Annotated in this window: 117 protein-coding genes (2 of these 117 running past the window's edge); 35 read left to right on the plus strand and 82 right to left on the minus strand. The window is 67.2% G+C overall.

Annotated elements, in window-relative coordinates; all coding sequences use genetic code 11:
• A protein-coding gene (locus tag G6N18_RS10840) for a universal stress protein (RefSeq protein WP_083000896.1) crosses the window boundary here: on the minus strand, positions 1-321 show its 5' portion. The gene continues 567 nt to the left of window position 1, outside the view; the window shows 321 of its 888 coding nt (coding positions 1-321); it begins with the start codon at positions 319-321; the stop codon falls past the left edge of the window.
• A 57-nt stretch (positions 322-378) separates the two neighbouring features.
• The gene (locus G6N18_RS10845) at positions 379-1,248 is read right to left on the minus strand and encodes a MaoC family dehydratase (RefSeq protein WP_083000897.1); all 870 of its coding nucleotides are present in this window, start codon (positions 1,246-1,248) and stop codon (positions 379-381) included.
• An 81-nt stretch (positions 1,249-1,329) separates the two neighbouring features.
• Between G6N18_RS10845 and G6N18_RS10850 the strand changes: the two genes are divergently transcribed.
• Positions 1,330-3,333 (plus strand): SDR family oxidoreductase, encoded by a 2,004-nt coding sequence (locus G6N18_RS10850; protein WP_179962393.1) that lies wholly within the window; start codon positions 1,330-1,332, stop codon positions 3,331-3,333.
• A 24-nt stretch (positions 3,334-3,357) separates the two neighbouring features.
• Positions 3,358-4,395: a nucleoside hydrolase gene (locus tag G6N18_RS10855; protein WP_083000901.1), complete on the plus strand. Its 1,038-nt coding sequence runs from the start codon at positions 3,358-3,360 to the stop codon at positions 4,393-4,395.
• On the opposite strand, the gene G6N18_RS10860 is transcribed toward G6N18_RS10855, so the two are convergent.
• From G6N18_RS10860 to G6N18_RS10870, 3 genes are read right to left on the minus strand one after another with little or no spacing between them, the layout of a single operon-like run.
• A complete protein-coding gene (locus G6N18_RS10860; protein WP_067226131.1) occupies positions 4,392-4,622 on the minus strand; it encodes a DUF6480 family protein in 231 nt (76 codons plus the stop codon). The genes G6N18_RS10855 and G6N18_RS10860 overlap by 4 nt on opposite strands.
• Before the next feature lie 30 nt (positions 4,623-4,652).
• The gene (locus G6N18_RS10865; protein WP_083001117.1) at positions 4,653-6,218 is read right to left on the minus strand and encodes a DNA polymerase Y family protein; all 1,566 of its coding nucleotides are present in this window, start codon (positions 6,216-6,218) and stop codon (positions 4,653-4,655) included.
• Positions 6,219-6,248: 30 nt separating this feature from the next.
• Complete coding sequence (locus G6N18_RS10870; RefSeq protein ID WP_083000902.1) at positions 6,249-6,932, minus strand: DnaE2-dependent mutagenesis accessory factor ImuA'; 684 nt, start codon at positions 6,930-6,932, stop codon at positions 6,249-6,251.
• 233 nt (positions 6,933-7,165) lie between these two features.
• Between G6N18_RS10870 and G6N18_RS10875 the strand changes: the two genes are divergently transcribed.
• From G6N18_RS10875 to G6N18_RS10890, 4 genes are read left to right on the plus strand one after another with little or no spacing between them, the layout of a single operon-like run.
• Positions 7,166-8,011: an SDR family NAD(P)-dependent oxidoreductase gene (locus G6N18_RS10875; protein WP_083000904.1), complete on the plus strand. Its 846-nt coding sequence runs from the start codon at positions 7,166-7,168 to the stop codon at positions 8,009-8,011.
• A 9-nt stretch (positions 8,012-8,020) separates the two neighbouring features.
• Positions 8,021-8,953, plus strand: coding sequence for a ferritin family protein (locus G6N18_RS10880; protein WP_067226141.1), 933 nt, complete (start codon positions 8,021-8,023; stop codon positions 8,951-8,953).
• 1 nt (position 8,954) lies between these two features.
• Positions 8,955-10,439, plus strand: a complete 1,485-nt coding sequence (locus tag G6N18_RS10885) for a flavin-containing monooxygenase (protein ID WP_083000906.1) — start codon at positions 8,955-8,957, stop codon at positions 10,437-10,439.
• Position 10,440: 1 nt separating this feature from the next.
• Positions 10,441-11,340, plus strand: coding sequence for a MerR family transcriptional regulator (locus G6N18_RS10890; protein WP_083000907.1), 900 nt, complete (start codon positions 10,441-10,443; stop codon positions 11,338-11,340).
• Here G6N18_RS10890 and guaA read toward each other — a convergent pair whose 3' ends face one another.
• The gene (gene guaA / locus G6N18_RS10895) at positions 11,341-12,933 is read right to left on the minus strand and encodes a glutamine-hydrolyzing GMP synthase (protein WP_083000909.1); all 1,593 of its coding nucleotides are present in this window, start codon (positions 12,931-12,933) and stop codon (positions 11,341-11,343) included.
• Positions 12,934-12,996: 63 nt separating this feature from the next.
• Entirely contained in the window at positions 12,997-13,359 is a 363-nt protein-coding gene (locus tag G6N18_RS10900) for a CD225/dispanin family protein (protein WP_083001118.1), read from the minus strand.
• 59 nt (positions 13,360-13,418) lie between these two features.
• Between G6N18_RS10900 and G6N18_RS10905 the strand changes: the two genes are divergently transcribed.
• A complete protein-coding gene (locus tag G6N18_RS10905; protein ID WP_234806129.1) occupies positions 13,419-14,165 on the plus strand; it encodes a beta-phosphoglucomutase family hydrolase in 747 nt (248 codons plus the stop codon).
• Positions 14,162-16,519, plus strand: coding sequence for a glycoside hydrolase family 65 protein (locus G6N18_RS10910; protein ID WP_083000912.1), 2,358 nt, complete (start codon positions 14,162-14,164; stop codon positions 16,517-16,519). Before G6N18_RS10905 ends, G6N18_RS10910 begins: the two co-directional genes overlap by 4 nt.
• 2 nt (positions 16,520-16,521) lie before the next feature.
• Here the strand turns inward: G6N18_RS10910 and phoU are convergent, their stop codons facing one another.
• From phoU to guaB, 5 genes are all read right to left on the minus strand, one after another.
• Positions 16,522-17,181, minus strand: coding sequence for a phosphate signaling complex protein PhoU (gene phoU, locus G6N18_RS10915; protein WP_083000913.1), 660 nt, complete (start codon positions 17,179-17,181; stop codon positions 16,522-16,524).
• 49 nt (positions 17,182-17,230) lie between these two features.
• Entirely contained in the window at positions 17,231-18,967 is a 1,737-nt protein-coding gene (locus G6N18_RS10920) for a GMC family oxidoreductase (RefSeq protein WP_083000915.1), read from the minus strand.
• Between the two features lie 76 nt (positions 18,968-19,043).
• On the minus strand, positions 19,044-19,250 hold the full coding sequence (locus G6N18_RS10925; protein WP_059165077.1) for a zinc-ribbon domain-containing protein: 207 nt from the start codon (positions 19,248-19,250) through the stop codon (positions 19,044-19,046).
• A 23-nt stretch (positions 19,251-19,273) separates the two neighbouring features.
• A complete protein-coding gene (locus G6N18_RS10930; RefSeq protein ID WP_179962425.1) occupies positions 19,274-20,410 on the minus strand; it encodes a GuaB3 family IMP dehydrogenase-related protein in 1,137 nt (378 codons plus the stop codon).
• A 26-nt stretch (positions 20,411-20,436) separates the two neighbouring features.
• Entirely contained in the window at positions 20,437-21,939 is a 1,503-nt protein-coding gene (gene guaB, locus G6N18_RS10935; RefSeq protein WP_272937592.1) for an IMP dehydrogenase, read from the minus strand.
• 237 nt (positions 21,940-22,176) lie between these two features.
• Here guaB and G6N18_RS10940 point away from each other — a divergent pair, with 237 nt between their 5' ends.
• Complete coding sequence (locus tag G6N18_RS10940; RefSeq protein ID WP_067226169.1) at positions 22,177-22,581, plus strand: DUF5319 domain-containing protein; 405 nt, start codon at positions 22,177-22,179, stop codon at positions 22,579-22,581.
• A 2-nt stretch (positions 22,582-22,583) separates the two neighbouring features.
• Here the strand turns inward: G6N18_RS10940 and G6N18_RS10945 are convergent, their stop codons facing one another.
• From G6N18_RS10945 to G6N18_RS10955, 3 genes are all read right to left on the minus strand, one after another.
• Complete coding sequence (locus tag G6N18_RS10945) at positions 22,584-23,714, minus strand: anti-sigma-D factor RsdA (protein ID WP_083000919.1); 1,131 nt, start codon at positions 23,712-23,714, stop codon at positions 22,584-22,586.
• Entirely contained in the window at positions 23,707-24,285 is a 579-nt protein-coding gene (locus tag G6N18_RS10950) for a sigma-70 family RNA polymerase sigma factor (RefSeq protein ID WP_067226176.1), read from the minus strand. The genes G6N18_RS10945 and G6N18_RS10950 overlap by 8 nt, the downstream gene beginning before the upstream one ends.
• A gap of 88 nt (positions 24,286-24,373) precedes the next feature.
• On the minus strand, positions 24,374-25,156 hold the full coding sequence (locus G6N18_RS10955; RefSeq protein ID WP_083000921.1) for a hypothetical protein: 783 nt from the start codon (positions 25,154-25,156) through the stop codon (positions 24,374-24,376).
• Between the two features lie 370 nt (positions 25,157-25,526).
• Between G6N18_RS10955 and G6N18_RS10960 the strand changes: the two genes are divergently transcribed.
• The gene (locus G6N18_RS10960; protein WP_067226182.1) at positions 25,527-25,817 is read left to right on the plus strand and encodes a WhiB family transcriptional regulator; all 291 of its coding nucleotides are present in this window, start codon (positions 25,527-25,529) and stop codon (positions 25,815-25,817) included.
• Between the two features lie 7 nt (positions 25,818-25,824).
• On the opposite strand, the gene G6N18_RS10965 is transcribed toward G6N18_RS10960, so the two are convergent.
• The 6 genes from G6N18_RS10965 to G6N18_RS10990 all read right to left on the minus strand — a co-directional run bounded on the left by G6N18_RS10965 (position 25,825) and on the right by G6N18_RS10990 (position 32,344).
• On the minus strand, positions 25,825-26,880 hold the full coding sequence (locus G6N18_RS10965; protein ID WP_083000922.1) for a 3-deoxy-7-phosphoheptulonate synthase: 1,056 nt from the start codon (positions 26,878-26,880) through the stop codon (positions 25,825-25,827).
• A 227-nt stretch (positions 26,881-27,107) separates the two neighbouring features.
• The gene (locus tag G6N18_RS10970; RefSeq protein WP_083001119.1) at positions 27,108-28,388 is read right to left on the minus strand and encodes a cytochrome P450; all 1,281 of its coding nucleotides are present in this window, start codon (positions 28,386-28,388) and stop codon (positions 27,108-27,110) included.
• Between the two features lie 2 nt (positions 28,389-28,390).
• Positions 28,391-29,866: an aldehyde dehydrogenase family protein gene (locus G6N18_RS10975; RefSeq protein WP_083000924.1), complete on the minus strand. Its 1,476-nt coding sequence runs from the start codon at positions 29,864-29,866 to the stop codon at positions 28,391-28,393.
• Positions 29,863-30,615, minus strand: a complete 753-nt coding sequence (locus G6N18_RS10980) for a carboxymuconolactone decarboxylase family protein (RefSeq protein ID WP_179962427.1) — start codon at positions 30,613-30,615, stop codon at positions 29,863-29,865. The genes G6N18_RS10975 and G6N18_RS10980 overlap by 4 nt, the downstream gene beginning before the upstream one ends.
• Positions 30,616-30,695: 80 nt before the next feature.
• Entirely contained in the window at positions 30,696-31,517 is an 822-nt protein-coding gene (locus G6N18_RS10985; protein ID WP_083000928.1) for a mycofactocin-coupled SDR family oxidoreductase, read from the minus strand.
• Positions 31,514-32,344 carry a mycofactocin-coupled SDR family oxidoreductase gene (locus tag G6N18_RS10990; RefSeq protein WP_083001120.1) on the minus strand — a complete coding sequence of 277 codons (831 nt, stop codon included), beginning with the start codon at positions 32,342-32,344 and terminating at the stop codon, positions 31,514-31,516. Before G6N18_RS10990 ends, G6N18_RS10985 begins: the two co-directional genes overlap by 4 nt.
• A 100-nt stretch (positions 32,345-32,444) precedes the next feature.
• Here G6N18_RS10990 and G6N18_RS10995 point away from each other — a divergent pair, with 100 nt between their 5' ends.
• Positions 32,445-33,035, plus strand: a complete 591-nt coding sequence (locus G6N18_RS10995) for a TetR/AcrR family transcriptional regulator (protein WP_234806130.1) — start codon at positions 32,445-32,447, stop codon at positions 33,033-33,035.
• A 19-nt stretch (positions 33,036-33,054) separates the two neighbouring features.
• Here the strand turns inward: G6N18_RS10995 and nagA are convergent, their stop codons facing one another.
• The 14 genes from nagA to glmS all read right to left on the minus strand — a co-directional run bounded on the left by nagA (position 33,055) and on the right by glmS (position 48,425).
• Positions 33,055-34,197, minus strand: a complete 1,143-nt coding sequence (nagA, locus tag G6N18_RS11000; RefSeq protein ID WP_083000931.1) for an N-acetylglucosamine-6-phosphate deacetylase — start codon at positions 34,195-34,197, stop codon at positions 33,055-33,057.
• Positions 34,194-35,603, minus strand: coding sequence for a sugar porter family MFS transporter (locus G6N18_RS11005; RefSeq protein WP_082949484.1), 1,410 nt, complete (start codon positions 35,601-35,603; stop codon positions 34,194-34,196). Before G6N18_RS11005 ends, nagA begins: the two co-directional genes overlap by 4 nt.
• Positions 35,604-35,747: 144 nt before the next feature.
• Positions 35,748-37,373 (minus strand): chaperonin GroEL, encoded by a 1,626-nt coding sequence (gene groL, locus G6N18_RS11010; RefSeq protein ID WP_083000933.1) that lies wholly within the window; start codon positions 37,371-37,373, stop codon positions 35,748-35,750.
• Between the two features lie 105 nt (positions 37,374-37,478).
• Complete coding sequence (groES, locus tag G6N18_RS11015) at positions 37,479-37,781, minus strand: co-chaperone GroES (RefSeq protein WP_046754122.1); 303 nt, start codon at positions 37,779-37,781, stop codon at positions 37,479-37,481.
• Between the two features lie 172 nt (positions 37,782-37,953).
• Complete coding sequence (gene tsaD, locus G6N18_RS11020; protein ID WP_083000935.1) at positions 37,954-38,976, minus strand: tRNA (adenosine(37)-N6)-threonylcarbamoyltransferase complex transferase subunit TsaD; 1,023 nt, start codon at positions 38,974-38,976, stop codon at positions 37,954-37,956.
• Complete coding sequence (gene rimI / locus G6N18_RS11025) at positions 38,973-39,425, minus strand: ribosomal protein S18-alanine N-acetyltransferase (protein ID WP_083000937.1); 453 nt, start codon at positions 39,423-39,425, stop codon at positions 38,973-38,975. The genes tsaD and rimI overlap by 4 nt, the downstream gene beginning before the upstream one ends.
• Positions 39,422-40,003: a tRNA (adenosine(37)-N6)-threonylcarbamoyltransferase complex dimerization subunit type 1 TsaB gene (gene tsaB, locus G6N18_RS11030; protein WP_407663566.1), complete on the minus strand. Its 582-nt coding sequence runs from the start codon at positions 40,001-40,003 to the stop codon at positions 39,422-39,424. Before tsaB ends, rimI begins: the two co-directional genes overlap by 4 nt.
• A complete protein-coding gene (gene tsaE / locus G6N18_RS11035) occupies positions 40,000-40,467 on the minus strand; it encodes a tRNA (adenosine(37)-N6)-threonylcarbamoyltransferase complex ATPase subunit type 1 TsaE (RefSeq protein WP_083000941.1) in 468 nt (155 codons plus the stop codon). The genes tsaB and tsaE overlap by 4 nt, the downstream gene beginning before the upstream one ends.
• Positions 40,460-41,572, minus strand: a complete 1,113-nt coding sequence (locus G6N18_RS11040; protein ID WP_067226222.1) for an alpha/beta fold hydrolase — start codon at positions 41,570-41,572, stop codon at positions 40,460-40,462. The genes tsaE and G6N18_RS11040 overlap by 8 nt, the downstream gene beginning before the upstream one ends.
• Before the next feature lie 5 nt (positions 41,573-41,577).
• On the minus strand, positions 41,578-42,741 hold the full coding sequence (gene alr, locus G6N18_RS11045) for an alanine racemase (RefSeq protein ID WP_083000942.1): 1,164 nt from the start codon (positions 42,739-42,741) through the stop codon (positions 41,578-41,580).
• 42 nt (positions 42,742-42,783) lie between these two features.
• Positions 42,784-44,166: a glutamate decarboxylase gene (locus tag G6N18_RS11050; RefSeq protein ID WP_083000944.1), complete on the minus strand. Its 1,383-nt coding sequence runs from the start codon at positions 44,164-44,166 to the stop codon at positions 42,784-42,786.
• A 25-nt stretch (positions 44,167-44,191) separates the two neighbouring features.
• Positions 44,192-45,613 carry an NAD(P)H-hydrate dehydratase gene (locus tag G6N18_RS11055; RefSeq protein WP_083000946.1) on the minus strand — a complete coding sequence of 474 codons (1,422 nt, stop codon included), beginning with the start codon at positions 45,611-45,613 and terminating at the stop codon, positions 44,192-44,194.
• A 56-nt stretch (positions 45,614-45,669) separates the two neighbouring features.
• Positions 45,670-46,557 carry an alpha/beta fold hydrolase gene (locus G6N18_RS11060; RefSeq protein ID WP_083000948.1) on the minus strand — a complete coding sequence of 296 codons (888 nt, stop codon included), beginning with the start codon at positions 46,555-46,557 and terminating at the stop codon, positions 45,670-45,672.
• Positions 46,557-48,425 (minus strand): glutamine--fructose-6-phosphate transaminase (isomerizing), encoded by a 1,869-nt coding sequence (gene glmS, locus G6N18_RS11065; RefSeq protein ID WP_083000950.1) that lies wholly within the window; start codon positions 48,423-48,425, stop codon positions 46,557-46,559. The genes G6N18_RS11060 and glmS overlap by 1 nt, the downstream gene beginning before the upstream one ends.
• A gap of 55 nt (positions 48,426-48,480) precedes the next feature.
• On the opposite strand from glmS, the gene G6N18_RS11070 reads away from it, so the two are divergent.
• The 3 genes from G6N18_RS11070 to G6N18_RS11080 all read left to right on the plus strand — a co-directional run bounded on the left by G6N18_RS11070 (position 48,481) and on the right by G6N18_RS11080 (position 51,868).
• Complete coding sequence (locus G6N18_RS11070; protein WP_083000952.1) at positions 48,481-49,326, plus strand: dienelactone hydrolase family protein; 846 nt, start codon at positions 48,481-48,483, stop codon at positions 49,324-49,326.
• A 36-nt stretch (positions 49,327-49,362) separates the two neighbouring features.
• Complete coding sequence (locus G6N18_RS11075; protein WP_067226245.1) at positions 49,363-50,403, plus strand: LLM class F420-dependent oxidoreductase; 1,041 nt, start codon at positions 49,363-49,365, stop codon at positions 50,401-50,403.
• A gap of 178 nt (positions 50,404-50,581) precedes the next feature.
• Complete coding sequence (locus G6N18_RS11080) at positions 50,582-51,868, plus strand: DEAD/DEAH box helicase (RefSeq protein WP_067226248.1); 1,287 nt, start codon at positions 50,582-50,584, stop codon at positions 51,866-51,868.
• 776 nt (positions 51,869-52,644) lie between these two features.
• On the opposite strand, the gene G6N18_RS11085 is transcribed toward G6N18_RS11080, so the two are convergent.
• The 6 genes from G6N18_RS11085 to rplM form a co-directional block, all read right to left on the minus strand.
• Positions 52,645-54,084 (minus strand): hypothetical protein, encoded by a 1,440-nt coding sequence (locus G6N18_RS11085; protein ID WP_083000954.1) that lies wholly within the window; start codon positions 54,082-54,084, stop codon positions 52,645-52,647.
• A 2-nt stretch (positions 54,085-54,086) separates the two neighbouring features.
• Positions 54,087-54,392: a DUF7162 family protein gene (locus G6N18_RS11090; protein ID WP_083000956.1), complete on the minus strand. Its 306-nt coding sequence runs from the start codon at positions 54,390-54,392 to the stop codon at positions 54,087-54,089.
• Positions 54,393-54,432: 40 nt separating this feature from the next.
• On the minus strand, positions 54,433-55,770 hold the full coding sequence (glmM, locus tag G6N18_RS11095) for a phosphoglucosamine mutase (RefSeq protein ID WP_083001121.1): 1,338 nt from the start codon (positions 55,768-55,770) through the stop codon (positions 54,433-54,435).
• A 144-nt stretch (positions 55,771-55,914) separates the two neighbouring features.
• Positions 55,915-56,307 carry a hypothetical protein gene (locus G6N18_RS11100; protein ID WP_067226258.1) on the minus strand — a complete coding sequence of 131 codons (393 nt, stop codon included), beginning with the start codon at positions 56,305-56,307 and terminating at the stop codon, positions 55,915-55,917.
• A gap of 365 nt (positions 56,308-56,672) precedes the next feature.
• A complete protein-coding gene (gene rpsI / locus G6N18_RS11105; protein ID WP_082686701.1) occupies positions 56,673-57,146 on the minus strand; it encodes a 30S ribosomal protein S9 in 474 nt (157 codons plus the stop codon).
• The gene (gene rplM, locus G6N18_RS11110) at positions 57,143-57,586 is read right to left on the minus strand and encodes a 50S ribosomal protein L13 (protein ID WP_059101413.1); all 444 of its coding nucleotides are present in this window, start codon (positions 57,584-57,586) and stop codon (positions 57,143-57,145) included. The genes rpsI and rplM overlap by 4 nt, the downstream gene beginning before the upstream one ends.
• Positions 57,587-57,906: 320 nt before the next feature.
• Between rplM and G6N18_RS11115 the strand changes: the two genes are divergently transcribed.
• On the plus strand, positions 57,907-58,098 hold the full coding sequence (locus tag G6N18_RS11115) for an excalibur calcium-binding domain-containing protein (RefSeq protein ID WP_067226260.1): 192 nt from the start codon (positions 57,907-57,909) through the stop codon (positions 58,096-58,098).
• 102 nt (positions 58,099-58,200) lie between these two features.
• Here the strand turns inward: G6N18_RS11115 and G6N18_RS11120 are convergent, their stop codons facing one another.
• The 4 genes from G6N18_RS11120 to eccCa form a co-directional block, all read right to left on the minus strand.
• Positions 58,201-58,497, minus strand: a complete 297-nt coding sequence (locus G6N18_RS11120) for a WXG100 family type VII secretion target (RefSeq protein WP_067226261.1) — start codon at positions 58,495-58,497, stop codon at positions 58,201-58,203.
• Between the two features lie 10 nt (positions 58,498-58,507).
• Positions 58,508-58,831, minus strand: coding sequence for a WXG100 family type VII secretion target (locus tag G6N18_RS11125; protein WP_067226262.1), 324 nt, complete (start codon positions 58,829-58,831; stop codon positions 58,508-58,510).
• Between the two features lie 74 nt (positions 58,832-58,905).
• Positions 58,906-59,976, minus strand: a complete 1,071-nt coding sequence (locus G6N18_RS11130; RefSeq protein WP_083000957.1) for a type VII secretion-associated protein — start codon at positions 59,974-59,976, stop codon at positions 58,906-58,908.
• Positions 59,977-60,047: 71 nt separating this feature from the next.
• Positions 60,048-63,800: a type VII secretion protein EccCa gene (eccCa, locus tag G6N18_RS11135; RefSeq protein WP_083000959.1), complete on the minus strand. Its 3,753-nt coding sequence runs from the start codon at positions 63,798-63,800 to the stop codon at positions 60,048-60,050.
• 118 nt (positions 63,801-63,918) lie between these two features.
• On the opposite strand from eccCa, the gene eccD reads away from it, so the two are divergent.
• Both eccD and mycP read left to right on the plus strand, forming a co-directional pair.
• Positions 63,919-65,268, plus strand: a complete 1,350-nt coding sequence (eccD, locus tag G6N18_RS11140; protein ID WP_133052449.1) for a type VII secretion integral membrane protein EccD — start codon at positions 63,919-63,921, stop codon at positions 65,266-65,268.
• Positions 65,269-65,441: 173 nt separating this feature from the next.
• The gene (gene mycP / locus G6N18_RS11145) at positions 65,442-66,629 is read left to right on the plus strand and encodes a type VII secretion-associated serine protease mycosin (protein ID WP_407663567.1); all 1,188 of its coding nucleotides are present in this window, start codon (positions 65,442-65,444) and stop codon (positions 66,627-66,629) included.
• Here the strand turns inward: mycP and eccB are convergent.
• A complete protein-coding gene (gene eccB / locus G6N18_RS11150) occupies positions 66,597-67,988 on the minus strand; it encodes a type VII secretion protein EccB (protein ID WP_083000963.1) in 1,392 nt (463 codons plus the stop codon). The genes mycP and eccB overlap by 33 nt on opposite strands.
• A 152-nt stretch (positions 67,989-68,140) precedes the next feature.
• On the opposite strand from eccB, the gene G6N18_RS11155 reads away from it, so the two are divergent.
• Positions 68,141-68,887, plus strand: a complete 747-nt coding sequence (locus G6N18_RS11155) for a cutinase family protein (protein ID WP_407663568.1) — start codon at positions 68,141-68,143, stop codon at positions 68,885-68,887.
• Between the two features lie 64 nt (positions 68,888-68,951).
• Positions 68,952-69,647 carry a cutinase family protein gene (locus tag G6N18_RS11160; protein WP_179962394.1) on the plus strand — a complete coding sequence of 232 codons (696 nt, stop codon included), beginning with the start codon at positions 68,952-68,954 and terminating at the stop codon, positions 69,645-69,647.
• 52 nt (positions 69,648-69,699) lie between these two features.
• On the opposite strand, the gene truA is transcribed toward G6N18_RS11160, so the two are convergent.
• The 8 genes from truA to infA form a co-directional block, all read right to left on the minus strand.
• Complete coding sequence (truA, locus tag G6N18_RS11165) at positions 69,700-70,596, minus strand: tRNA pseudouridine(38-40) synthase TruA (RefSeq protein WP_083000965.1); 897 nt, start codon at positions 70,594-70,596, stop codon at positions 69,700-69,702.
• The gene (gene rplQ, locus G6N18_RS11170; RefSeq protein WP_083000966.1) at positions 70,580-71,188 is read right to left on the minus strand and encodes a 50S ribosomal protein L17; all 609 of its coding nucleotides are present in this window, start codon (positions 71,186-71,188) and stop codon (positions 70,580-70,582) included. The genes truA and rplQ overlap by 17 nt, the downstream gene beginning before the upstream one ends.
• A 91-nt stretch (positions 71,189-71,279) precedes the next feature.
• Positions 71,280-72,332 (minus strand): DNA-directed RNA polymerase subunit alpha, encoded by a 1,053-nt coding sequence (locus tag G6N18_RS11175; RefSeq protein ID WP_067216197.1) that lies wholly within the window; start codon positions 72,330-72,332, stop codon positions 71,280-71,282.
• Positions 72,333-72,432: 100 nt separating this feature from the next.
• Complete coding sequence (rpsD, locus tag G6N18_RS11180) at positions 72,433-73,038, minus strand: 30S ribosomal protein S4 (RefSeq protein ID WP_067216201.1); 606 nt, start codon at positions 73,036-73,038, stop codon at positions 72,433-72,435.
• A gap of 14 nt (positions 73,039-73,052) precedes the next feature.
• On the minus strand, positions 73,053-73,472 hold the full coding sequence (rpsK, locus tag G6N18_RS11185) for a 30S ribosomal protein S11 (protein ID WP_067216204.1): 420 nt from the start codon (positions 73,470-73,472) through the stop codon (positions 73,053-73,055).
• A 4-nt stretch (positions 73,473-73,476) separates the two neighbouring features.
• Positions 73,477-73,851, minus strand: a complete 375-nt coding sequence (rpsM, locus tag G6N18_RS11190; protein WP_067216207.1) for a 30S ribosomal protein S13 — start codon at positions 73,849-73,851, stop codon at positions 73,477-73,479.
• Positions 73,852-74,036: 185 nt separating this feature from the next.
• Positions 74,037-74,150 carry a 50S ribosomal protein L36 gene (gene rpmJ / locus G6N18_RS11195; protein WP_003879483.1) on the minus strand — a complete coding sequence of 38 codons (114 nt, stop codon included), beginning with the start codon at positions 74,148-74,150 and terminating at the stop codon, positions 74,037-74,039.
• Between the two features lie 26 nt (positions 74,151-74,176).
• Positions 74,177-74,398 (minus strand): translation initiation factor IF-1, encoded by a 222-nt coding sequence (gene infA, locus G6N18_RS11200; protein ID WP_003418601.1) that lies wholly within the window; start codon positions 74,396-74,398, stop codon positions 74,177-74,179.
• Positions 74,399-74,647: 249 nt separating this feature from the next.
• Between infA and G6N18_RS11205 the strand changes: the two genes are divergently transcribed.
• The 4 genes from G6N18_RS11205 to G6N18_RS11220 are packed head-to-tail and all read left to right on the plus strand — an operon-like array spanning position 74,648 to position 79,594.
• Positions 74,648-76,348: an NAD(P)/FAD-dependent oxidoreductase gene (locus G6N18_RS11205; protein ID WP_067216210.1), complete on the plus strand. Its 1,701-nt coding sequence runs from the start codon at positions 74,648-74,650 to the stop codon at positions 76,346-76,348.
• Between the two features lie 10 nt (positions 76,349-76,358).
• The gene (locus G6N18_RS11210) at positions 76,359-77,858 is read left to right on the plus strand and encodes an ATP-binding protein (protein ID WP_083000968.1); all 1,500 of its coding nucleotides are present in this window, start codon (positions 76,359-76,361) and stop codon (positions 77,856-77,858) included.
• 29 nt (positions 77,859-77,887) lie between these two features.
• On the plus strand, positions 77,888-78,733 hold the full coding sequence (locus G6N18_RS11215) for an LLM class F420-dependent oxidoreductase (protein WP_083000970.1): 846 nt from the start codon (positions 77,888-77,890) through the stop codon (positions 78,731-78,733).
• A 15-nt stretch (positions 78,734-78,748) separates the two neighbouring features.
• Positions 78,749-79,594 (plus strand): LLM class F420-dependent oxidoreductase, encoded by an 846-nt coding sequence (locus tag G6N18_RS11220; protein WP_083000972.1) that lies wholly within the window; start codon positions 78,749-78,751, stop codon positions 79,592-79,594.
• Here G6N18_RS11220 and G6N18_RS11225 read toward each other — a convergent pair.
• Both G6N18_RS11225 and G6N18_RS11230 read right to left on the minus strand, forming a co-directional pair.
• Entirely contained in the window at positions 79,591-80,064 is a 474-nt protein-coding gene (locus tag G6N18_RS11225; RefSeq protein WP_234806123.1) for a MarR family winged helix-turn-helix transcriptional regulator, read from the minus strand. The genes G6N18_RS11220 and G6N18_RS11225 overlap by 4 nt on opposite strands.
• A 39-nt stretch (positions 80,065-80,103) precedes the next feature.
• A complete protein-coding gene (locus G6N18_RS11230) occupies positions 80,104-80,535 on the minus strand; it encodes a PAS domain-containing protein (RefSeq protein ID WP_234806124.1) in 432 nt (143 codons plus the stop codon).
• A gap of 85 nt (positions 80,536-80,620) precedes the next feature.
• Here G6N18_RS11230 and G6N18_RS11235 point away from each other — a divergent pair, with 85 nt between their 5' ends.
• The 5 genes from G6N18_RS11235 to mmsB all read left to right on the plus strand — a co-directional run bounded on the left by G6N18_RS11235 (position 80,621) and on the right by mmsB (position 86,238).
• The gene (locus tag G6N18_RS11235) at positions 80,621-81,061 is read left to right on the plus strand and encodes a Fur family transcriptional regulator (RefSeq protein WP_083000975.1); all 441 of its coding nucleotides are present in this window, start codon (positions 80,621-80,623) and stop codon (positions 81,059-81,061) included.
• Positions 81,058-82,551 (plus strand): catalase, encoded by a 1,494-nt coding sequence (locus G6N18_RS11240; RefSeq protein WP_083000977.1) that lies wholly within the window; start codon positions 81,058-81,060, stop codon positions 82,549-82,551. Before G6N18_RS11235 ends, G6N18_RS11240 begins: the two co-directional genes overlap by 4 nt.
• 103 nt (positions 82,552-82,654) lie before the next feature.
• Positions 82,655-84,175: a CoA-acylating methylmalonate-semialdehyde dehydrogenase gene (locus G6N18_RS11245; protein ID WP_067216235.1), complete on the plus strand. Its 1,521-nt coding sequence runs from the start codon at positions 82,655-82,657 to the stop codon at positions 84,173-84,175.
• Between the two features lies 1 nt (position 84,176).
• Positions 84,177-85,343 carry an acyl-CoA dehydrogenase family protein gene (locus G6N18_RS11250; protein ID WP_083000978.1) on the plus strand — a complete coding sequence of 389 codons (1,167 nt, stop codon included), beginning with the start codon at positions 84,177-84,179 and terminating at the stop codon, positions 85,341-85,343.
• The gene (gene mmsB / locus G6N18_RS11255) at positions 85,312-86,238 is read left to right on the plus strand and encodes a 3-hydroxyisobutyrate dehydrogenase (protein ID WP_407663581.1); all 927 of its coding nucleotides are present in this window, start codon (positions 85,312-85,314) and stop codon (positions 86,236-86,238) included. Before G6N18_RS11250 ends, mmsB begins: the two co-directional genes overlap by 32 nt.
• 183 nt (positions 86,239-86,421) lie before the next feature.
• Here the strand turns inward: mmsB and G6N18_RS11260 are convergent, their stop codons facing one another.
• Positions 86,422-87,225 carry an HAD family hydrolase gene (locus tag G6N18_RS11260; protein ID WP_083000982.1) on the minus strand — a complete coding sequence of 268 codons (804 nt, stop codon included), beginning with the start codon at positions 87,223-87,225 and terminating at the stop codon, positions 86,422-86,424.
• A 106-nt stretch (positions 87,226-87,331) separates the two neighbouring features.
• Here G6N18_RS11260 and G6N18_RS11265 point away from each other — a divergent pair, with 106 nt between their 5' ends.
• Entirely contained in the window at positions 87,332-87,994 is a 663-nt protein-coding gene (locus tag G6N18_RS11265) for a response regulator (protein WP_083000983.1), read from the plus strand.
• Positions 87,991-89,217 (plus strand): GAF domain-containing sensor histidine kinase, encoded by a 1,227-nt coding sequence (locus G6N18_RS11270; RefSeq protein WP_234806125.1) that lies wholly within the window; start codon positions 87,991-87,993, stop codon positions 89,215-89,217. Before G6N18_RS11265 ends, G6N18_RS11270 begins: the two co-directional genes overlap by 4 nt.
• Positions 89,218-89,269: 52 nt before the next feature.
• Here the strand turns inward: G6N18_RS11270 and G6N18_RS11275 are convergent, their stop codons facing one another.
• The 10 genes from G6N18_RS11275 to secY form a co-directional block, all read right to left on the minus strand.
• Positions 89,270-89,791 carry a MarR family winged helix-turn-helix transcriptional regulator gene (locus G6N18_RS11275; RefSeq protein ID WP_067217555.1) on the minus strand — a complete coding sequence of 174 codons (522 nt, stop codon included), beginning with the start codon at positions 89,789-89,791 and terminating at the stop codon, positions 89,270-89,272.
• Positions 89,792-89,797: 6 nt separating this feature from the next.
• A complete protein-coding gene (locus G6N18_RS11280) occupies positions 89,798-90,865 on the minus strand; it encodes a pyridoxal phosphate-dependent aminotransferase (RefSeq protein ID WP_083001130.1) in 1,068 nt (355 codons plus the stop codon).
• A complete protein-coding gene (locus G6N18_RS11285) occupies positions 90,865-91,875 on the minus strand; it encodes a 3-oxoacyl-ACP synthase III family protein (protein ID WP_083000987.1) in 1,011 nt (336 codons plus the stop codon). The genes G6N18_RS11280 and G6N18_RS11285 overlap by 1 nt, the downstream gene beginning before the upstream one ends.
• 6 nt (positions 91,876-91,881) lie before the next feature.
• Entirely contained in the window at positions 91,882-92,547 is a 666-nt protein-coding gene (locus G6N18_RS11290; RefSeq protein ID WP_083000989.1) for an SRPBCC family protein, read from the minus strand.
• Positions 92,528-94,234, minus strand: coding sequence for a thiamine pyrophosphate-binding protein (locus G6N18_RS11295; RefSeq protein WP_083000990.1), 1,707 nt, complete (start codon positions 94,232-94,234; stop codon positions 92,528-92,530). Before G6N18_RS11295 ends, G6N18_RS11290 begins: the two co-directional genes overlap by 20 nt.
• A gap of 72 nt (positions 94,235-94,306) precedes the next feature.
• The gene (locus tag G6N18_RS11300) at positions 94,307-95,032 is read right to left on the minus strand and encodes an anti-sigma factor family protein (protein ID WP_067217567.1); all 726 of its coding nucleotides are present in this window, start codon (positions 95,030-95,032) and stop codon (positions 94,307-94,309) included.
• Entirely contained in the window at positions 95,029-95,544 is a 516-nt protein-coding gene (locus tag G6N18_RS11305; protein WP_067217571.1) for a sigma-70 family RNA polymerase sigma factor, read from the minus strand. The genes G6N18_RS11300 and G6N18_RS11305 overlap by 4 nt, the downstream gene beginning before the upstream one ends.
• Positions 95,545-95,662: 118 nt before the next feature.
• A complete protein-coding gene (map, locus tag G6N18_RS11310) occupies positions 95,663-96,463 on the minus strand; it encodes a type I methionyl aminopeptidase (RefSeq protein WP_083000992.1) in 801 nt (266 codons plus the stop codon).
• A 6-nt stretch (positions 96,464-96,469) separates the two neighbouring features.
• Complete coding sequence (locus G6N18_RS11315; protein WP_083000994.1) at positions 96,470-97,018, minus strand: adenylate kinase; 549 nt, start codon at positions 97,016-97,018, stop codon at positions 96,470-96,472.
• On the minus strand, positions 97,015-98,355 hold the full coding sequence (gene secY, locus G6N18_RS11320) for a preprotein translocase subunit SecY (RefSeq protein WP_067217582.1): 1,341 nt from the start codon (positions 98,353-98,355) through the stop codon (positions 97,015-97,017). The genes G6N18_RS11315 and secY overlap by 4 nt, the downstream gene beginning before the upstream one ends.
• A gap of 266 nt (positions 98,356-98,621) precedes the next feature.
• Between secY and G6N18_RS11325 the strand changes: the two genes are divergently transcribed.
• The 3 genes from G6N18_RS11325 to G6N18_RS11335 are packed head-to-tail and all read left to right on the plus strand — an operon-like array spanning position 98,622 to position 101,364.
• Positions 98,622-99,557 (plus strand): class I SAM-dependent methyltransferase, encoded by a 936-nt coding sequence (locus G6N18_RS11325; RefSeq protein WP_083000996.1) that lies wholly within the window; start codon positions 98,622-98,624, stop codon positions 99,555-99,557.
• Positions 99,554-100,456: a class I SAM-dependent methyltransferase gene (locus G6N18_RS11330; RefSeq protein WP_083000998.1), complete on the plus strand. Its 903-nt coding sequence runs from the start codon at positions 99,554-99,556 to the stop codon at positions 100,454-100,456. The genes G6N18_RS11325 and G6N18_RS11330 overlap by 4 nt, the downstream gene beginning before the upstream one ends.
• Positions 100,457-100,464: 8 nt before the next feature.
• Positions 100,465-101,364, plus strand: a complete 900-nt coding sequence (locus G6N18_RS11335; protein WP_083000999.1) for a class I SAM-dependent methyltransferase — start codon at positions 100,465-100,467, stop codon at positions 101,362-101,364.
• 56 nt (positions 101,365-101,420) lie between these two features.
• Here the strand turns inward: G6N18_RS11335 and G6N18_RS11340 are convergent, their stop codons facing one another.
• A complete protein-coding gene (locus G6N18_RS11340; RefSeq protein WP_083001001.1) occupies positions 101,421-102,419 on the minus strand; it encodes an AraC family transcriptional regulator in 999 nt (332 codons plus the stop codon).
• An 85-nt stretch (positions 102,420-102,504) separates the two neighbouring features.
• On the opposite strand from G6N18_RS11340, the gene G6N18_RS11345 reads away from it, so the two are divergent.
• Positions 102,505-103,995, plus strand: coding sequence for a flavin-containing monooxygenase (locus G6N18_RS11345; RefSeq protein ID WP_083001003.1), 1,491 nt, complete (start codon positions 102,505-102,507; stop codon positions 103,993-103,995).
• Positions 103,996-104,055: 60 nt separating this feature from the next.
• On the opposite strand, the gene sppA is transcribed toward G6N18_RS11345, so the two are convergent.
• A complete protein-coding gene (sppA, locus tag G6N18_RS11350) occupies positions 104,056-105,852 on the minus strand; it encodes a signal peptide peptidase SppA (RefSeq protein ID WP_083001004.1) in 1,797 nt (598 codons plus the stop codon).
• 163 nt (positions 105,853-106,015) lie between these two features.
• Here sppA and G6N18_RS11355 point away from each other — a divergent pair, with 163 nt between their 5' ends.
• On the plus strand, positions 106,016-106,309 hold the full coding sequence (locus G6N18_RS11355; RefSeq protein ID WP_083001011.1) for a hypothetical protein: 294 nt from the start codon (positions 106,016-106,018) through the stop codon (positions 106,307-106,309).
• A gap of 27 nt (positions 106,310-106,336) precedes the next feature.
• On the opposite strand, the gene G6N18_RS11360 is transcribed toward G6N18_RS11355, so the two are convergent.
• The 13 genes from G6N18_RS11360 to G6N18_RS11420 all read right to left on the minus strand — a co-directional run.
• Complete coding sequence (locus G6N18_RS11360; RefSeq protein ID WP_083001012.1) at positions 106,337-106,684, minus strand: DUF732 domain-containing protein; 348 nt, start codon at positions 106,682-106,684, stop codon at positions 106,337-106,339.
• Positions 106,685-106,806: 122 nt separating this feature from the next.
• A complete protein-coding gene (gene rplO, locus G6N18_RS11365; RefSeq protein WP_083001013.1) occupies positions 106,807-107,250 on the minus strand; it encodes a 50S ribosomal protein L15 in 444 nt (147 codons plus the stop codon).
• 4 nt (positions 107,251-107,254) lie between these two features.
• On the minus strand, positions 107,255-107,434 hold the full coding sequence (rpmD, locus tag G6N18_RS11370; RefSeq protein WP_067217612.1) for a 50S ribosomal protein L30: 180 nt from the start codon (positions 107,432-107,434) through the stop codon (positions 107,255-107,257).
• A gap of 2 nt (positions 107,435-107,436) precedes the next feature.
• Entirely contained in the window at positions 107,437-108,099 is a 663-nt protein-coding gene (rpsE, locus tag G6N18_RS11375; RefSeq protein ID WP_067217775.1) for a 30S ribosomal protein S5, read from the minus strand.
• Between the two features lie 25 nt (positions 108,100-108,124).
• Positions 108,125-108,532, minus strand: a complete 408-nt coding sequence (gene rplR / locus G6N18_RS11380; protein WP_067217772.1) for a 50S ribosomal protein L18 — start codon at positions 108,530-108,532, stop codon at positions 108,125-108,127.
• Between the two features lie 2 nt (positions 108,533-108,534).
• Positions 108,535-109,074 carry a 50S ribosomal protein L6 gene (gene rplF, locus G6N18_RS11385; RefSeq protein ID WP_067217616.1) on the minus strand — a complete coding sequence of 180 codons (540 nt, stop codon included), beginning with the start codon at positions 109,072-109,074 and terminating at the stop codon, positions 108,535-108,537.
• Positions 109,075-109,089: 15 nt separating this feature from the next.
• Complete coding sequence (gene rpsH / locus G6N18_RS11390; RefSeq protein WP_067217619.1) at positions 109,090-109,488, minus strand: 30S ribosomal protein S8; 399 nt, start codon at positions 109,486-109,488, stop codon at positions 109,090-109,092.
• 96 nt (positions 109,489-109,584) lie between these two features.
• On the minus strand, positions 109,585-109,770 hold the full coding sequence (locus G6N18_RS11395; RefSeq protein WP_059101363.1) for a type Z 30S ribosomal protein S14: 186 nt from the start codon (positions 109,768-109,770) through the stop codon (positions 109,585-109,587).
• A gap of 3 nt (positions 109,771-109,773) precedes the next feature.
• Positions 109,774-110,346, minus strand: coding sequence for a 50S ribosomal protein L5 (rplE, locus tag G6N18_RS11400; RefSeq protein ID WP_067217622.1), 573 nt, complete (start codon positions 110,344-110,346; stop codon positions 109,774-109,776).
• Position 110,347: 1 nt separating this feature from the next.
• A complete protein-coding gene (gene rplX, locus G6N18_RS11405; RefSeq protein WP_067217625.1) occupies positions 110,348-110,665 on the minus strand; it encodes a 50S ribosomal protein L24 in 318 nt (105 codons plus the stop codon).
• On the minus strand, positions 110,666-111,034 hold the full coding sequence (gene rplN, locus G6N18_RS11410) for a 50S ribosomal protein L14 (RefSeq protein ID WP_067217629.1): 369 nt from the start codon (positions 111,032-111,034) through the stop codon (positions 110,666-110,668).
• A gap of 237 nt (positions 111,035-111,271) precedes the next feature.
• Complete coding sequence (locus G6N18_RS11415) at positions 111,272-112,153, minus strand: formylglycine-generating enzyme family protein (protein WP_083001014.1); 882 nt, start codon at positions 112,151-112,153, stop codon at positions 111,272-111,274.
• Between the two features lie 25 nt (positions 112,154-112,178).
• Positions 112,179-113,083, minus strand: the 3' end of a protein-coding gene (locus G6N18_RS11420) for an arylsulfatase (RefSeq protein ID WP_083001016.1). It continues 1,447 nt past the right edge of the window; 905 of the gene's 2,352 nt are visible here — the last part of the coding sequence; the start codon falls outside the window, past its right edge — the gene reads right to left on this strand; its stop codon occupies positions 112,179-112,181.

Genomic DNA, 113,083 nt, shown 5'->3' on the forward strand with positions numbered 1-113,083 from the left:
TGCACCGACGACGATCATGTCGGCCTCGACGCGCGCCGTCTCCTGAATGAGCCCGTCGGCCGACGAGTCGTCGTACCGGACGTGGCTGCGTACGACGATGTCGTCGGGCACGGTGGCGCTGGCTTCGGCCAGCCACTCCCGGGCCTGTGCGGTGAGGTGCTCCTCGAAATCGCCGATCGGCTTGATCGACGGGGCCACCCGGTCCGGCGGCAGCACAATGCACAGGTCGAGCTCAGCGCCGAGCGTGCGGGCCAACCGCACCCCGAGCGCCACCGCATCGGCACCGCCTGATGTGGCCAGATAACCAATGACGAGCCTCATGGTCGACCATCCTGTCAATCCCGGGCATCCGATGCCGGCGGATCGACCAAATGCCGGTCAGTCCCGGTATTCCGCGGCGCCGTCCTCGAGAACGAGGCGGGCGTTCGAACCGTCGGGATCGGCGGCCTCCGTTCGGAACACTGCGCGGCCGGCCTCGGTCCGCCAGATCGACGTCGTGAGCGTCTCGCCGGGGAACACCGGCGAGGTGAACCTGGCGTCGATCGCGCTCACTTTCGTCGCGTCGCCGCCGCCGAGTTCGGCGACCAGCGCGCGGCCCGCGACGCCGTAGCTGCACAGCCCGTGCAGGATCGGCTTCGGGAAGCCGGCCAGCTCCCTGGCGAACCACGGGTCGCTGTGCAGCGGATTGCGGTCGCCCGACAACCGGTAGATCAACGCCTGGTCTTCGCGCGTGGGCAGTGCAATTCGGGCATCCGGTTCACGGTCGGGAATCTCCGGCGCAACGGGCCGCTGTCCCGGTTGCCCGCCGAAGCCGCCCTCGCCGCGGATGACCGCTGTCGTGAAGGTTTCCGCGACGACGTTCGACGTGTCCGGATCGGTGCCCGTCGCCTTGAGCATGACGATCGCGTTCTTGCCCTCACCCTTGTCCTGGATGTCGGCGACCTCGGCGACCACGCTGAGCTTGCCCGCCGGCTTGAGCGGCTCGTGCAACCGGATTCCCTGCGAGCCGTGCAGCAGCATCGCGAAGTTGAACGAGCCGATCATCGCCGCCGCCGCGAACGGCAGACACGCGATCACCGCATAGGTGGGGAGCACCTGCTGTTCGATTCCGTGGCTGTTTTCGGTGGTGAACGCGAGATCGGCGGTACCCGCCCCGACACCCAGCGCGTAAAGCAAGGTGTCGCGGTCGGTCCATTCGAACAGTTGCGGGTCGGTCTTGGCGCCGATGGCTTTGGGGTCGAGTGGCATACCCGAACGATATCCGCCGGACGTCAACGGCTCGGTCACACGCCATTGACGTTTCACCCGCCGAGGGCCACGATGACTCGCATGCGCTATGTCGTTACCGGCGGTACCGGGTTTATCGGACGGCGAGTGGTAGCCCAGTTGCTGGCCCGCGACGGGGACGCCGAAGTGCTGGTGCTGGTCCGCCGGGAGTCGCTGTCCCGGTTCGAGAGGTTGGCCGCGGCGTGGGGTGAACGCGCGAAACCGCTGGTCGGCGATCTCACCGCCCCGAATCTGGGGGTGGCGGCAGAGGCGCTCGCCGAGGCCGGCGCTGTCGACCACGTCGTGCACTGCGGCGCGATCTACGACATCACCGCGTCGGACGCCGACCAGCGCGCGGCCAACGTGGAGGGCACCCGCGCGGTGATCGAGGTGGCGAAACGATTCGACGCGACGCTGCACCACGTGTCGTCGATCGCGGTTGCCGGCACCTTCCGCGGTGAGTTCACCGAGGATGACTTCGACGTCGGTCAGGAACTGCCCACGCCGTATCACCAGACCAAGTTCGAGGCCGAGTTGCTCGTGCGCAGCGCCGCCGGCCTGCGCTACCGGGTGTACCGGCCCGCGGTCGTCGTCGGCGATTCGCGCACCGGCGAAATGGACAAGGTCGACGGGCCGTACTACTTCTTCCCGGTGCTGGCGAAGCTGGCCAAGCTGCCGTCGATCACCCCGATGGCGCTGCCCGACACCGGCCGCACAAACCTGGTGCCGGTCGACTACGTGGTCGACGCGCTCGTCGCGTTGATGCACCTGCCGGATCGCGACGGCCAGACATTTCATCTCACCGCGCCGAAAACCATTGGACTGCGCGGTATTTACCGCGGCGTCGGCAAGGCGGCCGGACTGCCTCCGCTGCGCGCCTCGCTGCCGCGCTCGGCCGCGGCCCCCATCCTCAAAGTCGGTGGACGCGCCAAGGTGGTGCGCAACATGGCGGCCACCCAACTCGGCGTGCCCGCCGAGATCCTCGACGTGGTGGACCTGATGCCGACGTTCACTAATGAGCGCACAGCGGAAGCGTTGCGCGACAACGGCATTGAGGTACCTAAGTTCGCCGATTATGCGCCTGCGCTCTGGCGGTACTGGGCCGAGCATCTCGATCCCGACCGGGCCCGCCGCGACGATCCGGCGGGACCGCTGGTCGGCAGGCACGTGATCATCACCGGGGCGTCGAGCGGGATCGGTCGGGCGTCGGCGATCGCGGTCGCCGAACGCGGCGCGACGGTGTTCGCGTTGGCGCGCAACGCCGATGCACTCGACGAACTGGTCGCAGACATTCGCGCCGCCGGTGGCCGAGCGCACGCGTTCACCTGCGATGTCACCGACTCGGCGTCGGTCGAGAGCACCGTGAAGGACATCCTGGGCAGGTTCGACCACGTCGACTACCTGGTGAACAACGCGGGACGCTCGATCCGTCGATCGGTGGTCGCGTCCACCGACCGGCTGCACGACTACGAGCGGGTGATGGCCGTCAACTATTTCGGAGCGGTGCGGATGGTGCTTGCGCTGCTGCCGCATTGGCGAGAACGGCGGTTCGGTCACGTGGTCAACGTGTCGAGCGCGGGGGTACAGGCCCGCAACCCGAAGTACAGCTCGTACCTGCCGACGAAGGCGGCGCTGGACGCGTTCGCCGATGTGGTCGCGACCGAGACACTGTCGGACCACATCACATTCACCAACATCCACATGCCACTGGTGCGTACGCCGATGATCGCGCCGTCGCGGCGGCTCAACCCGGTCCCCGCGATCAGCGCCGAGCACGCCGCGGCGATGGTGGTGCGCGGCCTCATCGACAAACCCGCGCGGATCGACACGCCGTTGGGCACCCTCGCCGATTTCGGCAACTACTTCACGCCGCGGTTGTCGCGGCGCGTGCTGCACCAGCTGTATCTCGGATTCCCGGATTCCGCCGCGGCGCGCGGCGAGCCGTCCGCGCAGACCAGGCCCAGCGGCACCCGACGCCCCCGGCGACCGACGCGGGCGGTGCCCACCTTGCGGGTGCCGCGGCCGGTCAAGACCGCGGCGCGGTTGGTGCCGGGTGTGCACTGGTAACCGAGGTTTCCTATCGTTGGCGGCGTGACGCAACCCGTGTTCGCCGATGTCGACACCGGCGTCGATGATGCGATGGCGTTGGCGTACCTGTTCGCCAGCGCCGACGCCGCGGTAGTGGGGATAGCGTCCACCGCGGGAAACGTTCCGGCACAACAGGTCTGCCGCAACAACCTGCGCCTGCTGGAGTTGTGCCGGATGCCGCCCATCCCGGTATCGAAGGGCTCCGAAGCGCCCGTCGCCTCGCTCCTGCGCACCGCTGAGGACACCCACGGTCCCGAGGGCATGGGGTACGCACGGTTGCCCGCGACCGAGCGGAAACTCACCGCACATGACGCCGCCGAGGCCTGGGTGCGCGCGGCGCGTGCGTATCCGGGTGAACTGGCCGCGATCGCCGTCGGCCCGCTCACCAACCTGGCACTGGCGCTGCGCATGGAGCCCGCGCTACCGACGTTGTTGCGCCGGTTGGTGATCATGGGTGGCGCGTTCGACTATCGAGGTAACACCACCCCGGTCGCGGAGTGGAACATCAGCGTGGACCCGGAAGCCGCTGCCGAGGTGTTCACCGGATGGAACGTGGCGTGGCACGGCGCGCAGCCCAGTCATCTGCCGATTGTGTTGGGGCTGAACCTGACCGAGCACATTGCGATGACGCCCGCCATGCTGAACCGGCTGGCGACGGAAGCCGGCGCGATGTCGGTGGCGATGAGCGTGTCCGATGACCGCGGCGCCCGGTCGGCGGCGGCCAACCCGCTGATCGCGGTGCTCGAGGACGCGATGCGGTTCTACTTCGAGTTTCATTTCGACCAGGGCGAGGGCTATCTGGCGCATCTGCACGACCCGTTGGCCGCGGCGGTGGCGTTGGATCCCGACCTCGTCACGTGCCGGGCGACCACCGTCGACGTCGAGCTGACGGGCACGCTGACCCGCGGCATGACCATCGCTGACTGGAGCAACCGGTGGGGTCGGAAACCGAACGCGCTCATCGGCATTGACGTCGACCCGGGCGCGTTCTTCGACCGGTTCATCGCGCGCGTCGGCGCGTTCGCGCGGCGCCTGGGCTAGCCGACGATCAGCCACACCGCGGCGGCCAGGAACAACAGCACGAAGAGCGCGACCGCGATGATGCTTGCGACGGCCGTCGGCGTCCACCGGTGCCGTGGCCGCGATTCCACCGCGCCCACGCCCGAGGTCTGGTCGGAGTCGGGCGGCGTCGACCCGGGCGGCACGCCACCACCGGGCTCGAGGTCCGGTGTGTCGGCCGGGTCAGGGTCTGGCGGTATAGCGGTCATCGATGTGCGGGGTACCCCGCTGTGCCGGTGTCACTCATAAATCCCTTCGACGTACCACCGTCGCTGCCGGTAACACAGCAGCAAGGCCTGCCCCGGCTGGGCGTCGCGGGAGGACGCGCCGTCGAGCAGGACCTGCGCCCGTGCGGTGCGGCCGGCCCGGTCTTGTTCGGGATCCCACCACCGCTCGTCGACCGGCCACGGCCCGGCCCACCAGGCCAACCTGCCGGCCTTGACCACCTTGCCGGGTGTAGCCAGGCGTGCCGGATCGGTGGAGAACAGGCCGCGGGCGGTTACCCGCACCGGTCGACCGTCGACGTCGAACAACTCGACCGGATCGTCGAGCAACACGGTCGGCGACGGTTCGGGCAGTTGGCCGGGCCACGGCTGACGGGGGTCGGCCCGCGGTACGGGCTCATCCCCCAGCGGGGTGAGCGTGATGCGTTCGGCGGGTCCCCGGCCACCGCTGAGCACCGGCACCTGCACCGCCTCCGGTCCGAGCAGACCCTGCACACGCACCAACGCGCGCCGGGCACGCAGTCGGTCCTCTTCTCCCACGCCACCCCACAGCGGCAGCTGCAGCGCTTCAGCCGACACCACCTCCACCGGACGCAACCGGAGTACCGTGATCGGCGCGGTAGGCCGGTCGTTGGGGTTGCGCCTGTTCAGCCAGCCGTCGAGTTGCCAGCGCACCCGGTCGGCGGTGGCGTCCTCGGTCAGTGGTTCGGCGCAGCGCCAAACCCGTTCCAGCTCTTCGCCGTTGGCGGTGATGGCGTGGATGGCCAGCCGGGTGCAGCCCACCCCGGATGCCGCCAAGCTACGGTGCAGCTCAGAGGCCAGCGAGCGGCCGGCGAAGGCCGCGGCGTCCACCCGGTCGATCGGCGGGTCACAGTCCATGACGGCGTCGAGTTCCGGTTCGGGTTCGCGTCCCGACGGACCACGGGTGGGCTCGCCGCGGGCAAACTGGTGCGCGGTCACCGCGTCGGCACCGAACCGCGAGGCGACATCGCTGCGGGCCAGCGCGGCGAACTGCCCGATGTTGCGAATCCCCATCCGCCACAGCAGGTCTGCCAGGTCTTCCCGTCCCGGCGCGGCCAGGCTGGGCTCGGTGGCCAGTTGACGGATCGACAGCGCCGACAGGAACGACGCATCCTGTCCGGGCTCGACGATCCGCCCCGCCCGCGCGGCGAACACAGCGGTGGGCAACTGGTCGGCGACACCTACCTGGCATTCGGCTCCCGCAGCGGCCACTGCGTCGACCAACCGCTCAGCGGCGGCTTGTTCGGACCCGAAGTAGCGGGCCGCCCCCCGGACCGGCAACACCAGCAGACCCGGTCGCAACACCTCGGCCCGCGGCACCAGGTCGTCCACCGCGAGCGTCACGCCTTCGAAATGGCGGGCATCGCGCGCCGGGTCGGCGGTGGCCACGTGCAGTTCCGGGCACCGCGCCTGCGCTTCCCGACGGCGCAGCCCCCGCCGCACACCCGCCGATCGGGCCGACGCCGAACAGGCGATGACCCGGTTGGCCAGCGTCACCGCGATCGGGGCGGTCGACGGTAGGTCCGCCGCTGCCGCTGCGGCGACGGCCGGCCAGTCCATGCACCAGATGGCGAGAACGCGCGAGGACACTCATCCGCCCACTGCGCGCCCGGAACCGAAAGACCGCCCCCCGGCCCGCATGGCCAGTCGCACCCGGCTGATGCGGCCGAACCCCGGGCGACCCTGACCCGTGATCTCGTAGCCGCACACCCTGGCCTCCAGCCGGGCCGACGCCCCCTGCCAGTCGCCGCCGGTGACCAGCAGGGTGCATCCCTTCTGCCGGGCCCGGGCCACCACCGCCCGCGCACGGGTGGCCGGCACGGACCGCCCGCGCAGGCCGAGCACGACCAGATCCATACCGTCCATCAGCACCGCGGCGACCTCGACCGGATTGGCCCCGGCTTCAGGGACGACCGCGATCCTGCTCAGGTCTGCACCCATCTCCACAGCCGCCAGCAGACCGACGTCGGGTTGGCCGACGATCGCGGCGTGCCCGCCGCCCGCAGTCACCGCCGCCACCATGCTCAGCAGCAACGACCGAGCCCCGGTCACCACCGCCACGGTGCCGCGCGGCAACGGCGCATGGGACAGTTCGGCCAGCGTTTCGGGCATCGGCAGCAAAGTTTCCGAAGCCGGAAGCTGATCGGCCGAGGAGGCTGCGCCGCGTCGGCCGGCACCAACTTTGCCGGAGACTGCCGCTATCTTGCGACGCAGGTGTTCTACCTGTTCAGCGCGGGTAAGCTGGCGCCGATCCAGGCTGACGGCAGCTGTCACATCAGCACCTCCTGCATCGTCTGACTCAATGGTTTCTCGAATGTATGTTCGATACGCCGAGTAAACACCCACCCACCGACAGCGTCAAGCGCGTCCAGTGAGCATCGAGTGCACGGTGGGTGTACGCAAATGTCGAAAACCCGGACACTGACCGCGCACTCGGCGAAACCAATGACCAATGATGACATTGACAAATGTCACCAATTGGTGGTGTACTTCGACGGTGCTCAACGATGCGCCGGCGGCGTGATGCCGTGAAACTCTTCGGGGACAGGCGAAGTCGCGATGCCGCGGCCGTCATCACCGGCGCAGGCAGCGGCATCGGTGCCGCCTTCGCCGTCGAGCTCGCCAACCGCGGTGGCCGGGTGGTGTGCAGCGACATCGACGAGGCGTCGGCCCGCTGCACCGCCGAGGCGATCGAAAACCGAGGTGGACAAGCGATAGCGGTGCGTTGCGACGTCACTCGCATCGACGACGTCACCGCGCTGGCCGACGAGGCGCAATCCTGGTTCGGCGGCCCACCGACCGTGGTGATCAACAACGCGGGCGTCGGCGCGGGCGGCCTGCCGATCGGCGAGACCGGCCTCGACGACTGGCGCTGGGTGCTCGACATCAACCTGTGGGGCCCGATCCACGGCTGCCACGTGTTCGCGCCGATCCTCAGAGACGCGGGCTATGGCGGCATCATCAACGTCGCCTCGGCCGCGGCCTTCGGTGCGGCGCCGGGGATGGCGGCCTACAACGTCAGCAAGGCCGGCGTGTTGTCGCTGTCGGAAACATTGGCCGCCGAACTGAGCGGTTCCGGTGTCAACGTGACCGCGCTGTGCCCGACGTTCGTCAAGACGAACATCGTCCAATCCGGCCGCATATCAGCGAAGTCCACCCAGTTGGCCGACCGGCTGATGCGATGGACCGGCTTCTCCCCCGACCGGGTGGCCCGCATGTGTCTGGACACGCTCGATCGCGGCGGCCTGTACTGCATGCCGCAGCCGGACGCCCGAATCGGCTGGGGCATCAAACGATTCACCCCGACGGTGTACACCCGCGCCGTCGGCTTGACGACCCGCGTCACGAGCTAGGAGGTTCCGATGGCCACCAAGACCAAGATCGACATGGACGCGATGCTGGCCAAGATCAAGGACCGGCAGTGGGCGTTGGCCGACATCGATTGGGATGCTCCGGGTGCGGAGTTGATCACCGACGAGCAGCGGCCGAAGTTGAAGGCCTTCATGGCAGACCTGTGCTGGATCGAGAACATCGGGGCACGCGGGTTCGCGGCGCTGGCCAAAAAGGCGCCGACGCCGACGATCGCGGAGATCTACCGCTACTTCCACGCCGAGGAGCAACGGCACGCCAATGCCGAACTGGCGCTGATGAAGCGGTGGGGCATGCTCGAAGACGGTGAGGTCCCCGAGCCCAACGTCAACATCCGGCTGGCCATCGACTGGCTGGACCGGTGGGCGGACGACATGCCGCTGTCGCTGCTCGGCACGGTCATTCCGATGCTCGAGGTCGCCCTCGACGGTGCGCTGCTGAAGTTCCTGCTCGATGAGGTGCACGATCCCGTGTGCCACCGGGTGTTCGAGAAGATCAACAACGACGAATCCCGGCACCTCGTGGTCGATTTCGAAGTGCTCGACATGATCGGCCATGCCAGGATCCGGCGGTTGCTGATCGACTTCATCGGCCACAACGCCACCCCGGGTCTGATCATCGGCGCGGTCATGGGTGCACCGCTGATCAACAGGATCCGCAACGAGATCGTCGCCATGGGTATGGAACCGGAGCGGCTGTACCGGGCGGTGAAGAGGTTCAAGGAACTGGGCGACCGCGGCGAGTACACCAACCGGGTGCCGACATACCGCTTCCTGCGGCGCTACGCCGGTGTCGTCACCAACCCGCGCCACCCCTATCACCTCCTGGCCAACTCCATGGTGTGGATCTCCGACCGGTATCCGAGGCCGTTGCTGCCGTCGGTGCCGAGCTGGGTCAAAGAGGTCACCCACGAGCCGGCGGCCTGACATGGACGTCCACGACACGCTGATCGTCGGTGCCGGGTTCACCGGCATCGGCGCGGCGATCAAGCTCTCCGAGGCCGGCGTCGACGACTTCGTCATCCTCGAACGCGGCGACCGGGTCGGCGGCACATGGCGCGACAACACCTATCCCGGTGCGGCATGCGACATTCCGTCGCTGCTGTACTCGTTCTCGTTCGCCGGGAATCCCAACTGGTCGCGGTCCTACTCGCCGGGCGAGGAGATCCGCGCGCACATCGAGGACATGGTCGACGATTTCGGACTTCGCCACCGCATCCGGTTCGGCGTCGAGGTGAACGGCCTGCAATTCAGTGAGGCCGATGGGGTGTGGACGGTGAAAGCCAAGGGCCGAAAACGCTTTCGGGCGCGCACCGTGGTCCTGGCGTCGGGGCCGTTACCGGATCACAAGTGGCCCGACATCCGCGGCCTCGACAGCTACCGGGGTCACAAGATCCACAGTGCGCGCTGGGATCACGACTACGACTTCGCCGGCAAGCGGGTGGCCGTCGTCGGCACGGGCGCCAGCGCGGTGCAGATCGTGCCCGAACTGGTGAAGCGCGCCGACTTCGTCAAGGTCTTCCAGCGCACGCCGGGCTGGGTGCTGCCCCGGCTGGACATCGCCACACCGGCTGCCGCTCAGACCTTGTTCGCGAAAGTCCCTGCGGTGCAGGAGATCGCGCGCCAAGCGTTGTTCTGGGGTCATGAGCTCACCGCGACCGCACTGGTGTGGGACACCCCGCTCACCGGGCTGGTCGCCCAACTCGGCAAGGCGCATCTGCGGCTACAGGTCAAAGATCCGTGGCTGCGCCGCCAGCTCACACCCGATTTCACCCCGGGCTGCAAGCGGATGTTGATGTCCAGTGACTACTACCCGGCGCTGCAACGGGACAACTGCAAGCTCATCGACTGGCCGATCGCGACCATGAGCCCGGTCGGCATCCGCACCAGCGACGGGGTCGAACACCACCTGGACTGCGTGGTTTTCGCCACCGGTTACGACGTCCATCTGACCGGACCGCCGTTTCCGGTGACCGGTATCGGTGGCCGCAAGCTGAGCGAGGACTGGGCCGGCGGCGCACAGGCCTACAAGAGCGTCAACGCGCACGGCTACCCGAACCTGTTCTTCATGACGGGTCCGAACTCCGGTCCGGGCCACAACTCGCTGCTGGTGTACGTCGAAGGGCAACTCGACTACACCGTGCGGGCAATCACCACCATTCTCCGTGAACGACTGCGCTATCTCGACGTACGTGAGGACGTTCAGCGGCGCTACAACGAACGCATCCAGAAGCGGCTGACCAAGACCACCTGGATGTCGGGTTGCAGCAGTTGGTACCTGACGGCCGACGGTTTCAACGCGTCGATGTACCCGGGCTTCGCCACCCAGTATCTTCGACAGATGCGGGACTTCCGGCGCGACGACTACGTCGCTGTAGCGCGCGACGTCTACGCGGTCACCACACCGGCCTGAAATGACAGGACGGCAGCCGCGACCGCCGGCGGGACCGATCTCGGCGATTCTCAACGGGCTTCGGCGAGCGGACAAACGGGTGCGCCGCGGTTCCCGCGATGTGGTCGCGACGGCGGTTTCGCAGCTGTTCGACGCCGCCGTGCAACCCCACGGCGTCGAGGAGTCGGGCGAGTACCGCATCGAGGAGCTCGCCCGGTTGGCCGGCACCACTACCCGCAACATCCGGGTGTACCGCGACCGGGGCCTGCTGCACCCGCCGCTGCGGGTCGGCCGGATCGCGCTGTTCAACGACACCCACCTGACCCGGTTGCGGCTGATCACGTCGCTGCTGGACCGCGGCTACAACATCTCCCACGTGCGCGAGATGTTGTCCGCGTGGGAACAGGGCAAGGGCGTCGGCGAGATCCTCGGGCTCGAATCGGCGATCGCGGGCAGCTGGGCGACGGAGAAGCCCGAGCGGATGAGCGTCGCCGACGCCAGGCGGCTGGTCGACGACGATCCCGGTTTCGACCGGATGGTCGGTCTCGGCGTGATCAAGCTGGAGGATGGTGAGGCCGTCATCGTTCGGCCCAAGCTGATCGAGGCGTTCAACGACATCCGCCAATACGGCGTGGGCACCGACAAGCTCATCGACCTGCACGAGCGGATCGGCCCGCTGATCGACCAGATCAGCGGCATCCTGGTGCAGGCGGGCATCGAGGAAGTGCTGCACCGCATCAACCCGGGCGCCGCGCTGCCGCCCGACACCGAGATCGCCGAACTGATCACCATGCTCGTGCGGTTCCGCACCCAGGCGGTGTCGGCGGTGTCGGCGACCCTGGCCTTCTCGATCGAGTCGACGATCGAGTCGCTGGTCGGTGAGATCCTCGGGGACGTCATCGACAAAGACTCGGGCGCTTGATCACTCCCACTCGATGGTGCCGGGCGGTTTGCTCGTCACGTCCAGCACCACCCGGTTGACCTCCGCCACCTCGTTGGTGATCCGGGTCGAGATGCGTTCGAGCACTTCGTAAGGCACCCGCGTCCAGTCGGCGGTCATGGCGTCCTCGCTCGACACCGGGCGCAGCACGATCGGATGCCCGTAGGTGCGGCCGTCGCCCTGCACGCCCACCGACCGGATGTCGGCCAGCAGCACGACGGGGCACTGCCAGATCTGGTTGTCCAGCCCTGCCGCGGTCAGTTCCTCGCGGGCGATCGCATCAGCGCGACGCAGCGTCTCCAGCCGCGACGCGGTGACCTCGCCGACAATCCGGATGCCCAAGCCGGGACCCGGAAACGGTTGGCGCGCAACGATTTCCTCCGGCAATCCGAGCTCACGGCCGACGGCTCGCACCTCGTCCTTGAACAGCAATCGCAGCGGCTCGACCAAGGTGAACTTCAGGTCGTCGGGCAATCCCCCGACGTTGTGGTGGCTCTTGATGTTGGCGGTGCCCGAACCTCCGCCGGACTCCACCACGTCGGGATACAGCGTGCCCTGCACCAGGTATTCGACATCACCAGTTGGCTCCTCGCGCAAGCGCTCGTCGGCCGACCCACCACCCTCCACAAGGCTGCGCACCGCCCCTTCGAACGCCCGGATGAACTCTCTGCCGATGACCTTGCGTTTGCCTTCGGGGTTGGTCACCCCCGTCAGCGCCTCGAGGAACCGGTCGGCGACGTCGACGGTGACCAGGTTGGCGTGGGTGGCGGCGACGAAGTCACGCTGCACCTGCGCCCGCTCGCCCGCCCGCAGCAGGCCGTGGTCGACGAACACGCAGGTCAACCGGTCGCCGATGGCCCGTTGCACGAGCGCGGCGGCGACGGCGGAGTCCACCCCGCCGGACAGCCCGCAGATCGCCCGACCGTCACCGATCTCCTCGCGCACCTGCTCGACGAGCGCCTCGGCGATGTTGGCCGGCGTCCAGGTCGAGTCGATCCCGGCGAACTCGTGCAGGAAGCGGCTCAACACCTGCTGACCATGAGGCGTGTGCATCACCTCGGGGTGGTACTGCACACCGGCCAGTCGCCGGGCCCGATTCTCGAACGCCGCGACCGGCGCACCGGTGCTGGCGGCCACCACCTCAAAGCCCTCCGGGGCCTCGGTGACGGCGTCGCCATGGCTCATCCATACCGGCTGAGTCGTCGGCAGATCCGAATGCAGTTGCCCGCCAGTGACTTTCAACTCGGTGCGGCCGTACTCGCGCGTCCCGGTGCGCGCGACCGTTCCTCCGAGCACCTGTGCCATCGCCTGAAAGCCGTAGCAGATACCGAACACCGGTACGTCCAAGTCGAACAGCTGGGGGTTCAGCCGCGGGGCGCCGTCCTCGTAGACACTGGCCGGCCCGCCGGAGAGCACGATGGCCGCAGGGTCACGGGCCTTGATCTCCTCCACGCCGGCGGTGTGCGGGATCACCTCGGAATACACGCGCGCCTCGCGGACCCGGCGAGCGATCAACTGCGCGTACTGCGCTCCGAAATCGACAACCAGTACAGGTCGGGGAGATCCTGATGTCACCGGGCCAGTCTAGTTGGCGGTCTCGAGGTCACCCGTGCAGTGCGGCGAGCGGGCGGATGGAGGTCACATGCCGTAGGACATACCACCCGCGACGGCGATGATCCCGTAGATGACGATGACGATCACGCCGGCGATCGCACCCCAGATGGCCCACTTCTTCGCGTCGTCGGACGCCTTCTGCGCCTGCGCGTACTGCCCCTGCGCCCACAACCCGGACACCTTGCTGGCGTACACGATCGACACGATGCCAAACGGCAAGCAGCACAACACCGTGACGAGGATTCCCCACACGAGGTTGCTCTCAGGCTGCTGCGCGGGAACACCGCCGGGCGGCGGCCCGTACCCCTGCGGCGGCGGGGGCGGAGGCGGAGGGTCGACCGCGTGATCGGCACCCCTGGGGACCTTCGCTGCAGTAAGTTCCTCGATGCGCAAGCATGTCCGCGCGCGATAACGGGAATGGGTTAATGGTGCCTGGAACCGAAGAGCTGACGGAAAAGCTTGGTCTGCCCGCCGGGATCCGCGCGGTGCTGTTCGACCTCGACGGCGTGCTCACGGACACCGCGAGCGTGCACAAAAAGGCGTGGAAGTCGATGTTCGACGACTTCCTTCGACAGTGGGCCGAGCGCACCGGCGAGGTGTTCACGCCGTTCGACGTCCAGACCGACTATCTGAGCTACGTCGACGGCAAGAAGCGGGAGGACGGCGTGCGGTCGTTCCTGTTCAGCCGGGACATCGAGGTGCCTGACGGTAACCCCGATGACGGGCCCGAGCGCGAGACCGTGTTCGGGCTGGGTAACCGGAAGAACGAGATGTTCCAGCACGTTCTGCAGACCGACGGTGTCGAGGTGTTCGAGGGATCGCGCCGCTACCTGGAGGCGGCCGCGAACGCCGGACTGGGGATCGCGGTGGTCTCCTCAAGCGCGAACACGCGCGAGGTACTCGAATTGACCGGGCTAGCGCAATACGTGCGACACCGGGTGGACGGTGTCGTGCTGCGTGAGGAGAACATCGCGGGAAAGCCCGCACCGGATTCGTTCCTGCGTGCAGCGGAACTTCTCGGCGTCGAACCCGCTCACGGCGCCGTGTTCGAAGACGCGCTGTCAGGCGTGGCGGCGGGACGGGCCGGCCACTTCGGTCTGGTCGTCGGCGTCGACCGGGTGGGGCAGGCAGAAGCGTTGCGACGCAACGGAGCCGATGTCGTGGTGTCCGACCTGGCGGAGTTGCTCGCATGACGTTCAACGACGATGTTTTCCCCGTCGAGCCGTGGCAGGTGCGGGAGACGTCGCTCGACCTCGACATGCTCGCGCAGTCGGAGTCGCTGTTCGCGCTGTCGAACGGTCACATCGGATTGCGCGGAAATCTCGACGAAGGTGAACCTCACGCGCTACCGGGCACATACCTGAACTCGTTCTACGAGTGCCGACCCCTGCCGTACGCCGAGGCGGGATTCGGCTACCCCGAGGACGGGCAGACCGTCGTCAACGTCACCAACGGCAAGCTGGTGCGGCTGCTGGTCGACGACGAACCGTTCGACGTGCGCTACGGCGCGCTGCACGAACACGAACGCGTACTCGATCTGCGGGCAGGCACCCTGACGCGCATCGCGCTCTGGGAGTCACCGGCGGGCAAGAAGGTCAAAGTCGTTTCCACGCGCGTGGTTTCGCTCACTCAACGCAGTGTCGCCGCCATCGAGTACGTCGTCGAGGCGGTAGACGAATTCGCGCGGGTGACTTTGCAATCTGAACTCGTCGCCAACGAGGAGTTGCCGCCCTCGTCGAAGGACCCGCGGGTGTCGGCCGTCCTCGAGAAGCCGTTGGACCCGGTGCAGCACGAACACTCCGACCGCGGCGCCATCCTGCTGCACCGCACCCGGGGCAGCAACCTGATGATGGCCGCGGCGATGGACCACGACATCGAGGTCCCGGGCCGTTTCGAGGTCGATACCGGTGCGGGCCTGGACTGGGCCAACACCACGGTGATCTGTGGGTTGCGGCCGGGCCAGCAGCTGCGAATCGTCAAGTACCTGGCTTACGGGTGGTCAAGCCTGCGGTCGCGGCCGGCCCTGCGTGACCAGGCTGCCGCCGCGCTCAGCAGCGCCCGGTACACCGGCTGGCGAGGTCTGCTCGATGCGCAGCGCGCGTATCTCGACGATTTCTGGGACGGCGCCGACGTCGAGGTGGAGGGCGACCCCGACTGCCAGCAGGCGGTGCGCTTCGGGCTTTTCCATGTGTTGCAGGCCAGCGCCCGCGCCGAGCGCCGGGCGATTCCCGGCAAAGGACTGACAGGAACGGGTTACGACGGCCACGCCTTCTGGGACACCGAGGGTTATGTCCTTCCGGTGCTGACCTACACCCATCCGAAGGGGGCGGCCGACGCGTTGCGTTGGCGCGCGTCGATCCTCCCGCTCGCCAAGAAACGGGCGGCTCAACTCGATCTCGAAGGTGCCGCATACCCGTGGCGCACGATCCGCGGCGAGGAGTGCTCGGCGTACTGGCCGGCGGGCACCGCCGGATTTCACGTCAACGCCGACATCGCGATGGCGTTCGAGCGGTACCGGATCGTGACAGGCGACCACTCCCTGGAAGCCGAATGTGGACTCAACGTGCTCATCGAGACGGCCAGGCTGTGGCGGTCGCTCGGGCATCACGACCGACACGGAGTCTGGCATGTCGACGGTGTGACAGGGCCGGACGAGTACACCGCGGTGGTGCGCGACAACGTGTTCACCAACTTGATGGCCGCGGCCAACCTGCGGGCAGCCGCCGACGCCTGCGCGCGCAACGTGGACGCGGCCCACGCCGCGGGCGTCAGCACCGAGGAGATGGCCGCTTGGCGCCACGCCGCCGATTCCGCGCACATTCCGTTCGACGAGGAGTTGGGTGTACACCCCCAGTGCGACGGTTTCACCACGCTTCGCGAGTGGGACTTCACGAGCAACACGATCTACCCACTGCTGATGCACGAGCCCTACGTCCGGCTCTATCCGGCTCAGGTGATCAAGCAAGCCGACCTGGTGCTGGCGATGCACCTACAGGGCCACGCGTTCACCGCCGAGCAGAAGGCCCGCAACGTCGACTACTACGAACGGCGCACGACCAGGGATTCGTCGTTGTCGGCGTGCACACAAGCGGTGATGTGCGCCGACGTCGGTCATCTCGAACTCGCCCACGACTACACCTACGAAGCCGCGATGATCGACCTGCGGGACCTGCACCACAACACCCGCGACGGCCTGCACATGGCCTCGCTCGCCGGAGCGTGGACCGCGCTGGTGGCCGGCTTCGGCGGGTTACGTGACGACGAAGGGGTGCTGTCGCTGGACCCGAGGCTGCCCGACGGCATCTCGTGTCTGCGATTCCGCTTGCGGTGGCGGAACTTTCGGCTGACCGTCGACGTGAACCACGACGACGTCACTTATGCACTTCGCGACGGCCCGCACACCTCGCTGCGGATCCGCCACGCCGGCGAGGACCTGGAGCTTTCGACCCAGGAGCCGACGACCGTGGCGGTCCACCGGTGCGAGCCGTTGCTGCCGACGCCGCAGCAGCCGCTGGGCCGGGAGCCTCTGCGCCGGCGTCGGGTGTAGCGCTAAGCCATCTGCTTGTGCACCGGCAGACCACCGGTCGCCTCGAACACCACGCGCCTGCCGATCTCCACGGCGTGGTCGGCGAAGCGTTCGTAGTAGCGGCCGAGCAACGCGACGTCGACCGCGGAACACACCCCGTCCTGCCACTTGTGGTCCATCAGCAACGTGAACAGGTGCCGATGCTCGGCGTCGACGGCGTCGTCCTCGTCGCGCAACCGCGCCGCCTTCTCGGGATCGCGCGACATCAGTACCTCCTGTGCCGACTTCGCGAGTTCCACCGCCCGCTCCCCCATCTCGGCGAAGCTCGCCCGCACGTCGGCCGGCAACGCGCAGTCCGGGTGGCGCAACCGCGAGATCCCGGCAACGTGAACGGCCAGCGCACCCATCCGGTCGATGTCGGCGGCGACGTGGATGGAGCCGACCACCGTGCGCAGCTCACTCGCGACGGGTTGCTGCAGCGCGAGAATCCGCAGCGCAGCTTCCTCCGTCCGCCGATTCAGCGCGACGATGTGCTCATGGTCGGCGATGACCTGCTCGGCCAGCGACAGGTCGGCCTCGAGCAGCGCCTGGGTCGCGCGTTCCATCGCACTGACCGCCAGCCCGCACATCTGCCCCAGTTGGGCGCACAGCCCGGTCAATTGCTCGTGATACGCGGTCCGCATCGCGACTCTCCTCCCTCAGAGGATGTCAGGTACCCCTATCGGCGAGCTTTCAACCAGCCGAGCTGACCGGCTCGATCGGCAGCCGCCGCAGCGCCGCCGGCGCGTCTGCGGGGACGACCGGGTGTTCCGGCGGTACAGGCGCCAACCGCCGGTACGGCAGGCCCTGCTCCGGCCGAAGGTCCTGCTGCCCCTTGTTCGGCCACAGCGACGTCGCGCGTTCGGCTTGGGCGGTGATCGAAAGTGACGGATTCACACCGAGATTCGCGGAGATCGCCGCCCCGTCGTGCACCGACAACGTCGGATAGCCGTACGCCCGGTGGTACGGATCGATGACACCGTGCTGCGGGTCGTCACCGATGGCCGCACCGCCGAGGAAGTGCGCGGTGAGCGGGATGTTGAACAGCTCGCCCCAGGTGCCGCCCGCGACGCCGTCGATCTTCTCTGCGATCCGCCGTGTCACCTGGTTGCCGACCGGGATCCACGTCGGGTTGGGCGCACCGTGACCCTGCTTGCTCAGATACCGCCGGACGCCGAACCTGTTCCGTTTGGTGTAGGTGGTGATCGAGTTGTCGAGATGCTGCATCACCAGGGCGATCAGCGTCCGCTCACTCCACTGCCGGACGTTGAGCATGCGCAGCGTGCCTCGGGGGTTTGTTCGGGCGTTGTGAAAGAACTGTTTCCAGCGCGGTACATCGGTTCCTTCCGGCCCGGCCCCATCGGTCATCAGGGTCTGCAACAGTCCCATCGCGTTCGAGCCCTTGCCGTAGCGCACCGGTTCAATGTGGGTGTCGGAGGTGGGGTGGATCGACGAGGTGATCGCGACGCCGTGGGTGAGGTCGAGATCGGGCGTCACCTCGAAGCGTCCGGCTCCCACAATCGATTCGGAGTTCGTCCGTGTCAGCACCCCCAGCTTGTCCGACAGCTTGGGCAGCTTGCCCTTGTCGCGCATTTTGAACAACAGCTTCTGGGTGTTGTACGTCCCCGCGGCGAGCACCACGTGCTGCGCGGTGAACGTCCGCTTCTTTCGGCGCACCCAACTGCCGGTGCGGACGGTGTGCACGTTCCACAGCCCGTCGGGACGCTCCTCGAAGCCGGTGACCGTTGTCATCGGAAAGACTTGCGCCCCAGACTTTTCGGCCAGATACAGGTAGTTCTTGACGAGGGTGTTCTTGGCGTTGTGGCGGCACCCGGTCATGCATTCTCCGACTTCGATGCAGCCGGTCCGCGCGGGCCCGGCACCACCGAAGTACGGGTCGGGCACCGTCACGCCGGGCGCCTTGGTGCCGTCCGGGCCGAAGAAGACGCCCACCGGTGTCGGCACGAAGGTGTCGCCGACCCCCATCTCGTCGGCGACCTGCTTGACGACGCGGTCGGCGTCGGTGAACGTTGGGTTCGTGACGACACCGAGCATGCGCTGCGCCTGGTCGTAGTGCGGCATCAACTCGGCGCGCCAGTCGGTGATGTCCTTCCACTGCGGGTCGTTGAAGAACGGATCGGGCGGCACGTACAGGGTGTTGGCATAGTTCAGCGACCCGCCGCCTACGCCCGCGCCGGCCAGGATCATCACGTTGCGCAGCAGGTGGATCCGCTGGATTCCGTACATGCCGAGCTGCGGCGCCCACAGGAACTTGCGCAGATTCCACGAAGTCTTGGCGAAATCCTCGTCGGCGAAGCGCCGACCGGCTTCCAGCACGGCGACGCGATATCCCTTTTCGGTCAGCCGCAGGGCGGTGACGCTGCCGCCGAACCCCGAACCGATCACCAGGACGTCGTAGTCAGGTTCCATCGGACCAGTATGGCGTTACCGAGGGGTAACTTCTAGACAGGGCCGCCAAAGTTGTAAAGCGCTTGCTCGCGCAAGATCAGATGCCGACGGCGGTGCCGCAGATGCCGCAGACCTCGAACTGCCTGCGGTTCCAGCGTGCCACCGGCACGAAGAACAACGTGAACTGCTTGAACTCGCGGACCCGCGACCACTGGGTGGTGTTGTGGCAGCGCGGGCACGTCCTGACCTCCCCGGCACCGAGGTGTTGCTGTTTGGTGCCGTAACCGAAGAGGAAGAAGAACACCCCGCTCAGCGTAGGCGTGCAGCTCAGCTTCCGACGGCCAGGCCAACCTTCTGGAACTCCTTGAGGTCGCAGTATCCCGCCTTGGCCATCGAGCGCCGCAGCCCCCCGACGAGGTTCAGCGAGCCGAACGGATCGTCGGACGGGCCGGTGAGAACCTGTTCCAGCGACGGCCGTTCACCGATCGCGACCTGCAGGAACGCGCCCCGCGGCAGGGACGGATGGGCGGCCGCGGCGGGCCAGAACCAGCCATCGCCCAGCGCCTCGGCCGAGCTGGCCAGCGGCGTGCCGAGCACCACCGCGTCCGCTCCGCACGCGATGGCCTTGGCCAGATCGCCGGAGGTGTGCATGTCGCCGTCGGCGAGCACGTGCACATACCGTCCACCGGTCTCATCGAGGTATTCCCGGCGCGCTGCGGCCGCGTCGGCGATCGCGGTCGCCATCGGCACGCTGATGCCGAGGACCTCGTCGCTGGTGGTCACGCCGCTGGTCGAGCCGTAGCCGACGATCACACCGGCCGCGCCGGTGCGCATCAGATGCAGAGCGGTGCGGTGATCGAGCACGCCGCCCGCGACCACCGGCACGTCGAGTTCGGCGATGAAGGTCTTGAGGTTCAACGGCTCTCCGGCGCCCTGGTTTTGGGCTACACGTTCGGCCGAGATGATCGTGCCCTGAATGACCAGAAGGTCGATGCCGGCGGAGAGCAGCGCAGGAGTCAGCGCCTGCGCGTTCTGCGGGCTGACCCGCACCGCCGTCGTCACGCCGGCCTCGCGAATCCGCGCGACGGACGCGCCCAGCAGGTCCGGGTCCAGCGGCGCGGCGTGAAACTGCTGTAGCAGCCGGATCGCCGCCGATGACTCGGGCTCCTTCTCGGCCGCCTCGATGACCTGGGCGATCTTGGCCTCCACGTCGGCGTGCCGACCGATGAGGCCCTCGCCGTTGAGAACCCCCAGGCCGCCGAGCCGGCCCATCTCGATGGCGAACTCCGGGGACACCAGCGCATCGGTGGGATGGGCGACCACCGGGATCTCGAACCGGTAGGCATCCAGTTGCCAGGCGGTCGAGACGTCCTGAGACGACCGCGTGCGCCGCGACGGGACGATGTTGATGTCGTCGAGTTCGTAAGTGCGGCGGGCGGTTCGGCCCATGCCGATCTCAACCATGTCTCGCATGGCGGCGGATCCCCCTGTCAGCGGGTGTAGTAGTTCGGCGCCTCGACGGTCATCGTGATGTCGTGGGGGTGGCTCTCTTTGAGCCCGGCAGCCGTGATCTGCACGAACTGCGCCTGCTGCAACTGTTCGATCGTCGCCGATCCGGTGTACCCCATGGCGGCACGCAGGCCACCGGTGAGCTGGTGGATCACTGTCGAGAGCGGCCCGCGGAACGGGACGCGACCCTCGATGCCTTCGGGCACCAGCTTGTCCTCGGACAGCACGTCGTCCTGGAAATAGCGGTCCTTGCTGAACGACTTGGCGGCGCCGCGGCCCTGCATCGCGCCGAGCGACCCCATGCCGCGGTAGCTCTTGAACTGCTTGCCGTTGACGAAGATCAGCTCGCCGGGCGACTCGCCGGTGCCCGCCAAAAGCGAGCCGAGCATCGCGGTCGACGCTCCCGCGGCCAGTGCCTTGGCGATGTCGCCGGAGTACTGCAGCCCACCGTCGGCGATTACTGGCACACCCGAGGGTGCGCATGCGGCAACGGCTTCCATGATCGCGGTGATCTGCGGTGCTCCGACGCCGGCCACCACGCGGGTGGTGCAGATCGAGCCCGGCCCGACCCCGACCTTCACCGCGTCCGCTCCGGCTTGCACGAGGGCGGCCGCCGCGGCTCGCGTCGCGACGTTGCCGCCGATCACGTCGACCCGGTCGCCGACGGCGGCCTTGACGCGGCTCACCATGTCCAGCACACCGCGGTTGTGCGCGTGCGCGGTGTCCACGACCAGCACGTCGACCCCGGCGTCCGCCAGCGTCATCGCCCGCGTCCAGGCGTCGTCACCGACACCGACCGCGGCGCCGACGAGCAGCCTGCCGTCTTTGTCCTTGGTCGACAACGGGAACTGTTCGGTCTTGACGAAGTCCTTGACGGTGATCAGCCCGGTCAGCTTGCCGTGCCCGTCGACGATCGGCAGCTTCTCGATTTTGTGGCGGCGCAACAGGCCCAGCGCTGCCTCGGCGGACACCCCCTCGCGCGCGGTGATCAGCGGCGCCTTGGTCATCACCTCGGAGACGGGCTTGGATTGGTCCACCTCGAACCGCATGTCGCGGTTGGTGATGATGCCGACCAGCTCGCCGGTGTCGTCGACGACGGGCAGCCCGGAGATGCGAAACCGCGCACACATCGCGTCCACTTCGGCCAGCGTGTTGTCCGGTGAGCAGGTGACCGGATCGGTGACCATCCCGGCCTCCGAGCGCTTGACCGTCTCGACCTGACCGGCCTGCTCGGCCACCGGAAGATTGCGGTGCAGCACACCCATGCCGCCGGCGCGGGCCATCGCGATGGCCATGCGCGATTCGGTGACGGTGTCCATCGCAGAACTGACCAACGGCACCTTGAGCCGGATCCTGCGGGTCAGCTGGCTCGAGGTGTCGGCAGTTGCGGGCACGACGTCAGAGGCGGCGGGCAGCAGCAGCACGTCATCGAAAGTGAGGCCGAGCATGGCGACTTTCGTCGGGTCATCCCCGCCGGTCGGCACAGGCACCGCGATCGGGATGCTGCTTTCGGCAGTCGACGTGGGTATCGACAAAATGAGCCTCCAGTAACAAACGCAGCCGAGCACAGTCGTCGAGCTAGAACCATCCTATCGGCTGCGGACCGGCACCCCGGGCTCACGTGCCATGACGCACACAACTATTGGCGTGCCGCTTGATGAGCCGCCGCCAACGGCCGTAACGGCTGGCGCGATCCCGGGGCCGCTGCGTAGGGTGGACCCGTGCGTGACCACCTGCCACCGGGTTTGCCACCCGACCCGTTCGCCGATGACCCGTGCGACCCTTCGGCGGCGCTGGACGCCCTCGAGCCCGGCCAGCCGCTGGACCCGCAGGAGCGGACCGCCGTCGAGGCCGATCTCGCCGATCTCGCGGTGTACGAGGCGCTTCTCGCGCACAAGGGGATCCGCGGTCTGGTGGTGTGCTGTGACGAATGCCAGCAGGACCACTATCACGACTGGGACATGCTGAGGGCCAACCTGCTGCAGCTGCTGGTCGACGGCACGGTGCGGCCCCATGAGCCGGCCTATGACCCCGAGCCCGATGCCTACGTGACATGGGATTACTGCCGCGGCTACGCCGACGCGTCACTCAACGAGGCGACGTCGGAGACCGACGGCTACCGCTGACGCTAGCTCGGCTCCTCGACCGCGTCCGGGACCAGGACGGTGGTGGTGATCTCCCTCTGAGGCTCGGGCGCCTCCACGATCGGCTGCTCTGACGACGGTTTTGCCGACGGTTGCTCGCTCTCCTGCTGCTCGACCACCGATGGTCGCGACGACGGTGTCGGAACCGGAATCCGGCTGGTCGTCGGTAGCGGCGTGTCCGCGGTCGGCGTCGGCAACGGGGTGCCGGGAGCCGACGTCGGCAGCGGTGTCGGACGCGGGGTGTTTGTCGGGGTCGGCAGCGCGGTGCCGGGCACCGACGTCGGAGTGCTCGGCAGCAGCGTGGGCACCTGTGAGGACGGCGACGGCGACGATGGCGTGGTGCTCGGCTGCGACGACGACGGCGAGGTGGTCGGCGATGACGACGATGGCGTGGTGGTCGGTGACGTGGTGGTCTGCGGCGACGTGGTCGACGATGTGGTGGCGCCGGGCGGCGTGTCGAGCACGACGGCAGGAACATCGGGGAAGCTCGGCAGCGGCGCACCCGGCGGCACGGTGGCCGCGGGGTTCTGGGCCTCGACCTTGACCGTCAACTCCTGCCACTGACTGACCAGCTCTTCCTTGCGCGCGGAGTCGTTCACGGTCGCCACGGTGGTGGTCAGCGTCTGGAGCTTGTCCTGGGCGGCTTGCCACTGACCCTGGTCGATCAGCTGCTGCACCTCGGCCATCTGCGTCTGCGCGGCGAGCACGACCGCGTCCTGGCGGGTGTCCTGTTGCTCGCCGAAGAGCGCCGTGCGCAGTCCGTACAGGGAGTCGCCCGGGCCCGATCCGGCTACCACCGCGCCGAATCCTGCGATGCACAACACCGCGGCCGCGGCCGATCCGACGACCGCCAGCGAGGTGCGGGTGCGTCGGTGCGAAGCGGCGGCGCGGTCCAGGGCCAGCACCGCGTCGCGTGGGGTGACCGTCGCGGTGAGCGGGGCCTCGCGGACCTCGTCGCGCCAGCCGGCCATCAGCTGTGCCAGTTCGGCCTCGCTGGGGTCCGTCGAGTACACCGGCTGCTGGTGCGCCAGCGCATCGAGGAACCGGTCGGTGCGGTTCAGCTCGTTGAGCGACGGGTCTCCCCCGTTCGAGGTCCAGCGTCCGAAATCAGGCATAGTCGCGCCCCGTTGCGACGATCTCGGACTTGAGGCGTGCCAGCGCGCGGTGCTGGGCGACTCGGACGGCACCCGCGGTACTGCCGACGGCGTCTGCGGTCTCTTCCGCGCTCATCCCGACGACGACGCGCAAGATCAGGATCTCGCGCTGTTTTTCGGGCAGTACGGCCAGCAGCTTGTTCATCCGCGCCGACGCCTCGGCGTCCAGCGCCATCTGCTCCGGCCCGGCGTCCAGCGAGAACCGCTCCGGCACGACATCTGTCGGGTCGGATCGGTTCCTGGCCGCTGCGCGATGCGCGTCAGCAACCTTGTGGGCCGCAATGCCGTACACGAAGGCCAGGAACGGGCGTCCCTGATCCTTGTAGCGCGGCAGCGCCGTGATGGCGGCCAAGCAAACCTCCTGCGCAACGTCGTCTGCTGAAAGGCCACTTCGTTCAGTCGCCCCCACCCTTGCGCGGCAGTACCGAACAACGATCGGGCGGATGGTCTCCAGCACCTCCCTGAGCGCGTCCCGGTTCCCTGCCACAGCCTCAGCAACGACAGCATCGAGACGTTCTCCCGAAATTGTCATCGTGGGCGATCTCTCCAACGTTACGAACGGGACCAGTCCCGGAAGGGCGGTCAGCTAAACAATAACTTTGACGTACGCGCGGATCCGGTTACCGCACCGACCACTCGCCGCCCCGCCGACGCACTGTATCGGCACAGCCGTCGCGAAGCACCACCATGTCCTGCGACGAGTGACCGGCGCTGCCGATGTCGGTCAGCAAGCAGGCCAACGCCCATTGCAGCGGAACCATTCCGAGGCATTGCGCGTCATCGAGCGCCGAGTCGGCCATGGTGCGAGCGGCTTCCAGGTCACCGGCGCTGCACCGCGCCGCCGCGAGCACGACGGACGACTTCACTCGGTGTCGCGCCGAACCCAGCGCAGCGGCGTATTCGACGGCGCGTTCGGCATGGGCGACGGCGGCCGCGCCGTCGCCGCGCGCCATCGCGAGTTCGGCGGACACCCAGGCCAGTCGCACCGGCAACCGCGGCGGCGCCGAGGGGGTCAGGATCGCGCCGGCGCCATCCAGCGCGCGCGCCGATGCCTCGAACCGGCGCACCCCCAAGGCGTCGGCGGCAAGACCGATGCACGCGTCTGCCACCGCCTCCGTGTCCGACCCGGCGAGTGCCAACGCCCGCCCGTCCCATCGCCGAGCCCTGGTGTGCCAGCCGAGCTGGCGCAGAAACGACGCCTCGGTGCTGTACGCCAACGCGCGCTCCGGCCCCGCGCTGCGGTACAGCTTGGTCAAGTCGGCACGCGCACTCGCGTAGCGGCCCTGACCGCCCGCGGCGACAGCGCGCAACCACAACCCGCGTGGCGTGGCGGCCGAAGGTAGCGGCCACAGCCCCGGGTCGTCGCCGAAGGCGGCGTTCGCCAGAACGGTGTCTGCGGGCATCGAGTGGCGACGGTATCAATCGACGCGAGGCTTGGTTAACAGTTGATGCTCGCAATGTTACTTCCGTGTAAGCGGAAAGAAGTAGCTGCCGCCACGGAGATCGACGCGAGCTGGAGTAATACGTCCGGCGTTCGACGGCGATGCATTTAATTGGCGCCGTTCGCGTTCCAAAGCGTCGCAATGATGAACGTGATGTAAATTCTTGGCCTGCGGTTATGTCAATGGCCACAGCTTGGGGCTATTGACGGAATTTCGTGAGCACCCCTACTTTATGTGCACGAGTGGTCATCGGCGACTTGAGCTCGAATCGGTTTTGAAACTCACGCACCCGTTGTTTTGTGAAATGGGTGTGCAGAGAGGGGTTTTCCAAATGCCACAGCCGCAACAGCTACCCGGACCGAATGCCGACGTCTGGGACTGGCAGATAGCCGGGCTTTGCCGAGGCGTCGATTCCTCCGTGTTCTTTCATCCCGATGGCGAACGTGGTCGCGCTCGCGTCCAACGCGAGATACGCGCCAAGGAGATGTGCCGGCGCTGCCCGGTGATCGCCCAGTGCCGCGCGCACGCGCTGGCCGTCGGTGAGCCGTACGGCATCTGGGGTGGACTATCCGAATCCGAGCGCGAGCTGTTGCTGAAGCGAGGCATCCGCCGCGCCTCGTGAGCGCTACCTAGCCGCGATCTGCAAGCTCGCGCAGCACCGAATCGGTTGTCGGCCAGTCCATGCACTTGTCGGTGACCGACTGACCGTAGGTCAGCGGCCGGGCTTCGGACGATTGCGCTCCGGCGGCCAGGAAGCTCTCCAGCATCACCCCGCTGACCGGAAGCCCGTCGCGCATGAGCTGCGCCACTTCGCGGGCCACCGCCGCTTGGCGGATGTGGTCTTTGCCGGAATTGGCATGGCTGCAGTCGATTACGACTCGACCGGGCAGCCCGGTCGCGGTCAGTTTCGCAGCCGTCGTGCGCACCGACTCCACGTCGTAGTTCGGCCCACCGGTTCCGCCGCGCAGGATCACGTGGCAATCCTCGTTGCCGGCGGTGTTGACCAGTGCGCCGCGCCCCAGGTCGTCCATCCCGAAGAAGACATGTTGGGCGGCAGCGGCTTTCACGCCATCGACAGCGACCTGAATGTTGCCGTCAGTTCCGTTCTTGAATCCGACGGGCATCGACAATCCGGAGGCCAGCTGCCGGTGCACCTGAGACTCGGTGGTGCGCGCACCGATCGCGCCCCACGCGACGGCGTCGGCGATGTACTGCGGGCTGGTCGGCTCGAGGAACTCGCATCCGACCGGCAGGCCGATATCGATGATGTCCAGGAGCAGGTGACGCGCGATGCGCAGCCCGCGGGCCACATCGAAGGTGCCGTCCATACCCGGATCGTTGATCAGACCCTTCCAACCGATCGTCGTGCGCGGCTTCTCGAAATAGACCCGCATCACGATCTTGAGCCGGTCGCCGAGTTCGTCGGAGACTTTGACGAGCCGGCTGGCATAGTCCAGCGCCGCGGCCGGGTCGTGCACCGAACACGGTCCCACCACGACCAGCAGCCGATCGTCACGCCCGGCGAGAATGTCGGCGATCTCGTCGCGGTCGCGGGCCACCCGCTCGGCGCGCCGAGCACCGAGCGGGAACTCGGTGAGCACGTCATGCGGGCTGGGAATCTCGCTGAAACCGCGGACACGCCGGTCCGACGTGGCAGGAGGGGTGGCGGTCTGCGCCAGGTTCATGTTCGGGTGCCTTTCTTGGTGTGGGCACCTGCGTGACTGTCCGGCGCCCTTGAACGACGAAAGGCAGCGACCTGGTGGTCACTGCCTGGGCTCCGGGTGGATGCGCGCTTAGTGCTGCGCCTTATCGGCTCCGCCCGGAGCCTTGATAAAGCGCCAATAGCTGGCACGCACACCGATGTTCACGCGGGCTAGGCTACACGCCCCTCGTCGTCGGGCCAAATGGCCCTTCATCCGGCCGGCGTGAACTCGATGTGCAATTCCGTGAGACCCCGTAGAAGGAAGGTCGGCTCGTAGACATACCGCCGGTCAGCCGCCGGGCCGTGGGCGGCATCGCTGATCGCGATATCGCGCGTGCGGTCGAGCAGACGCTTGACGGTGATCTGGCCCTCCACCCGGGCCAGGGGCGCTCCGGCACAGGTGTGGATGCCCCGCCCGAAGGCGATGTGTTCGCGAACGTTCTTGCGGTCCGGGCGGAACGCGTGAGGGTCCTCGAACTTGCGTGGGTCGCGGTTGGCCGCACCGAGGCAGAGCATGAGAACTGTGCCGGCCGGGATGTGCACCCCGGCGAGCGTTGTCGTCCTGCGGGTCAGCCGGAAGTCGACCTTCGTCGGGCTCTGCATTCTCAGCGACTCCTCGATGAACCCGGGAATCAGCGCGGGGTCGTCGCGAAGCATCTGCTGGAACTCGGGTCGATCGCCCAGTGTCTGGACTGCTGCGCTGAGCAGTTTGGTGACCGTCTCCTGGCCCGCGGCGAAGAGGAACGTTGCAGGACGGACCACTTCGAGAAGTTCAGGGGTGGATCCATCGGGATACACGGCGGAGGCCATGCCGCTGAGCACGTCGTCGCGCGGATCGCGGCGTCGCTCGGCGATGTAGGCACTGAACTTGTCGTCGAGGTACTTCAACGGGTTGCGGCCAACTGGGCTGCCGTTGAGGGCGCCGACGGTGCTGCCCGGCGCCCTACCGGCACCCAGAGCATGCCTGATCTCCTGTCGATCCTCTTCCGGGACGCCCAGCAGATCGGTGATCGCCAGGGTGGCAAAGGGTTTGGCGTACTCTGACAGGAATTCACACCGGCCGTTACCGATGAACTCGTCGAGTTGTCGGTCGACGAGTTGCCACATGTAGTCCTCGTTCTCTTTGAGCCTGCGAGGTGTCAGGAGCTTGCTCAGAAGTGACCGGGCGCGCTCATGTGCGGGCGGATCCATGACCACCATGTGTTCGAAGATCGGGAACTGATGACGGTGTGCCTCGATCTGCGCCGAGATGTCGTCGCCATCCGGTTCGAACGGCAGGGGCGGGAATGGTCCTCCGATCGCGTTGACCGCCGAGAACGACTCCACGTCCTTGAACGCCGCCATCACCTCGGCGTAGCCCGTCACCGCGACGACACCGTGGTGGGGCTCCTGAAATACCGGGCCCTGAGCGCGCAGGTATTCGTAGTACTCGTAGGGATCCTGGGCGACAGCTTCGTCGGAGAAGTAGTCGACGGACGCCAGATCGGTCACGGTCACCTCATCCCGATGCGAATGTTCTTGCACTGCAGGAACTCCCGCAATCCTTCGACACCGCCGGTGCGGCCGAAGCCGCTCTGCTTGTAGCCGCCGTACGGTCCCTGCGGAGAGATGTCACTGAACGTGTTGATCCAGACCGAACCCGCTTCGAGACTCCGGGCGGCGCGGTGCGCTCGATTCAGGTCCCGCGTGTGCACGAATGCGTTGAGACCGTAGGGCGTGTCATTGGCCAGACGCAGGGCTTCGGCGTCATCGCTGAACCTGATGACCGACACCACAGGACCGAACGTTTCCGTCCGGGCCAGTGCTGAGCTGTTGTCGACGTCGCCGAACACGGTTGGCTCGATGTAGTAGCCGGCCGAGAGATCACCGCTCATCCGGCGGCCCCCTGTCAACAGTTGCCCGGCGCGCCGGCGGCTGGCGTCGTCGATCGTGTTGAGGATGCGCTGCGCGGCGGCTTCGCTGACCACGGGCCCGAAAACCACTGCGGGATCGAACGGATCGCCGACCTTGGCTGCGGCGACGACGGCCAGGAACTTCTCGAGGAAGGCGTCGTACACCGAGTCCTGCACCAGGATGCGGCTGGCACAGGCACAGCTCTGGCCCGATTGCATCAGCGGCCCTTGATGGGCGGACAACATGGCCGCGGCGTCGAGGTCCGCGTCCGCGAACACGAGATTCGCCGACTTCCCGCCCAACTCGGCGACCACGGGAGTGAGGTTGGCCGCTGCCGCCTGCAGCACGGTGCGGGCGGTCGTGCCGCCGCCCGTGAAATGCAGCTTGCGGATGCGCGGGTGCCGCACCAGCGCCTCGCCGCCTTCTGGACCCGCGGGCACGACGTTGACGAGGCCAGGCGGAAGACCCGCCTGCAGGCAGAGCTCGCCGAACCGCAGGGAGGCCAGGGGCGCGAGCTCGGATGCCTTGAACACCACGGCGTTTCCGGCGGCGAGTGCCGGAGCGATGCACGACCCGGCGACGGCGAGCGCGCCGTTCCACGGCGCGATGACGCCGACGACGCCATAGGGCTCGCTTTCGACGAGGTTGACGTCGAATGACCCGTCGACAGGTGTGCTCGACCCGTGCGGCTTGTCGACGTATCCGGCGAAATGACGGAGGAACCGCTCCAGCAACAAGGCGGTGCCGGCGAACGACACGGGGACTGCGTAGTCGTGAACGTTCAGCGCGGCAAGCTCGTCGAGATGGTCGTGGACGATATCCGCGAGATCGATCAACAGGTCACGGCGCCGATCGACGGTCAGCGCCATCCACTCCCGGTGGGCATCCCAGGCGGCGCAGACCGCGCGGTCGATTTCCGGCGCACCGGCGAGCGCAACGGTTGCATTGGGTTGACCCGTCGCGGGAAAGATGTGTGTGTGGTGCGGCACCGACGATGCGGTGATGCGGTCACCGCCCACCAACAGGCCGAATGGTTGGTTCGGTGCGATTTCGCGTGCAACGGGCGCAGCCGTCATGAGGCAGCCTCCGCCTCGACTGCCCACTCCTCGGTCACGCGCTGTTTCTGCTCTTGGATGACCTGGCTGAGGTGCGCGGCTTTCGGCCAGCCGTAGTAGGCGCCGAAATGCAATGCCACTTCGTCCATTTCGTCGAACGACACGTCGCGACTCTTCAGTGCGGCATAAACGTGGCTGAGGATGGGGATGGGCGCATCTTGGAAAGCCACGCACGCCACGGTCACCAACCGGCGCTCCTTCATGCCGAGTCCCGGTCGCAACCACATCTCACCGAATACGAAGTTGAGGATTCCCGCACCGGAATAGGGATTGTCGCGAATCGGCGCGAACGGAATGCAGTTGATGTCTTTGAAGGCCTGCTCACCGACTGACAACCGCGCCTCGGGATCGCTCGGGGTGGTCAGCGGAAGCAGCGGCTCGGGGGTCGGCGTTTCTTGTCCACGCTCGCGGTGAATCCGTTCCCATTGCTCGTCGACCACGATGTTGAAGCGAGACGCCTTCGGCCACCCTCCATATACCGCGAAATGCAGAACGACCTCCCGCATTTCGGCAATCGTCAGATCACCGCTGTTGAGCGTCGCGTACACGTGGTCGCGCAACGGGCCTTCGGCGTCGGCTGCCGCGACACACGGCAGCGTCACGAATCGGCGGTCGCGACGGCTGAGGCCCGGGCGATGCCACACCTCAGCGAGGAAGTCGAGCATCACTGCGCCCGCGGGGTTGAGATCGGCGGGCGCGGGAAGCGTCATCACCTCGGCCAGTCTGCGTCGGGCCGACTCGCGTCGTTCTGCGTCTGTCGTTGTCACATCTTCTCTTTCGTCGACTGCGCCTAGCGCAGGGTGACACCTGCGTCGACCTTGAACTCGAGGCCGGTCACGTATCGGGACTCGTCCGATATCAGGAAGAGCACGGCGTTGCTGATGTCGATCGCCTCGGCCATGACGATGGGCAGCGCGTTGAGGAAGATCGGCACCAAGTCGGGCCGCGACTCGCCGAGCAGACCGTGCAGCGACTCGGGTGTCATTCCCGTCGGCACGCCGGTCGGGTGCACGGTGTTGACGCGAACATTCTGCGCGGCAAGCTCATTGGCCAGCGCCCGGCTCAGGCCGACGACGCCGTGTTTCGACGCGGTGTACGGCAGGTGCAGCGGCGTGCCCTTCAAGCCGGCGGCGGAGCTGATCAGCACGAGGCTGCCGCCGCGGTCGACCAGATGCGGGAGGGCCGCCGCGCACGTGTTCCAGCTGCCGATCAGGTTCACGTCGACGACGGTCCGCCATTGCTCGGAAGTCGTTGTTTCCCAGGTTCCGACGGTCAGCACGCCGGCGTTGGCTACCGCGGCGTCCAACCCGCCGAGTTCACTCACGGCGGCGTCGACCGCCTCGGTCAACGCCGCCGCGTCACGCACGTCGACCACGCTGGTCACCGCCCGGCCACCACACTTCTCCACCAGGCGAGCGGTCTCGTCGAGGTCCTCGGGCGAGGACAGCGGATACTCGACCTCCGGCAGCGACTCACAGATGTCGACCAGGATGAGATCGGCGCCTTCTTCGGCGAGCCTGACGGCGTGGTTGCGTCCCATGCCGCGCGCGGCGCCGGTGACCAGTACGCGCTTGCCGGCTACCCGTCCTGGCTGGGGACCGTTGTCGCTCATAGCTTGTTGCAGAACCCGGCGTCGACGGGGAACGTCACCCCGGTGACGTATCTGGCGTCGTCGGAGACCAGATAGGCGATCGCGGCGCTGATGTCCTCGGGTTCCAGCAATTCGACGGGCATGGGGTTCTGCAGGTGCGGGCCGGCGCCGGGATAGTTCTCGAGGAACTCCGTCATGGCCGGGTTGACGGCCATCATCGTGTTGACCGCTGTCGGGTGCACGGTATTGACGCGAATGTTGGCCGGCGCCAAGGCGTTTGCGAGCGTGCGCATCAACCCGACGATGCCGTGCTTGGAGGCCGCGTAGCCGAGTCCGCCGCCCTGCATGCCGCCGAAGCCCTTCAGCCCGGCGGTCGAACTGGTGAAGACGATGGCGCCGCCGCGGTTGCCCGCCAACAGGTGCGGGATGGCCGCCCACGCGGTGTGGTATGCGCCGTCGAGATTGACTCCGATGGCCGCCTTCCATTGCGCAAGTTCTTCTTCCACGGTCAACTCACGAAACGCCACGGGTGCGATGCCCGCGTTCGCCAAGACGATGTCGAGACGCCCGAACTGTTCGACGCCTGCGTCCACGGCGGACTTCACCTGCGGGAAGTCGCGGACGTCGGCCACCGATGCGGCGATCTTGCCGCCCGTCGCTTCTACCAGCGCGACCGTCTCGTCGAGGTCGTCGCGGCTGGCCATCGCGTAGTGGTTGGCGGGGATGTCCTGGCAGATGTCGACGCCGATGATGCTCGCGCCCTCCCGGGCGAGCCGGATCGCATGGCTGCGTCCCTGGCCTCGCGCGACACCGGTGATGAAGGCGACTCTGCCGTCAAGCGTGCCCACGTGTTCCTGCTTTCTGTCGACCGTCTGCGCGCCGGTAACTTGGTTACTGTCTTCGCACAGTAACATGGTTATCGTGCCGACAACAGGGGACCGCTCAGATGTGAGAGCCGCAGATTCGCCGGCTCGTCAGGGAGCTGATCACCTGCTCGAGGTCGTCGTCGAGCTGCTCGATGAACACGGCGACGAGGCCGTTGCGCTGCGCGAGGTGGCCCGACGGGCGCGCGTCTCGCTCACCACGATCTACAAGCGATATGGCACCCGCGACGAACTGATCGTCGCCGCGCTCGAGTGGTGGATGGAGGCCAACCGGTACTCGGGCTTGCCGACGTCCATCTCGAGCGATTCGAGCGGGTCGGTATACGCAGAGTTGATGCGCGTGCTGCGCACCATTTTCGAGCCGTGGGAGCAGCACCCGATGATGCTGCGGTCCTACTTCCGGGCGCGCACTGCTCCCGGCGGCGACAGGCTGATACAACGCGGCGTCGACGCTGTCGTGCCGGTCGTCAGATCCATTCTGAGCCGGGTCGATCCGGCGTATGCCAAGGATCTCGAAACGATCCTGACAAGCGTGGTTTTCGGGTTTCTGGGACGCTTCGCCGCGGGCGAGATCGACGTGACGGAGATCCTGCCCGGGATCGAGCGCGCCGTGTTCTGGCTGACGACGGCTTACGAGAACCGGCCCGAAGCCTGATGCTCGAACCCGGCTGCTGCTAACTGTGGGGCAGCCAGGCACCGTTGAGCATCACCCGGTGGACATGTAGATCTTCATCCAGCACAACGCAATTGGCGTCCATGCCGACGCGGAGGCTGCCCACGCGGACGAGGTTCAACGCGCGGGCCGGGGTGGTCGCCGTCATCCGTGCCGCCTTGGCCAGCGCCTCATCCGAGCCGCCAAGTTGGCCGACCGTCGTGCGGAAAAGCTGATCCATGGTCGCCGTGCTGCCGGCGATGGTCGACGTTCCCCGCACCCGCGCTATGCGTTCGGTGACCTCCACTTCGCGTGCGCCGATCCGAAATGAGCCGTCCGGCAATCCGGCTGCCGCCATCGCGTCGGTGATCAGCGCGACGCGATCCGGCCCGACCATCTCGATGACCTGCCGCACGAGCGCGGGGTGGACGTGCACACCATCGGCGATGAGCTCCACCGTCACCCGCGGATCTTCCAGCAGCGCCAGCGCCGGACCGGGGTCGCGGTGGTGCAGCGGCCGCATCGCGTTGAACACATGGGTGCCGACGGTCGCCCCCAATTCGATTGCATGCTTCGCCTCGTCGTAGCTGGCATCTGTATGGCCGATGGCAACGACGACATCCGCGTTCGCAACGCGGGTGATGGCGTCGCGACTGCCCGGCAGTTCGGGCGCCAGCGTGACCATCCGGATTGTGCCGTCCGCGGCGGTGAGCAGCGCGTCGATCTCGGCAGGGTCGGGGTTGCGCAACAGCGCCGAGTCGTGTGCGCCGCAGCGCGCCGCACTCAGCCAGGGGCCTTCCAGGTGCGCGCCGGCGACGGTCTTTTGTCGAGTCATCTCGGCGAGCACCCGGACCTGGCGCAGAAGATCGTCGGGTGATGCCGTGACCAGGCTGGCCACCGTCGTGGTGGTGCCGTGGCGCCGGTGGAACTCGGCAGCCAGTTCAATCTCAGAGCGGATGCCGTCCGTGTACGACGCGCCGCCCCCTCCGTGCACGTGCATGTCGACAAACCCAGGCACCACCACGTGCTCCGCGAAGTCGTGGTCGGGCGGTCGCGGTGCCGGGCCGGGGCCGCATTCGATGATTCGACCGGCAGAGGTAGCCAACCAACCCGGCTTGCAGACCTGGTCGTCCAGGACCATGGTCCCCGCGGCGATGAGCGTCACAGCGTGTCGGTCACCTTATCCAGCCCGCGGGCTTCGTCAGGCCAGCGCCCGCCGTTCTCCCAGAAGTGCCGGATCTCTTCGAGCTGACGGCCTTTGGTTTCCGGCGCGAATCGATAGACGAATACGAGCGCGGCCAACGCGAAGGCCCCGAACACCGCGAATGTCCCCCCACCGCCAAGCGAATTGAGCATGGTCAGGAAGAAGGCGGCGACGATGGCATTGGCCACCAGATCGGAGGTGAGCATCGCACTCGAACCCATCGACCGCAGCCGGGTCGGGAAGCTCTCACCGGCGTAAACCCAGACCAACGCGCCGAAGCCGAAGGTGAACCCGATCGTGAACAGCAGCACGCCGAGGAATCCGATCGTGGTGAGCGCACCGCCGAACTCCGTACCGGCCACGAAGACCCCGATCAGCATGGCATTGGCGGCGATCATCATCGCGATGCCGCCCAGCAGGATCGGCCGTCGACCTACTCGGTCGACCAGCATCAGTGAGACGAACACCGCTGCCAGGGCCGCGACCTGGATCAGCGCTGGGAGTATCAGCAGGGCGAAGTTGCCTTCGAAGCCCATGGCCTCGAACAGTCGCGGGCTGTAGTAGACGATCGCGTTGATTCCGGTGATCTGGATGAAGAAGCCGAGCACCACCACGAAAACGGTGGCGCGAAGGTAGGGCCGCCGCAGCATCTCGCGCACCGCGCCGCCTGTTTCTTCCTTGAGCGCGCGGCTGATTTCGGCGAGTTCGGCCTCGACGTCGGCAGCCGGTTCGACCCGCCGCAGCGTTTGACGGGCCTCGTCGACCCGACCCTTGAGCATGTACCACCGCGCCGTGTCGGGCATCCGCAGCAGCGTCAACGCCACGAGCACTGCCGGTATCGCGGCCAGGCCGAGCATCCACCGCCAGCTGCCCGAGCCGGCCAGGAAGTACGCGGCCAGGTAGCCCATGATGATGCCGACGACCGTAGCCACCTGATAGGCGACCAACAACGAGCCGCGGACCTTCGCCGGCGCCGATTCGGCGACAAACACCGGCACGACCACCACCGACACACCGATGGTGAGGCCCAACAGAAAGCGCGACACCAACAGCATGGGCACCGACACCGAGAAAGCACTGAGAAGTGCGAAGGCCGCATAGGTGACGGCGACGAGCACCATCGACTTCTTGCGTCCGATGGCGTTGGCGAGCATCCCGCCGCCGATCGCGCCGGCGATCTGGCCGATGACGATCGCTGTGGTCACCAACTCCTGCTGCCGGGTGGTCAACCCGAATTCGTCGGTGATGAAAAGAAGCGCACCGGCAATGTTGGAGAGGTCGTAGCCGTAGATGACGCCGACACTGGCCGCGGCGACGGCCACCAGCGTTCCCAGGCGGGGGGCCGGCCGGATAGCGGTGTCGCCCACGTTGATCCTCTCGCCAAGTTTAGGTTGGTGTATACCACCGAGTACGCCAATGAGACCTCATGTGTGCTCGGTCTCGACCCGCGCAGGGCGCAGAGATAGAGACGCCCCCGGCCATGACGACCGGGGGCGTTCTGTAGAGCTCAATCAGTGATGGTGGTGCCCATGACCGTGGCCGTGGCCGTCGTCCTCCGGTTCCTCCGGCTTGTCGACGATCGCGGTCTCCGTCGTCAGCACCATGCGGGCCACCGATGCCGCGTTCAGCACCGCCGACCGCGTGACCTTGACCGGGTCGACGACACCGTCGGCGGCGAGATCGCCGAAGGCGCCCGTGGCGGCGTTGAAGCCGTGCCCGGCGGGCAGCTGGGCAACCTTGTTCACCACGACCGCACCGTCGAGGCCGGCGTTGGTGGCGATCCAGTACAGCGGTGCCGAGAGCGCGGCGTGGAACACGTCGACGCCGAGGCGCTCGTCACCGGTCACGCTGTCGCGCAGCTTGTCCAGCGCATCGCGCGCCTTGATCAGCGCCGCACCGCCGCCGGCGATGATGCCCTCCTCGACGGCGGCCTTGGCCGCCGCGACGGCGTCCTCGACGGCTTCTTTGCGCTTCTTCAGATCGGTCTCGGTGGCCGCGCCGACCTGGATGACGGCGACGCCGCCCGCCAGTTTGGCCAGCCGCTCCTCGAGCTTCTCGCGGTCCCAGTCGGAGTCGCTGGCCTCGATCTCGGCTCGCAGCTGCGCTTTACGCGCCTCGATGGCGTCCTTGCTGCCGCCCCCGTCGACGATCGTGGTGCTGTCCTTGTCCACCACCACCCGCCGCGCGGTGCCCAGCACATCGAGGCCGACCTCGCGCAGCACCAGCCCGACATCCGGGTTGACGACCTGACCGCCGGTGACGATGGCGAGGTCGTCCAGGAATGCCTTGCGGCGGTCGCCGAAGAACGGCGCCTTGACCGCGACGGCCTTCAGCGTCTTGCGGATCGCGTTGACCACCAGTGTCGAAAGTGGCTCGCCCTCAACGTCTTCGGCGACGATCAGGAGCGGCTTGCCCGCCTCGGCGACCTTCTCCAGCAGCGGCAGCAGGTCCGGCAACGAGCTGATCTTCTCGCGGTGCAGCAGCACCAGCGCGTCCTCGAGCACCGCTTCCTGGGCGTCGAAGTCGGTGACGAAGTACGCCGACAGGTAACCCTTGTCGAAGCCGATGCCGTCGGTGATCTGCAACTCGGTGCTCAGCGTCGACGATTCCTCGACCGAAACGACGCCGTCGGCGCCGACCTTGGTCATCGCCTCGCCGACCAGCTCGCCGACCTGCTCGTCACGCGACGAGACGGTGGCGACCTGCGCGATGCCGTTCTTGTCCGACACCGGTGTCGCCGCGGCCAGCAGCGCCTCGGACACCGCGTCGGCGGCCTTGGAGATGCCCGCCCCGAGCGCGATGGGGTTGGCGCCTGCCGCGACGTTGCGCAGACCTCCCTTGACCAAAGCCTGCGCCAGCACCGTCGCGGTGGTGGTACCGTCGCCTGCCACGTCGTTGGTCTTGGTGGCGACCGACTTGACCAACTGGGCGCCGAGGTTCTCGAACGGGTCTTCCAGCTCGATCTCACGGGCGATGGTCACGCCGTCGTTGGTGACGGTCGGCCCGCCCCACGCCTTGGCCAGCACGACGTTCCTGCCGCGCGGACCCAGGGTCACCCGCACCGCGTCGGCCAGCTTGTCCACGCCGGCCTCCAGTGCGCGGCGCGCAGTCTCGTTGAACTCAATCTGCTTGCTCATCGCTGTCTTTCCTTACGGTCCGTACGGGCTGCAATTGCCTATGGACGCATGCCGCCCCGGAAATCACCCGCGTAGACGGGGATTCCCGGGGCGGAACACGGGTGCTTACTTGTTGACGACGGCCAGCACGTCGCGAGCCGACAGGATCAGGTACTCCTCGCCGTTGTACTTGATCTCGGTGCCGCCGTACTTGCTGTAGATGACGGTGTCGCCCTCGGAGACGTCCAGCGGGATGCGCTTCTCGCCGTCCTCGTCCCAGCGGCCGGGGCCAACTGCGACGACGGTGCCTTCTTGCGGCTTCTCCTTGGCGGTGTCGGGAATGACCAGACCGGAAGCGGTCGTGGTCTCGGCCTCGTTGGCCTGAACGAGGATCTTGTCCTCGAGTGGCTTGATGTTCACGCTCGCCACGATGGAGCCCTCCACTAGTTCGGGTACCGATCCGGATTTTCCGGATCTCTCAGTTACCAGGTGTTCGGCATGGCGTCCGTGCCCACGCACCGTCGTCGCGGGTGCCGGCGCAGGGATTGGCCGCCTGCCACCTAGCACTCTATACATGAGAGTGCTAGCACTCAAGGCCCGGCTACGCCACCTGGCCCTGCACCACCGGCAGCCCGGGGTCGCTGGCCGCATCCAGCGGCGACGCCGGCGCGCCCGCCGCGATCAGGTGAGCGGCGAACGAAGCGATCATCGCGCCGTTATCGGTGCACAACCGGGGCCGCGGGATACGCAGCGTAAGCCCGTTGGCGACGCACCGCTCCTCGGCCAGTTCCCGCAGTCGCGAGTTCGCCGCCACCCCGCCGGCGATCAACAGCGTCTTGACGCCCAGGTCGTTGCACGCGCGCACGGCCTTGCGCGTCAGCACGTCGGCGACGGCCTCTTGGAAGCCCGCGGCCACGTCGGCCTTCGACGCGTCCGGGTGGCTCTCGACATAGCGCGCCACACTGGTCTTGAGTCCGGAGAAGCTGAACGCGTATGGGTCGTCGCGTGGGCCGGTCATTCCGCGAGGGAACACGATCGCCTCGCGATCCCCCTCTCGGGCCAGGTCGTCGAGCACCTTGCCGCCGGGATAACCAAGGCCAAGCAGCCGTGCGACCTTGTCGTACGCCTCGCCTGCGGCGTCGTCGACGGTGCTGCCCATTTCGACGATCGGCTCGCCCAGCGACCGCACGTGCAACAGGTTGGTGTGCCCACCCGACACCAGTAGGCCGACGCTCTCTGGCAGCGGGCCGTGGTCGTACACGTCGGCGGCCAGGTGCCCGCCCAGGTGGTTGACGGCGTAGAACGGCACCTGCCACGCCGCCGAATACGCTTTGGCCGCAGCCACTCCCACGAGCAGCGCGCCCGCCAGGCCGGGACCGATCGTCGCTGCGACGGCGTCCGGTCTGGCCAATCCGGCCGCCTGCAGCGCGCGTCGCATCGTGGGGCCCAACGCCTCCAGGTGTGCCCGGGAGGCGATCTCCGGGACCACCCCGCCGAACCGCGCGTGTTCGTCGACGCTCGATGCGACTTCGTCAGCGAGCAGCGTCACCGACCCGTCGGTGCCCAATTCCGCGATGCCGACGCCGGTTTCGTCGCACGAGCTCTCGATGGCCAGGATGATCATGTCGAATCGCGCTTCATCGTATAGGCGTCCGCGCCGCTCGCACGGTAGTAGCGCTTGCGTAGCCCGACGTTGACGAAGCCGACGCTCTCGTAGAGCTTGATCGCCGCTTCGTTGTCCGTGCGGACCTCCAGGAACACCGCGCCGCCCGCCGCGTGCTCGAGTAGCTCGGCGAGCATCCGGCGACCGATGCCCTGCCCCTGATAGGCCGGGTCGACGCCGATTGTGTGAATCTCATACTCGTACGGCTTCTTTCGGCCCAGCCGCGCGATTCCCGCGTATCCGACGAGCTTGTCCTCATCGCGCGCGGCGACGTAGCGGATGTGCTTGGCGGCGAGTTCGGCGAGGAATGCGCGCGTGGGCCACGGGTCGTCACCGTCGAACAGCTGCGCCTCCAACTCGGCGCACCGGGCCGCGTCGGACGGCTCGAGCGGTCCGTACACGATGCTCATCGGCTGGCCACCGAGGGTTTGGCGTCGGGGCGGCGCAGATACAGCGGCACCAGGGGCGCCGGCTCGGACGTCCAGTCCGCGACCGCACGCACCAGGCCCGCCACGGTCGGATATACCGGAGGCCGAGCGAGCGCCTCCGCGGCCCCGGGCACGTCGGCGGGCGCGTTCACCGCCGGCCCGTCGACGCGGATCCCGTCGCGGTAGCGGGCCCAGTACACCTCACGGCGGCGCGCATCCGTCACCACAAGAACGTCGCCGGAGGTCTGTATGCCGATCGCGTCGAGGCTGCAGACGCCGCGCACCGGTATGCCCAGGGCGTGCCCGAAGGCCGCGGCGCTCGCCATCCCGACGCGCAGGCCGGTGAACGGCCCGGGCCCGCAACCGACGACGACGGCACCCAGATCGGCGACGGTCACCTGCGCGTCGGTGAGCGCGGCCACCACGTTGGGCGTCAGCTGTTCGGCGTGCGCCCTGGCGTCGATGGTGACCCGCTCGGCCAACACCTCGAGTCCATCCAGGCGGACGACGCCCGCGGTGACCGCCGGCGTCGCGGTGTCGATGGCCAGGATGAGCGTCACGGGCTGGTCCAGTTCCAGATCGCCGTGCGGACGTCGGTGTCGCGGTCGCGTTCCAGCCGGATGTCGAGGTGGCTGTCGGAGAGCCGTTCGGCCAATCCCTCACCCCATTCCACGACGACCACGGCGTCGTCGAGCTCCGTGTCGAGGTCCAGCGAGTCGAGTTCGGCGAGCAGGTCGACCGAACCGTGGTCCAAGAGCCGGTACAGGTCGACGTGGATCATCGCCGGCGCGGCCGGGCGGCGGCCACGGTGCACCCGCGCCAGCACGAACGTCGGCGAGATCACCGGTCCTTCCACATCCATCGCCTGCGCGATGCCCTTGGCCAGCACGGTTTTTCCCGCCCCCAGCGGCCCGGACAACACGACGACGTCACCGGCGCGCAGCTGCCTCCCGAGTTGCGCACCGAGCGCGAGGGTGTCTTCGGCGGTGGGCAGTTCTGCTGTGCCCGACGCCCGTTCAGCCATGGTTGCGAACCTTCTCGCGTACCCGGCGGGTGAGCGCGACGAGCTTGGAGGGTGTCGAGCGCTCGACGAGCCGCACGAGTGCGTCGTTGATGGCCTCGGGCTGCTCCAGCTGGACGAGATGGCCTGCGCCGCCGACGATCAGCAACTGGGCTTTCGGCAGTGCAGCCGCCATGGCCTGTGAGTACTCCACCGGTGTCAGCAGGTCGCGGTCCCCGCACGCGATCAGTGTCGGTACCTTGCGCAGTGTCGCCAAGCCCTCGCTCTCGTCGTGTACTTCGAGGGCGTGCAGGAACTCGACGAGGGTCGCAAGCGGGGTGCCGTGCATCATTCGTTCCGAGAACGCCACGACGCTCGGGCTGATCTCCTCGTCACCATAGGATGCGGCCCGCAGGATCGGGGCGATCACCGACTTCGCGGCGCCGCGCGTGCGGTGCACCGCCTTCGGCGCGTAGCGCACCGCGAATCGAGCGGCCTCCAGCGCCGGGTTCTTCAGGATCTCGCCGAGCGGGGATCGCGAAACCCCGTCGGCGGCAGAGGCGATGAGCGCGACACCGACAACGCGGGTCGGATAGCGGTGCGGGAACTGTCGCGCGTGCGACAGCACGGTCATGCCACCCATCGAGTGACCGACCAGCACCACCGGACCGCGCGGTGCCACCACCTTCAACACCGCCTCCAGGTCCTGCCCGAGCTGTGTCACCGTGTACGTCTCGGGCGGTGCCTCGTCCGACTGACCGTGACCACGCTGGTCGTAGAACACCATTCGCACCTGGGCGCCCCACTGTTCGGTCAACCTGACGCGCTGAAAATAGAAGGCGCCCATCCTCAGACAGAACCCGTGCGCGAACAGAACCGTCAACGGTGCGTCTTCGGGACCGACCTCGCGGACCGCCAGCGACACCCCGTCCGGGGTGGTGACGACGGAACTGCGGTCCGCGTCGAGAAGCTCGAAATCCTCGTCGCGGTACTGGTCGTCGACGGTCACGCGGCGCCGCAGCGAACGGGCGACAGACATTCCGGCGGCGCTGCCAACCGCGGTCAGCCCGGCTGCGCCCGCGAGCCAGCGCGTGTTCGAGTTGCGGCCGCGTGGCCGGGGGAAGTTCATTTCGGTCAACGTGTTTCGCCCGTCGACCCGATGTAGGTCCGCACGAAACGGCCGCGCGGGCTGGTCACCACTTCGTAGTTGATGGTGCCGAGCAGGTCGGCCCAGTCCTGCGCGGTCGATTCCCCCTGGACGCCCGGCCCGAACAGGATCGCGTCGTCACCTTCGACAGCATCACCGTCGGGTCCGAGGTCGACGACGAACTGGTCCATGCAGATTCGCCCGACACCGCGACGCAGCCGGCCGTTGATCAGCACGTCGATGCGGTTGCTCAAATTCCGGAAGACGCCGTCGGCGTAGCCGACAGGCAACAGCGCCACCGTGGTGTCGCGGTCAGCGACCCACGTGTGCCCGTAGGACACGCCGTCCCCGGCGCGCAGCGACCGCACCAGCGCCACCGGACATTTCAGCGTCATCGCCGGGCGCAGCCCCATGTCACCGCGTTCCGGTATCGGAGTCTGGCCGTACACCGCGATGCCGGGGCGCACGAGATCGAACGCCAGGTCTGGGCGCGTCATCGCTGCCGGGCTGTTGCTCAGGTGCACGATCTCGAACTGCACGCCCTGTTCGGCCGCATAGGTTCTCATCTCGGTGAGCCGTTGCGCCTGTTGGCTATTGAGCGGATCGTCCGGATTGTCGCCGTGCACCAGGTGCGACATCAGTCCACGGACCCTGAGCGCGCCGTCGGCCTGTGCGCGCTTCAGCGTGGCGATCATCGCCGGATAGTCGGCCGGGCCGACGCCGTTACGGCTCAGCCCGGTGTCGGCTTTGACGGTGACCGAGGCGCTGCGTCCGGTCCTGGTGACCGCGTCGAGCAGTTCGCCGAGTTGACGCACCGATGACACCGCGATCTGCACGTCGGCGGCCACCGCGGGCGCGAAGTCGGTGCCCGGCGGGTGCAACCAGGCCAGCACCGGAGCGGTGATGCCGTCGCGGCGCAGCGCCAACGCCTCGGCGACCGTCGCCACCCCGAGTTCGGCGGCGCCTGCGGCCAGGGCCGCCCGGCTCACCTGCGTGGCGCCGTGGCCGTAGCCGTCGGCTTTGACGACGACCAGCACCTGCGCCGTGCCCGCGAGGTCGCGCAACAGCCGCACGTTGTGGGCGATCGCATCGAGGTCGACCACCGCCTGCGGGACCGCCGTCGCGATCGAATATGCCTGCAAGGTATCCATCTGGCCCAATTGTCCCAGACCGCCGATCCAGGCCGCCGAACGCTAGTGCGCGAAGGGCTGCTCCCGGTCGAAGTGACCTTGCGGTTTGAGCTCGTCGAGGTGCGCCAGCACCGTGGCCAGATCGTCGTGCAGCGCCCGGGCCAGGTCCGCGGAGAAACCCTCCCGCACCACAATGCGCAGCATCGTGACGTCCGCGGCGCCTTCCGGCATCGTGTAGGCGGGCACCTGCCAGCCGTAGGAGCGCAACGCCTGGGACACGTCGAATTCGGTGTAACCGAAGTCGCCGGCCAGCTTGAAGCTGACCACCGGAATGGCCGAGCCGTCGGCGACGACCTCGAAGTGCTCGCTCTCGCGCAGCTGGTCGCCCAGCCACCGTGCAGTCTGCGAAAGACACTGCATCACTTGCATATACCCGCCGCGGCCCAGGCGCAGGAAGTTGTAGTACTGCCCGACCACCTGATTGCCGGGCCGCGAGAAATTCAGCGTGAACGTCGGCATGTCGCCACCGAGGTAGTTGACATGGAAGACCAGGCCCTCGGGCAGCCACTCCGAATTGCGCCACACCACAAACCCGATACCCGGATAGGTCAGCCCGTACTTGTGGCCGCTGACGTTGATCGAGACCACCCGCGGCAGCCGGAAGTCCCACTCCAGGTCGGGATGCAGAAACGGCACCACGAAACCGCCGCTGGCCGCGTCCACATGCACCGGAACATCCAATCCACCGCCCGCGGCGAGGTCGTCGAGCGCCGAGCAGATCTCCGCGATCGGCTCGAGTTCACCGGTGTAGGTGGTGCCCAGGATGGCCACCACCCCGATGGTGTCCTCGTCGATGTTCTGCAGCACCTGCTCGGGCGTGATGACGTAGCGGTCCTCCGCCATCGGGAGATAGCGCGGCTCGACGTCGAAGTAGCGACAGAACTTCTCCCAGACCACCTGAACGTTGGCGCCCATCACCAGGTTCGGTGTGCGGCCCTTCCAGTCTTTGCCGACCTTCTCGCGCCAGCGCCACTTCATCGCGAGGCCGGCCAGCATGACCGCCTCGCTGGAACCGATCGTCGACACGCCGACCGCGCTCGACGGGTCGTCGTCGCGCAGGTCCTCGGCGTGGAACAGGTCGGCCACCATGCATACGCAGCGCTGCTCGATCGCCGCGGTCGCCGGGTATTCGTCCTTGTCGATCATGTTCTTGTCGAAGGTCTCGGCCATCAGCTTTTCGGCCTGCGGGTCCATCCACGTCGTGACGAACGTCGCGAGATTCAGCCGGGAACTGCCATCGAGCATGAGCTCGTCGTGGATGAAGCGGTAGGCGGTATCGGGATCCATCGCATCGTCGGGCAGTCGCAGCGACGGCACAGGCGCCATCGCCAGCCGTCCGGTGTAGGCGGGGGCGACCTGCGGCGCGTGACTGCGCGTGGGCGACATGGCGTTCCTCTCGTTACAGACTGGCTCACAAACTGGCTAGGGCACTTCGGACGTGCGCGAGAATCCGCGACGAAGAAGTCGGGGCGGGATGGGGTCCCGGATCGGAGGCGGCCAGGTTCGCGGCACGGGCGTGGACGAACGCCGCCGCAGCGGCAGCCTCGCCCGCGGGCAGGCCCGCGGCCAGCAGCGCGCCGATGACACCCGTCAGCACGTCGCCGGATCCGGCTGTGGCAGCCCATGATTGGCCCGCAGGGTTCAGGTACACCGGCCCGCCGGGTTCGGCGATGACGGTCACGTTTCCCTTCAGCAGCACGGTCACGCCGAGCCGGTCGGCCAGCTTGCGGGCCGCCCCGACGCGGTCGTCGCCGGGCGCCGAACCGGCCAGTCGCGCGAACTCGCCCGCATGCGGCGTCAGCACCGTGGGCGCCGCGCGACCGTCGACGAGATCGGGATGCGCTGCCAGGATCGTCAGGCCGTCGGCGTCGACGACCACCGGCAGGCCGCTGTCCAAGGCGAACCACAGCGCCGACGCACCCGCATCGTCGGTGCCCAGGCCGGGCCCGACCGCCCACGCCTGCACGCGACCAGAAGCGCTCGCGCTCGGGGCGGCGATCACCTCCGGCCACTGCGAAAGAACCTGCTGTCCAGCGGTTCCCGCGTAGCGCACCATGCCCGACGTCGCCGCGACCGCAGCCCCGGTGCACAGGACGGCGGCCCCCGGATAGGTGGCGGACCCCGCGAGGACACCGGTGACTCCCTGCGTGTACTTGTCGTCATTGGGACCTGGCACCGGCCAACGGGCCACCACATCGGCGGCGTCGAACGACATCATGTCGGACGACGGCAGATCCAGCCCGATGTCGACCAACTCGACGCGGCCGCAATCCCCCAGTGCGTGAACCGGTTTGAGGCCACCAAAGGTCACGGTCAACGCGGCTCGCACGTGCGGCCCGTCGGCCACCCCGGTCTGCACATCTACCCCGCTGGGAATGTCGACGGCGACCACGGGAATGCCGGCTTCCTCGACGACAGTGAACACCTCGGCCGCATTCGGCCGCAGTGGCCCTGTGCCCGAGATGCCGACCACGCCGTCGATCACCAGGTCTGCCTCTGCCGGGACCGTTTCGACGATCCGCCCGCCCGCGCCGGTGAAGGCCGCAAGCGCCCGGCGGTGCGTGCGGTCGAGATTGAGCAGGACTGCGGCGGCCCCGGCGCCGCGACGGCGAAGGAATGTCGCCGCCCACAACGCGTCGCCGCCGTTGTCCCCGGAACCGACCACCGCGCAGACGTGGCGACCCGAAACCCCACCGGCGCGTAGCACCAGTTCGCGGGCGATCGCGACGGCGAGACCGTTGGCGGCGCGGCGCATCAGGGCGCCGTCGGGCAGGGACGCCAGGAGCGGCGCTTCAGCCTCGCGGATCTGGTCGGCGGTGTAATAGTGCCGCATCGTCGACCACGTTAGTGCGCGAGGCGCCCGACCGTCAGGCATTCGCCCGAGCGCGTCTACTCGTCGACCCGCGTCCAGAAATCCGCTGCCCGTTCGGCGATCTCGGCGGCGTACTCGCCATTGATCGCGTGCGAGGCGTCGCGCCACAGTTCGACCTGACCGCGGACCAGCAGACTTCGCGCCCGCTCGGCCGCCCGCTCAGCGTCGTGCATCACGCTTCGACCACCGATCAAAGCCAGCACCGGTATGTCCAGTGAACGCAACTGCTCGTCGGTGATCATCGTGGGCATCGCCTTGCGCAGCGTGTAATCGGTTGAGCCGGCCGAGATCAGTGCCGCCTCCGTCGCCGCGTCGTCGATGTCGGCGCCGCCGGATATCCAGCTGAGCACACGCCTGCGCAGACCTGTGGGAACGCCGGGAAGGAACAATGCAGGCGAAGTCAGCACCGCCTTGAGCGCAATTGGGGCGAACGTGAACACCGGATCGAGCAGAACCAGTGAGGCGGCTCGGCCAGGGCGCCGGACGGCGTAGTTGATCGCCGTCCATCCGCCGATCGACACTCCCATGAGGTGGACCCGGTCCAGCCCAAGGCCTGCCACCGTTTCGTCCAGCCATTGCGCCTCATCGTCGGGTCCGACGATCGGCTTCTCCTGCACCGACAGCCCCGCCTCGCCGAGCAGGTCGACGCCGAACACGGGCCGGTGCTGCAGCAGGTGCGCAATGTTGCCCCGCCACATCGGGGTGGATGCATTGCGTCCCGGTAGCAACATGACCGGCGTCCGCTCGGCCGGCCCGCCGAACCGATACGCGCGCACGTCGCCGAACGTCGTTGACACATCCTGTGATTCGCTGACAGTCGGCAGCTCTGCCATCGCCGCCCGGTAGAGGTCGTGGAAGTGGGCGCGAGCCTGGTCGCTCTTGAAGTCCCCGACCCGGCCCGGCACTACTCGACGGTGACCGACTTGGCCAGGTTACGTGGTTTGTCGACGTCGTAGCCGCGGGCCTGCGCGACACCGGCGGCGAACACCTGCAGCGGAATCGTGGACAGCAGCGGCTGGAAAAGCGTTGATACCGCGGGGATCTCGATCAGGTGGTCGGCGTACGGGCGGACGGTGTCGTCCCCCTCCTCGGCGATGACGATGGTGATCGCACCGCGGGCCTGGATCTCGCGGATGTTCGACAGCAGCTTGGCGTGCAACATCGGCGAGTTCTTCGGTGACGGCATCACGACGATGACCGGGAGATCATCTTCGATCAGCGCGATCGGACCGTGCTTGAGTTCACCCGCCGCGAAGCCCTCGGCGTGCATGTACGCGAGTTCCTTGAGTTTGAGGGCGCCTTCGAGCGCGACCGGGTAGCCGACATGCCTGCCGAGGAACAGCACGGTCTGCGACTGCGCGAAGCGGTGGGCCAACGCTCTGACCGGTTCGACGGTCTCCAGGACGCGGGCCACCAGATCGGGCATGGCCTCCAGTTCCCGGTATTCGCGCTCCACCTCGTCGGGGTACTTGGTGCCGCGCGCCTGCGCCAACGCAAGCCCGACAAGGTAATTCGCGGCGATCTGGGCGAGGAACGTCTTCGTCGACGCCACGCCGATCTCCGGTCCGGCGCGGGTGTAGAGCACCGCATCGCATTCGCGGGGGATCTGGCTGCCGTTGGTGTTGCAGATGGCCAGCACCTTGGCCTTCTGCTCCTTGGCGTGCCTGACTGCCTCCAGAGTGTCGGCGGTCTCACCGGACTGCGAGATCGCGACAACCAGCGTGTGTTGGTCCAGAACCGGGTCACGGTAACGGAATTCGCTGGCCAGCTCGGCTTCGACCGGTAGCCGGGTCCAGTGCTCGATCGCATACTTGGCCAGCAGCCCGGAGTGGTAGGCAGTGCCGCAGGCAACCACGAACACCTTGTCGATCTCGCGCAGTTCCTGGTCCGACAGGCGCTGCTCGTCGAGCACGATGCGGTTGCCCGCGAAGTGGCCGAGCAACGTGTCGGAGACCGCCGCGGGCTGCTCGGCGATCTCCTTGAGCATGAAGTACTCGTAGCCGCCCTTTTCGGCCGCGGACATGTCCCAGTCGATATGGAAAGGACGAGCACGCCCGGATGCGTCATTGCCGTGGAAGTCGGTGATGCGGTAGCCGTCGGCGGTGACGACCACCGCCTGATCCTGACCGAGTTCGACGGCGTCGCGGGTGTGTTCGATGAACGCGGCCACGTCCGACCCGACGAACATCTCGCCGTCGGCGACGCCGAGCACCAGCGGGGTGGAACGGCGCGCGGCGACGATCGTGCCGGGATCGTCGGCGTTGGCGAACACCAGCGTGAAGTGGCCCTCCAACCGGCGCAGCACGGCGAGGACCGACGCGGGGAAGTCGCCCGCGGTGGGACCATGGCGGAACTGCCAGGAGACGAGGTGCACCGCGACCTCGGTGTCGGTGTCGCTGGCGAACTCCACCCCGGCGTGCTCGAGTTCGGCCCGCAGAGCGGCGTAGTTCTCGATGATCCCGTTGTGGATCACCGCGATCTTGCCTGCGGCGTCACGGTGCGGGTGCGCGTTGCGGTCGGTGGGCCTGCCGTGCGTCGCCCAGCGGGTGTGCCCCAGGCCGGTGCTGCCCGTCAGGCCGGCGGCGCCGGTTTCGGACAGCGCCGCTTCGAGGTTGGCCAGCCGCCCGGCCCGGCGACGGACGGTGAGCCCGCCGTGGCCGTCCAGCAATGCGATGCCCGAGGAGTCGTATCCGCGATACTCCATCCGGCGCAGTGCGTCGACGACGATGTCGCAGGCAGGGCGATGCCCGACATAGCCGACGATTCCACACATAGGCAATCAGGGTAGTGCAAGAGCCGCCTGAAACCCGGTCGGCTACGGTCGTCTCGTGGCCAGCACGAAGAAGCTCTTCAAGGCCCTGACCCGCCGCGGCCCGCACCGCGTTTTGCGCGGTGACCTGGCCTTCGCCGGGCTTCCCGGCGTCGTCTTCGCCCCCGAAGCCGGCCTGAACCTGCCCGGAGTCGCGTTCGGCCACGACTGGCTTGCCACAGCGGACCGCTACCACGGCACCCTGGAGCACCTGGCGTCCTGGGGCATCGTCGCGGCGGCCCCGGCGACGGAAACGAGCCTGGCTCCATCCGCGCTCAACCTGGCCTATGACCTGGGCACGACGCTCGACATCATCGCCGGTGTGCGGCTGGGCCAGGGCGACATCAGCGTGCACCCGACCAAGCTCGGCGTGATCGGGCACGGGTTCGGTGGCTCGGCAGCGGTGTTCACCGCGGCCGGGATGCCCGTGAAACCGAAATCCGTGGTTGCGATCTTCCCCACAGTCACCGCGCCACCCGCCGAGGAGCCTGCGACGACGCTGCAGGTGCCGGGCCTGGTGCTGAGCGGGCCGGGCGACCCGATGACACTGCGGTCCAATGCCGTGGAACTGGCCCGCGCCTGGAAGACGGCAACGCTACGCACCGTGAACAAGGCCAAGCCCGGCGGCCTGATCGAGGGCCGCCGGTTGGCCCGAGTCGTCGGCCTACCGGGCGCCGACCGCAGCACGCAGAAGGTGGTTCGCGCGCTGATCACCGGTTATCTGCTGCACACGCTGACGGGCGACAAGGCGTACCGCGACTTCTCCGACCCGGAAGCGGCGCTTCCGAAGGCGCCGCCCGTCGACCCGTTCGCCGACGATCCGGTGGATCTGGAGAACAAGGTCGTCGCATTGCTGAAGCCGTAAGGTGACCAACCAACCGGTTGGGTGTATAACTCGATGATGCGCACCGGGATCTTTCTCAACTACACCGACGGTTTCCTGCAGGCGGTGGACCAGGTCGTCGAGCTCGAGAAGGTCGGAGTGGATCTCGCGCTGGTGGCCGAGGCGTACTCCTACGACGCGATCAGCCAGCTCGGCTTTCTGGCGGCGAAGACGTCGACCATGGAACTGGGCACCGGTGTGGTGCCGATCTACATCCGCACGCCGACGTTGCTGGCGATGTCGGCGGCCGGGCTCGATTACGTCTCCGGCGGGCGCTTCCGGCTCGGTATCGGGACGTCCGGCCCACAGGTGATGGAGGGCTTCCACGGCGTGCCGTTCGACGCGCCGCTGGGACGCACCCGCGAAGTGGTCGAAATCTGTCGGCAGGTGTGGCGTCGCGAGCGCGTGCAGTTCGACGGCAAGCACTATCAGATCCCGTTGCCCGCCGATCGGGGCACGGGCCTGGGCAAGCCGTTGCAGTTGATCAATCACCCTGTCCGCGACCGTATTCCGATCACGATCGCCGCTCTCGGACCCAAGAACGTCGAACTCACCGCCGAGATCGCCGAAGGTTGGCAGCCGGTCTTCTTCTATCCGGAGCGAGCCGACGACGTGTGGGGTGAGGCGCTTCGAGCCGGGTTCGCCAACCGCGAACCCTCGCTGGGTCCGCTGGACGTGATGGTCAGCGCCCCTTTGGCGATCGGCGACGATGTCGATGACCGGTTGTCCTGGGTGAAACCGCAGTTGGCGCTCTACATCGGGGGGATGGGTGCCCGCGGACGCAACTTCTACCACAATCTGGCCACCCGCTACGGCTACGGCGAGATCGCCGATGTGATCCAGGATCTCTACCTGACAGGCAAGAAGGCCGAAGCGATCGCCGCGGTGCCGGATGACTTGGTGCGCAACGTGTCGCTGGTCGGACCGCGCGGATTCGTCAAGGAGCGTATCGCGGCGTTCGCCGAAGCGGGTGCGACGACGCTTCTGTTGCAACCGCTTTCCGGTGACCGCAATGAAACCGTCGGATTCGTCGAAGAATTGCGCAACCAGCTGCCGTAGCTGATTTCCGGGAAGCGCCGACTCCCCTGTACAGTGTGTGCAGCGGCATCCTCTGTTCTGCCTTTTGCCGCTTCTCGATCGTCATACCGAGCGCCGCGGGTCTTCCGCGCCGGGCAGGACGACCACTCTAATCTTTCGGAGCTTTTACTTGTCTGTCGAAATACTCAGTGGCACAAGCGTGCCCACCTTCGCCGACCTCGGTCTTCCAAAGGCCGTCGTCGCCACCCTTTCCGCGAACGGCATCGCGTCGCCCTTCCCCATCCAGGCGGCCACGCTGCCTGATTCGTTGGCCGGTCGCGACGTACTCGGCCGCGGTCGCACCGGATCGGGCAAGACTTATGCGTTCCTGTTGCCGGTAGTGACCAGGCTCACTGCAAGCCCGGCCAAACGCGTTCCCGGTCGCCCGCGCGCCCTCATCCTCGCGCCGACCCGCGAACTGGCCGCCCAGATCAGCGCGTCCCTCGCGCCGCTGGCAGCGGCCACCGGCCTGCGGTCGGTGACGATCATCGGCGGCGTCGGTCCCGGGCCCCAGATTCAAGCGCTGCGCCAGGGTGTCGACATCGTGATCGCCTGCCCGGGCAGGTTGGAAGACCATGTGAAATCACGCCATGCCGACTTGTCGGCGGTCGAGATCACTGTGCTCGACGAGGCGGACCACATGGCCGACCTCGGCTTCCTGCCGCCGGTGAAACGACTGTTGGACAAGACTCCTCGCAACGGTCAGCGGATGCTGTTCTCGGCCACGCTCGACGGTGGCGTCGACGTTCTCGTGAAGCGGTATTTGACCGATCCGGTTGTGCACAGCGTCGATTCGGAGCAGTCGCCGGTCGCCGCCATGGAGCATCACGTCCTGCATGTCGACAAGGCGGCACGCCTCAATGTGCTGGCCGACCTGGCCGCGTCACCGGGTCGGACCATCGTGTTCGCGCGCACCAAGCATGGCGCGAAGAACCTGGCCCGCCAGTTGAACTCGCGCGGAGTGCCGGCGGTGGAGTTGCACGGCAATCTGTCGCAGAACGCGCGTACGCGAAATCTCACCGCGTTCTCCGACGGTTCGGCCGCCGTGCTGGTGGCCACGGACATCGCCGCACGCGGCATCCACGTCGACGACGTTGGTCTTGTCGTGCACGCGGACCCGCCCGTCGAGCACAAGGCGTATCTGCACCGGTCGGGTCGGACGGCGCGCGCCGGTGCCGACGGCACGGTGGTGACACTGATGCTCGATGAGCAGGTGTCGGATGTGCGGCAATTGACCCGCAAGGCCGGGGTTAAGCCGACGATCACCCGCTTCAGCGGCTCGTCGCATCCGGTGCTGCACGACATCGCGCCCGGCGAGCGGACTTTCGGCGATCCCATCGCCGCCAGCCGTCCCGAACCCGCGAGGCCACGCCAGGCTTCGGCGGCCAGGGGACATCAGCCGCGCAGGCGTCGTCCGACGCGGTCGAGGCGGCCGGCGAGCGCCTGACGCGGCTGCGGTTCTCGCAGGCGCAATTTCACCCGACGGACGCTGCTGCGATTCGACGTGGCGACCCCTGGAACACCACCACCGCCGACCTGCCACCGCCACCACAAGTGGTGCCGGCTCGTGGTGATCGCGGCCTGATGATGCCGCGGCGGAAACGCACCCGCGCCGCTCAACGCGCCGCCCGAATCCAAGCCCAGCGCGCACACAACGCGATCGTTGCTCCTATCTGATCTGCGTCGGCCGTAAGGTCAACACGGGCTGACGAGCATTAATGAGCCCGATAACCTCCGACATTTCGGCTCCTTTTCGAGGTGTGTCCTCCCGGGACCACAAGAACCGGCTGCGAAAATAGAGCCATGAGGAGTCCAAAATGAGTGCTCTCTCATGAACGCTGTCTGCCAAGTCACCCGCCAACGCGAACCGTCCGGAGGTTCCCGCCAAACGCCCGCATAAGCCGCGCACCTGTGGGTATCCAGGTTTCACTCTAAGGAGATGCAGCTATGAACTCTGATACTTATGGGCTGCTACACAACACCGGGATTTCTGCGCGTTCCAAGCGGCCACTGGCCTACCGCCGGACAACCACAGGAGCAGGGATCGCGATGATCCTGAGCCGCGGGCGCCGACGGACTGGTCGCGGCATGGTTCATCCGTGGTGTGAGCACTGCGGCACGACCCATCGCGATCGGGTGGTGACGGCTGAGTGCTTCCGACTGCTGATCAACGGACCCGACTGGCCGGAATAGGCCCACGAACGCGCGGCCGGGCGCCGAAGGTCACTCCCCGACCTGGGGTAGTTCGTCGGCGGCGATCTCGCACGGTGTCCCGGAATCCGATTCACCGGACAATGGTTCGGAAGCCGGTGCCGGCGTGACCTCCAAAGGTTCGGCTGGCAGGGGTTCAGGCGGCGTCATAGCAGGCACCGGCTCCGGCGGACAAACGGGCGCGGCCGCTGGGTCGATGTCCTCCCCCGACTTCTCGTCGATTTCGTCTGCGGCCTCGGCCTCGTCGGTCACCTCGTCCGACTCGTCCTCCTCGCTGTCCGACTCGTCCCCCTCGCTGTCCGACTCTTCGATGTCCGGATTCTCGCCATCATCGAGCCCGTCGATGTCGGGCTCGGTCAGCTCCTGCGGCTCGTCAACCCCCATGGAATCGCCGAGCGCACCGTCGCCCATCAATCCGCCCAGCATGTCACCGAGCTGTTGACCGAAACTCGAGATGCCACTTCCGAAGTCGGGTACTCCTCCGCCCACGGACGGCAGCGATGGTGCGGCCGCCGGCTGCGCCATCGCAGCGTCGGTCAGCGGTGCGGCGCTCGCGGGCATCGGCGCCGCAATAGGCGCCGCACTGGGCGCGGGTGCAGCAGCCGCCGGTGCAGCAGCAGCCGCCGGTGCGCCCCATGCCGCTGGCATGACAGGAGCCGGGACGTCGGGTGCTGCGCTCGGAGTCGGTGCCGCGGTGGCGATTCCCACCGGCGCCGTCGGTACGGCGCCCTCATTCACCGGCGACGGAATCCATGCCGGCCCGATTTCGCCCGGCACATCGAACGTTGCTTCGGCCTCCGAGGCGAGTTCCGCCTGCACCGCCTGGTAAGCCGCCTCCACGGCGTCGACGGCTGACCGCATCGCCGCGAGCCACTGACCGCCGATCACGTTGTCCACGAACGGCTTCACTTCTTGGTCCACGAGCTCACTGGCGACCGCCCGGTCCCCGGCACCCGTGGTGACGGTGTGCGACGCAGCCAGCCAGTCCGCGCGCCGAGCCTGCGCGCCGTCACCGACGGCCAGCACGGTCGCGACCTTGCCGTCCACTGCCTGCCAGAGGCGGTCGCGCAGATCGGCATAGGCCTGCGCGGCGGTACGCACGGCCGTCGCCGCGAGGGCAGACGCTTCGCTGTGGCGGCGCAGGAATTCACGCGACGAGTTCGCACCAGCGCCCTGCCAGGCCGTCACGAGCCTGCCGAGCTGGTCCTCCTGACGAGCGAGCGCGTCGCCGACCGCCGTCGTTGCCGCGCGCAGTGCACCGCAATCGGCGTCAAGCGCGCCCAAATCCATCCCTTCTTCGTTGGCATACCAGTCCCGCACCTGCGCCGGGTGCGCTGTCAGATCCGGATCTTGGTAGCCGAGAGCCCGGCACGCCCACACGTACTGCTCGATATCGGCGATGCCGGGCATCCCGTCCGCCAAACGCGCGGCGGCGTCGAATGTCTCGGCCATCCTCAACCCACCCTGCGTGCGGCGCGCTCGTCGGCTTCGGCGTATCGGTCGGCGGAAACCCGCAGCGCTGCGGCGATCTCCGCCGCCGCCCTGGACCACCGCCGCAGTTGGTTCACGACATCCTCGACCGCGGCCCGCACCGCGTCGCCGTGCGCGACATACGAACGGCCAGCCCTGGCGCCGTCAAACACCAAGTCGCTCAGATGCGTCCGCACCGCCCCGTCGACAGTGTCGGCGACAAGCTCATACTGACTCGCGATGCTCAACAGCGCGGCGACGTCGACGCGGGACGCGTCCGTTGCTCCCATGTAAAGGTTGGACGCGCAGGGACCCTCGCGGGTTCCATCCTCAGCGTTGAGCGCTGACCTGCTCAGCCACCCGCACCGCCAGTTGCCGCGCGGTGTCTTCGTCGGCCGCCTCGACCATCACGCGCACGACTTGCTCGGTTCCCGACGGGCGCAACAGGATTCGTCCTGTGTCGCCGAGCTGCGCTTCCACCTCGGCAACCGCGGTGCGGACCGACGGAGCGTCGGCGACGGTCGCCTTGTCGGCAACCTCGACGTTGATCAGAACCTGAGGCAAGGTCCGCATCGGCTCAGCGAGCACCGCGAGCGGTGTGCGGGTCTGCGCCATCCGCGACATCAACCGCAGCCCGGTGACGATGCCGTCGCCGGTCGTGCCCATTGCAGGCATGACGATATGTCCGGATTGCTCGCCGCCGAGCGCATACGAGCCGGCGCGCAGTTCCTCCAGAACGTAACGGTCACCGACGCTCGTGGTACGGACCTCGACCCCGGCCGCCCGCATCGCCAGATGCAGCCCCAGGTTGCTCATCACAGTCGCCACCAACGTGTTCGACGTCAGCTCGCCGCTTTCTTGCATGGCGAGAGCGAGGATCACCATGATCGCGTCGCCGTCGACCACACTCCCGTGCGCGTCGACGGCAAGGCACCGGTCGGCATCGCCGTCGTGCGCGAGCCCCAGATCGGCACCGTAAGACACGACCGCGGACCTCAGCGTCTCCATGTGGGTCGAGCCGCAGCGGTCGTTGATGTTCAAGCCATCGGGCTGTGCGTTGATCGTGATGACGTTGGCACCCGCGGCGCGGTAGGCGTGCGGCGCGGCGGCCGAAGCGGCGCCGTTGGCACAGTCGACGACGACCGTGAGCTGGTCCAGCCTGGTGGTGACGGCCTTGCTGACGTGCCGCAGATAGCGGTCCAGGGCATCCTCGGCGTCCACCACACGGCCGAGTCCCGCGCCGGTGGGTCGGTTCACTGGGCCCTGGGAGACCAGTTCTTCGATCCGGTCCTCGGTGGCGTCGTCGAGTTTGTGCCCGCCGGGGCCGAAGATCTTGATGCCGTTGTCGGGCATGGGGTTGTGCGAGGCGCTGATCATCACGCCGAAGTCCGCGTCGTACGCGCTGGTCAGGTAGGCCACCGCCGGCGTCGGCAGTATCCCGACGCGCAGTGCATCCACCCCCTCGCTGGTCAGTCCCGCAATGACGGCCGCTTCCAGCATTTCTCCGCTGGCCCGCGGGTCACGCCCGACGACGGCCACTCGCCTCGCGTGCCCGCCGGAGGTGGCCAACCGGCGCGCCGCCGCGGAGCCAAGCGCCAGCGCCAGCTCAGCGGTGAGGTCCTGGTTGGCGACGCCGCGCACTCCGTCGGTGCCGAACAGTCGAGGCATGCCGACAAACTTCTCATACCTGCCCGGTGAAGACACAACTGACGAGGTGATCAACCATCTCTACGTCGAACTGGTACGCGGCCGAGACCCGACAGGAAACACCGCCCGCATCCGTGAAGGATGCGGGCGGTGTGTGATCCGGTGTCAGCGAGCCGGACCGCCCGGAGTCGGGTTGCCCGGAGCCTGAGCGGGGCCGCCGCCCGGCGCCTCACCCGATTGACCCGGGGTACCGGCGTTCTGCGTGAGGTTGATGGGGCCGCCCGTCACGTCGCAGACCGTCTCGGTACCGCCGTCGGCGTCAACCGACTCGGCCAGCACGTTGACCGGGCCGACCTCGAGACCGCAGATCGCGGCAGCCACATTCGCGGCCACGCCCACGTTCACGTCTTCGAGGATGGTCACATCGCCCACAGCGACGTTGACCAAGCCGTCCTGCAGGTTCAGCGGCTGGGCCTGGGCCATCCCCAAGCCCGCGGTGAACAGCAGCGACCCTCCCATTACGGCGCCTGCGGACGCCCTCTTCACGATGGTGTGCATCAGATATTCCTTCCTTGTCAGGAAGCAGCGGATCCGGCCCCCGACGAGCGACTGCCCCGGTGGCAGGGTCTGCCTGCCCTGGCGCGAAAGGCGCCTCTGCTTCCGGGAGTCTGGGTTCCACGATCAGTCCGGACGTCAAACCGGAATTCTGGAATAGAGATTGCGCATCGTGGGTATTCTGCGACGCACTAATTAACTGAGGCGACAATTAGATTTGGCATACACCGCAGGTCGGACCCTCTACTCCCCCATCGCGCCGTGCTGCGAAGGACGTTACTCATGGCCGGTAAAACAATCCCGGCGTACTTCCGATGGAAACAAAACCGCCGGGCGTGCGGTGCACGCCCGGCGGTTTCGCGGCTTGATCAGCGCTTGCTGTACTGAGGCGCCTTGCGGGCCTTCTTCAGGCCGTACTTCTTGCGCTCGATGGCGCGCGGGTCGCGGGTAAGGAAGCCGGCCTTCTTCAGCGCAGGCCGGTCCTCAGGCTGCACCAGGATCAGCGCGCGCGCGATGGCCAGGCGCAGCGCGCCCGCCTGGCCGGACGGACCGCCACCGTCGAGGTGGGCATAGATGTCGAAGCTCTCCAGCCGATCGACGGTGACCAGGGGGGCCTTGATGAGCTGCTGGTGAACCTTGTTCGGGAAGTAGTCCTCGAGGCTGCGACCGTCGAGGTCGAACTTGCCCGTGCCGGGGACCAGCCGCACCCGGACCACGGCCTCTTTGCGGCGGCCGACGGTCTGGATCGGGCGGTCGATGAAGACGGGCTCGCGGGGAGCCGCTTCGACCGCTGCGTCGGTCGCGGCCTCGGTGGTGTCGACGGTTGTCTCTGGCTGAGTCACTGGGCCACCTGCTTGATCTCGTACGGAATCGGCTGCTGCGCGGTATGCGGATGATCCGGCCCCACGTAGACCCGCAGCTTCTTCTGGATCTGACGGCCCAGCTTGGTGTGCGGAATCATGCCGAGGATCGCCCTCTCGACGACCCGGTCGGCGTGCTTTTCCATCTCGTCGCCGAGCGAACGCTTGCGCAGGCCGCCGGGATAACCCGAGTGGCGGTAGGCGAACTTCTTCTGCAGCTTGTCGCCGCCGATGGCGACCTTCTCGGCATTGATGACGATGACGAAATCGCCACCGTCGACGTTCGGCGTGAATGTCGGCTTGTGCTTGCCCCGCAGCAGATTCGCTGCCGCGACGGCGAGCCGGCCGAGCACCACGTCGGTGGCGTCGATGACGTACCACGAACGTGTGGTGTCACCCGCCTTCGGCGTGTACGTAGGCACAGCGCTACCTTCCTTTTTGCCCTGTCGGGTTTCGAGTCCCGGTGGCCCGGGTGCCGGTCAGGCGTTTGCGGTGAGTCGTTCTCGGCGACCGACGTTGACCCGAGGACCCGTGCTTACCGCACGCCAACGAGGCAGCTTACCTGCGGGCGTCGTCGCAGGTCAAAATGGTGCCTCGGGGACTGGTCCGAGCGCGGCGAGCCTGACCCGAACATAGGGAAAGCCCGGATTCCTTTTCACTTCCACCGCCCTAGCGTCGTCGCGGGGGTGGCAGCAAACCGGCCGTCTCGCATTCGGAAATCCAACATCGCAATGGAGTGAAAATGATTCGTGGCCTGATCGTCGCCGCATTCGTCGTCGCCGCAACCGCGGCCGGCGCCGCGACCGCATCTGCCGACGCGTACTACAAGAACTGCACCGCTGCTCGGGACGCCGGGGTGGCGCCGATTATGCAGGGTGAAGACGGTTACGCCGAGCACCTGGACCGCGACGGCGACGGGGTCGCCTGCGAGTAGGGGGTATGCGCCACCGTGGCCGCTCTCCTCGACCACGGTGGCGCGAACCGTGCGTTCCCGTTGGCTCCCCTCCAGTCGGGACCGCACAGGCATTTTTCGGGGTCATGTCCCCCAAGCATTCGCGGCGCTGCGGTCGGTCGCGGCGACGTCGTCGGAGCCATCGCGAACCGCATTGCCGAGGCTGACCAGGATCTCGTTGAGCGCGCCGGCCGCCTGCTCCCATCGCGCCTGCTCCACGCGATACGCGTCGGCGGCTTGGCGCGTCCAGACTTCCTGCAGCGGCGCAATCTGAGCGCGCAGATCCTCGAGCGCGCTGTTCAACCGGGCCGACGTCGCGTGGATCTCCTGCCGGACGGTGTACTCGATCTCGTCGAAGTTGTACGACAACACGTGATCCATTACGACTCCCCTACAGGTTGTTTCCCACCGCACCGATGCGGTGCGAGTGGCTTTCGGTGGCTTCCCGGAGTGTCTGCTCGTTGAGCCGGATCGTTTCGGCGATCCGCTGCAGCGAGGCATGGAGTCTCAGCGATTCGGAGTTCCATCGCTCGACGACGTCGCGGAAGCGGGTCGCCGCGACTCCGCCCCAGACCGACGGCGGCACCGCGCTCATCCGCCCGATGAACGACTGCAGCATCGCGCGGATCTCCTCGTTGCGCGCGTCGGTCTTGTTCGCGACCGCGGCCATCAAGTCGAAATCGGTGTTCAGTGACCCGCCTTGCGGTGTCGTCATGGGCATCCTTCCGTTTCCTCACTTCGGTTCTGACTGGTACGACGCACCCGGCACCGGTTCGGTTCCATCGGATTTCAGGCGATCGCACGAGCCGACCGGATCGCCTGGTCGCACACGTCGCGCACCGCGGATTCGCGGCCCGGCGCACTCTGGCACCCGATCGCGATCCGGACACGGCCATCCACGAGCACCGTCCACGCGACGTGACGGTCCGGACGGAGCTCCCGATAGGAAACAGCGACGCGTCCGGCCGGGGATGCGGACGCGTCGAAGTCGACGAAGACGTCACCCGGCTCTTCAGCCAGCGCGGCTCGCAACGATGCGGCAGTCCGCGCGTGATCCGTTTCCGGTGGGCCGACCGACTGGGTGAGGTGCAGCCTGACATCGTCATCCGACGGTGAAACCACCTCGACTCGAGCCGATCCCGGTCCCGACGTGATCCGCTGCACCGGCCACGCCGCGGGCACCAACATCTCGACCCGGCCCTCAACCAACAGCGATGTCGGTGTGACCGGAGGCTCGGCACCGCCGCCTCGCAACCCCAACCCGCCGCACACCGTCACCGTCGTCACGACGACGCCCGCCGTCACCGCCGTCCGACGCCGCCGCCTCCCGTCCTGACCCGGTGCGACATCGCTGGGCGGCACTTGCCGCGCTGCTGCCCGACGCACCGCAACCTCATCGATCAGGCGGGCCGAAATACCGGATCTACAAAGCCGTTTCACAATTTCGTCGACCGACCGACCGGCGTACATGTACGCAGGCGCGTCGATCAGCACCGGCCCGGCCAGGCCGACCGCGGCAGTCACCTCTTCCGCCACGTCGCCGTCGTGATCAGCGATGACCACCGCACGCGCACCCACCCTGGTGACGACAATCAGTTCCGGGCCGATCTCGACGACGGTCGCACGAGAGTCGTTCTGTAGCACCGCGGTCCGCCCGAGCACTTCGACGGCCCTCGCCGCCTGCTCCGCGGCTGCCCGCACCCGGTCGATTCGTGCACTCGGCCACCATGTCGGACATACGAGGACGACGGCGTCGGCACCGCCTGCCGCCGCACACATCAGCTCAGCCCACAGTTCCGGCACCGATACGGCGCGTTCGCCGAGCAGCGCCAGGTCGTCGTCGATGGCGTCCAACGCCACTGAAACCAATTCCTGCTCAAGGCATGTGGGCCCGCGCACCCTACTCGGGCCGACTTCGACAACCGCATGGCTCACGGCGGATCGGTCCAACCGATCTGGACGAGTTGCTCCCCGTCACCCCGGGTGATCAGCGTGCCTCGTCCCGGTGGCTGCGACGACGGGCGAACCGAGCCCAGCAGTATGCCGTCGTCGGGGCTCGCGCTCATCATCACGCCCATGCATCCGAGCTCGCGCATCCGGGCGAGCATGGGATCGAACATCGCTCGCGCGGCGCCGCCGGATCGGCGGGCGACGATGACGTGTAGCCCAAGGTCTTCGGCATGCGGCAGGAGGTCGGCCAGCGGGGTCAACGGATTGCCGGTCGATGCGGCCACCAGGTCGTAGTCGTCGATGACGAGGAAGATCTCCGGGCCTGCCCACCACGACCTCTCCCGCAGCTGCTGCTGTGTCACGCTCTCCCCCGGCATGCGCGCCTCCAGCCGGGCGAGCAATTTCGGCAGTCTCGTGGCCAGCGCCGCCGGTGACGCGGCGTATCCGGATAGGTGCTCGGATTCGACGACGCCGAGCAGCGAACGCCGGAAATCGACGATCTCCAGCAGTGCCTCATCAGCGCCACAGGTGCGGACAATCTCGTGGCACAGCAGCCGCAACAGCGAGGTTTTGCCACAGCCGGCCTCTCCCAGCACGAGCAGATGAGGTTGTTCGGCGAAGTTGACCGTGATCGACCGTAATTCGCGTTCACCGATCCCGACCAGCACGCGGCCCGCCTGCTGTGCGACCGGAGCCGATTCGACGAGTTGAGAATGCGCCACCAGTGTCGGCAGGAGTTCGATGCGCGGCGCGCGCTGCCCCGCCCATCGCTGCCGATGCCGGTCGACGGTCGCAGTGATCGCGTCGCGCAGACCGGCCACCACGCACACGCCGTCCCAGCGAGGCAGCGCAATGACCATCTCCCGGCCGTCGGCGGTGATGCCTCGCCCGGGCGGCGAGTTGGTCAGTGTGCGTGCCCGCCGGCGATCCATCTCCGATTCAGCGGGGTCCCCGAGCCGCAATTCGATCCGGGTCGCGATCTGGTCTTTGAGCGCCGGGCGCAGTTCGGCCCATCGGGAGGCGGTGACGATCAGGTGCACGCCGAACGCGAGTCCCTGCGCGGCGATGGCGGTGATCGGCGCCTCCAGACCCTCGAACTGCTGGCGAAGGTGAGCCCACCCGTCGACAACGAGGAACACGTCGCCGTAGGGGTCGGCGGCCGCGGCCGGATCGCCTGCGGCGCGGCGCGCGCGGTAGTCGGTCATCGAATCGACTCCCATCCGGCGGAACCGCTCCTCCCGCGACCGGATCAGCGATTCGACCAGAGCCACCGTGCGCCGACACAAGTCCGTTTCGGATCGACCCGACACCGACCCCACATGCGGAAGTTTCCCCAGTCCGGCCAGTGCACCACCGCCGAAATCCAGGCAGTAGAAGCCGATCTCGGTGGGCCCGTGTACCTCAGCCAGCGCCAGCATCAGCGTCCGCACGGCCGTCGACTTGCCCGACTGGGACGCACCGACCACCGCGACGTTGCCCGCCGCCTCGGCCAACTGCGCGACCAGCACATCGTGGCGCTGTTGAAAAGGACTGTCCACCAGCCCGATCGGCGCACTGAGCCGGTACCGCTCATCGGGGTGCATGAGCAGGTCCAGTGACGGCGATGCGGCCAGCGGCGGCAACCACACGGGGTGTGCGGCAGGCCCCCGGTCGCCGACTCGGTCCAACACCACCTCCAAAAGCGTCGGTGCCGGGAGGCGATGCTCGGGCTCGGCATCGAGTGCGGTGACCGGTATGACGGGTGCTGCGGTGAACAGCATCGGTCCGGGCGCCTCCGCCCGGTGTTCGCGCCGCGGTTGTGGACATGGACCGGAGACGAAGGCGGTCTGGAACCGGATCAGTTCACCGGCAGCGGTTTTCAAGAAGGCCGCACCGGGTGTGCCGGGCAGGGAATGGGCATCGGCGACGCCCAGCACGGCACGGGACTCACTGGCGGAGAAGGTCTTGAGGCAGATCCGGTACGACAGATGCGTATCCAGACCGCGCAGCCTGCCCTCGTCGAGCCGCTGACTCGCCAACAGCAGATGGATGCCCAGCGATCGGCCCAGCCTGCCGATCGCCCCGAACAGTTCGGCGAAGTCGGGATGGTGGCTGAGCAGTTCGGAGAACTCGTCGACGACGATGAACAGCGCGGGCAAGGGCGGCAGCGGGGCGCCTCGTGAACGAGCCCGCGAGTACTCCGTCACGTTGACGAAATTGCCCGCCGTGCGCAGCAACTCCTGTCTGCGATGGACCTCCCCGGCAAGGGCATCGTTCATCCGGGCGACCAGATGAGCGGCGTCGGCAAGGTTCGTGATCACCGCGGCCACGTGCCGTGCCCGCTCCAACCCGAGAAACGTCGCGCCGCCCTTGAAATCGACCAACACGAGGTTGAGGGCGTCTGGCGAGTGACTGGTGATCATCCCGAGCACCAAAGTGCGCAACAACTCCGATTTCCCGGAACCGGTCGCGCCGACACACAGCCCGTGCGGGCCGATGCCGTTGCGGGCGGCCTCGTTGATGTCGATCCGCACCGGTGCCCCGTCGGTCGTGACGCCGATCGGTACCGGCCGGATCTCATCGGTTCGCAGCCAGTGCTTTTCGGTGTTGATCTGGTCGGGCCCCTCGACGTCGAACAGATCGAGCCAGCCACGCGCCGCCGAGGTACGGTACGCATCGTCGGCGGGGACCACATCGAGTCGGGTAGCCGCCAGTCGCCGGGCACACATAAGCGCCTGCGCCCGTGTCAATGAGTCCGGCCGGCAGATCACCTCATGCCCATCGGCGGTGTTCAGCATCAGCCGGTCGGCGTCGACGCTCACCTGCAACACGGTTGACGGCGCCTCGGTCGAGGCGGCTCCGATTGCGAGGACGGTGACATTGCGAATCGAGGTCAGCGGTTCGGCGTCCGTTGCCGGTGCACCGTCGGCGATCACCACGACGTGCCGGTCCCCTGCGCCCCCGTCGAGGTGCTGCAGATGTCGGTGGTGTGGCAGCCATTTGAGCCAATCCCAGTCGTCGCGCGTCGACGGGGCGGTGACTGCGGTAAGCGTCACCAAATGCGGCCCGTGAAGCGCCGCGAGCTGACACACCATGGCCCGCGCCAGCCCTCGCGCATGCTGATCGTCGCCGCCGACCGCGATGACGGTGTGTCGCCGCAGCGCCAGCGCGATCGGCACCCGCTCGACGACCGAATGCCTTCGGATCAGCGCGCGCAACGCGGCCACCGTCACGGGATCCCGCTCGTCGACGGCACCGAGGTCGGGCTCCAGCAGCGGCGTCGCGAGTTCCTGGTCGCCGAGGCCCACCCGGACACAGCAGAAGTCGTCATCGTCCGGTTTGCGCTCGGCAATCCGGTTGTGCGCCAATGTCCACAACGAGTCGGGTGCGGGATGGCGCCGGTGCTGTGATCGGTGCTGGTCGGCCGCGGCCGCCACGATGTCGTCGTCGAGACCGTCGAGGTAGCGCAGATAACTTCGCCGATTCCCGTCGATCTCGGTGGTTCGGCCGACGCCGCCGCGGGCACCGTAGGCCACCGTCCCGAGCACCGACATGATCATCATCACCGGAAAAAACATGGACATCGGGCTGCGGCTCGTACCGGCCCCCGACGTGAAGTAGACGGCCATCATGCCGACGGCCGCGACCAGCATGGCCACCGGTAACAAGCGCGCGACGGGATTGCTCGCCACCTCTTTCGGAAGCGCCGGTGGCGGTTTCACCACGACGCCGCGCGGCGCACGGTAAGGCTCCATCGATGTAGTGACGCGCCACGCGCCGGTTCGGTTCCATCCCCAGCAAAGAAAACTGCTGCGCGAGCGACCTCGCCCGCTGCGTTACGGTGAGCGCACCGGCGTCATTCGGGGGGATGCGATGCCTGATTCACTGTGCCGAGTCGCCGTTCATGTCGGCACCGGAAACGACACGCAGACAATAGATCTCGCGTTGCCCGACAGTGCTGTTCTCGGCGACATGCTGCCGTCGATCGTCGAGCTCGTCCATCCGGATCACCGAGGAGCGCGGACGGGCAGGCGTTGGCGGCTTCGCCGGATCGATGGACGGCCGCTCGACGAGTCGCTGACAATGCGGGACAACCAGGTTCGCGACGGCGAGCTGCTGTGGCTCACCACCGACGACGTCCCGGCCCCCGTCTTGCTCGACCGCGACTCGAGTCGCACGGTCGCCGGGCTCGGGCCCTCGCGCACAGCCGTACCCACTCAACTGTGTGTCGGTGGAGCCCTCGCCGCCGCATGCATCGGGGCCGCCGCCATCATCTGGTCGGCCCGCTCCACCGAGGACGCGGCACCGTTCGTCACCGCCGCCGGCTTGACTGCCGCAGCGGCCCTGGCTGCGCAACTGGCTCGGCGGGCACACGCTGAGCCGTCGCTCTTCACCGCTTTCAGTGCAATTGCGGTGATACTCGCCGCTGTTACCGGCGTAGTGGTCGTCCCCGCCGGTCCGCCTGCCGCGCACCTGCTACTCGCATCCGCCGCCGCACTGTCGGTGGCGGTGCTGCAACTGCGGTTCGCCAGCCACGGTCATACCGCGCTGACCGTCCTCGCCACCACGGCGCTGCTGTGCACCGCGGCCTCGGCGACCGCAATCGCGTGCAATCTGGCCGCCGCCACCTCGGGCGCATTGCTCGCGACGCTGGCGCTCGCGGCGCTGAGTTCGGCTCCGCGGTTGGTGATCATGGTCACCCGCATCGGCCCCGGACCACCGGACGCCGACGACACCGATCCCCTGACCAGCGTTGGGCAGAGCCGCGCGACGCTCGCCCACGACACGCTGACCGGCATCGTGATCGGCACATCGCTGGCCGCGGCGATGGGTACCGTGCTGGTCGGCTGCGTCGGCGATGAGCGTCGTTTCCCGGTCCCCGCAACGGTGTTCACCATTGTCGTCGGGGTGACGCTACTGCTGCGCACCCGTATCCACATCGGAGTCGGCAGGCGCTGCGCATTGGCGGTATGCGGGTTCGCCGGCGTGGCCACCGGTTTCGCGCTCACGGCGATCGCGGTACCGCACCATGCGCACTGGCTCGGTGCGCTGGCCGCTGTCGCGGGCACGAGTGCCCTAATGCCCCTTGTCGGTATCACGCCGAGCCTCACCGCGCGCCGCGCCGCCGAAATTGTCGAATATGTGGCGTTGGCGGCAGTGATACCGCTGGCCTGCTGGATCGCTGGCGTTTTCGATCTCGTCCGCAACTTGGCACTGACGTGAGGCGGGAAGGCACGCGCATACCGCGCATCGTCCTCACCGCGGCATTCGTCTTCGCGCCCTGGTCGTGCACTTTCCAGGCGGCGGCGATTACGCCGCCGACCGTTGACGATTCGATGCTCCCGGCCCCCCAATCTCCCGTACCGCCGCGGCGCACCGAGCAGACGGAACAATGTGTGACCTCTCGCGGCGTTTCGGTCGAGAACGACGTCGCTAACCAGCTCGACGACCTGGATATGCAGTCGGTGTGGCGACTCTCCCGCGGGGCGGGCCAGACCGTCGCGGTGATCGACACCGGGGTGTCCCGCCACCGCCTGCTGCCTCATCTCGTTCCCGGCGGCGATTACGTGTCCAGCGGCGACGGCACCGAGGACTGCGACGGTCACGGCACGATCGTCGCGGGCATCATCGGCGCCGCTCCGGATCGGGACACGGCCAACGCCTTCAGCGGTATCGCACCGGACGCCACGATCATCGGTATCCGCCAGTCCAGCAACAAGTTCAAGGCCGCTGACGAGGCGGCCGGATCCGGTTTCGGCAACGTCGACACCCTCGCCGGGGCGGTTCGCAGCGCTGCAGACATGGGTGCGACCGTCATCAACGTCTCCACGATTGCTTGCGTGGCGGCCGATACGAAACTCGATGACCGGGCGCTGGGCGCCGCACTCGCGTATGCAGTCGAGGTGAAGAACGTCGTCGTGGTGGCCGCCGCGGGCAACGTCGGTGCGCCCGGACAATGTCCGCACCAGAATCCCGTCCGGCCGGGCCGGCCCGACTGGAGCGACGTCAAAGCGGTGGTGAGCCCCGCGTGGTACGACGACTACGTTCTCACGGTCGGATCGATCGGGTCGAACGGACGGCCCTCCGAGTTCAGCCTCGCGGGACCGTGGGTCGACGTCGCCGCCCCTGGCGAGCAGGTGGTGTCGCTCGATCGCGATGGCGAGGGCCTGGTCGCAGCGGTGCCGACGCCCACCGGCGAGCAGCCGCTCGCTGGAACCAGTTACGCCGCACCCGTGGTTGCGGGCGTGGTCGCGATTCTGCGCTCGCGTTCGCCGGAGTTGACGGCCCGACAGGTGATGCGGCGCATCGAGGAAACGGCGCGCCACCCCGCCGCCGGATGGGATCCCGTCGTCGGCCACGGGGTCGTCGACGTGTTGGCCGCCGTGACGGGCGGGTCGCCGCCCACCGCAGACCGGAACCGACCGACCATCGTCTCGGTTCCGGCGCCCGCGGTGCACGACCGCCGATCCGCCGACATCGCGGTCCGCGGCGCCGCGATCTGCCTGGGACTTGTCGTCGCAGTGATCGCAACGACGTTGTCGGGTAGGCGGTTACGGAGCTTTCAAGCTGTCCCGCGCGACTGAGGCGGCCGCAACACTGAGCTCAGGTCCTCGTGGCAGTCGTGCCAGCAGCGGCCACGGTGCAGGCACCGGCTCGCCGCTCAGGCCCAGCCGCTTGGCTGTCTCCTCGTCGCGGATGCCGAACACCACCCCTGCGTCGTCGACCAGGTACAGGGTTCCGTTCCGCGCCCCGTCGCCACTCACGCCGACCGCTCGCACGTAGGCGCTGCGCCCCGCGCCCATCGAGAAACCGTCGATTCCGGCGCCTGCGCCGTCGGCCTGTGCCAGCTGCACCGGAGCTGCTGCGCCTCCCAAGGGAAGTGAACCGACGGTGACGGTCGCGGTAGCAACGGACTTCGAGCCGGCCGACCACCGCCACTGCCCGCACAACACCGGGTCGTCCGCCGTACCCGCGCGTTGGGGAAACCCCCCGATGGGCAGGTCGTCGACTACCGGCACAGCGCCGATGGCACCAGGTTCGACGGTAACGATCTCGGGCGCACCCTGCGCCTGACTGAACCTGATGAGATCGGCCGCCACGGAGCCGATTCGCTGCACTCCCGCCGTGAGTACCACATAGAGTTCCTCCGAATCGGCGCGTGACACCCGCACCACGGTGCCGACCCGCAACCCGTGCAAGGATGCCGGCCCGGCCGAACCGGCATTGCGAATGTGTGGTGCGGCGATCTGCGGGACCTCGGGCAGGGCGTCCAGAAGCGTGCGTGAGACCGGGCGGGGCGCAATGCCGTCGAGCCGCAGCGCGCGAATCACGACGGGGTTGCGCAGGTCCACTTTCGCGCGGCGCCCGTCGAACAGCAGATAGGTAGCCGCGGCGCCTTCGCCTACGGCACTGACGAGTACGGTCCGTCGCGCGGTGGGTGGCTCGTCGACCGGTCCCGCCAGCACCGTGGTCGTCGACGATCCGTGGTCGCAGATGAGCCAACCGGATTCGTCGACAGTCAGTGGTGTGGCAATCGTGTCCGGTGCGCCCGGGATGCCGAGCATCGCGCCGCGCGGTGCGGTGTCGACGGCCGACGCGCTGACCAGCCGGGGCTTGTCCGACGAGCCGGTGATCAGCCGCGCCGATGCCAGATTCAGCACCGGATGCAGCGTGGGGCCGACCCGCACGTACAAGGCGCCGGTGTCGCGGACCATGACGATGGAGGCGTCGCCGAGCGCTGCTGGTGGCGCAACGAACGCCAGAACGGCGCAGGCCCCGATCGCGATGACCGCCAGCACGCCGCCGACGGCCAGGGAGAGCGCCTGCGCGCGCATCGGATCGTCGAACATCCGGACATCACCGCGCACGAGGGCGTGTTCCATGCGCCGCAGTAGAAACCGGTGTCCGCTGATCTGCAGTTTTGCGGTCGATCGCCCCGTCATCACTCCCCCGCGGCCAGCCTAAGGCCTGCTGGAAGGGTCGCGGGTCACCGTTTCACCGACCGCCGAGGCCGTGGCCGGATGGCCCGCTCGAGGAGACGCCCGCACGGGCGAACTGTTAGCCAGCGGACCCCTCGGTATGTGAGTATGTCGGCGTGACTTTGCTGCGTGAGACGGCCCGACTGGCGGCCGCCGTGGCCGCCGTCGTCGCGCTCATCGGCGGCGTGGCCCCCCTGTCTGCGGCCCAGCCCGGCCCCCCGCCGGGACCGGGCGGCCCCGGATATGGCTCCGGCCCCGGGCCCGGGTCGGCGGCAACGCCCGGATACGGTTCCTCGGACTCTTCGTGCGCCGACGTCGAGGTGATCTTCGCCCGCGGCACCGACGACACACCAGGCCTCGGGACACCCGGGTCCGCGTTCGTCAACGCACTGCGCAGTCTCACCCCGGGACGGACCATCAGCAGCTACGCGGTCGACTATCCCGCCTCGTACGACTTCCTGGCCGCCGCCGACGGCGCCACCGACGCCACGAACCGCATCGCGATGATGTCGCAGCAGTGCCCGTCGACCCGCCTGGTGCTCGGTGGCTACTCGCAGGGGGCCGCGGTCATCGACATGCTGGCCGGCGTGCCGCCGCTCGGCAACAAGATCGGCTCGGTGGGTTCGGCTCCTCCCCTGCCCGGCAGCCTGCTGCCCAACATCGCCGCCGTCGCGGTGTTCGGAAACCCGGCAACGAAGTTCAGCAACCCCATCACCAGTTCGGTGTTTGCGGGCAGGGCGATCGATCTCTGTAAGGACGGCGATCCCATCTGCTCACGCGGACGCAACCCGTTCGCGCATAACGACTACGTGAGTTCCGGAATGGTTCAGCAGGCGGCGAGTTTCGTCGCCGGTCACCTCTGACTTGGCCGATGGCTTAGCAAATCTGTCTACCTGCGCGTCGATTAGTTCCGTTAAGATCGGCGGGGTGCAAAGTGATCTTGTTCGCCGTTGGGGCCGTCGGGGGACGCTGCTCGTAGGTGCAGTCGTTCTCGCCGCGGCCGGAATCCTCGCGCCCGCCATCACCGGCCAGCGGGAGGCCGTGCCGCTGGCCGCGGCCCAGTCGTGCCCGGACGCCGAGCTCATCTTCGCGCGCGGCCGTACCGAAGCGCCCGGCGCGGGGGTGATCGGTAGGGCGCTCATCAGCGCCCTGCGCAACAAGACCGACAAGAACGTCAACCTCTACTCCGTCACTTACCCCGCCGATTACGAGATCGACATCGGCGCGAACGACATGAGCTCGCGCATCCAGGACATGGCCGGCCGTTGCCCCGACACCCGGCTGGTGCTGGGCGGCTATTCGCTGGGCGCTGCGGTCACCGACGTCGTGCTTGCCGCGCCTATTGCGGCGTTCGGCTTCGACAAGCCGCTGCCGCCGGGCTTGGACCGGCATATCGCCGCGATCGCGCTGTTCGGCAACGGAGCCGCGTGGGTGGGTCCGATCACCAACTTCAGCCCGCTCTACCGGGAGCGCACCATTGAGCTCTGCCACGGTGCGGACCCGATCTGCAACCCCGCCGAGCCCAAGACGTGGGAAGGCAACTGGCCCGACCACGCGGCGAGGGCCTACATCAACGCGGGCATGGTCAACCAGGCCGCGGACTTCATCGCCGGCCGCATCTGACGGGCGATTTCGGTGCCCAAACAGTCGCTGAGCGATTGTTTGCGCACCGAAATCATTCTTCGGCGACGCGGAGGTCGCGGGTGACCTTGGTGCGGGCCTCGAGTTCATCGTCGGGCGGATAGTCGACGCCGACGAGCGTCAGGCCTTGCGGTGGCGCGGCCGCGAACTCGCTGGAGCGGCGCTCGGCCTTCAACAGCGTGGCGCACCAACCGATCTCGCGACGGTGTTCACCGACCGCCAGCAGCGCACCCACCAGCGACCGGACCATCGACCAGCAGAACGCGTCGGCGGTCACCTGAGCGGTGACCCGGGTGCCCTCGCTCGACCAGTCGAGGCGCTGGAGTTCGCGAATGGTGGTGGCGCCTTCGCGGTGCCGGCAGAACGCGGCGAAGTCGTGCAGACCCAACAACTGTCGGGAAGCCTCGGTCATCGCGACGACGTCGAGGGAGCGCGGCCAGGCGGTCACATAGCGCGCGTCGTGCGGTTCGACCCCGTACGGAGCCGTCGACAACCGGTAGACATAGTGGCGACGCAGCGCGGAGAACCGGGCGTCGAAATCCGGCGCGGCCCGAACAGCGTCGAGCACCCGAACGTCGGGAGGCAGGAACCGGCCGAGCCGTCGCACCAGCGGCAGGAACTCGCTGTCGCCGGGACGCGTGGCGCGCGGGTAGGCGTTCGGCAACGCATCCACCGGCACGTCGACATGGGCGACCTGACCGGTGGCGTGCACCCCCGCGTCCGTGCGACCCGCCGCCCGTAGCACCACCGGGGTGCGGAATACCGTTGAAAGCGCGTCTTCGAGGACACCGCTCACCGTGCGCTGCCCCGCCTGCACTGCCCAGCCCGCGAAATCGGTTCCGTCGTAGGCGATGTCGAGCCGGAGACGAACGAGCCCGCCACCGTTGCCGATGGCGGGCTCGGTCACAGCACTACTAGGACTTGTCGTCATCCTTGGCTTCGGCCGTCTCGGCCTCGGCGGCCGTCTGGGCCTCGGCGGGCGCCTCGGCCTCGGTGGCTTCAGTCGAGTCGGCCTTGGCGTCCTCGACCGACTCGTCCTCAGTCGGCCCCTCGGTGGCCTCCGGCTCGACGGCCGCCTGCGGCGCGGCCGCCGCGGCGACGGGCTGCTCGGCGGACTTCTGTGCGCCCCCGGCCCGACGAGCCCGGTTGGCCTCCGAAGTCACCGTCTTCTCCCGGACCAGCTCGATGACCGCCATGGGCGCGTTGTCGCCCTTGCGGTTCTCGACCTTGATGATGCGGGTGTAGCCACCGTTACGGTCGGCGAAGAACGGACCGATCTCGGCGAACAACACATGCACGATGTCCTTGTCGCGGATCTTCTTCATCACCTCACGCCGGTTGTGCAGTGTGCCCTTCTTGGCGTGGGTGATGAGCTTCTCCGCATAGGGCCGCAACGCCCGCGCCTTGGGCTCGGTCGTCTTGATCCGGCCGTGCTCGAAGAGCGCCGTGGCCAGATTGGCCAGCAGCGCCTTCTGGTGAGCGGACCCGCCGCCGAGGCGAGGACCCTTGGTGGGCTTGGGCATTGCGACTATCTCCTAAATGCGGCCGGTCCCCGTATCAGGTAGGACCGGGACGGTTTCGGGCGGGCGAAACTGGGGTGGGTATGGGCCCCGGTTAGAGCTGTTCGGTTTCGGCGTAGTCCTGGTTGTCGTCCAGGTCGTAGCCGGCATCGCTGTTCCAGGTGCCGGTGGCGACGTCGTAACCGGCGACCTCGGACGGGTCGAACGTCGCCGGACTGTCCTTGAGCGACAGACCCAGCTGGTGCAGCTTGATCTTCACCTCGTCGATGGACTTCTGGCCGAAGTTTCGGATGTCCAGCAGATCGGACTCCGTGCGGGCGACCAACTCGCCCACCGTGTGCACACCCTCGCGCTTGAGGCAGTTGTACGACCGCACCGTGAGGTCCAGGTCGTCGATCGGCAGTGCGAACGAGGCGATGTGATCCGCCTCGGCCGGTGACGGGCCGATCTCGATGCCCTCTGCCTCGACGTTGAGCTCCCGTGCCAGACCGAACAATTCGACCAGCGTCTTACCGGCCGACGCCAGCGCGTCACGCGGTGTGATCGAGTTCTTGGTCTCGACGTCGAGAATCAGTTTGTCGAAGTCGGTGCGCTGCTCGACGCGGGTGGCCTCCACCTTGTAGGTGACCTTGAGCACCGGCGAGTAGATGGAATCGACCGGGATGCGGCCGATTTCGGCGCCCGACGCCTTGTTCTGCACAGCCGGAACGTAGCCGCGGCCGCGCTCGACGACCAGCTCGACTTCGAGCTTGCCCTTGTCGTTGAGGGTGGCGATGTGCATCTCGGGGTTGTGCACCGTCACACCCGCGGGCGGAACGATGTCGCCGGCGGTGACCTCACCCGGGCCCTGCTTGCGCAGGTACATGGTGACCGGCTCGTCCTCCTCGGACGACACGACCAGGCCCTTGAGGTTCAGGATGATGTCGGTGACGTCTTCCTTGACGCCCGGCACCGTGGTGAACTCGTGCAGCACTCCGTCGATGCGGATGCTGGTGACCGCCGCGCCCGGAATGGACGACAGCAGCGTGCGCCGAAGCGAATTGCCAAGGGTGTAACCGAAACCGGGTTCCAGCGGCTCGATGACGAACTCCGAGCGGTTCTCGGCCTTGACTTCTTCGGACAGTGTGGGTCGCTGAGAGATCAGCATGTGTTTCTTCCTCCTCTACGGCACCCGCTATTTGATGCCGCGTTATTCCTTCCCCCGCGAGCGGGGAAAGAGCCCACCGCCATCCGGGCGGTGGGAAGTCTTACTTCGAGTAGAGCTCGACGATCAGCTGCTCGGAGAGCGGGACGTCGATCTGCGCGCGCTCCGGCAGCTGATGCACCAGGATGCGCTGGCGTTCACCGACGACCTGAAGCCACGACGGGATCGGCCGATCGCCCGCGGTTTCCCGGGCGATCAGGAACGGATCGGTGTTCAGCGACTTCTCCTTCACGTCGATGATGTCGTACTGCGACACCCGGTAGCTCGGGATGTCGACCTTGACACCGTTGACGGTGAAGTGGCCGTGGCTGACCAGCTGGCGGGCCATCCGGCGGGTGCGCGCCAGGCCGGCGCGGTACACCACGTTGTCCAGGCGGCTCTCCAGGATGCGCAGCAGGTTGTCACCGGTCTTGCCGGGCTGACGCACCGCCTCGTCGTAGTAGCGACGGAACTGCTTCTCCATCACGCCGTAGGTGAAGCGGGCCTTCTGCTTCTCCTGCAGCTGCAGGCGGTACTCGCTCTCCTTGATCCGCGCGCGGCCGTGCTGGCCGGGCGGGTAGGGGCGCTTCTCGAACGACTGATCGCCGCCGACCAGGTCCACGCCGAGACGGCGTGACTTGCGGGTCGCGGGTCCGGTGTAACGAGCCATTAGTCAGATCCTCCCTAGACCCTGCGCCGCTTGGGCGGACGGCAGCCGTTGTGTGGCTGCGGCGTGACATCGGCGATCGCGCCGACCTCGAGGCCGGCGGCCTGCAGCGATCGGATGGCGGTCTCGCGGCCCGAGCCGGGACCCTTGACGAACACGTCGACCTTCTTCACGCCGTGTTCCTGCGCCTTGCGGGCGGCGTTCTCGGCGGCCAGCTGCGCAGCGAACGGCGTGGACTTACGCGAGCCCTTGAAGCCCACATGGCCCGACGACGCCCAGGCGATGACGTTGCCCTGCGGATCGGTGATCGTCACGATCGTGTTGTTGAACGTGCTCTTGATGTGCGCGGCGCCGTGCGGGACGTTCTTCTTTTCCCGGCGACGGGTCTTCTGCCCCTTCTTAGGAGATGAAGCAGCGGCTTTTTTAGCTGGAGGCATCTACTTACCTGGCCTTCTTCTTGCCCGCGATGGTGCGCTTGGGACCCTTACGGGTGCGCGCGTTGGTCTTGGTCCGCTGACCGCGCACCGGAAGGCCGCGGCGGTGCCGCAGACCCTGGTAGCAGCCGATCTCGATCTTGCGGCGGATATCGGACTGCACCTCGCGACGCAGATCGCCCTCCACCTTGAGGTTGCCCTCGATGTAATCGCGCAGCGCCGTCACCTGATCATCGGTGAGGTCTTTGGTGCGCTGGTCCTTGTCGATACCGGTCGCGGCCAGGATCTCCTGGGACCGGGTACGGCCGACGCCGTAGATGTAGGTCAGCGCGATCTCCATGCGCTTGTCGCGCGGGAGGTCGACGCCCATGAGACGTGCCATCAGGCAGTGTTCCTTCTTCTATGCGGAGGTCTGGTCCCAGCCCGTTCCTGCTACGCAGGGTTCGGCCTCCGTGCCAAACGTTCAGAGTCTTCGGCTCTTCGCCTAGCGGCTCATCGCAAGCGGCGTATCCGCTCAGTGGTGCTGGGAGTTCATCATTGAGTTGTGAAAGACAGCGGAAGCCTTGACTAACCCTGTCTTTGCTTGTGTCGCGGATCTGAGCAGATCACCATGACCCGCCCATGCCGGCGGATCACCCTGCACTTATCGCAAATGGGCTTGACGCTCGGGTTCACCTTCACGGCTTGTTCGATCCTTCTAGGTCTAGTTACTTGTACCGGTAAACGATGCGGCCCCGGGACAGGTCGTAGGGAGACAACTCCACCACGACGCGGTCCTCGGGCAGGATGCGGATGTAGTGCTGCCGCATCTTGCCGCTGATGTGGGCAAGGACCTTGTGTCCGTTCTCCAGCTCAATGCGGAACATCGCATTGGGCAGAGGTTCGACCACCCGGCCCTCGACCTCGATGGCACCGTCTTTCTTGGCCATTGTGTTTCGGAGATCCTCCGTGTCCGTCTAGATCGTTGGCGCCCTTATGGCGCAGAATCCGCTCCGACTACAAAACGTGAGCCAGTAGCCAGAAATTCCAGAACAGGGCACGCAAGAGTCGGCGCGATCACCGCACCGTCGGTCCATATTACCTGCTGGAGCGCTCGCCCCAAAATCGCGGAACGAGCGCCTCACAGCGGCCGCAGTGACCACCATATCCGCTGGACAACCGGCGCATACTTGTTGTCGATGACCGGCCCCACCCCGCAACCTCGCAAGCCCGTGATCCTCTCCGTCGACGACGACCCTGCCGTTTCGCGCGCGGTCGCCCGCGATCTGCGACGGCACTACGGCGAGAACTTCCGCATCGTGCGCGCCGAATCGGGGCCCGACGCGCTGGAGACCCTCAACGAGCTGAAGCTGCGCGGCGAAACCGTCGCGGTGTTCGTCGCCGACTACCGGATGCCGCAGATGAGCGGTATCGATTTCCTCGAAGAGGCGATGGACATCTACCCGATGGCCCGCCGGGTGCTGCTCACCGCGTACGCGGACACCCACGCCGCGATCGACGCCATCAACGTGGTCGACCTGGACCACTACCTGCTCAAGCCCTGGGATCCGCCGGAGGAGAAGCTCTACCCGGTGCTCGACGCGCTCATCGAGGCGTGGCGCGAAACGGGCGACCGCGCAATTCCCCACACCAAGGTGATCGGCCACCGCTGGAACGAGCGGTCCTGGCAGGTGCGCCAGTTCCTGGCGCGCAATCAGCACTCATTCCGCTCGTTCATGGCCGACGAGCAGAAGGGCAAGCAGCTTCTGGACGCCGCCGGGCTCGACGAGTTCCGGCTCCCGGTGGTGATCTCCGAGCAGGGCGAGACGCTCGTCGAGCCGAGCGACGCCGAACTGGCCGCGATGCTCGGGCTGTCGACCGACCCAACGCTAGAGCTCTATGACCTCGCGGTGATCGGCGGCGGACCAGCGGGACTGGCCGCCGCGGTGTACGGCGCATCAGAGGGGTTGAACACCGTCCTGATCGAGGAGACCACGACCGGCGGCCAGGCCGGACGCAGTTCACGCATCGAGAACTACCTCGGATTCCCGACCGGCATATCGGGCGCCGAGCTGACCACCTCGGCGCGCCGGCAGGCCGAGCGGTTCGGGGCCGAGGTCATCACGACGCGCAAGGCGGTCAGGCTGCACGCCGACGACAGCGGTTCGGCGCGGACCATCGAATTCGCCGACGGCGGAGCCATCGCGGCCCGAGCGGTCATCCTCGCCACCGGCGTCGCGTACCGCCAGCTGCGCGACGTGCCGGGCTGCTGGGACGACCCGAACGAGAACGCCTGCAATTACATCGGCCGCGGCGTTTTCTACGGCGCGTCGGTGTCGGACTCCGCGGAGTGCGAAGGCGAGGACGTGTACATCGTGGGCGGCGCCAACTCGGCTGGCCAGGCCGCCATCTACATGTCGGAGAAGGCCAAGTCGGTGACGCTGCTGGTGCGCGGGCCGTCGCTGGCGGCGTCGATGTCGCACTATCTCGTCGAGCGCATCGAGAAGAACCCGAAGATCTCGGTGCGCACCTGCACCGAGGTCGTCGACACGGTCGGCGAGGACGACCATCTTGCGGGCCTGGTCCTGCTCGACAAGCAGACAGGCGCTACGGAGCGCGTCAACTGCGATCGGATGTGCTGCTTCATCGGCGCCGAACCGCGCACCGATTGGCTGGATCTCGTCGCGAAGGACGACCACGGGTTCATTCTGTCCGGCCCGGATGTGACGAAGGTCGCGGGCTGGACACTGGACCGTCCCCCGCATCACCTGGAAACAAGCGTGCCCGGTGTGTTTGTTGCAGGAGACGTGCGCTCCGAATCCGCCAAACGGGTGGCGGCCGCCGTCGGCGAAGGGTCGATGGCAGTGATGTTGGTGCACCGGTACCTGGCGGAAGCCTAGGAGGAACGACATGGGCGACTCACCCCAGTGCCTGCCCGACGAACTGCGGACGCTGTTCCTGTTCGAGAAGCTGACCGACGCGCAGCTTCAAATCCTGTGCGAGAACGGGCACATCCAGACGTTCGAACCCGGACCCGTCGTCGTGGAGGGCGAGCCGGCGACCTGTTTCTACGTGTTGATCGACGGTGAGTTGGTGATGTCGAAGCGCTCGGGTGGTGTCGATATCGAGACCAACCGCACCTCGCAGCGCGGCGTGTACTGCGGGGCGTGGTCGGCGTACATCCCCGGCGCCGAAGCGGCCTACTCCGCATCGGTGCGAGTCACCAAGCCGTCGCGGTTCTTCGTGCTCGACGCGGACGCATTCGCGCGCTTCATGCAGTCGGAATTCCCGATGGCCGTGCATCTACTCGAAGGACACCTGGTCGGCGGCCGACGGCACAGCCAGATCATCGGCCAGCGCGAGAAGTTGTTGGCGCTCGGCCAACTTTCGGCGGGGCTGACCCATCAGCTCAACAATCCCGCAGCGGCAACTGCCCGTGCTGTTGCGGATCTGCGTGACCGCGTCGGCAAGATGCGACACAAGCTGTCGATGCTGGCCGACGGGAAGTTCAGCCCGGAAGCCTTGTGCGTGCTGGTGCGGATACAGGACGAAGTCGCCGAGCAGGTCGCCAAGTCCAAGGCGACCGAACTCACCGCGCTCGAAGCCGCCGACCGCGAGGAAGCGATCGGCGAATGGCTCGAGGGGCACGGCATCAGCGGCGGATGGGATTACGCACCGACTTTCGTCGACGCCGGACTGGACACCGATTGGCTGGAACGGGTTTCGGCGTCGGTCGACGAGGTCTTGGGACAAGAGCAGGCGTCGGCGTCGTTGCAGGGCGCCATTGGCTGGCTGAAGTACACGATCGACACCGAACTGCTGATGAACCAGATCGCCGAGGCGAGCAAGCGGATCTCGGCGCTGCTCGCCGGCGCCAAGCAGTACTCGCAGATGGATCGCGCGCCCTACCAGCCCGCCGACGTCCACGAACTTCTGCACAGCACGCTGATGATGTTCGGCGAGAAGGTCGGCAAGGACCGGCCAGTCAGGGTCGTCAAGGAACTGGACAAATCGATACCCGAATTGTTCTGCTACCCAGGTGATCTCAATCAGGTGTGGACGAACATCATCGACAACGCGATCCAGGCGATGGGTGGTCGCGGCACGTTGACGTTGCGGACCATGCGGGAGAACGAAGAGATGATCCGCGTTGAGATCTGCGACGACGGGCCGGGCATCCCCGAGGACATCATCGGCAACATCTTCAACCCGTTCTTCACCACCAAGCCGTTCGGCGAGGGCACCGGTCTCGGGTTGGATTTGGCCCGTCGAATAGTGGTGGAGAAGCACCACGGTGACCTACGAGTCGAGTCCGAACCCGGGTACACGAAATTCATCGTGTTACTGCCACTGTTGGCTCCCGGCCCGGAGGCGTCGACGCCGACAGAACTCACTGCCACAGCGGAATAGCCGGACGACACGGAAGGGTTGCAGCGACCATGACGAAACCGGATCTCGGCGCGTACGGCGCGTTCGGTCACTACTCGATGTGGCAGCAACTCAGCGCGGACCAATTACGGGCGATCGAAGGCCTCGGCTACGGGGCCATCTGGGCGGGCGGCTCTCCCGCGGCCGAATTACGCTGGGTGGAGCCGATTCTCGAGGCGACCAGCAGTATCAAACTGGCGACGGGCATCGTCAACATCTGGACCGCCGGCGCGGGGCCGGTCAGCGAGTCCTACCACCGCATCGACAACGCCTACCCGGGCCGGTTCCTGCTCGGAATCGGCGTCGGCCACCCGGAGGCGCACACCGAATACAAGAAGCCCTACGACGCGCTCACCGAATACCTCGACAAGCTCGACGAGTACGGCGTTCCCAAGGACCGTCGGGTGGTTGCCGCGCTGGGGCCGCGAGTGCTGAAGCTGTCGGCGCAGCGCTCGGCCGGGCCGCATCCATATTTGACGACGCCCGAGCACACCGCCGAAGCACGTAGGCTGCTCGGCCCCGAGGCGTTCATCGCGCCCGAGCACAAGGTCGTGCCGACGACAGATGCCGAGAAAGCCCGCGCCGTCGGCCGCAAAGCGCTCGAGATCTACCTCAACCTGACGAACTACCTCAACAGCTGGAAGCGGTTGGGCTTCACCGACGCCGATGTCGCCAAGCCCGGCAGCGACCGCCTCGTCGACGCCCTGGTCGCCTATGGCACCGTCGACGCGATAGCCGCACGATTGAAGGAGCACCTCGACGCGGGAGCGGACCACGTTCCCGTGCAGGTGCTCACCCGACCGGACAAACTGGTGGACGCACTCGCCGATCTGGCCCGCCCGCTCGGCCTCAACTGACACAGGGGGAACCGCATGACTGAGCTCAAGCCCGATTTCGGCCGCTACGGCGTCTGGACGTTCGGCGTCCCCAAGCCAGAGCAGGCGGTAGAGATCGAGAAGCTCGGCTACGGCGCGGTGTGGATCGGCGGATCGCCCGCCGGCAACCTCGAATACGTCGAGCCCATCCTCGAGCGCACAGAGAATCTCCAGGTCGCCACCGGCATCATCAACGTGTGGACGGCGCCTGCCGACGAGGTCGCCGAGGCGTACCACCGCGTCGAGGACGCTTATCCGGGACGGTTCCTGCTCGGCATCGGCATCGGCCATCCCGAACACACCGAGGAGTACCGCAAACCGTACGACGTGTTGGTCGAGTACCTCGACGCGCTGGATGCCAAGAAGGTGCCGACAAGCCGGCGCGTGATAGCCGCGTTGGGCCCGAAGGTGCTCAAGCTGGCCGCGCAGCGCAGCGCCGGAGCGCATCCGTACCTCACCACGCCGCAACACACCGGTGAGGCGCGAAATCTCTTGGGTCCCACGGTGTTCATCGCCCCTGAGCACAAAGTCGTGTTGGCCCGAGACGCAGAGGCGTCCCGCAAGATCGGCCGTGAGACCGTCGATTTCTACCTGAACCTGTCGAACTATCTCAACAACTGGAAGCGGTTGGGCTTCACCGACGAGGACGTCGAGAAACCCGGCAGCGACCGGCTGATCGACGCGGTTGTCGCGCACGGTACGACGGAAGCGATCGCCGCGCGGCTCAACGAACACCTGGAGGCCGGAGCCGATCACGTGGCCATCCAGGTGCTCGGCGGGTGGGACGCGCTGCTACCCACGTTGACCGAACTGGCCGGACCGCTCGGCTTGAAGGGCGCCTAGAACCGCATCGCGTTGTGCCGATCGTCGTTTCCGAAACGCTCGTGCAGAGTGCGCAGGACAGCGGCGCAGGCGGCACGCTCGGCCGGGTCGATGCGATCCAACACCCGGCGCAGCTCGCGGCGACGGTACGCGGTCACCCGACGGACCACATCGCGGCCCTTGTCCGTCAACTCGAGCGTCACAACGCTGCGGTTGGCGGGATCTCCGCCACGCATCAGGTACCCCCGTGCATGCAACCGATCGGCCAGGCGGGTCACCGAGGAGCCCACCACGCCAAGGGCCTTGGCGCAGTCCGACGACGTCGAGCGCCCAGCTCGGGCGAGCACCAGCAGCAACCTAAATTGTGGCAGTGAAACGTCGAGCTGTTCCACACTGCGTAACGCGACTCCGACCAGATCTCCGGTGGCCACCTCGAATGCCACCAGCTCGTCAACCGGCGTCGTGGTCGAATCACTCCTGCGCGTCGGCACGTGCGAAGTATTGCACGGCGCAAGCCCTGCAGACGGGCATCAAGTGCGGGCCGCCAGCTGCCGCCGCAGCTCCCTGGTCTCCTCGAAGCGCGCGGTGACATCGCGCAGCGTCGCTGCCATACCGAACATCTCGTCGTCGACGCCGAACAGCGGCGCGATGGTGAACTCGACGGAGATCGTGCTGCCGTCCTTGCGCACAGCCGGTACCGACAGCAGATCGCCGTCCCCGTAGCGGCTCTGCCCGGTGGCCATCACGGTTTGCCAACCCTTCCAGTGCCGTGCCCGAAGCCGCTCGGGGATTATCAGGTCGAGTGACTGCCCAGCGGCCTCGGCAGGGGTGTATCCGAAAACCCGCTGAGCACTGGCATTCCAAAAGGTGATCACGCCGTCGCGGTCCGCGCAGATGATCGCGTCAGGTCCAGTCAGAATCGCCGCGGCGATCAACGCGTCGTCCATTCTTTTGCCTCGCATTTGCATATAGCAACACTTGCAGTATGCAAGCCAACGTAGCAGAGTGGGACTTGAGTCGATCCAATCTCCGAAGGAGGGCGCGATCGTGACCCTTTGGCAGGACAGGCTGCGAGCGTCGGGACTGCGGGTGACCAAACCACGTCTGGCAGTACTCGCCGAAGTAAGCGAGCATCCGCATGCCGATGTGGACCGCATCGCCGCGGGCGCCCGCAGACGCATCGGATCCCTGTCGACACAGGCTGTCTACGACGTGCTCTACGCGCTGACCGATGCGCGTCTCTTGCGCCGCATCGAGCCGGCCGGCTCACCTGCGCGGTTCGAGCTCGAGACCGGGGACAACCACCACCATCTGGTCTGCCGGTCGTGCGGTGAGATCGCCGACGTCGACTGCGTCACCGACGAAAAGCCCTGTCTGCGCGCCGACGACCAGTCCGGCTACCTGATCGACGAAGCCGAGGTGACGTTCTGGGGCGTCTGCCCCGAGTGCCAAGTTCGCAACAGCCCAACTGATTGGAGATCGGCATGACCACACCACAATTCGGGTCGACCACCGGGTCCGGTGCGCCGGCCGCCAGCGACCGCAACTCGTTGACGGTAGGCGCAGGCGGGCCGATCGTCCTGCACGATGTGCACTTCCTCGAACAGATGGCGCACTTCAACCGGGAACGGGTGCCTGAGCGCAGCCCCCACGCCAAGGGCTCGGGGGCGTTCGGCATCCTGAAGGTGACCGAGGACGTCTCGCAGTACACCAAGGCAGCGCTGTTCCAGAAGGGCGCCGAAACCGACCTGCTGGTGCGGTTTTCCACCGTGGCGGGCGAACAGGGCAGTCCGGACACCTGGCGCGACGTGCGCGGCTACGCGATGAAGTTCTACACCTCCGAGGGCAACTACGACATCGTCGGCAACAACACCCCGATCTTCTTCCTGCGCGACCCGATCAAGTTCCCTCACTTCATCCGCAGCCAGAAGCGACTGCCCGACTCCGGCTTGCGGTCGGCCCAGATGCAGTGGGATTTCTGGACTCTGAACCCCGAATCGGCACACCAGGTCACCTACCTCATGGGTCAGCGCGGGCTGCCGCGGACATGGCGGCACATGAACGGTTACGGCTCGCACACCTACATGTGGGTCAACGCCGGTGGCGAGAAGTTCTGGGTGAAGTACCACTTCCACACCCACCAAGGCATGGAATTCCTCACCAACGACGAAGCCGCGGCCCTGGCCGGGGAGGACGCCGACTTCCACCGCCGCGACCTGTTCGACGCCATCGCCGCCGGCGACTATCCGAGCTGGCGGCTGTCAGTGCAGGTGATGCCTTACGCGGAGGCGGCCGACTACCGCTTCAACCCGTTCGACCTGACCAAGACCTGGTCGCACGCGGACTATCCACTGATCCCGGTCGGCATCTACACGCTCAACCGCAACCCGGAGAACTTCTTCGCCGAGATCGAGCAGGCCGCATTTTCGCCGGGCAACACCGTGCCCGGCGTCGGGCTGTCGCCGGACAAGATGCTGCTGGGCCGAGCGTTCGCCTACAACGACGCTCAGCGCAACCGCATCGGCACCAACTTCCACCAACTGCCCGTCAACCAGCCTCGCCACGGGGTGGAGGTGAACACCTACATGTTCGACGGGCAGATGACCTACCACCACTCCGGCGCCGCCGCGGTCTACGCGCCCAACAGCACCGGCCGGCCGTGGGCCGATACGACCGGGCCGGCAGAGGACGGCTGGGAGGCCGACGGCGAGTTGCTGCGCGCGGCATACTCGCTGCATTCCGAGGACGACGACTTCGGGCAGGCCGGGACGCTGGTACGCGAGGTCTGGGACGACGCACAACGCACGGCTGCGGTCGAGACGATCGCAGGGGCCCTGCTCGGCGGAGTCAATGGCGACGTGCTGGACCGCGCGCTGCAGTACTGGCGCAACGTCGACGGCGAGCTCGGCGCCCGCATCGAAAAGGCCGTGCGCGCAGGCGGTGTGCCCGAACCGGTCGACGGCATGGGCGACGCATAGGCCGGCTCGGCGAGCCGGGGTCCACGACGTCGGGCCCCGGCTCTTGCGTCCGCCGCCACCGCATTACTAGGATATCCAACTATCTATCAGTGAAGGGCACCCCATGAGCACACAGATCCCGCATTTCATCGACGGCAAGCGCACGAACGGCCAGTCGAGCCGCACCGCCGATGTCTTCAATCCCAGCACCGGTGAGGTTCAGGCTCAGGTGGCGATGGCATCGGCCGCGGATGTGGACGCGGCGGTGGCCGGCGCGGCGGAGGCACAGAAGGCGTGGGCGGCGTGGAACCCCCAACGTCGTGCCCGCGTCCTGATGAAGTTCATCGCGCTGGTCAACCAGCACGCAGAAGAATTGGCCGAGCTCCTCTCCCTCGAGCACGGCAAGACCCACGCCGACTCCCTCGGTGACATCCAGCGCGGGCTGGAGGTCATCGAGTTCTCAGTCGGCATCCCCCACCTGCTCAAGGGCGAGTTCACCGAGGGCGCGGGCACCGGGATCGACGTCTACTCGCTGCGTCAGCCCCTCGGTGTGGTCGCGGGCATCACGCCGTTCAACTTTCCCGCCATGATCCCGCTCTGGAAGGCCGGACCCGCACTGGCGTGTGGCAACGCGTTCATCCTCAAGCCGTCCGAGCGCGACCCTTCGGTTCCCGTCCGGCTCGCCGAGTTGTTCCTCGAAGCCGGCCTGCCCCCGGGAGTGTTCCAGGTGGTGCAGGGCGACAAGGAGGCCGTCGACGCGATCCTCGAGCACCCGGTGATCCAGGCGGTCGGCTTCGTCGGCAGCTCCGACATCGCGCAGTACATCTACTCGACCGCGACGGCAAACGGCAAGCGCGCCCAGTGTTTCGGGGGCGCCAAGAACCACATGATCGTGATGCCCGACGCCGACCTCGACCAGGCCGTTGACGCGTTGATCGGCGCCGGCTACGGCAGCGCGGGTGAGCGCTGCATGGCGATCAGCGTGGCCGTGCCGGTGGGTGAGGAAACCGCGAACCGCCTGCGCGCCCGGCTGACCGAGCGCGTCGCCGAACTGCGCGTCGGTCACAGCCTCGACCCCAAAGCCACCTACGGCCCGCTCGTCACCGAGGCGGCGCTCAAGCGGGTGCGCGGCTACATCGACGCGGGCGTCGAGGCCGGCGCCGAGATCGTCGTCGACGGCCGCGAACGCGCCAGCGACGACATGCAATTCGGTGATGCCAGCCTCGAGGGCGGCTTCTTCATCGGGCCGACCCTGTTCGACCATGTCACCACCGACATGTCCATCTACACCGACGAGATCTTCGGCCCGGTGCTGTGCATCGTGCGGGCCCATGACTATGAGGAAGCGTTGAAGCTGCCGTCCGAAAACGAGTACGGCAACGGCGTGGCCATCTTCACCCGCGACGGCGATGCGGCTCGCGACTTCGTCTCACGCGTCCAGGTCGGCATGGTCGGCGTCAACGTGCCGATCCCGGTTCCGGTGGCGTACCACACGTTCGGCGGCTGGAAGCGGTCCGGCTTCGGCGACCTCAACCAGCATGGGCCCCACTCGATCCTGTTCTACACCAAGACCAAGACAGTGACCCAGCGGTGGCCGTCGGGCATCAAGGATGGCGCTGAGTTCGTCATCCCGACCATGAAGTAGCGTGGACTACTTCGGCTTCGACGAAGACGAACGCGTGATCGCCGAGACGGCGGCCGCGTTCGCCGAGAAGCGGCTCGCGCCACACGCTTTGGAGTGGGATGCCACAAAGCACTTCCCCACCGACGTGTTGCGCGAGGCCGCCGAACTGGGGATGGCGGCGATCTACTGCCGCGACGACGTCGGCGGCAGCGAGTTGCGTCGGCTGGACGCCGTGCGGATCTTCGAGCAACTCGCGACGGCCGACCCGACCGTCGCGGCGTTCCTGTCGATCCACAACATGTGCGCCTGGATGGTCGACACTTACGGCACCCACGAACAACGCAAGACGTGGGTGCCCCGGCTGGCGTCGATGGAGTTGATCGCCAGCTACTGCCTGACCGAACCCGGCGCCGGCTCTGACGCGAGCGCGTTGCGCACCAAGGCCGTTCGGGAGGGCGACCACTATGTCCTCGACGGCGTCAAGCAGTTCATCTCCGGTGCCGGGGCATCCGACCTGTATCTCGTTATGGCCCGCACCGGCGGTGACGGCCCGCGGGGCATCTCGACATTCCTCGTCGAAAAGGACACTGCCGGGCTCAGTTTCGGCGCCGACGAAGACAAGATGGGGTGGCACGCCCAGCCCACTGCCCAGGTGGTCTTCGAGAACGTCCGGGTACCCGCCGAGGCGATGCTCGGGGGCGCCGATGGCGAGGGAGCAGGCTTCGGGATAGCGATGAACGGGCTCAACGGCGGCCGCATCAACATCGCCGCCTGCTCGCTCGGCGGCGCACAAGCCGCCTACGACAAGGCCGCCGGCTATGTGCGCGACCGGGAGGCATTCGGCGGCGCACTGCTCGACGAGCCCACCATCCGGTTCACCCTCGCCGATATGGCCACCGCTCTGGAGGCGTCGCGAAGCCTGTTGTGGCGCGCTGCCCGAGCGCTCGACGAAAACCACCCGGACAAGGTGGAGCTGTGCGCGATGGCCAAGCGCTATGTCACCGACTCGTGCTTCGCGGTCGCCGACCAGGCGCTGCAACTGCACGGCGGGTATGGCTACCTCACCGAGTACGGGCTGGAGAAGATCGTCCGGGATCTGCGGGTACACCGGATCCTCGAAGGGACCAACGAAATCATGCGCGTGGTGATCGGGCGGTCTGCGGCCGCCAAGGTGCGCGAATCGGCATAGCGTCGGAACAGGAGAGCACATGAGCACAGTGGCGTTTCTGGGGCTCGGCCACATGGGCGGGCCGATGGCGGCGAACCTGCTCGCCGCGGGGCACACCGTGCACGGCTTCGACCCGGTGCCCACGTTGAAGGACGCCGCCGCAGGGAAGGGCGCATCGGTGTTCGACAGCGGCGCCGAGGCGGTCGCCGACGCCGAGGTCGTCATCACCTCGCTGCCCAACGGCGACATCGTGAAAGCCTGCTACGCAGAGGTGTTGCCCGCCGCGCGCGAAGGGGCGCTGTTCATCGACACCTCCACGATCTCCGTCGATGATGCCCGCACCATCAACAAGCAGGCGGGCGACCGCGGCATGGCCCAGTTGGACGCCCCGGTGTCCGGCGGGGTGAAGGGCGCGACCGCAGGCACGCTGGCGTTCATGGTGGGCGGTGAGGCATCCGCGGTCGAGCGAGCTCGACCGGTGCTGGAACCGTTGGCCGGCAAGATCATTCACTGTGGGGCCGCCGGCACCGGGCAGGCCGCCAAACTGTGCAACAACATGGTGCTCGCGGTGCAGCAGATCGCGATCGGAGAGGCGTTCGTGCTGGCCGAGAAGCTCGGCCTGCCGGCGCAGTCGCTGTTCGACGTGATCACCGGCGCCACCGGTAACTGCTGGGCGGTCCACACGAACTGCCCTGTGCCAGGGCCGGTTCCGACGTCACCGGCGAACAACGACTTCACGCCGGGCTTCGCGACCGCTCTGATGAACAAAGACCTCGGATTGGCGATGAACGCGGTCAAGTCGGCGGGCTCGAACGCGCCGCTGGGCAGCCATGCCGCGGAGATCTACGCGAAATTCGCCGCCGACCACGCGGACAAGGACTTCAGCGCGGTGATCGAGCTGCTCCGCGAAAGCTGAGACTCATTGCATCTCCTCGCGTTGCATCTCCTCGCGAGCGTGCGTGTCGGTACACGACGCGCCGCGGATTTTGAACAGTTTGCGCACGCTCACGGCCGACGAGCCTGCGTTGAGTCTGGCTTGTTTACTGCGCGTCGTGTACAGACACGCACGCTCGCGCGAGGCGAGGCGGGGCGAGGCGAGCTACGCAGCGGCGGGTTTACGGACCTTCCACCAATTCGCATGCAGGCGTTGGCAATCGGCGGCGGTCAACGGAGGCTCACTCGCGTAGTCTGGGCGCACCGCCAGGGCGGTCGGGATGTCCGGGGTGCCCTCACCTGTGACCACCACGGTGGCGAGCCCCGCGGCGTTCGCGGCCCTCAGCCCGCAGGCCGACCCGGTGACGGCGATCGCGTCCTCAGCGGACAGGCCCAGTTCGTCGAGCGCGTGACGGTGCGCTTCGGGGTCGGGCATCGGCTTGGTGACGTCCTCGGTCGTGACCACGGCCTCGACGAGCCCCTCGCCGACCAGTTGCCGCACCAGTGGCTCGGCCCAAGCGCGCCTGCCGTTGGTCACGACGGCCAGCTGGACGCCGGCGCGGACCGCATCCATCACGAAGTCGACCAGACCGGGCCTCGGCGAGAGGTCGCGCTCGAGGATCAGCTCGTCGAACATCATGGCCTTGGTCGTGTAAATGTCGTCGGCCAGAAGTGCGGTCAGCACATCGGACTCGGTGGCGACGCAGCGCTTCCGCAGTTCCGCGGCGATGCGCTGCCGCTCGTCGGTCAACGCCAGCAGCTGCCGGTACCGCGCCACCGACCATTGGCAATCCAGGCCGTGTGCCGCGAAGGCAGCGTTGTAGGCCACGCGGTGGCCGTCGCATTCGATGTCGGTCAGCGCGTCGAGGTCGAAGACCACGGCGCGCATAAAACAGCCCGGCCCGCTGGGCGATGCGCAGTCCCACCAGAACCGTCCCGCGCGCCACGTCGTCTCATGCGTTGTCGGCATGGAGACAAGGGTGGCCGATGTCACACGTTTCCAACCTCCCCCAATCGGGGGAGCGACGATGCCAAGTTGCTCTACCACCGCAAACGGCACCTCTAAGGTTGGTGCCATGCCGAGCAGCCCCCCGGTGCGATTAGTACTGGTCGACGACCACGAAATGGTCATCGAAGGCCTGAAAGCCATGCTCGCGGCGTTCTCCGATCGAGTGCAAGTGGTCGGGCAGGCCGTGGGTGCTGAGCGAGCGCTCAGCGTCGTCGACGAGCTCGACCCCGACATCGTGTTGTCCGACGTCCGCATGCAGGGTTCGAGCGGACTCGACCTGTGCCTGGAGCTGCGCGAGCGCAAGCCGGAGCGCAAGGTCGTGATGCTGTCGGTCTATGACGACGAGCAGTACCTGTTTCAGGCGCTGCGAGTCGGGGCGTCGGGTTACCTGCTCAAGAGCATCAGCAGCGAGGAGTTGGTGCGCCAGTTGGAGTTCGTCAACCGCGGCGAGACCGCGATCGACCCCGGAATGGCGGCCCGCGCGGTCGACACCGCGGCGCGGCTGCAGCGCGACGAGTTCTGGCCCGGCGCCCGCCAAGGGCTCACCCAACGCGAGAGCGAGATTTTGTCGTTCGTCGTCAACGGGCTGTCCAACCGCGCCATCGCCACCAAGCTTGTGATCGGCGACGAGACCGTCAAGACCCACCTCAGCTCGATCTACCGGAAGCTGGGGGTCAGCGACCGCACCGGCGCCGTCGCGACCGCGCTGCGCGAAGGGATATACCAGTGAGCCAGCCGGACGCCGTGCGGGAGCTGAGCCAGTACGCGCTGGCCGCCGACCGCGAGCTGGCGCTTCTGCGCGAGCTGATCCAGGCCGCGTCGAAGGGGCCGGGTGTCGAACCGCTGGCCGCGGCGGCGGCCCGGATGATCACCGCGGCGACCGCCAGCGACGTCTGCTTCGTGCACGTCCTCGACGACAGTGACCGGTCGCTCACGCTGGCGGGCGCCACTCCGCCGTTCGATGCGGAGATTGGCAAGATCAGACTGCCACTGGGACAGGGTATTTCGGGTTGGGTCGCCAGCCACCGCGAGCCCGTGGTCATCACCCAGGACAAGGAGTCCGATCCGCGCTACATGCCGTTCCAGTCGCTACGCGGCTCGGACTTCACCTCGATGGTGTCGGTCCCGATGGAGACCGATCCCGGCGGCCTGGTCGGCGTGCTCAACGTGCACACCGTCGAGCGCCGCGAGTTCACCGAACGCGACGTCGAGCTGCTCGTGGTGATCGGCAGGCTGATCGCGGGCGCCATGCATCAGGCCCGGCTGCACCGGCAGCTGGTGGCCCGCGAGCGCGCCCACGAGAACTTCGTCGAGCAGGTGATCGAGGCTCAGGAACTCGAACGGCGCCGGCTGGCAGGCGATATCCACGACGGCATTTCGCAGCGCCTGATCACGTTGAGTTACCGGTTGGATGCGGCCACCAGATCCGAGGACCCGGCGATCGTTGCCGAACAACTCGGCAAAGCGCGCGAGCTGGTCGAGTTGACCCTGCAGGAGGCTCGCGCCGCGATCAGTGGACTGCGGCCACCGGTGCTCGACGACCTCGGGCTGGCCGGCGGGCTGGCCAGCCTGGCGCGGTCGATACCGCAGGTCGGTATCGAGGTGAACCTGACGGAGCGTCGGCTGCCCGACCATATCGAGCTGGCGTTGTACCGGATCGCGCAGGAATGCCTGCAGAATGTCGTCAAGCACGCCAAGGCCACGTCCGCCCGGCTGATGTTCACCGTAGACGCGGGTGACAGCGGCGACGTCGCCCGGCTCGAAATCATCGACGACGGGGTGGGTTTCGACACCTTCGAGCATCCGCTCGGCGGCGACGAGATGGGCGGTTACGGCCTGCTCTCGATGGCCGAACGCGCCGAGATCGTCGGCGGCCGGCTCAACATCCGGTCGCGCCCGGGGGCCGGCACCGCGGTGACGGCGACGATCCCTGTCCCGTCGGCGCCGCAGTGATTTGTGCAGGTTTTGTTGCGCCCAGCGCTCCTGTGAACGTGCACAAATCGCCTTAGAAGTCTCCCGAATTCCGGCGCAGCGTCTGGATCGAAGCCGCCAAGGCCCTGGACTCGGCGTCGGACATCCCGATGTCGGCGAACACCTCGTTGTTCAACGTCTCCGTGGCGTCCTCGACGGTCGAGCGGCCCAGGTCGGTGATCTGCACCAGCGTCGTGCGCCCGTCGGTCGGATGCGGGATCCGTTCCACCAGGCCGTCGGCCTCCAGGCGCCGGATCGCGTGGGTGACGCTGGTGACGTGCACCTGCAACCGATCGGAGGCCTTGGTGATCGGCAGTGCGCCGTTGCGGCTGAACGCCAACAGGCGAAGCAACTCGAACCGCGAGAAGCTCAAGTCGTATGGCCGCAGCGCGCTCTCGACGCGGGCCAGCAGGATCTGGTGCGCCCGCATCACCGACGTCACCGCGACCATGCCGTCGGCCACCTCGCCCCACCCGCAGCGCTCCCAGTTGGCCCGCGCGAGCGCGATCGGGTCACGGTCGTCCTGCCGCGGCGGTCGTGACGGTTCGGTGGGCACGCCCCTTCATACCGCATTGGTCGACGCGGTCACCGGCTTTCGGTCGACGGCCTGGGCCACCGCCGCGACCACCGCGCGGGTGGATTTGCGGTCGCCCACGGTGATGCGCACGCCGCCGTCGGCGTAATGGCGCACACGCATGCCGATCGTGTCGAACACCTCTTTCCAGCAACGCCCGCACTCCGGCAGGTACACGAAGTTGGCGTTGCTCTCGGTGCTGTACACCCCCATCGACCGCAGCCGCATCCGCAGGTATCGACGCTCACTAGCAATCATTCGGATGCGTTGGCGCAACTCGGCTTCCGCGTCGAAAGAGGCCGCCACCGCGACCAGGGACGTGATCGCGATGCCGAACGGCAACTGCATGGCCCACAACCGCCGGGCCAGCCCGGGCGCGCAGAAACCGTAACCGATGCGGAGTCCGGCCAGCCCGTACGCCTTGGAAAAGGTCCGCAGCACAACGACGTTCGGATGCCGCGCGACCAATGCGACGGTGTCTATCCGGCATTCCGGTGGCAGGAACTCGACGTAGGCCTCGTCGAGCAGCACGACGGTGTCCGGCGGCACCCGCCGCAGGAAGCGCTCGAGGTCGGCGGCCGTTTCGACGGTGCCGCTCGGATTGTGCGGTCGACACACCACCACGACCCTGGCCGCCGCCGCGGCGGATGCCATCGCGTCGAGGTCATGGTGACCGTGCGCGTCGAGCGCGACGGTGACCGATTTCAGCCGGGACATCTGCGCGAAGACCGGGTACCCATCGAACGTCGGCGAGGCCGTCACCATCGTGTCGCCGGGGCTGGTCACCGCCTGCAGCACCTGCATGATCACCCCCGTCGCGCCGGCCCCGATGACCACCTGCTCGTCGCGCACCCCGATACGCTCGGCGACCAACGAACGCAGCCGCTCGGGCAGATACTCCGGATACCGGTTGGCCGACTCGATCGACGCGATCAGCGCCGACCGGACGGACGGTAACGGCGGGAAGGGATTCTCGTTCAGCGACAAGGCCATCGGGTTCGTCGCGCTGGGTAGCGCGCCGACGGCCTCGAGTCCGCTGAACCCTGGCGTAGCCATCACCCGCGACCGCCCCACCGCACGGCGGCCGCGCCGGCGAAGTCACCGGCATGGGCGAAGGCCGCCATCAGCACCACGTCGCCCGCTTCGAGCCGCCCGGTGGCGACCGCGCGATCCAAGTTGACCGGAATCCCTGCGGCGAACAGGTTTCCGCACATTTCGAACGTGTCGACGTGGCGTTCGGCGGGCAGCTCGAGCGCTTCCCGCCAATTCCGCAGGAAGACCCGGTTCGGCTGGTTGGTGACGAGCAGGTCGAGGTCGGCGGGCTTCACGCCGATGCGGTCGCACACCGCGTAGGACACCTCGGGCACCTGCCTGTTGCCCCGCGCCAGCACCTTGGTGATCTTGCTTTCGGTGAAGCCGATGCACCCCTCCCCCGGCCCCGGCTGCCACCATTTGCGCGGCGGGTCGACCGCGATCGTCATATCGCCGGCGAACTCGCCGTAGGTGCGGCATTCCACGTCCAGAATCGGCGACTGCTCGGAGACCGCCACCAGCCCGACGGCCGCGCCGTCACCTGGCACCGATGCCTGAGCCTTGCGCCGCACCCCGGGTTGGTCGAACACCTGCCCGGCGGCGTTCTGCGCGACGGCGATCAGCGCCGTGCGGCCCGCCCCGGAGGACAGGAGTTGCCGGGCCACCTGAAGTCCCAGCACGAAGGCCGCGCAACCGCCGTTGTGCAGATCGAGCACCCAGTCCGGCTTCATGCCGAGTCGATGCGCCATGGCGCCGCCGCCGCCGTAGAACGGCATGTCGGGCATCTGGGTGTGCGTGATCAGCACGTCCGCGTCGGCGATCGCGTCGTGGCCGTGCCGCTCGATCAGCCCGGCCGCCGCACGCTCGACCATGTCGACGGCCGTCTCGTCGGGCGCAACGTGGTGCCGGAACCGCGGCGCACGGAACATCACGTTGTCGCGAAGATCGTCGGATTCGGCGAACTGTGCGTAATAGTCGGCGCCGATCGGATCGCCGGGCAGGTAGGTCGAGACGTCCAGAAGGCTGACGGTCATCGTTGCTCACCTCATCCAGTCGGGTGTCACGGCAAGGCCGTTGCGGTAGCGGTACTCGACGATCGCCTTGAGGTTGCGCAACTCCAGCAGGTGACCGGCACCGAACATGTCCCAGAAGTCGCCCACCCAGACCGGTCGCTCGGGCGGGGCCGTCTCCGGATAAGGATTGCGGTCGTAGAACGGGTGATGACAGTTGGTCCACAGCACGACTGACCCGGGCTTGTCGAGCACGACCTGAGCGTCGACCACCCGCATCAGGTAGACCATCCACAGGTGTCCGCCCTGGTCCCAGGCACAGTGATAGTCGACGGTTCTGGCCGCCTCATTGGCCACTGTGCGGGTGAAAATCTGTGTCTGCGAACCCAATCGGTCATATGCCAGCCATAGTCCTGGCTCCTCGGTCGGTGTGAAACCGCGCAGGCTGTAGGTCCACTCCTCCAGACACCGGGTATCGGCCAGATAGTCGAACAACTCGTCGGGCGGACAGTCGATGTAATCGTTGACGGTGCAGTACTGGCCGTACACCTCGTCATGCGGATAGACCGACCGCATCATCTCCATGATGATCGGGGTGGCCTTTTCGCGCGGCGAGGTCTCGATGCGGATCAGGCCGTCCAGCGGTGCTGCGGTCCCCCGATGAGCAGAGATGTCGTCAAGTGCGGGCAGCGACATGGGTTGGGATCTCCTTTGTGGCAGGCGGTTTACTGGTGGCTCCGTCGAGAAACGCCGCGAACGGCGGGATCTCGTCGGCCGAACATTCGATGCTGACGACCGCCGGCCCCTCGGTCTCCAGGGCGGCGCCAAGCGCGGCGGGAAGTGAGGCAAGGTCGTCGACGTCAGTCGCGGGCAGTCCGGGGAACATCGCGCCCAGGCCAGCCCCCAGCCGGCTGGGTCCGAACCGGTTGTAGCTGTAGCGATCCCGGTAGAACCTCTGCTCGCGGGTGACGCACATCGCGTGCGCATGGTTGTCGAACAGCAGGAACGTCACCGGCAGCCGGTACTCCCTGGCGGTGTGGATCTCCATGCCGTGCATGAAGAAACTGCCGTCGCCGGCAATGACCACGGTCCGCCTGCCACGCCCGAACGCCATCCCGATCGCGGCGCCGAAGCCGTAGCCCATCCCGCCCATGCCGAGCGCGACAACAAAGCGGCCGTTCCGCCTTACGGGCAGGTGGTGTATCGCGGCGGCCCCGATGTTGCCGGCGTCGACCACGATGTCCACACCGGCGGGCAGCGTGGCGTCGAGCGCGGCCATCGCGTCGCGGTACCGAATGCCGGGCCCGCAGTGCAGCGGCGGCCGTAATTCGCTGCGCGCCACCACATCGGGCACGCGGACCTGGGCAGGGCGGCCCTGTCCGGACAGCGCGGCGGTGAGCATCTTCAGCGACCCGCGGAGGTCCTCGCTGTGCACATGCGTGCACGCGAGATACGGTGCCGCCGAACCGATCGAGTACACCGGCACCGAAGCCAGCGCGTCGTCCAGCCCGGCGCGTGCGGTTATCGGCATCCGGGCGCCCACGAGCACGCACAGCGCGCTACCCGCCACGACCGCGGCGATGCTCGGATGGCCCATCACGCCGGTCACCCCCAGCGCCGACGACGAGCCCATCCCGGGTGTACCCGCAACGTCTTTGGCATCGGGCACGGTTGCCACCCGGGCGCGCACCACGGCCCGCAGCGCCTCGAGTTCGGCGCGCGCATCGTCGCGCGCCACCTGGTCTCCGGCGATGAGCGTGACGGGACCGGCGGCCCGGCGCAGCGCTCGCGCGATCGGATGCACATCCGATTGCTGTGCGGCGTCCCGTTCGGCGACGACCACGCCGCCGTTGACGGGCACGTCTGCTTGCTGAAGGTCTTTGGGCAGCAACAGCACCGCCGGCCCGCGCATCGTATGTGCTGCCGCAATCGCGGCGGGCAGCGCGGTGATGATGTCCGCCGGTGTGAGCACCCGCCGACAGTGCACCGACACCGCCGAGAACAGCGCGTGCCCGTCCAATGCCCCGTTACGTCCGCTGGTGTCCTGGAACGCACCTCGGCCGTCGAGGCCGGTCGGCGGCTGACCGATCAGGGCCAGGACCGGCACCCGGCTCGCGAAGGCCTCGCCCAGCGCGGGCACCGTGTTCAGGCAGCCGCCGCCGGAGGTCGCGGCGACCACGCCGATGCCGCAGCCGCTGCGGCTGTACCCGTCGGCCATCGTCGCTGCGGAGAACTCGTGTTTGGCGAGCACGGCGGTGATGTCGGAACGGAAGAACGCTGCGTCGTAGACGTCCTCGATGTTGGCGCCGTCGACACCGAAGACGTACTCGACTCCGATTCCGGCCAGATACTCGACGATGTGGTCGACGACCCGACGGCCCATGGCTCACCTGCTTTCACACGCTTCAGCAGTGACACGGAGCGTGGGCCGGGCGGGTTCACCCGTAGGGCAGATTCACAGGGAGCGTTCCAGAAGCACTTCGCCGGACTCGGATGAGACCAGTTGCACCGCAGCGATTTCGTCCATCTGCATCGGGGTGTTGGCGCTGGGCAGCGCGGTTGCGCCGGAAAGCCCCAGCCACGTCGCGATCTGGTTGCGGGTGCCGTCGTTGCCCACCACCACCATCGCCAGGTCCTGGGGCGGGGCGTCGCGCTGGCCCCAGTCGCCGTAGGTGCACGCCATGTCGATGCGGGTTCCCCAGCCGTAACCCGTCATCGAAATCGTTGCATTGATGGGCGTTTCGGACACCTTGTTCATCTCCAGTTGCTGGCCCGACGCCTGCGGCGGCGTACCGGTCTGCACGCCGAATGTCTCGGGGCGCATCACGATCGCGATACCGACCGCCAGCACCGCGGCGGCCAGGCCGACGGCGGCGGTGGCCATCCATCGCGACCGTCGACGCCGGGCCCGCACCTTGTCCAGCAGGCCGGGCAACACCTCGGCGGGCGGTTCGGCAGGAGCCGAGTCGAACTCCCGAAAGTCGGCGGGGCCGACCTTGCTCAACAGCGCGGGGATGCCACTCAACTCCGCGACCGCGGACCTGCAGTGCGCGCACGTCTTGAGATGCGCCTCGTATTCGCGGCGCTCCTCGCTGGAAAGCGAACCCAGAACGTAGGCGGCGTCCCAGGTCGCGTACCGATCGTCGGCCGCCCGATCGAGGAGTGGGTCGAATGCGGTCACCGTGTCACCCCCATTTCCTCCAACTTGAGCTTGAGTGCTCGAACCCCGTAGTGCAGGCGCGACTTCACCGTGCCCTCCGCGATGCGCAGGTCGTCGGCGATCTGCGCGGTCGTCCAACCCTGGTAATACGCGCGGCTGATGACCGCGCGATGCTCCTCGGACAGTCCGCCGATGGCTTCGCCGAGCATCATTCGGTCCAAGGCAGCCTCCACCTCGTCGGGTCCGGCCCGGTCCGCGGTTGCCTCCATGTCGGGGGTGCCGGACTCCCTGCGGAACCGGGCGCTGCGCCGCTCGTCGATGATCAGGTTACGGGCCACGGTGAACAACCAGGCCCGCGCCGACCTCGTGCTGTCGGCCGTCACCTCGGGGTGGCGCCACGCTCGCAGCAGCGTCTCCTGCACGACATCCTCCGCCCGGGCCGTATCACCCGTCAGCCGTACCGCATAACGCCAGATCGCGGCGGCGTGCTCCTCGTAGAGCACCCGCACGACGGTCGCCTCCGGGTCGTCCAAATTCAACCTCCGTTATGGATACGAGGTTGCACGGTCGTCCGGTTCAAGTATTCGCCGTCGACTCTGCGTCCACGGCGAGAATGTTCGAGTTAGCTGCGCTGTCGGCGCAGGCTCAACATCAAGAACCCTGGGTGAGGATGCGGGGCCCGTTCTCGGTGGCCGCCACGGTGTGCTCCCAGTGCGCCGCCCGCGATCCGTCGGCGGTGATGACGGTCCACTCGTCGTCGAGCACGAGCGTTTTGGTGGTGCCCAGGGTCAGCATCGGTTCGATGGCCAACACCGAGCCGACCGCCAGATGGGGTCCGCGGCCCGGCGCGCCCTCGTTGGGCAGGAACGGGTCCATGTGCATCTGCCTGCCGATGCCGTGTCCGCCGTAGCCGTCGACGATGCCGAACGTGCGGCCGTAACGCTTCTCGGCGGCGCGCGTGGCGGTCTCGATGGCGTGCGATACGTCGGTGAGCCGGTTGCCCGGCACCATCGCGGCCGCACCGGCTTCCATGGCCTCCTTGGTGGCCTGCGACAGCGCCTCGTCGACCGGGATCAGCGTCCCTATGCCGAACGTGATCGCCGAGTCGCCGTGCCAGCCGTCGACGATGGCGCCGCAGTCGATGGACACCAGATCGCCGGGGGCCAGCGTCTCACGGGAAGACGGAATGCCATGCACCACACGATCGTTGACCGACGAGCAGATGCTGGCCGGGTAGCCGTGGTAGCCCAGGAACGACGGCACACCGCCGCCGTCGCGGATCACCGACTCGGCGACCTCGTCCAGCGTCAGCGTGGATACCCCGGGGCCGGCGGCCTGACGTACCGCGGCCAGGGCCGAGGCCACCAGCGCGCCGGCGACGGCCATCGCGTCGAGCTCACCGGGTGTGCGCTGCGGTACGACTTTGCGGCTGCGCAGACCCATCAGGCCCATCTCCGACTACTTACCGAGCGCCTGCAGCGCCCGCGCGAAGACCTCGTCCAGAGCGCCGATCGCGTCGACCTGTTGCAGGTTGTTGTGGCTGTAGTACTCCAGCAGCGGATAGGTCTCGTCGCGATAGACCTGCATCCGGTTGCGGATCACGTCTTCGGTGTCATCGTCGCGGCCGCGGGCCTTGAGCCGCTTGAACAACTCGTCCTCGGAAACCTTGAACTCCAGCACCGCGTCGAGTTTGGTGTCGTGGCGCTTGAGCATCTCGTCGAGCGCCTTCGCCTGCTCCACCGAGCGGGGGTAGCCGTCGAGGATGAACCCGTCCACCGCGTCGGGCTGCTCGATGCGGTCCTCGACCAGCTTGTTCGTCAACTCCGATGGCACCAGATCACCCGCGTCGAGGTAGCGCTTGGCTTCCAGGCCGAGCGGGGTGCCGTCGCCGATGTTCTGCCGAAACAGGTCGCCTGTCGAGATCTGCGGGATGCCGAGCTTCTCGGAGAGCTTCTGGGCCTGCGTGCCCTTACCGGCACCGGGTGGTCCGAGCAGAACGACTCTCACTTCAGGAACCCTTCGTAATTGCGTTGCATCAGCTGGCTCTCGATCTGTTTCACGGTATCCAAGCCGACCCCGACCAGGATCAGAACTCCGACACCGCCGAAGGGCAGGTTCTGCACGGGGCCGCTGGCACCGACCTGAAGGAACATGTTCGGCAGGACGGCGATGACACCGAGGTAGATCGAGCCCGGCAGCGTGATGCGGCTCAACACGTAGCGCAGGTAGTCGGCGGTCGGTTGACCTGGGCGGATGCCCGGGATGAACCCGCCGAACTTCTTCATCTCGTCAGCGCGCTCGTCCGGGTTGAACGTGATCGACACGTAGAAGTAGGTGAAGAAGACGATCATCAGGAAGTAGATCGCGATGTAGGCCGGGCTACTGGGATCCGTGAGGTAGTTCGCGACGAACGAACTCCACCAGTTGGTGCTGTTCGGATTGGAGCTTCCGCTCTGGATCAGCTGGGTGATGAGCTGCGGAATGTAGATCAGCGACGACGCGAAGATGACCGGGATGACGCCGGCCTGGTTGACCTTCAACGGCAGGTAGGTGGACGTGCCGCCATACATCTTGCGCCCGACCATGCGCTTGGCGTACTGCACCGGGATCCGGCGCTGGCCCTGCTCGACGAACACCACGCCGACGACGATCGCGAGCGCGCCGAGGCACACCAGCGCGAACACCAGGCCGCCGCGGCTCTCCAGAATGGCCTGACCCTCGCCCGGCATCGCCGAGGCGATGCTCGCGAAGATGATCAGCGACATGCCGTTGCCGATGCCCCGCTCGGTGACCAGCTCGCCCATCCACATCAGCAGCGCCGCGCCCGCCGTCATCACCAGCACGATGACGACGAGGGTGAAGATGTTCAGCCCCTCGTTCTGGCCCTGGATGATGTCGAGCGTGCAGCCCTGCAGCAAACCGCCGTTGGCGGCCAGCGCCACGATGCTGGTGGCCTGCAGAATGGCCAGCGCAATCGAGAGGTAACGCGTGTACTGCGTCATCTTGGTCTGGCCGGACTGCCCCTCCTTGCGCAGCTGCTCGAACCGCGGGATCACCACGGTCAACAACTGCACGATGATGCTCGCCGTGATGTACGGCATGATGCCCACCGCGAACACCGACAGCTGCAGCAGCGCTCCGCCGGAGAACAAGTTGATCAGCGAGTACACCTGCCCGGCGTCGCCGCCGCTGACCTCCGCGATACACGTCTGGATGTTCGGGAAGTTCACGCCGGGAGACGGTATGGAGGCGCCGACCCGGTAAAGGATCACGATGCCCAGGGTGAACAGGATCTTTCGCCTCAGGTCGGGTGTCCTGAGTGAAGAGATGAAAGCCGAGAGCACTCTTCCTCCTGCGCAGCCGACCTTTTGATCGCGGCGTGCGGATGGGGCTGGATTCGACCAGCGTCTTGGTTAAGTCGTATGCGGAGCCCCGTCAAGCGCACAGCCTGCAGAGTTACCCGCCAAACAGTCTACGAGAGTAACAGTTAGGGCCTCCCCGGCCAGCATCCCGCCGACGGTCTGGTTCTCACAGCCGCTTCTCAGGCGGGGAACATACCGTGGGCCCTATCTCGTTATATCCCCTAAGTATTAGCGGCAGGAGCGGATGAATGGCACGGACGGACAATGACACCTGGGATCTGGCCTCGAGCGTCGGCGCGACGGCGACCATGGTCGCGGCGGCGCGGGCGATCGCGAGCACCGGTGATGACCCGCTGATCTGCGATCCGTACGCCGAACCGCTGGTGCGCGCCGTCGGCGTCGACTTCTTCACCCGCCTCGCCGGCGGTGATCTCAAGCTCGAGGATCTCGATGCCGACAACGCGGCGGTCGGGATGGCCCGGATGACCGACAACATGGCCGTGCGGACCAAGTTCTTCGACGAGTTCTTCGAAGACGCGGGCAGCGCAGGGATTCGCCAGGCGGTGATCCTGGCGTCGGGACTCGACGCGCGGTCCTACCGGCTGGCGTGGCCGGCCGGTATGACGGTCTACGAGATCGACCAGCCCGAGGTCATCGCGTTCAAGAGCCGGACGCTGGCCGAGTTCGGCGCCGAACCGACCGCCGAACTCAGGTGCGTGTCCATCGACCTGCGATTCGACTGGCCCGCCGCGTTGAAGGAGGCCGGGTTCGACCCGGCGGTACCCACGGCGTGGAGCGCCGAGGGTCTGCTCGGCTATCTGCCGCCGGAGGCCCAGGACAACCTGCTCGACACCATCACCGAGCTGAGCGCCCCCGGCAGCCGGGTGGCCGTCGAAAGCGGCCCGACCAGCACTGCCCCCGAGGACCGCGAGAAGATGCTCGAGCGCATGCAGGAGGCCGCGCAGCGGTGGCGCGAGCACGGCTTCGAACTCGATTTCGCCGAACTCGTCTACATCGGCGATCGCAACGAGGCCGGCGGCTATCTGTCCGACCGCGGCTGGCGACTGACCCGCCGCACCGTCGGTGAACTGCTGGCCGCCAGCGGCCTGCCGCAACTGCCCGACGACGAAGGCGGTGCCCACTTCAGCGAGCTGCAGTACGTCAGCGGGATACTCGAGTCGTGAGCCGGACCGATTCGGACAGCTGGGACCTGGCCTCCAGCGTGGGCACCACCGCGACGATGGTCGCGGCCGCCCGCGCGATCGCCAGTCGCGAGGACGACCCGCTGTTCGAGGACCCCTACGCCGCGCCGCTGGTGCATGCGGTCGGGGTCGATTTCTTCACGCGTCTGGTGGACGGTGAGATCGAGCTGAACGACGTCGACGGCGCGGGCGCGCGGTTCATGGCCCGCCTCATCGCGGTCCGCACCCGGTTCTTCGACGACTTCTTCCGCGATGCCGGGGCCGCTGGTATCCGGCAGGCGGTGATCCTGGCGTCGGGCCTGGACTCGCGGTCCTACCGGCTGCCCTGGCCGGCAGGCACCGTCGTCTACGAGATCGACCAGCCGCAAGTCATCGAATTCAAGTCGGCGACGATGGCCTCGCTCGGTGCCGCGCCGGCGGCCGAGCTGCGCACCGTGGGCGTCGACCTGCGCGAGGACTGGCCGAAAGCGTTGCGTGAGCGTGGTTTTGATCCCGGCCAACCGGCCGCTTGGAGCGCCGAGGGGCTGCTGGTGTACCTGCCGCCCGAAGCGCAGGACCGGCTTTTCGACAACATCGCCGCGCTCAGCGCACCGGGCAGCCGGCTCGCGACCGAATACCATCCGGACGCCGCGGCGACGATCGGCGAACGCAGCAAGGCGATCAGCAGGCAGTGGGGCGAGAACGGGTTGGACCTGGACATCTCCGACCTGTTCTACGCCGGCGAGCGCAGCCACGTCGTCGACTATCTCACTGGCAACGGCTGGAACGTATCCGCCCGCAACCGCCCCGAGGTGTTCGCACGATATGGCCGGGAGTTCCCCGAGACGGATCTGCTTGCGCCGATGCGCGATTCACTGGCAATCATCGCGACCCGAAACTGAGGAGAAGAATGGCCCGCACGGATGACGACACCTGGGACCTGGGGTCCAGCGTCGGCTCGACCGCGACGATGGTCGCCGCGCAGCGCGCGTTGAGCCACCGCGAAGGCCTGATCGACGACCCGTACGCCGAACCGCTGGTGCGCGCCGTCGGACTCGACTTCTTCGTGCGGGCGCTCGACGGCGAGATATCGCTGGACGACATCGACCCACGCTTCAACGCGCGTCGCGCCGCCGAGGGAATGGCGGTACGGACGCGCCACTTCGACCGGCTGTTCACCGACGCGGCCGCGGCGGGTGTCCGCCAGGCGGTGATCCTGGCCGCCGGCCTGGACGCGCGCGCCTACCGGCTGCCGTGGCCGGCGGGCTCGAGCGTCTTCGAGCTCGATCAGCCGGATGTCATCGCGTTCAAGAGCGACACGCTGGCCGGGCTGGGCGCCGAGGCAACTGCCGATCGCCGGGCCGTGGCGATCGACCTGCGCGACGACTGGCCGAAGGCGCTGCTGGCCAACGGTTTCGACCCGACGCAGCCGACCGCGTGGATCGCCGAGGGGCTGCTGATCTACCTGCCGCCGGAGGCGCAGGACCTGCTGTTCGACCGCATCGACGAGCTCAGCTCGCCGGGCAGTCGCGTCGCAACCGAGCACATCCCCGACGTCAGCATGTTCTCCGACGAGCGGTCACAGGAGATTGCCGAGCGGTTGCGGACCTACGGCCACGACATCGAGATGGGTGAGCTGATCTACCACGGCGAGCGCAACGACGTGATCGACTATCTGACCGCTCACGGATGGGACGTCACGACGCAGAAGACGCGGGATGCGTACGCGGCCAACGGGTTCGAGTTCCCCGAGGACGGACCCATGGGTTTCTTCGCCGACATGAGCTACCTGTCGGCGGTCAAGCACTGACCCGGAGTTTCCTTGCGCGAGCGTGCGTGTTTGCACACGACACGCCGCGGTATTTTCTACAAATGTGCACGTTCGCGGAATTCCCGCGGCGTCGTACCGAACCAACGGCGGAACGACCGATTGAATGCACTCTGTTCGGAGTAACCGAGCAGAGCCGCGATCTGATTGAGATGCAGCCCTGCAACGCTCAAATAGCGGACCGCCTGTGCTTGGCGTTCCAGGTCGATGACGTCTTGACAGCGCAGGCCCTCGGCGGCAAGCCGTCGCTGCAGTGTCCGCGGATGCATGCCGAGGTGGTCTGCGATCGCGTGCACACTGCAGATGCCGATGGGCAACATTTTGCGGGCATGTTCCGCAACGCGTTCTGACAGCGGTGCTGTTTGCGGAAGATAAGTTGCTTCAAGGTATTCGATGACGATGCGTTTGGTCTCCGGATCCGCGTCGCGGATGCGTCTCGCACCCACGCTCGCCGGGAACTCGAACCCGTACCATTGCTGCTCGAAGCGCACTCGGCAGCCGAACGCCTGGCGGTACGCGGCGTCCGGGCTGTGTTGTGAGTGGAGCAGCGAAATGGACATTGGAGCGTCCGGACCTGCCAGGAGGTACATGTAGCGAACCGCGACACCGATGTTGGCCTCATACGCTTGAACGGGATATGGCACGAAGTGCTCGGTCACATCGAGAACGACCCTCACGTAGTCGCCTCGCTCCTCGATCACCACCTTCAACACCGGAGTATGGACATACATGAAGCGGGCGACCGCCTTCAGCGCCTCCAACACGGTCTCCGAATTACGCACGATGACGGCGATCGGACCTATGACGTCGAAACCTCGCAACCGCGTCAGGCGAAGCCCGAGATCCCGGCGATGCAGTTCCTCGGCAGTCACTTCGAGAAGGCATGCATAGTCGGCTACAGGGATGAACGCGTCCGGATGATGTTCGGTATCGATGGGGATGCCGAATCGAGACATGTAGTGCTCGGGGTCTGCGCCGAGACCTCTGACAAGTTCGACGTAACCTTGCAGCGAAGCGGCGCGGACCACTGCACCCATGCGGTCACCGCCTTTGTCGGGAAATGTCAAAAGCTTGTCAGATTTTGGCAAGACTGTCAGCGCTTCCAGCGATCATCCTCAGTGCATGACCGCCCAACACTTCGACGTCTTGATCATCGGAGCCGGTTTGTCCGGAATCGGCACGGCATGCCAGTTGAGCACGGCTCTGCCGAGCAAGACCTTCACCCTTCTGGAGCGACGCGAGCGACTCGGGGGCACCTGGGATCTATTCCGATATCCCGGTATCCGCTCGGATGCCGATATGACCACGCTCGGATACGGGTTCCGCCTTTGGAGGGACCCCCGTGTGCTCGCCGACGGCGCAGCGATCCGCCGGTATCTGGCCGAGACGGCGGTGGAGTACGGCGTCGACAAAAACATTCGGTACGGACTGAGGGCCGTCAGTGCTGATTGGTCGTCAACTGATGTCACGTGGACTATCACCGCGGTGGACGAAGCGACTGGGCAACTCTGCACGTACACTTGCGATTTCCTCATCAACTGCGCCGGCTACTACGACTACGACACCGGATACTCTCCTGAGTTTCCCGGTATCGAGGGGTACACCGGCCAGACGGTACATCCGCAGCACTGGCCGGAGGATCTCGACTACAAAGGCAAGAAGGTGGTCGTGGTCGGCAGCGGCGCAACGGCAGTCACGCTCGTGCCGGCGATGGCCGCTGACGCGGAACACGTCACCATGCTTCAGCGTTCACCGTCGTACGTCTTCTCGTTGCCGGGTTACGACAAGATCTCCGAAGCGTTGTCCCGTGTCCTGCCGTCGAAGTGGGTATGGGCGATGGCCCGCAGGCGCAACGTACTTCTGCAGCGCAAGATGTTTCTCGCATTCCGTCGCTGGCCGCACCAGTCGCGCCGGTTCATGCTGTGGTTCATGCGGCGCCAGCTCGGGCCGACGTTCGACATGAGCCACTTCACGCCGACATACATGCCTTGGGACGAACGCATGTGCATGGCGTCCGACGGTGATTTGTTCGATGCGCTTAAATCCGGTGACGCATCGGTGGTGACCGACAAGATCGAGAGATTCACTGAAACAGGCATTCTCCTGAATTCCGGACACGAACTCGAAGCGGATATCGTCGTAACGGCGACTGGCTTGAACCTGAAGATGCTCGGTGGCATGCGGCTCACGATCGACGGCTCGATCGTCTTGCTGGGCGAGAAGATGGCCTATAAGGGCATCCTTGTACAGGACATCCCCAACTTTGCGGTGGTGTTCGGCTACACCAGCGCTGCCTACACGCTGAAATCTGACCTCGCGGGCGCGTATCTGTGCCGTCTCCTCAGCCACATGATGGAACGGCGCTACACCGCGGTGTTACCTCACGACAGTGAGGGGTGCGTGACGTCGGCCGGCGTGTTCGACACCCTGAAGTCTGGTTACATTCGGCGAGGTGGCAACCAGATGCCGCGCCAGGGATCAAAGCTGCCGTGGAAAACATTGATGCACTACGAGAGGGACCGCCATTTGCTCCTCAAGGAGTCGGTAGCCGACGGCGTGCTGCTGTTCACCGAGGCGCCGCTGAGACTGGCCGAGTCATCCGGCGTAAGTTGACCCGCAGTCGACCAAGAGACCGACACGGTGTTCGATCACGCATTTTGCGAACTCGGCCACCTAGAAGCGGTAGTCGCCGAGCCAGAGCGCCCTCACCCCGCCCAGCGACCGCTCGGCGCCACTGAACACCTGCGCCACCGACTGACCGAGCAGTGCGGCAACAGCTTCTGGCACCGACGCCGCCGCTGGTTGCGATGACGGCTTGGGCCGCAACCGGTCCAGCAGCGACGAGCCCGGATACCCGACGATGCGCACGTCGGCGTCGGGATCCAATCCGATCAGCACTTTGGCCCGGGTCACCGCCTCGCGCAAGCCGCCGAGGTGGTCGACCAACCGGCGCTCGAGCGCGTCGGCGCCGGTCCACACCCGGCCGCGCGCGATCGCCTCGACATCCGTGACGCTCATCGATCGGCCTTGCGCCACACGTTCGACGAAATCCCGGTAATACAAGTCGGTTTCAGTGTCGAGCTGTGCGCGTTGCTCATCGCTGAACGGCTCGTTAATCGACCAGGCGTCCGCGTTCGCGTTGGTGCGCACAGAATCGAAGCCAATGCCGAGACGGTCTTTGAGCTCGCGAGCGACGAATTTTCCCGCCACCACACCGATCGATCCGGTGATCGTGCCGGGGTTGGCGACGATCTCGTCGGCGCCCATCGACACGTAGTACCCGCCCGATGCCGCGACCGCTCCCATCGACGCGACCACGGGCTTGCCCTTGTCGCGTATCCGTGTCACCTCGCGCCAGATCGTCTCCGAACCGCTGATGGATCCGCCCGGTGTGTCGACCCGCAGCACGACCGCCGACACGTCCTCGTCGGTGCCCACCTCGCGCAGTGCCGCGGCGATGGTGTCACCGCCGACGTTCGAACTGCCCAGCAGTGGCCGCGGGCCACCTCGACCGCTGACAATCGTTCCGTGCACGGTCACCACGGCGATCGTCGCCTTGGCTTTTCGTCCCGGGATCGGCGGTGTCGGCAGGCCATGGCGTTCGGCGGTGGCCCGCGCATACCGCGACAGGTACAGCCGCGGGGGCGCGTCCTCGGAGTCCGCGTCAGCATCGCTAACCTCCGATGCGCCAACGAGTTCGGCGATCCGGGCGTAGGCCTCGTCGCGGAAACCTATCCGGTCGATCAGCCGCGCGGCAACCGCATCGTCACGCAGCAGCGGCGCCCGATCCGCGAGCGCATTGACGTCGCCGGGCTCGATGTGGCGGGATTCCGACACCGCGGCCAGCACCTGTTCGTACAGGCTCTGGATCACCCGCTCGTCTGCTTCGCGGTGGGCATCGGTGTAACGCTCCTGCGTGAAACGGTTCGCCGCGGACTTGTATTCGCCGCGAGCGACGAGTTGCGCCTCGAGACCCGCCTTGTCCAGCGCGCCGCGCAGGAACAGCGCGTTGGTGGCGAAACCGACCAACCCCACGGTGCCCGACGGTTGCAGCCAGATCTCCCGAAAAGCCGTCGCCAGGTAGTACGAAAGTGTCCCCGGGTAGGTCTCGGCCCACGCCACCGAGGGCTTCACATCGCTGAACGCCGCGATGGCCGAGCGCAATTCCTGCACCGGACCGGCAGCGGCGACGGGATACTGGACCCGCGCAATCAGGCCCGCGACCCTGGGGTCCTCGGCGGCCCGGTGAATCGCCGAGACGGCCTCCCCGAGCAGCAGGGGCTTGCCGGCGCCGGCGAGCAAGGCGAACGGGTCGAACCCGCCGGATTCCTCGGGCACGGACAGAAGGTCGAGTTCGAGCACGCACCCGTTCGGCACACCGTTGTGGCGGGCGGTGTCGACGCGCCGGGTCAGCGCGCGCAGGGTGTCGGGGCCGGGCAAGGCCGGTAGTCCGGGCAGGAATGCTGGCATGCTGCGAGCCTACCGACGCCCCGACCCCGGCGAGCAGACGCGAAGTTCACCGGCACCCCGACGGATCGGGGCACTACGCGTCTGCTCGCGCCACAAGGCCGCGTCCTGGCTTGTTGAAAATTAGGTGTTTTAAGTTCTTGATCATGATGGTAGAACCGAAACCATGATCGCGAAACTGAGAATCATCGCCCCACTGGTGATGGCGGGGGCGGTCGCGACGGGGTTCGCCGCCGCACCGGTGGCAGTCGCCGAAACCTATGCTGCCGCAGCACAAGCGCAGATCACGCCGCTGTCGCAGGGTCCCCGCTACGGGGGCTGCGCCGACGACGGCGCCTGCGGTCATGGCGGACCGGACGGGGGCGGCGGCTGCACGGCCGACGGCATCTGCGGCCACGGCGGACCGTCAGGCGGCGGCGGTTGCGTGCCGGGTGTCGGCTGCTTCGAGTGGAACCCGTAAGCCCGAAACCGTAAGCCCGTCGCTGAATCAGCGCCCGGTGAACCGAGCGTGCTGCGGGCAGTAGACGGCGACCGCCGCACGCATCAGCCCCGCCGCTTGCGCACGACTGATGCCACTCTTGGCAAGGCTGTTCACCACGCCACGCACGACGGGGACCGGGTTGACGGTGCCGGCGAGCCCCTGGGAAAGCGTCTCGCAAATGTTGCGGCCGAGCGCGGGCACATCCACCTCGGGGCCGACCGGAATCTCCAAGGCTGCGACCTCATCGGTGAACCTCTTGTCGTCGCCCTGGGCGTGCGCGTTCGCCGCGCTGCCGAACACAGCAAGTGCGGCGGCCACAGTGACGACGGTGAGCTTTCCGCGGCGGGAAGTCATTTCTGCTCCTGATGAATTCGGCCTGCGCACTGTGGATCGAGATTGCGACGGTCGGCGTTGCCAGTCGACTCTTCGAACACAAGAGCCCCTACCACGACGGCAGGGGCTCTCGGCTAGCGCGATCAGAGCTCGGTCGCGGAACCGCCTACGGCGGAGATCTTCTCGCGTGCGCTACCGCTGAATTTGTGCGCGGTGACGTTCACCTTCACGGTGAGCGTGCCGTCACCGAGCACCTTCACCAACGTATTCTTGCGCACCGCACCGGCGGCCACCAGCTCGTCCACTCCGACGTCGCCGCCCTTCGGGAACAGCTTGTTGATGTCGCCGACGTTGACGACCTCGTACTCGGTGCGGAACCGGTTGCGGAAGCCCTTCAGCTTGGGCAGCCGCATGTGGATCGGCATCTGCCCGCCCTCGAACGTCGCGGGGACGTTCTTGCGGGCCTTGGTGCCCTTGGTGCCGCGGCCAGCGGTCTTGCCCTTGGAGCCCTCACCGCGACCCACGCGGGTCTTGGCCGTCTTCGAGCCGGGGGCCGGCTTCAAATCGTGAAGCTTGATAGGTGTCATCTTTTCAGACCTCCTCTACCTCTACGAGGTGATGCACGGTCTTGATCAGACCACGCGTCTGATCGTTGTCCTCACGGACGACGGACTGGCGGATCTTGCGCAGACCCAACGACCGCAGGCTCTCGCGCTGCTTCCAGCGTGCACCGATGGTGCTGCGCACCTGGGTGATCTTCAGCTCTGCCATGGTTACGACGACCCTTCACGCGCAGCCGACGCGGCGAGCGCCTCGGCCTCTCGGCGCGCCCGCAGCATGCCCGCAGGCGCCACGTCCTCGATCGGCAGGCCGCGTCGGGCCGCGACCTCTTCCGGACGCTGCAGCAGCTTGAGCGCGGCGACGGTGGCATGCACCACGTTGATCGCGTTGTCACTGCCCAGCGACTTGGCCAGGATGTCATGGACGCCGGCGCATTCCAGCACCGCGCGGGCGGCCCCACCGGCGATCACACCGGTACCGGGACTGGCCGGCCGCAGCATCACCACACCGGCGGCGGCTTCGCCCTGCACCGGGTGAGTGATGGTGCCGCCGATCAGCGGCACGCGGAAGAAGTTCTTACGTGCTTCCTCGACGCCCTTGGCGATGGCGGCCGGAACTTCCTTGGCCTTGCCGTAGCCGACGCCGACCATGCCTTTACCGTCGCCGACGATCACCAGCGCGGTGAAGCTGAACCGGCGGCCACCCTTGACCACCTTGGACACTCGGTTGATCGAAACGACGCGCTCGAGGTAGTTGCTCTTGTCGCCGCCGTCGCGGCCACGACCGCCACGGTCATCGCGGCGGCCACGGCCGTCGCGGTCACCCCGCGAGCCACGACCTTCCGGGGGGCCGCCGGCAGTTGCCTGTTCGGCCATCATGCAGTCCTTCCGTTGTCAGTCATCAGAATTCCAGCCCGCCTTCGCGTGCCGCATCGGCCAGCGCCGCGATCCGTCCGCCGTAGGTGTAGCCACCGCGGTCGAACACGACCTTCTCGATTCCGGCGGCTTTCGCGCGCTCGGCGATCAGCTGGCCGACCCGCACGCTGTGGGCCTTCTTGTCGCCGTCGACCGCCCGTACATCGGCTTCGGTCGACGAAGCGGCGGCCAGGGTGGTCCCGTTGAGGTCGTTCACCAACTGCACGTGGATGTGCCGAGACGACCGGTTGACCACCAACCGCGGCACCTCGGCCGTGCCCGAGACCTTCTTGCGCAACCGCGCGTGCCGACGCAACCGCGCCACCCGCCGGGTCTCGGAGATGTTCTGCCCCACGGGCTTACGCGTCCTCGGCGCTTCAGTCTTAACAGCCATGATCACTTACCTGTCTTTCCGACCTTGCGGCGGATCTGCTCACCCTCGTAGCGGATGCCCTTGCCCTTGTACGGGTCGCTCTTCCGCAGGCGGCGGATGTTCGCCGCGACCTGGCCGACCTTCTGCTTGTCGATGCCGGAGATCGAGAACTTCGTCGGCGTCTCCACCGCGAACGTCACGCCCTCGGGGGCGTTGATCGTCACGGGGTGGCTGTAACCGAGCGCGAACTCGAGGTTGGAACCCTTGAGTTGCACGCGGTAGCCGACGCCGAAGATCTCCATCTTGGTGGTGTAACCCTCGGTGACGCCGGTGATCAGGTTGGCCACCAGCGTGCGTGACAGTCCGTGCAGCGAACGGCTGCGCCGCTCGTCGTCGGGGCGGGTGACCAGGATGGCGCCGTCGTCGTCGCGCGCCACCTTGATCGGCTCGGCGACCGCCAATTCGAGAGCGCCCTTGGGCCCCTTGACCGACACATTCTGTCCGTCGATCGACACGTCGACCCCGGTGGGAACCGGGACCGGTTGCTTTCCAATACGCGACATTTGAGCTCTACTCCCCTACCACACGTATGCGAGGACTTCGCCGCCCACGCCCTCTTGGGCTGCCTGGCGGTCGGTTCGGAGACCCGACGATGTGGAGATGATCGCCACGCCGAGGCCGCCCAGGACCCGCGGCAAGTTGGTGGATTTCGCGTACACCCGCAGGCCGGGTTTGGACACCCGGCGCAGCCCGGCGATGCTTCGCTCCCGGCTGGGGCCGTACTTCAGTTGCACGATCAGCGACTTGCCCACCCGCGCATCCTCGGTGCGGTAGTCGGCGATGTAGCCCTCTTTCTTCAGGATCTCGGCGATGTTGGCCTTGATCTTGGAATGGGGCAGCGACACCTCGTCGTGATACGCCGAATTGGCGTTGCGCAGACGGGTCAAGAAGTCTGCGATCGGGTCCGTCATGGTCATGACAGCCGGCTCACCTTTCTCGCGGTGGTTCCCAGCCCCAAAGCCTGGAGTCGGGCCTGCCGCAACCTGTTTGGTTGGTCTGGTCGGTTGGCTGGATTACCAGCTGCTCTTCTGCACGCCGGGCAGTTCGCCGGCGTGGGCCATCTCGCGCAGGCAGATCCGGCACAGGCCGAACTTGCGGAAGACGGCGTGGGGGCGGCCGCAGCGCTGGCAGCGAGTGTAGGCGCGCACCTTGAACTTCGGTTTCTTGTTGGCCTTGTTGACCAGTGCCTTCTTTGCCATTACTCAGTTCTCCTTGAACGGAAAGCCCAGCGCCCGCAGTAGCGCTCGTCCTTCGTCGTCGGTCGTCGCCGAGGTGACGACGGTGATGTCCATGCCACGGGGACGGTCGATCGAATCCACATCGATCTCGTGGAACACCGACTGCTCGGTCAGCCCGAAGGTGTAGTTCCCGGTGCCGTCGAACTGCTTGGGCGACAGGCCGCGGAAGTCGCGGATACGCGGCAGTGCAATGGAGATGAGCCGGTCGAGGAACTCCCACATGCGGTCGCCCCGCAGCGTGACGCGCGCACCGATCGGCATGCCCTCGCGCAGCTTGAACTGGGCGATGGATTTCCGCGCCCGGCGGATCTCCGGCTTCTGACCGGTGATCAAAGCCAGGTCGTTGACCGCACCGTTGATCAGCTTGGCGTCGCGGGCGGCGTCACCGACGCCCATGTTGACGACGACCTTGACCACGCCGGGGATCTGCATGACGTTCGCGTAGCCGAACTCTTTTGTCAGCGCGTCCTTGATCTCCTCGCGGTAGCGCTGCTTGAGGCGAGGAAGGGCCTTCACCGAGCTTTCAGTGGTAGTCATCTCAGATGTCCTTGCCGTTGGTCTTGGCGATGCGGACCTTCTTGCCGGTCTCGTCGTCAACCCGGTACCCGACGCGGGTGGGCTTGCCGTCGGAGTCGACGATCATCACGTTGGAGGCGTCGATCGGCGCCTCCTGGGTGACGATGCCGCCGGACTGCGCGCCGCGCTCGTTGCTCGACACCGCGGTGTGCTTCTTGATCCGGTTGACGCCCTCGACGAGCACTTTGTTGCGAGTCGGGTAGGCGACCAGGACCTTGCCCTTGGCGCCCTTGTCCTTGCCGGAGATGACCAGGACGGTGTCGCCCTTGTGGACCTTCATCTACAACACCTCCGGAGCGAGCGAGACGATCTTCATGAAGCGCTTCTCGCGCAGTTCCCGGCCGACCGGGCCGAAGATGCGCGTACCACGCGGATCGTTGTCGGGCTTGATGAGGACGGCGGCGTTCTCGTCGAACTTGATGTAGCTGCCGTCGGCGCGACGGCGCTCCTTCACGGTGCGCACGATGACGGCCTTGACCACCTCGCCACGCTTGACGTTGCCGCCGGGGATGGCTTCCTTCACGGTCGCCACGATGATGTCGCCGATGCCGGCATAGCGCCGCCCCGAGCCGCCGAGCACGCGGATGCACAGGATCTCCCTGGCGCCCGTGTTGTCGGCGACCTTCACCCGCGATTCCTGCTGAATCACTCGATCTCCTCGACCTGGTTTGGTATGCACGCCAGATACCGACCTGGACGTGCGCGGTCTTGCTGTTACCGAAGAGCACGCGGGGCCTGCCGGAACGGCGAGCCGAGGTCTGCCCAAGGCAACCGCCTGATTCTATTGGACGACCTGCGGGAAACCAAATCCGTCCCATTGCCGCCGAATGCGAGTCACCCGCACGCTTCCAGGCCGGTCAGCGTGTGTCGAGCCCACACTCGAGGACTACAGGTCAGCCGCGCACCGGAAGCCGATGTGGGTGGTCGCGCTGTCCTGGGATTGCGGCGAACGGGCGGCCGGCCGGTAGCGGTGGCAGTATTCGGGCGCGCACAGATGCGAACCGCCCTTGAGGGCCTGGCTCACGGTCGGATCCGCTGGGCCGCCCGGCGCGCAACACGCCTTGACCGGCTGATCGAGGCGGTGATGCGCCGAGAACTGCGTCGTCGTCCACTCCCAGACGTTGCCGATCATGTCGACCAGTCCGAACCCGTTCGGCGGGAAGGTGCCGACCGGCGAGGTTCCCATCCAGCCCCGCGCGCCGGTGTTGCGGAAGGGGAAGTTGCCCTGCCAGGTGTTGGCCATCAGCTGACCGTCGGGAGCCGCCTCCTCGCCCCACGGGTACGTGGTGGTGGCCCCGCCGCGCGCCGCGTACTCCCATTCGGCCTCGGTGGGCAGCCGGCGACCGGCCCACCGGGCATAGGCAGCGGCGTCGGGATAGGCGACCTGCACGACGGGGTGGTCGAGTCGGTCGTCGATGCCGCTGCCGGGCCCGAACGGGTGTCGCCAGTCGGCGCCCGGCGTCCAGTACCACCACTGCCGCCAGTCGCGCAGGTCGACCGGGCCGGGTGTCGGCCGGAACACCAGCGCCCCCGGAACCAGATCCTGCGGCGCGGCCCCCGGATAAAGGCTGGGGTCCGGGGACTCTTCGGCGACGGTCCGGTAGCCCGTCGCGGCGACGAATTCGGCGTACTGCGCGTTGGTGACGGGATGGCGGTCGACGGCGAACGCGGACACGTGAGCGGTGTGCGCGGGAGCCTCTTCGGGATAGAACTGCGTCGAGCCCATCCGGAAAGAGCCGCCCGGTAGCTCGATGAGCTCGGTGAGCATGCAGCCAGGGTATGACGACCAGGCCTCAATCTTTCGCGAATGCGCGCGCGAACTCCTTCTCCAGATCCGCATAGGGCTTGCCCGAGACGTCGATGTTCACTTGAGCGATGGTGCCGCCGGTGAACGCGAAAGGCGCCTTGTACGAGCGCGAGACCGGCGAGCCCGCGTTGCGGCCGACGCTCAGGCTGGCTCCCGCGAGCCCGAACGTCCCCGGAATCACCCGCATCCCGCTCATCGCGGCGACCTGTTCGTCGTCGATGTACAGCGCGGCGTCCCCGATCGGGGTGTGACTACCCTCCACTGTTCCGGTACGCACGTACGCGACTCCGAAGGTGTGCCGCCCCAACGGCACCGCGTCCGGCGACGACAACTCCTGCTCTTCCTCGCCCAGGAAGTTGTAGACGTAGCGCAGCCGGCCGTCCTGGACGAACATCACATGTCCGCCGTGGGCGCCGCCGTGTTTGAACACCACGCCTTCGACGCCGGGGCTGTCGACGGTCAGCTCGGCCATTGCCGAGAACGACCGCCCCTGGATCTCGACCGCCGCGCCCATGCCGATGTCGGCCGTCCCCGGGTAGTAGAGGTACGAGTCACGTTGGCCTGCGACGTGAGGGCGCCATCGCGAGATCGTGTCGAGGATGTTCAGGTCGCCGAGCGGCAGCCCGTTGTACTTGCCGGCCTCGGCGAACCACAGCGCCTTGAGTTCCTCGAGTTTGTCCGGGTTTTCGGCCGCCAGGTCGTGGCACTGACTGCGGTCGGCTTCGATGTGGAACAGTTCCCAGCGGTCGCTGTCGAAGTGCGACCACCCGGCGGGGGATGCGGCATGGACCGTGTTGGCGAACCAGCCGTCGTGCCAGATACCCCGGGTGCCGAGCATGGCGTAGAACTGCGTGTGCTTGTCGGTCGACGCCGACGAATCATTCAGTATCT

The sequence above is a fragment of the Mycolicibacterium celeriflavum genome, assembly GCF_010731795.1.
GTDB classification, from domain to species: Bacteria; Actinomycetota; Actinomycetes; order Mycobacteriales; family Mycobacteriaceae; genus Mycobacterium; species Mycobacterium celeriflavum.

What these genes read in the sequence shown, in the direction of transcription:
- G6N18_RS10985 (WP_083000928.1), bottom strand. Translation starts at nt 31,517, where the DNA reads ATGAGCGACAACGGTCCCCAGCCAGGACGGGTAGCCGGCAAGCGCGTA.
- G6N18_RS11245 (WP_067216235.1), top strand. Translation starts at nt 82,655, where the DNA reads ATGAGCACACAGATCCCGCATTTCATCGACGGCAAGCGCACGAACGGC.
- G6N18_RS10960 (WP_067226182.1), top strand. Translation starts at nt 25,527, where the DNA reads ATGCCACAGCCGCAACAGCTACCCGGACCGAATGCCGACGTCTGGGAC.
- G6N18_RS11075 (WP_067226245.1), top strand. Translation starts at nt 49,363, where the DNA reads ATGCGCACCGGGATCTTTCTCAACTACACCGACGGTTTCCTGCAGGCG.
- G6N18_RS10850 (WP_179962393.1), top strand. Translation starts at nt 1,330, where the DNA reads ATGCGCTATGTCGTTACCGGCGGTACCGGGTTTATCGGACGGCGAGTG.
- eccD (WP_133052449.1), top strand. Translation starts at nt 63,919, where the DNA reads ATGCCTGATTCACTGTGCCGAGTCGCCGTTCATGTCGGCACCGGAAAC.
- G6N18_RS11125 (WP_067226262.1), bottom strand. Translation starts at nt 58,831, where the DNA reads ATGACGACACCGCAAGGCGGGTCACTGAACACCGATTTCGACTTGATG.
- rplE (WP_067217622.1), bottom strand. Translation starts at nt 110,346, where the DNA reads ATGACTACCACTGAAAGCTCGGTGAAGGCCCTTCCTCGCCTCAAGCAG.
- G6N18_RS11415 (WP_083001014.1), bottom strand. Translation starts at nt 112,153, where the DNA reads ATGCTCACCGAGCTCATCGAGCTACCGGGCGGCTCTTTCCGGATGGGC.
- tsaD (WP_083000935.1), bottom strand. Translation starts at nt 38,976, where the DNA reads ATGATCATCCTGGCCATCGAGAGCTCGTGCGACGAAACCGGCGTCGGC.
- glmM (WP_083001121.1), bottom strand. Translation starts at nt 55,770, where the DNA reads ATGCCTCGACTGTTCGGCACCGACGGAGTGCGCGGCGTCGCCAACCAG.
- rpsM (WP_067216207.1), bottom strand. Translation starts at nt 73,851, where the DNA reads ATGGCACGTCTCATGGGCGTCGACCTCCCGCGCGACAAGCGCATGGAG.
- eccB (WP_083000963.1), bottom strand. Translation starts at nt 67,988, where the DNA reads ATGACGGGGCGATCGACCGCAAAACTGCAGATCAGCGGACACCGGTTT.
- G6N18_RS10920 (WP_083000915.1), bottom strand. Translation starts at nt 18,967, where the DNA reads ATGGAACCTGACTACGACGTCCTGGTGATCGGTTCGGGGTTCGGCGGC.
- G6N18_RS10885 (WP_083000906.1), top strand. Translation starts at nt 8,955, where the DNA reads ATGGACGTCCACGACACGCTGATCGTCGGTGCCGGGTTCACCGGCATC.
- G6N18_RS11265 (WP_083000983.1), top strand. Translation starts at nt 87,332, where the DNA reads ATGCCGAGCAGCCCCCCGGTGCGATTAGTACTGGTCGACGACCACGAA.
- G6N18_RS10945 (WP_083000919.1), bottom strand. Translation starts at nt 23,714, where the DNA reads ATGCCTGATTTCGGACGCTGGACCTCGAACGGGGGAGACCCGTCGCTC.
- G6N18_RS10965 (WP_083000922.1), bottom strand. Translation starts at nt 26,880, where the DNA reads ATGAACCTGGCGCAGACCGCCACCCCTCCTGCCACGTCGGACCGGCGT.
- truA (WP_083000965.1), bottom strand. Translation starts at nt 70,596, where the DNA reads ATGACGACAAGTCCTAGTAGTGCTGTGACCGAGCCCGCCATCGGCAAC.
- G6N18_RS11295 (WP_083000990.1), bottom strand. Translation starts at nt 94,234, where the DNA reads ATGGGCCGTCGGGTCGTCGACCACATCGTCGAGTATCTGGCCGGAATC.
- G6N18_RS11100 (WP_067226258.1), bottom strand. Translation starts at nt 56,307, where the DNA reads ATGCACACCATCGTGAAGAGGGCGTCCGCAGGCGCCGTAATGGGAGGG.
- G6N18_RS11120 (WP_067226261.1), bottom strand. Translation starts at nt 58,497, where the DNA reads ATGGATCACGTGTTGTCGTACAACTTCGACGAGATCGAGTACACCGTC.
- G6N18_RS11040 (WP_067226222.1), bottom strand. Translation starts at nt 41,572, where the DNA reads ATGAACTTCCCCCGGCCACGCGGCCGCAACTCGAACACGCGCTGGCTC.
- G6N18_RS11335 (WP_083000999.1), top strand. Translation starts at nt 100,465, where the DNA reads ATGGCCCGCACGGATGACGACACCTGGGACCTGGGGTCCAGCGTCGGC.
- G6N18_RS11285 (WP_083000987.1), bottom strand. Translation starts at nt 91,875, where the DNA reads ATGACCGTCAGCCTTCTGGACGTCTCGACCTACCTGCCCGGCGATCCG.
- glmS (WP_083000950.1), bottom strand. Translation starts at nt 48,425, where the DNA reads ATGTGTGGAATCGTCGGCTATGTCGGGCATCGCCCTGCCTGCGACATC.
- rplR (WP_067217772.1), bottom strand. Translation starts at nt 108,532, where the DNA reads ATGGCTGTTAAGACTGAAGCGCCGAGGACGCGTAAGCCCGTGGGGCAG.
- G6N18_RS10975 (WP_083000924.1), bottom strand. Translation starts at nt 29,866, where the DNA reads ATGACGGCTGCGCCCGTTGCACGCGAAATCGCACCGAACCAACCATTC.
- rimI (WP_083000937.1), bottom strand. Translation starts at nt 39,425, where the DNA reads ATGAGCATCGTGTACGGACCGCTCGAGCCGTCCGACGCGGCCCGGTGC.
- G6N18_RS11355 (WP_083001011.1), top strand. Translation starts at nt 106,016, where the DNA reads ATGATCGCGAAACTGAGAATCATCGCCCCACTGGTGATGGCGGGGGCG.
- G6N18_RS11175 (WP_067216197.1), bottom strand. Translation starts at nt 72,332, where the DNA reads ATGCTGATCTCTCAGCGACCCACACTGTCCGAAGAAGTCAAGGCCGAG.
- G6N18_RS11325 (WP_083000996.1), top strand. Translation starts at nt 98,622, where the DNA reads ATGGCACGGACGGACAATGACACCTGGGATCTGGCCTCGAGCGTCGGC.
- alr (WP_083000942.1), bottom strand. Translation starts at nt 42,741, where the DNA reads ATGGATACCTTGCAGGCATATTCGATCGCGACGGCGGTCCCGCAGGCG.
- G6N18_RS10875 (WP_083000904.1), top strand. Translation starts at nt 7,166, where the DNA reads ATGCGCCGGCGGCGTGATGCCGTGAAACTCTTCGGGGACAGGCGAAGT.
- G6N18_RS11210 (WP_083000968.1), top strand. Translation starts at nt 76,359, where the DNA reads ATGGGCGACTCACCCCAGTGCCTGCCCGACGAACTGCGGACGCTGTTC.
- G6N18_RS11345 (WP_083001003.1), top strand. Translation starts at nt 102,505, where the DNA reads ATGACCGCCCAACACTTCGACGTCTTGATCATCGGAGCCGGTTTGTCC.
- rpsE (WP_067217775.1), bottom strand. Translation starts at nt 108,099, where the DNA reads ATGGCCGAACAGGCAACTGCCGGCGGCCCCCCGGAAGGTCGTGGCTCG.
- G6N18_RS11050 (WP_083000944.1), bottom strand. Translation starts at nt 44,166, where the DNA reads ATGTCGCCCACGCGCAGTCACGCGCCGCAGGTCGCCCCCGCCTACACC.
- G6N18_RS11240 (WP_083000977.1), top strand. Translation starts at nt 81,058, where the DNA reads ATGACCACACCACAATTCGGGTCGACCACCGGGTCCGGTGCGCCGGCC.
- G6N18_RS11230 (WP_234806124.1), bottom strand. Translation starts at nt 80,535, where the DNA reads ATGCGAGGCAAAAGAATGGACGACGCGTTGATCGCCGCGGCGATTCTG.
- G6N18_RS11395 (WP_059101363.1), bottom strand. Translation starts at nt 109,770, where the DNA reads ATGGCAAAGAAGGCACTGGTCAACAAGGCCAACAAGAAACCGAAGTTC.
- tsaE (WP_083000941.1), bottom strand. Translation starts at nt 40,467, where the DNA reads ATGGCTGAACGGGCGTCGGGCACAGCAGAACTGCCCACCGCCGAAGAC.
- groL (WP_083000933.1), bottom strand. Translation starts at nt 37,373, where the DNA reads ATGAGCAAGCAGATTGAGTTCAACGAGACTGCGCGCCGCGCACTGGAG.
- G6N18_RS10890 (WP_083000907.1), top strand. Translation starts at nt 10,441, where the DNA reads ATGACAGGACGGCAGCCGCGACCGCCGGCGGGACCGATCTCGGCGATT.
- infA (WP_003418601.1), bottom strand. Translation starts at nt 74,398, where the DNA reads ATGGCCAAGAAAGACGGTGCCATCGAGGTCGAGGGCCGGGTGGTCGAA.
- G6N18_RS11205 (WP_067216210.1), top strand. Translation starts at nt 74,648, where the DNA reads ATGACCGGCCCCACCCCGCAACCTCGCAAGCCCGTGATCCTCTCCGTC.
- rpmD (WP_067217612.1), bottom strand. Translation starts at nt 107,434, where the DNA reads ATGGCAGAGCTGAAGATCACCCAGGTGCGCAGCACCATCGGTGCACGC.
- rplQ (WP_083000966.1), bottom strand. Translation starts at nt 71,188, where the DNA reads ATGCCCAAGCCCACCAAGGGTCCTCGCCTCGGCGGCGGGTCCGCTCAC.
- G6N18_RS10955 (WP_083000921.1), bottom strand. Translation starts at nt 25,156, where the DNA reads ATGCCCGCAGACACCGTTCTGGCGAACGCCGCCTTCGGCGACGACCCG.
- G6N18_RS10950 (WP_067226176.1), bottom strand. Translation starts at nt 24,285, where the DNA reads ATGACAATTTCGGGAGAACGTCTCGATGCTGTCGTTGCTGAGGCTGTG.
- rpsK (WP_067216204.1), bottom strand. Translation starts at nt 73,472, where the DNA reads ATGCCTCCAGCTAAAAAAGCCGCTGCTTCATCTCCTAAGAAGGGGCAG.
- rplO (WP_083001013.1), bottom strand. Translation starts at nt 107,250, where the DNA reads ATGACACCTATCAAGCTTCACGATTTGAAGCCGGCCCCCGGCTCGAAG.
- G6N18_RS10860 (WP_067226131.1), bottom strand. Translation starts at nt 4,622, where the DNA reads ATGACCGCTATACCGCCAGACCCTGACCCGGCCGACACACCGGACCTC.
- G6N18_RS11340 (WP_083001001.1), bottom strand. Translation starts at nt 102,419, where the DNA reads ATGGGTGCAGTGGTCCGCGCCGCTTCGCTGCAAGGTTACGTCGAACTT.
- G6N18_RS10980 (WP_179962427.1), bottom strand. Translation starts at nt 30,615, where the DNA reads ATGACGCTTCCCGCGCCCGCCGATCTCAACCCCGCGGGCGCAGTGATG.
- G6N18_RS11220 (WP_083000972.1), top strand. Translation starts at nt 78,749, where the DNA reads ATGACTGAGCTCAAGCCCGATTTCGGCCGCTACGGCGTCTGGACGTTC.
- G6N18_RS11215 (WP_083000970.1), top strand. Translation starts at nt 77,888, where the DNA reads ATGACGAAACCGGATCTCGGCGCGTACGGCGCGTTCGGTCACTACTCG.
- rplF (WP_067217616.1), bottom strand. Translation starts at nt 109,074, where the DNA reads ATGTCGCGTATTGGAAAGCAACCGGTCCCGGTTCCCACCGGGGTCGAC.
- G6N18_RS11290 (WP_083000989.1), bottom strand. Translation starts at nt 92,547, where the DNA reads ATGTCGCTGCCCGCACTTGACGACATCTCTGCTCATCGGGGGACCGCA.
- G6N18_RS11360 (WP_083001012.1), bottom strand. Translation starts at nt 106,684, where the DNA reads ATGACTTCCCGCCGCGGAAAGCTCACCGTCGTCACTGTGGCCGCCGCA.
- G6N18_RS10880 (WP_067226141.1), top strand. Translation starts at nt 8,021, where the DNA reads ATGGCCACCAAGACCAAGATCGACATGGACGCGATGCTGGCCAAGATC.
- G6N18_RS10930 (WP_179962425.1), bottom strand. Translation starts at nt 20,410, where the DNA reads ATGGTTGAGATCGGCATGGGCCGAACCGCCCGCCGCACTTACGAACTC.
- G6N18_RS10910 (WP_083000912.1), top strand. Translation starts at nt 14,162, where the DNA reads ATGACGTTCAACGACGATGTTTTCCCCGTCGAGCCGTGGCAGGTGCGG.
- G6N18_RS11115 (WP_067226260.1), top strand. Translation starts at nt 57,907, where the DNA reads ATGATTCGTGGCCTGATCGTCGCCGCATTCGTCGTCGCCGCAACCGCG.
- sppA (WP_083001004.1), bottom strand. Translation starts at nt 105,852, where the DNA reads ATGCCAGCATTCCTGCCCGGACTACCGGCCTTGCCCGGCCCCGACACC.
- rplX (WP_067217625.1), bottom strand. Translation starts at nt 110,665, where the DNA reads ATGAAGGTCCACAAGGGCGACACCGTCCTGGTCATCTCCGGCAAGGAC.
- G6N18_RS11260 (WP_083000982.1), bottom strand. Translation starts at nt 87,225, where the DNA reads ATGCCGACAACGCATGAGACGACGTGGCGCGCGGGACGGTTCTGGTGG.
- G6N18_RS11090 (WP_083000956.1), bottom strand. Translation starts at nt 54,392, where the DNA reads ATGGGAGCAACGGACGCGTCCCGCGTCGACGTCGCCGCGCTGTTGAGC.
- map (WP_083000992.1), bottom strand. Translation starts at nt 96,463, where the DNA reads ATGGGCCTGATGGGTCTGCGCAGCCGCAAAGTCGTACCGCAGCGCACA.
- G6N18_RS11085 (WP_083000954.1), bottom strand. Translation starts at nt 54,084, where the DNA reads ATGGCCGAGACATTCGACGCCGCCGCGCGTTTGGCGGACGGGATGCCC.
- phoU (WP_083000913.1), bottom strand. Translation starts at nt 17,181, where the DNA reads ATGCGGACCGCGTATCACGAGCAATTGACCGGGCTGTGCGCCCAACTG.
- G6N18_RS10845 (WP_083000897.1), bottom strand. Translation starts at nt 1,248, where the DNA reads ATGCCACTCGACCCCAAAGCCATCGGCGCCAAGACCGACCCGCAACTG.
- eccCa (WP_083000959.1), bottom strand. Translation starts at nt 63,800, where the DNA reads ATGGAGCCTTACCGTGCGCCGCGCGGCGTCGTGGTGAAACCGCCACCG.
- rpsD (WP_067216201.1), bottom strand. Translation starts at nt 73,038, where the DNA reads ATGGCTCGTTACACCGGACCCGCGACCCGCAAGTCACGCCGTCTCGGC.
- G6N18_RS11280 (WP_083001130.1), bottom strand. Translation starts at nt 90,865, where the DNA reads ATGGCTACGCCAGGGTTCAGCGGACTCGAGGCCGTCGGCGCGCTACCC.
- G6N18_RS11055 (WP_083000946.1), bottom strand. Translation starts at nt 45,613, where the DNA reads ATGCGGCACTATTACACCGCCGACCAGATCCGCGAGGCTGAAGCGCCG.
- rpsH (WP_067217619.1), bottom strand. Translation starts at nt 109,488, where the DNA reads ATGACCATGACGGACCCGATCGCAGACTTCTTGACCCGTCTGCGCAAC.
- G6N18_RS10865 (WP_083001117.1), bottom strand. Translation starts at nt 6,218, where the DNA reads ATGGACTGGCCGGCCGTCGCCGCAGCGGCAGCGGCGGACCTACCGTCG.